The organism is Fulvivirga sp. AWR4_260 (assembly GCF_056158185.1).
Window position 1 is genome coordinate 3,921,657 of the sequence record NZ_JBSWSU010000015.1, and the last position, 115,343, is coordinate 4,036,999.

Here is a 115,343-nt window from a genome sequence, read left to right on the forward strand (position 1 = left end):
AAGCTATAGCCACTCTCATGTTAGTGATATCTCTTGCCTTTAAATTCAGTTCAGAGATACTCCCTGCTCCTTCTATTACTATTGGCGAATACTTTTCTGCTAACCTTCCATATGCCTCTTTTACTACATTAAACAGCTCATTTCTATCTACTTGCTTAAAATAAGAAAAAGCCGATTGATTGCCAGCAGGCTTTCCATTCAGCACTAACTGTGAGGTTTGATTACTGCTGGGCTTTAGCAAAATAGGATTCATATCAGTATGTGGAGCTACACCAGCAGCCTCGGCCTGTACGGCTTGCGCACGCCCTATTTCCCTACCATCAGGGGTGGCAAAACTGTTATTAGACATGTTCTGACCTTTAAAAGGAGCTGGCGAATAACCATCTTGTTTAAAAACACGACATAAACCGGCTGTAAGCACACTTTTACCCGCATCTGAACAAGTGCCCACCAGCATTACAGGACGTAATGAATCCATAAGCATTATTTAAACCACGAAACTAGTGTGTTTTTTAGTATTTGACCAATAATCAACTCATTTAAACAATTTACCTCCTTAGGTTATTCTTTATAACATAAGCTTAACACTTAAATAAACTATGAATCAAGCTGTTACAAAAAAATTTACTTTTTGTGCTACTAATTGATTATTTTAGCTATAAATAAACCTAAATGCGCACTCTCATTACCTGCATATTATTAACGCTTTTAGTGTATCACAGCCATGCACAACAGATTGGATTTTCTCCTATAAAAGAAGAAAACATTACTCCATGGCCCACTGATTCTATAGATATGTACCAGGGAATGTTTCACTTTGGTGATTCAGAAATGGAGTCTACTATGGCTGTTATTATAGACAGAGATAAGTCTGTATATGCTCAAATAAAGTCTGCCTCTTGGTCCATCGCCAACAAAAAATGGGTTTTCGAATACGAAAACTTTGAAAATGTACACATAGTAGAAGACCGCTTTTTCTCCTCTAAAACTAATGGTGAATTTATAATATACCAGCACGAAGGGCAAATGGTCAGATGCTTGAAAATTTTTAAGCCATGGTCTGCAATCGTTGACGAAGGCAAATACGAATTAGGCTATTTCTACGGCTCATTAAAACGCTACTTCCCCGGAGTATATCCTAAAATGTCAACCCAAACATTTACCACTGATGAATTAAAAGACCTGCCAAAACACGAACTCAAAAGAATGAAAAACGAGGTTTTGGCCAGGTATGGTTATATCTTTAAAGAAAGAAGTGAAAAAAGGTACTTTAACGACCAACGGTGGTACCACGAACAATCCGACAATGTAGATCACTTGCTTACCAAGATAGAAAAGAATAACATTGCCACCATTGATGGATTAATAACGCAATAGGCCATATATGACTCTTTATCAAGTAGATGCATTCACCAACATATTATTTAAAGGCAACCCAGCAGCAGTTTGTGTACTCGATAATAATTGGCTGGAAGATGATGTAATGCAAAACATTGCTGCAGAAAACAATCTAGCAGAAACTGCTTTTGTACTCAAAAAAGATGAAGAATATGGCATTCGTTGGTTCACTCCTACAGTAGAAGTGGCCTTGTGTGGCCATGCTACTTTAGCCTCTGCGCATGTGCTTTTCAATTATTATGGATTGGAAGGGACTATAAATTTCTCTACCAAAAGTAGTGGCCTGCTAAAAGTAACGAAACAAGGAGAATGGATGACACTTGATTTTCCTTGTGACACTATAAAAGAAGTTCCGCACCTTCCTCAAATAAGACAATGGTTAGGTAAAGAACCGTTAAAAACCTATAAAGGGAAAGATGATTATTTGATTATACTAAACTCAGAGCAGGAAGTAAAAGACATTATACTCGATCGTACATTGGTAAATTCCATTGTGGCTCGTGGAGTTATAGTCAGTGCCCCAGGTGAGACTGTAGACTTTGTTTCAAGGTTCTTTGGCCCACAGGTGGGCGTAGATGAAGACCCTGTTACTGGCTCGGCACACACCACGCTAACCCCATACTGGGCTGCAGAATTGCACAAAGCATCATTAACGGCAAAGCAACTTTCCGCAAGAGGTGGAGAACTCATATGTGAATTAAATGGAGACAGGGTATTCATTAAAGGACAGGCCATCACCTATTTAAAAGGAGAAATCTTCGTTTAACGTAAATTTCAATCTCTATTACCTCCAATCCCAAAGCGAACCTCGGCAATATCGTTACTAATAAAATTAGCATTTAAAGTACTTAAGTATGAGAAAAACCAGTGCAATTGCTAATTTTAAGGTCTGAAAAAAGACCTCGTATTATATGAAGATTCTCCATACGGCAGATTGGCACATAGGTAAAAAGTTACATAAACATGACCTCTACGAGGACTTCGATCTATTTATCAATTGGCTATGTGAAATTATAGCACAGCAGCAGATTGAGATTCTTTTAATTTCTGGAGATGTCTTCGATTTAGCCAACCCTTCTGCAGAAGCCAGAAGGCAATACTATAAATCGCTGATACTATTACAGAAGTTAAAATGTAAAATCATTATTACTGGCGGCAATCATGATTCGCCCGCCATGCTAGACGCACCAAAGGAGATTCTCAAAGAACTAGACATGCATGTTATTGGTGGCTTACCTGAAAATTTGGAAGACACTATCATACCTGTGCACGGAGAAAATGGCTCTGAAGTGGTAATTGCGGCTATACCCTATTTGCGCGATGCAGATTTAAGGTATACTGGAGAGGCCAACACGTATGAAGACCGGCTGGAAGCCCTAAGAAAGGGCATCGAAAATACTTTCAATGACGTTGCTCGTATATGTGAGGCAGAATACAAAGGTATTCCAACCATAGCTATGGGGCACTTGTACACAGCAGGCATTGAGAGCTCTGAAAGCGAAAGAGATATTCAAATTGGTAATCAGGCGGCTTTTTATGCTTCTCAATTTGGTGAATATTTCAAATACATAGCACTGGGCCATGTGCATAAACCTCAAAAAGTAACGGCCAATATCCCTGTATTTTATAGCGGCTCACCTATTCCATTATCTTTCAGTGAAAGAGCCGATAATAAGAGAGTACTGATAATAGATACTTCCTCCGGTGATTATCAACCTGAAAACATCCCTATTCCTTCCTTTAGAAAACTTTTGCGCATGACCGGTAGCTTAAATCAACTTAGAACTAAGCTGAATGGATTAGAAGATCATGAAGGTTTAAATTCTTTAATTGAAATAGAATTGATTGAAGAAAATTATGATGCCACCGTCATTTATCAGCTCGATGAAATGATTAACAATTTCAAAAAGCCTGGATATGAGATAGTAAAGCAGCGTGTATCATTCAAAAACAAAACGCGAGGAGCGTCAGAACTTTACAGCAATGATCAAAGCCTAGAAGACCTAAAACCTCAGGAAGTTTTTATGGAACTTATTGGCACTCATGAGTACGATGAGGAGACTAAAAATGAAATCATTGGGGCATTTACCGAAATATTAGAAGAAACCTACCAAAACGATAGCGGGCAAAAGTAAATATGAAGATACTTAAAATTGAATTTGAGAATATCAATTCTTTACGCCAGAAGCATGTAATTGATTTTACCAAAGCACCTTTTACCAGCAGTTCGTTATTTGCTATTACAGGCCCTACTGGTAGTGGAAAAAGTACCATTTTGGATGTAATTTCCCTAGCCTTATTTAATCAGGTGCCAAGGTTGGGGAAGATCACTAAAAATGAGATTATTTCTAAGGGAGCTATACTTACCAGAAATCAACCTAAAGCCAGTGCAAAAGTAACTTATCTTTGTAAAAAAGGGACATTTTCATCGCACTGGAGCATTTCTACCAATAGAAATGGTAACCTGCGTGACTATGAAATGGAGCTCGGCAATGTAGAAACAGGCCAATTACTGGACCTAAAAAAATCTGATGTTCCTAACAAAAATGAAGAACTTATTGGACTTAGTTACGATCAATTCATCAAAGCGGTGTTGTTGGCTCAAGGTGAATTCGCTCAATTTCTGAAAGTAAAAAAAGATGAACGCGGAGCCCTTTTAGAAAAAATTACCGGCACAGGAATATATCGCCAGTTAGGTATAAAAGCCTATGAAAAACACAAAGAAGCCGTTAAAGACATCGCTCAGCAACAGCATGAGATAGAGATTATAGAAAGGCAATTACTGGACAAAGAAGTATTCAATGAGCTCAACACTACCCTCAAAAAATATGAAGCTGAGGCCGCGCCTATTCAGGCTAATATCCAAAATTGGAAAAAAAGCTTAGAGCTAAAAAAGCAGATTAACCGACAAGAAAGGGAAATAAATGATAACCTTTCGAAGAAAGAGCAAGTTAATCTACAGTTAAATTCTTTTACTGAGCAGAATGGAGAACGCCTTTCGGCTCATGAACAACTACACGAAATAGCCGATGATTTAAGGCTTTGGCACCAGCTTTCGGCTGAAAATGAAAAATTAACAGCAGAGCTTAAGACTTCAGAAGAAAAGAAAAATGCCACCGAGCAGCTGATGCAACAGCATCTACAAGAAGCTCATCTATTAATACATGAAGAGGTAGACGAACAAAACTTAGAAGTAAAAGTAGAGACGTTTACCCAACAGGTGGCAGAATTACAAGATTTAAGGAAATCTAAAGCACTGGAATACAATAATTACAAACAGCTGTATAAATCTGAAACCAAAGATCTACAGTTAAATTATGACAATGATCCTGACAACAATATAGAACAGCTCAACACGCTTAAAGAAGCCGCAGAAGATAGCATTGAAGAAATTAAATCAAAATTAAGCGGGCTAGAGATCGATGAGCTTAAAAAGAAGCTAGAGGCAACCCAACAAGCTTACAGGCAAAGTGAAAAGTTATCGTTAATTAATGGAGAAATAGAGAAACAAAGCATTAATAAAGAACTTTTAAGCAATGAAATTAAAGCATTGCCTCCACAAATAGAGCGGCTCACAGCAAGTACAAATCTGCTAAAAGAACGCATAAAAGGCCTGAAACTAGAAAAGGAAAATCAGGTATTGCGCGCTAGCCTAGATGAATTAAGAAATTCATTACAACCAAATACACCTTGTCCATTGTGTGGCTCAGAAGAGCATCCATTTGCGAGTCATTTGCCCGCTAAAAACAATGAACTAGACGCGCTTCTTCAAGAAAACGAAATTTCTCTACAAGAAGAAAATGATGAGCTGGTTGGCTTGAAAACCAAGCTCAACCAATTTGAGAGCCAGCATGATGAACTGAAGGCTCAACTTTCACAATTACAAAATAGATACGCTGAAGAAAAAGAAGCATTTAATAAGCAATACGAAAAACTGGCTTTTGACGACAACACAGACTGGGAAGAAGAACTCAAAGAAATTGCCTCTCAACTAGAGTTAAAAGAACAATTTGATAAAGAAAATCAATTATTAAAGGCTATTGAAGCCGGTATACCATTACTGGAGCAAATAAAAACTGTTGTTAGAGAAGGCAAAGAAATTGCCGAAAAGCTAAAGGAAATTTATCAGGGTGAAGATGTACATAAAGACAGCCGGCAATTACTCAATAAATGGGCGGAGCTTAAGCAGCAAAAAATTAACATTCAAGATCAGCTGATTAGCTTACAAACGAAACTTACTGAAAATAAAAATGCACTTTTAAATAATGAGAGTAACTTATCTTCAATTGTTTCAAATAAAGGATTTCAATCTATAAAGGCCGCGTTTGAGGCATTATTACCGAATAGTCAATATATAGAGCTGAAAAATGAGCATGATCGTATCAATAATCAGCTGAATCAACTTGCAACTTCTATTCATTTGCTACAGTCTCAGCTTGATGAAAACAAGGCAAAAGATACTGAACAACCCGAAGACGAAATAGTAAGTAAGCTATCTGAGCTAGAGACGCAATTGGCTGAAATCAATAATAAAGGAGAGGAATGTAGAAGGCAGCTTCGAAACCACGAAGACAACCTCAAAAGAAGGGATAATATAAAACTACAAATCGCGGACAAAGAAGCTAAAACAAAACGCTGGAAGCTCCTAAATGAGCTTATTGGTGATGCACAAGGAAAAAGGTTCAACGAATTTGCTCAAGATTTAACGCTGAGTCAACTATTGGTATTGGCCAATAACAGATTGAAAGGTCTCAGTGATAGATATCTTATTGACAAGCCTGATGAAAATGAAGATGACAGCCTCATTGCTATAGATGAACATATGGGCGGACTTCGCAGATCAGTGAAAACCCTATCGGGTGGTGAAACTTTTCTCTTGAGTTTATCGCTGGCATTGGCGCTATCGGACCTTGCCTCTAAAGATGTAGAGATTAATAGCTTATTTATAGATGAAGGCTTTGGTACTTTAGATCCTGAAACGCTGGATCAAACGCTAGATACTCTGGAAAAACTACAGGCAGAGTCATCCAAAACCATTGGTATTATAAGTCATGTAGACTCTTTAAAAGAACGTATAGCTACTCAAATAAAGCTTAAACGAAATGGGCAAGGTTATAGCACTTTGGAAGTTAATGGTTGAGTAAAGGCATCTACAAGCTGTTGTTGACTTTCTTCAAAAGTGAAACGGATAGTTGTATTCTATGCCGTTCAACGCTTATTTCTGGTGGCATAAGGTTTGTCGTTTATCTATAAAATAATTTCAATGAAAATATTATAGATATGGACAGTTATCATTTAACTAAAGATAAAAATCAGTGGAATCTCACAAAAGAAGGTAACAATAGGGCTTCGCAAGCATTTGAAACCACTAAAGAAGAAGCGATAAGGCATAGCGCTGTTTATTTACAGAACCACGATGGAGGATCATTAAAAATACATAAGCTAGACGGCACTATAGAAGAAGAAAGAACCTACCCAAGAAGTGCAGATCCAGCATCGAGTAAAGGATAATAATAAAGAAAGAGCTGTAAAATTTACAGCTCTTTCTTTATCAATGAGGAAGTTTATCTTTTAGTAATCCATAAAAGAAAGTTCCTAACACCGCACTTACCAGCACCACTAACATCACAGAAAAGCCTTGCCCCATTAAAATATAAAGAGGTCCTGGACAAGCTCCAACCACCGCCCAGCCTATTCCAAATATTATACCGCCAAAGAGATACCGTTTCCAAGCCTTATCTTTTGAAGGGATGTTAATAACATTACCATACCAACTACGCATTTTAGTCCGCTTTATTATGGCTACTATCATAATCCCTGTGCCTACCGCTGAGCCAATTACTCCATACATATGGAAAGATTGCATGCGAAACATCTCATAAATACGGTACCACGAGGTAACTTCGGCTTTTGTAAGTACTATACCAAATAAAGCCCCAAATAATAAAAATTTGAAATATTTCATAGCTAGAGAGTTAATAAATAGGGTAATAAAAAATAAGTAGAGAACAATCCTCCAATGAAGAATCCTATCACCGCTATAAGTGAAGGTAATTGTAAATTGCTAAGCCCTGTAATGGCGTGCCCGGAAGTACAACCTCCTGCATACCGAGTTCCAAAGCCTATCAAAAAGCCCCCTCCTACCATTACCAATAAACCCTGAGCAGTAAAAAGATTGCCCCATGAGAATATTTCTAAAGGTATATAAGTGTCGCCCGGATGTGATATTCCCATTTCATGTAACTCTTCAACAATATTAGCAGACAACTGTATTGGCTCAGGTGCAGATAACCACGTAGAAGCGATGTAACCTCCCACAGCCATACCTATTGCAAATACTACATTCCATAATTCGGCCTTCCAGTTAAACTTGAAAAAACTGGCATAATTGCCTCCTCCTGCTGCTGCACAGGCAGTTCTAAATGTAGAGGAAATACCAAAGGTTTTACCAAAATAAAAAAGCATAAACATAACCAACCCAATAAGCGGGCCTGCCACATACCATGGCCACGGCTGCGTAAGAAAATTCAACATAGATCGCATCTTTTACAAAAACAATTCTTTAAACATTATGTAGATACCCATCAATAAAACAAACCAGCCAAATACTGATTTAAGATTATTGGATGATATCCGTTTAGAAATAAAGATGCCTATGAATATACCCACTATAGCAACACCTGTAAATTCGACTAAAAAAGGCCAGTCTATGGGATGCAATGTTAATTCCCCTGTAAACCCTAGTATTGATTGTACTGCAATAATCAAAAGAGAAGTGCCCACTGCAGACTTCATATTCATGCGTGCCAAAAGTACCAGCGCAGGTATAATTAAAAAGCCTCCTCCAGCGCCTACCAAACCAGCTACCAGCCCTACCACCGCCCCTACCAGTAAAAACACACTACTATTGTAATGCAACTCTTCTGTATTTACCTGCTGCTCGCTCTTAGAGCGGATCATCGAAACCGAAGCTAAAATCATAAGTGCAGCAAAAAAAACCATTAACAACATACCTTTGGTTAATGACACACCTAAGAAAACTCCTAATTCATCTGGTATAGCAGGCACCACATATTTTCTGGTAATGAAAACTAAGGTTACCGATGGCACAGCAAAGATTAGCGCTGCCCGATAGTTCAACAAGCCTTTTCGCATATAATCGAAAGCTCCTGCTGCCGCTGTAAAACCAACAACAAACAAAGAATATCCTGTGGCTACAACTGGGCTTAACCCTACAATATATACCAACGCAGGAACGGTAAGGATAGAACCTCCACCTCCGGTAACTCCGAGGCTAAGCCCTATTAATACTGCTGATAAAATTGCTAAAGTCTCGTTCATAACATCTTTAATTACTCCAAAGGTATTTGAGAGCAATCAATAACATTGTAACAGATGTCACACAAAGAGCTGAAGAACAGCAAAAAGCGTGTATCATAAAGTTTAAAAAATATTGACTTCAGAAAGTACGTTGTCTTAATAACAACTACACTGATCTCTTTAATTTTTAATTAAGAATTAAACAACATCAGTATTTTAATTATAAATATAATGTCAATCATTCACTACCAATAGATGGCGCAAACAACTGCAACATTTGACCTAATCCCAGATTCCATTAGATTGAGTCAAAATTAACGGCTCATCATCCGTCACTAATATGGTATGTTCATGTTGCGTTACATATCCTCCCCTATTTCCTACCAGCGTCCAACCATCATTCAATTCTATGGCTATAGTTGAATGTGTAGAAATGAAAGTTTCTATAGCTACTGTAGTATTTTTCTTAAACCTCTCGCGGTTAGTGCTTACCTTATAGTTCAAAATATCTTCAGGTGCCTCATGCAAACTTCTTCCTACACCATGCCCCGCTAAGTTTTTAAGTACTTTAAATCCAGCTTTTCGGGCTTCCGTTTCTATAATGTGACCTATTTCATTTATTTTGACTCCACCTTTAATGTTCTGAATAGCCTTTTTAAGAATGTTTTTTGAAGCATCTACCAAAGGTTGGTGGTTATGAATATCTTCGCCCAATACAAAAGAACCTCCATTGTCTGCCCAAAAACCATTTAACTCTGCCGAAACATCAATATTGATCAAATCTCCTTCTCTCAATATTTTTTTAGCAGAAGGAATTCCATGTGCCGCAGCTTTATTTACACTTATGCATGTGTAACCAGGAAAACCATACGTTTCATAAGGAGCCGATTTTGCCCCATAGCTCTTTAGAAGCTCCCCGCCATAATCATCCAACTCCTTGGTAGACATTCCTACTTTTGCATACGCAGTCATTAGTTTAAGTGTAGTGGCCACTACCTCGCTAATGTTTTTCATTCCGATAAGCTCGTCTTCTTTTGATATAGACATGGTGGGGATATTTTGGTTAAGAAAATGACACCTATGCTGCCATTTCTATTAAAAGTTTTGAAGGTAGCCAATAAGCGCATAAAGTACAATGTTGCGTTAAAGGTTTATGTATTTAATTCACTGATAATTATACCTTTTAGTATGGTACTACCCCCGAGCAACAAAATTCTCAATTCCCCTTAAAAAAAATTGCAATAGCTATTCATTAACAGTATTTTACAGCCTAACCTATGCGATATGATCAAAATAATACTATCTTTTATATTCTGCGTTACCAGTTTTGGGTTATTCGCCCAAAACCAGCCAATACCTGAATACCTTACAAAACAGCATTTCCCTGATAGTGTAACAAGCCTAGAGCTTATTGCTCAAAACGGAAAAACGGTTACACTCCGTGAGGTAATAGAGCTTCATCAAGGCAAAAAGGTGTTTATAGACATATGGGCCAGCTGGTGTAAAGACTGCATTAAAGGGTTTCCTAACTTAAAAACCGTGTACGATAATGCTAAAGACACAGATTTCATTTTCCTATCGCTTGACAAAGATGCTGACAAATGGGCTACGGCAATAGATAAATATAACATTGCTGGTGAGCATTATTGGATTAAAGCAGGATGGAAAAACCAGTTTTCATCTTACATTAACCTCGATTGGATTCCAAGATATTTGATTTTGGATGAGGATGGTATGGTAATAATGCCCAAGGCTATAGAAGCCGATGATATGAAGATCAAAGAAATGCTTACACAATAAAAAAGCGGTTCCAAAATTCAGAACCGCTCTCGTAATATTAAATGTACTTATAATGCACTATTGGCAAATCTTGCAAGGTTTTGGCTGCCTGCTCAGGAGTAATGTCGCGCTGAGGGTTACCAAACATTTCATAACCTACCATAAATTTCTTTACTGTGGCAGACCTTAACAATGGTGGATAAAAACTCATATGCCAATGCCATTCGGGGTATTCAGCACCATCGTATGGAGCCTGATGTATACCCGATGAGTATGGAAAAGAAGTATTAAATAGGTTGTCGTATCTTATGGTTAATTGCTGTATAGCCTCGGCAAATGCTGCTTTTTCTGACTTGCTCATTTCAGTTATATGTGCCATCTTCCTTCTTGGAATGATCATGGTCTCATAAGGCCAAACGGCCCAAAAAGGAACTAAAACTACAAAATGCTCATTTTTAAAAATCAACCTTTTATTATCTTCTAGCTCTTCTGCTAAGTAGTCTTCCAAAATAGACTTACTATTTTCATCAAAGTATGTCTTAAAATGTGTTGCTTTCTTTGCAGGCTCTACAGGCACCGATTCCTGCGCCCAAATCTGGCCATGAGGGTGTGGGTTAGAGCAGCCCATAACACTTCCCTTGTTCTCAAAAATTTGGATGTGGTTTACATAATCGATCTTAGACAATTCTGCACATTCCTGCATCCATAAATCTACTACTCCTTCAATTTCCACTACTGGCAATTCAGGAATGGTAAGGTCATGCCTTGGCGAAAAACAGATAACTTTACAAATACCTTTTTCACTTTCAGCTCTCATCAAGCCTTTTTTTACGCCTTCTCCTTCAAAATCAGCCGTAAGTGAAGCAAAATCATTAACGAACGAAAAAGTATTTTTATAGGGAGGATTAACCTCTCCATTAGACCTAGTGTTACCAGCACATAAATAACAATTAGGGTCATGTGCAGGTCGTTTTTCCTCATTACTGTCCTCTTGCTGCCCTTGCCAAGGACGTTTAGCTCTGTGAGGCGATACCTGTACCCACTCCCCGGTTAATATATTTAGCCTTCGATGTGAGTGATTAGAAAGATCAAAAGTTTCCATGTAGCGTTATTAAAAAATTTACCATAAACGTAAATCATACGTTTCTAAAATACAAACTTCCATTTTTTTTAATGAAAATACTGCTATTCTCATATTAACGTATTTTTAATAATGAGATAGCGATACCCGTAAAATCTGCACAACAGCATGATGTAAGTTTTGTGAGTATTATTTAAAATAGTTCTAAATAATCTTGCCCACTAAAAAAACTCAGTATAAGTTTGCCTTATCTTTAATTAGTCTAAATAACTAAACATCAATGACAAAACATCTACTATCCTTTTTGCTAATTATTTTTAGCGCTGCCTCATTGGCTGCACAAACGGGTTCTATACAAGGTACCATTAAAACATCAGACAGCAAACCAGCTGCTTTTGTAAATGTTTACCTTAAAAATACTAACCATGGTTCTGCCACGGACAAAAACGGAAATTTCACATTAAGAAACGTTAATCAGGGTACTTACACTTTAGTATCATCTTATGTAGGGTTAAAAAAAACAGAATTAGAAATTACTGTTACACCTAATGAGGTTACTCAAGTTCCGGTTATATTTCTTGAGATCGACTATAGTCAACTACAAGAAGTGGTAATTAACGGAGATCGCAATACGAACAAATTTGCCTCACCAGAAAGTAAATTTGTAGCTAAACTGCCTTTAGAAAACATTGAAAATCCTCAGGTTTATAACACCATAGACAACCGTCTTTTAAAAGAACAAGTAGTTACTAATTTCAATGACGCTCTTAAAAATGCACCTGGAATTACAAGATTATGGGAGTCTACAGGACGTGGTGGAGATGGAGCTGGCTACTACTCTATGCGCGGATTTTCTGTACAACCCACTATGATGAACGGATTACCAGCCCTTACAAACGGAGCGCTTGACCCCATCAATATGGAAAAAATCGAAGTGATTAAAGGGCCATCAGGAACCTTATTCGGTAGTAGTTTAATATCTTATGGTGGTTTAATGAATGTTGTAACCAAAAGACCTTATGAAGAATTCGGAGGTGAGGTAAACTACATCACTGGTAGCTATGGTCTTAATAGAATAACAGCCGATATTAATGCTCCTTTAAATGATGATAAGAGTGTGCTTTTTAGACTCAACACAGCTTACCATACTGAAAACAGCTTCCAAGATGCTGGATTTAGAAAGTCGTTTTACGTAGCCCCATCACTTACATACAAAGTAGATGAAAAGTTAACCTTCTTGGCCAATGCCGAGATATTAAGTGCAGAAGCCTCTAATGCTCCTATGCTATTCCTCACAAGGGTTGAACCTCTAAGAGTAAACTCTATAGATGACCTAAAAGCATTGGGTTATGATAACAAAAGGTCTTATACAGGAAATGACCTTACTATGAAAACTCCTACCTTCAGCTTTCAAGGTCAAGCAATCTATAAAATCTCAGAAAATTGGACTTCTCAAACAGCAGTATCATCTAGCTCGGCCAAGTCTGATGGCTATTACACTTATTTAGGGTCAATGGCTGCTTCAGACACTCTAAATCGACCATACATGGAAGCAGGTCTAGAAGGAGAATTCTTTTCAAGAAGAGTTAGCAAGCAAAATTCAACAACTATAGGTACTGACATTCAACAAAACTTTATAGGTGACTTTGAAATAGGGTCATTGAGAAACAGACTAGTAGCAGGAGTTGATTTTTTCCACAGAAAATTGATCAACAATAGCACAGGCTACCCAGAAAGTGGAATAATATACATGGGACCAGAAAGTGTTACTACGGTTAATGAAGCACTTAAGGGAATCACACCTGCTAGCAATTACACTACTTATTTTGACAATGGCATACTTTCACAACCAAATGCTGACGCCATTTTAGCTACTTCGCCTACTAGTAATAGCCAAACGCAACGACAAGTTTTAAGTGCTTACGTGTCAGACGTACTTAACATCACTCCTAATTTAACTGCTATGGCCAGTTTAAGAGTAGATCGTTTTATGGATAAAGATGATAGTGATAATGATCAAACAGCATTTTCTCCTAAATTTGGTTTAGTTTATCAATTAGTTCCAAAACAGTTATCTGTGTTTGGTAATTATATGAACGGATTCCAGAATACTGCCCCTAGAGTACAAGGAGACCAAAGCATTGCCAATTTTGACCCAGAACATGCCAACCAATGGGAAGTAGGTACTAAATTGAATATGTTCGATGAAAAATTATCGGCTTCTATTAGTTACTATGACATCCTTGTGTCTGATGTTGTAAGAACTGATTTAAACAGATCGACTTCAGAGGCTACTTTCTATGTTCAAGATGGAGAAACTTTAAGTAAAGGAATAGAGGTAAGCATTGTGGCCAACCCAATTGAGGGATTAAACATTGTTACTGGCTACAGCTATAACGAGGCTGAAACAAGAAATACTACACCTAACACCGATGGTAGAAGAGCTTTATCAGCAGGGCCTGACCAGTTGTTTAACTTCTGGGCTAGTTATTCTTTACAGCAAGGTAACCTAAAAGGTCTTGGTGCTGGGTTCGGAGGAAACTATGCTAGTGAATTTGCAACTACCAACTCACTAGTTACTGGTAAATTCACATTACCATCATACACAGTACTTAATGCTTCATTATTCTATAATACTAAAGCATACCGTATAGCTTTCAAATTAGATAACCTTACTAATGAAGAATATTATACAGGGTGGAGCACTATAAGCCCACAAAAAGCAAGAAGTTTTAGCGCAAGCTTAGCTTACAGATTTTAATAAAGAAAGGCTGCCTCTAACATCAGAGGCAGCCTTTTTTGTTACCAGATTATATGTTTTAAGACTTGATCAAATAATCTTTATAAGAAACGTGCACTACGCTGAGCTCTTGCATTTCATTATCTAATTCAATCTTAAAATTACCTTGTGCATCGGATACCGTACCTCTATCTGTACCTACAATAACAAGGGCTGCATTTGCCACAGGCTCTCCTTCATCACTGGTAATTCTTCCACTAACCAAAGTACCAGCACGGTGGGCGTCTACGTTCATTTCAGGTTTCTCCACATCATTTACTGACAATTCATCGCTGTTATCTCCCAATTTAAACGTAATGGGTAATATCAACTTCTGCGAAACAGTTTCGTCTCTTTGCTTTGCAGGCTTCCATGTGATGACTTCACTACTCTTCAGAATTACTCTTACTGCCTCTTCATCAAGAGAGGGATAAATACCCTTTACCACTGAAGCTGTTTCAAGCTTTCCTTCTGTATTTACTACAAACTCTACAAACACTTTGCCTTCCACTTTCTCTTTTCTCGCATCTGAAGGGTACGTCATTTCCTCCATTAAAAATTTGAACAATTGAGGCATTCCTCCCTCCGGCTCCGCTGGTTCATCTACTACTGTAAATTCTCCTCCATCATTTCCTAAAGAAGAGGCCTTTCTGGTGGCTTCTCTGTTATCTGCTATTTCTTTGTCCGATAATTGATTGTCGCAGCTTATGATAAAAGCCAACAACAACACCATGGGCAATGCCAGCAGAAGCTTCCATTTACCGCTTTTATTTTTTTGCTTTTCCATCATTTTTATTCTTTTTAATGTAAACGATTGATTAAAATGGTGGCCAATATTTAAACTCATATCATTGAGCGCCATCTTGGCCAATAGTCGACTATATTCTTTAATGTCTGTTTGAGACAGTACTTTTTCATCTGCCAGAAATTCATGAATGTATTCCAATTGTCTTTTGAGTATCCACACAAAAGGATTGATCCACAAAAAGGTCTTGAGAAGCTCAAAAAACAGGTTATCATAACTATGCCTTTGTTGAATATGAGCTTGCTCGTGCGATAAGATTTTATTTTTGTCATCAGCAGTAACCTGATGCTGGTTATTGTAAAAAAGGTTATTGAAGAAAGAGAAAGTGGGCAGCTGACCATCTGTAGTTATTAGGTCATAACCATTTTCATGAATAATATGGGATTTCCGCTTGATTTTGAAATAGTGAATTCGAAAAACCTGATTCAGCAATAAGGTAAGTTGAATAATCACTCCCAGGACATAAATAATTATGAAAGCCATTTGCCAAGTCACCGTTTGCGATTCTATAGCAGTCGGATTTTGTATTTCTGACAAAATCAATAATTCACTCAGCTGATTAGTAGTAGCGTTTAATCCCGGTACATCATTTGTAAAAACGAGGTTATAATCAATTTGAAGTGACGGTAAAGTTATTGATAGCAGACCTGCCGCTAACAAAAACCATCGACTGTATACATAATGTACATTTCGCCTAAACACCAAAAAGTATATGGCAGCAAACAGTATTATGCACACATTGACTTCGAGCAGGTAGTTTAAAAGATCATTCATCATTCTCTTGGTTTAAGTCATCTTTAACATGTTTCATTAGCTTATCTACATCCTTTATATCAAGGTTATTTTCCTTAGCAAAAAATGATACTAACCTTGAAAAAGATCCACTGAAATAGCCTGATAAGAAATTATCAAAGTATAGTTTAGTGTACTCTTCCTTCGCCACTTTGGCATAATACTCATAGGTTTTTCCATAAGCTTTATGTGCTACAAAACCCTTCTGCTCTAATATTCTGATAATAGTAGACACGGTGTTATAAGCTGGTTTAGGCTCTTCCATTTTAGCCAATATATCCTTCACAAATCCCTTTTTTATCTGCCACAATATCATCATCACTTGTTCTTCCGCTTTGGTTAACTCTTTCATCCTTTATTTAATTTTAATATAAAATGAATATACAACTAAATATTTAGTTTATCAACTAATTCTTTAGTTATTAAATATCTTACATAAAAAAAGGCCAGTATCACCTACCAGCCTTTACAATATGGCATAACATAATTTCACTAGATTATTAATAGATTCTGAGATTCAACATTCTGCTGTAACGGGCGTCATATGCAGTCCGAATACATTACCTTCTGTATCTTCACAAAGCGAGATAAAGCCATGTTCGCCAATAGACATTTTAGGCTTCATTATTTTACCGCCAGCCTTTGCTACAGATTTTTCGGCTACTTCACACTCTTCACAAGAGAAATACACCAAAGTGCTGTTGCCTCCTGCTTTTACTCCTGGCATTTTCACCAATGCCCCAGAGGCATTGGGTCCCATATCACCGGGGAAAAATAACATTTCTATAGGGTCATCACCCGGCACAGGCATAGTGGTTAACTCTACGCCCAATGCTGCTTCATAAAACTTTTTTGCACGCTGAAGGTCATCTACATAAATTTCAAACCATACTACTGGGTTAACTGATTTCATATTAATTAGGTGTTTAGTTTATCAATAATTCAAACTAATACTACACCAGTTATAATGTCTTGTCCTATGACAAGAAATGGTTTAACTCCTCAGTAAAGATTTGCGGATTCTACTCAAACTGGTGTCGGTAATGCCTAAATACGTAGCAATGTGTTTTAGCGGGGCATGCTTGAGCACATCGGGGTACACCTCCGTCATACGCAAATAACGGTCTGTAGCGCTTACCGTAATCATATCTATAGACCGCTGCTTGGTGATAAATAACTGGGCAGACATCCAGCTTCTACCCCACTCTCTAAAGGCCTCTATTTTATGAAATAACAACTGAAAATCTGGAAAATTGATTTTCCATGCTACCACATCTGTAATGGCCTGGATATATTCCATACTTTCAACTTGCTGAAACAATGAATTGACCTCAATCACTATCTGACCAGCCGCAGCAAAGTCTGTTGTAATTTCATTGCCATTTAAATCATAGACATATGACCGTGCCAAGCCACTCTCTATAATATAATACTCATGCGCCACCTTTCCGGCATTTAATATAATGTCGTTTTTACTGAACTGCACCCTTTCATGTGCCAGCATTAAGCTCTGCAAGTCTGATGACGACAAATCTGGGTGATGGTAAACCTTTTGAAAAAAAGCTAAACTCATGCTTAGAAGTGGTTAAGTTATCTTATTAAATTACTAATAATAAGAACAATTGCATAGCAATAAATCGAGTACTTATATTCAGTAAAACGGCATTTCACTGTAACAATGCTTTGAAACAATCGTCACCTGACTAAACGTAGATGTATGTTAAAAACCACTATTCTCACCATATCAATTCTATTTGCATTTTCAAGCTATTCTCTAGCCCAAAATCATCGTACAAGTGCTTTACAATTACAAATAGAGAAAATGGACAGCTTATTATTTGATGTTGCTTTTAACCAATGTAACTCTGTCTTATTTGACCAACTCATTGCCAACGATATAGAGTTTTACGATGACAGAACAGGCCTCAACATCTCTAAAGCTAAAGAGATGGCTTCATTTCATGAAAAGTGCCAAAAGTCCCAACCGGTTACGAGAAGGCTTATTTCTCATGAAATATCGCCATTAGCCAACTATGGCGCAGTACAAACTGGCGTTCATGAGTTTTTGGTAGACGGAGTGCCTGTTGAAAAAGCCAAGTTCATTACCATCTGGGAGAAAAATGACAGCACTTGGCAGGTAAAAAGAGCCATAAGTTATGAGCATACTGGTTTGTAGAGCACAGGTTTATTGAAATACTGACTAAGCATTATGCTAATAGATATGTGCTTAAATGCTCTTACTCATAGTAGGTTGTAGGACCGCTACGCTTAACCTAGGACAGTGGGGGACTGTTCGGTAATAGCTCTCTTGACTTTATCTTTCAGAAAAAACCAATATAAATCATCACAATCATCTATTTTTATTATAATACATTTTTTCATAGGATAAAATGAAAAGCCAGAAATAAGAATTTTACTATCACCATTATTTATTATAGCATAGGTTTTAAGAGAAAAAACCCAGAAAATAATAAATACTCCCAACAAATATTTTATCAACCTACTTCGCTTTAAACATAAATTGCAAATTATTGCAGAAAGTGCAAACCCAAAGACTACTACAAAGTTGTGTTTCACTAAAACTACATTATAAGTAGAACTTACACCTGATAACATCATTTTAAAAAAGTCTTCACTTGTCAGACTTGATGTTGAGATCATAACTAGGATTATATTTATTATCACCCTCATTTTTTTATTCATCTCCACTAAAAGTTACTCCAGCCGGAATTGTATTATTCTTTAGATAGGAAAGTGACACTAATTCTTTATCACCATCCTGAATGAGCGTTGACAATGTACCACCAACTGGTCGTAGCATCCGCTACGAGCCATACTTTGCTTGAGCGTCCGCTCAAATTCTAAATTTAATGCATTCAATATCTTTATTAAAATACTGACTAAGCAGTGTGGAGGCATCCGCTTATCTTATTCCGAACATATGCTCTTGTTCATAATAGGTCTTAGGACCGCTGCGCTTAACCTACGACCAGTGGACTCTTGCGCCAGACTCAATTTAGAACCTTGGCCCAGGTAGGATCCCTTACACATCTTCTTCTCTATCATTCAAAATTTCAAAATATTTTGAATGATTATTAAATGATTTTTTTATAAAAAGATATCTTGATTTTCTATCCTTTGATTTCCCCGAATTAAAATCAACCTCTATCAAAATTTCATCATTACTTTTAAAAATCCTCAATCTGTCTGCATATAATCCCTTATATAAATAATAAACACCTATATAATCACTTTCTCTTTTTTCAAAGTCAAAGTCAAATAAATGAACCAGAAAGGTCTTAACCTCATCAATACTCCCACAGTTAGTTTTATACTTTAAAAAATATTCTTTCATAAAATCTAATTAATATCCTTCACCTGTTGGAATACGTATACTTTTATCTGCAAGCTTAACTTCATCAGCATTTTTAAAAATCCTAACATTCACCTCTCTGTTAATTTTTTTTGACAACGACTCCAATAATACATTAATAACCAATTGTTTAGCCTCTTAGCTTCCAGCTTTAATAGGCCCAGAATTAACATGGTTAGTTAATCCAAACTCTTCTACCCAACTGGTCGTAGCGTCCGCTACGATCCATACTTTACTTGAGCATCCGCTCAAATTCTAAATTTAATGCATTCAATATCTTTATTAAAATACTTACTAAGCAGTGTGGCTTCAGACATTTGATTATCTTATTCCGAGCAAATGCTCTTGCTCATGGTAGGTCTTAGGACCGCTGCGCTTAACCTACGACCAGTGGGGGGGCCATCATCTCTCATATGATCGTTTCTTAGATGCTAATCATAGAAGGGTACATGGTCGATCACCGATAATAAAAGATGATTATTTTTCTCGTTATAGTTTAAATTGAGAAGGCTCTTCTTTTTTTGAGTTTGTTCAAAAAAAACCAGTGGACCATTATTTAATCTCAATGATAAATGTTTGATCTTCTGTAGGTTTCCGGTTATGAACTGACCCAACTGGTCGTAGCGTCCGCTACGATCCACTATTTGCTTGAGCATCCGCTCAAATTCCTTTCTTTACGCACAAATCCATATTTATGAAATACTGGCTAAACATTGTGGCTTCAGATATCTGCTTATCCCATTCCGAGCAAATGCTCTTGCACTAGGTAGGTCGTAGGACCGCTGCGCTTAACCTACGACCAGTGGGAGCCAAGTAACTATAGCAAAGTCTATTCATAAATCATTAAACTCATCCCTTATTTTTTTTAAGACATCAAAATTTTCCTTCCAAGTTTTAGAATTTATTACATGTGAATCCGCTTCAAAAAATGATATATTAAAAGCCATTTTTATAGCATGGACACTATCACGTTGTGATGCTCCCTTTTCTTTCAACTTAAAGATTACAGTTTCTATATTATCAAGAGTAAATCTGTTACTTTTAATAAAGTGAAAGTATTTAAAACTATCCATTATATCTTTTATTCTTTTAAATCCCAACTGTTCGTAGCTCAACTGGTCGTAGCGTCCGCTACGATCCATACCTTACTTGAGCATCCGCACAAATTCCTTTCTTAACGTACAAATTCGTATTCATGAAATACTGGCTAATCATTGTGGCTTCAGACATCAGCTTATCTTATTCCGAGCATATGCTCTTGCTCATGGTAGGTCTTAGGACCGCTGCGTTTAACCTACGACCAGGGGGAAAAGCTTGTTTACCTGGCCAATGCCATTATCAGGGATGCCAAAACCAGAAAAGCTTACTCATAAAAAAGCCCCTGATCATCAATCAGGGGCTTCATAATTTCATTGGTATTTCACTGCTTAGGACCTTTGGCACTAGTCCTTTAATACAAAGGTGTAGTTACAAACTACACCTAGATGCAGTTTTTACATACTACGCTTAGGCGGGAAGCCCTACAATCAGTTAACTACTTAATATTAACGTTATATTGTACCAATTCTATTTTTGTATGATCAAGTAATTCAGCTTTTCCTTCTTCTGGGTAATATTCATATAGTTCTTTATAAATCACATAGTGAGGCTTGTAATAGTTATTTTTCACATCTACAATATACGGCTCCCATATATCCACTTGGTCAGATTTAACCATTTTCCAATATGAATCAGCTAAATGATAATGCATGTATTCACCTATATAAGCTACCAACATAGGAAAAATAGAATCTGGATTTAACCCTTTTGCCATTTCCTTATTTACAAAAAATTCTATCTGCCTAAACTCCTCATCAGTATACGTTGGTTTAATTATATTTAGCTTAACTAACAATTGTTTTTCCAGTTCCTTTTTTTTTGCTAAAAAAGTTTCATCATAATTGAATTTGCCATCAAGTATATGACTTACTCGACCAGTAGACACCTTAGTACTTATATCTTCAAGGTAAGATATTGCACTTGCTAAATTATCAAACAAAAACCCATGAGATTCAAAATCCATTAAGGCTTGGTCATTACTCAATTCATATACTTCAATAAAGTATTTTTCATCAATTGATGTATTTAGTTTTCCATCAAATTTTTCTATAAACTTTTTCACCTCTTTTGGAGAAATCTTTGTGATGCTATCCTCTTCCATAATTTTTTGAGCTAAAATACTATTAGTTAAAAAACATAACATTATAATTAATAATCTCATATCTCCTTTATTTGTCATCAATCTCTGCAGAATCGGGATCTGTACTTGCTGCCCCTAGAACGCCCGAAGGGCTAGTAATTGTTTTCTCTATACCTTCGGTGAAGTTTTTAGGATTCTGAGGCTCAAAAGTATCAAAATCGTCAAAATCCAACGCCTCAATCACATCTTCAAGTAAATAATTTTTCCCTTCTATTTCATTTAATCGCTTTACATCTGAGAAGAATATATTGTTATATTTATCAATAGCCGCTGTTGACTGATAAATTGAAACTCCTCCAACTGGTCGTAGCATCCGCTACGAGCCATACTTTGCTTGAGCGTCCGCTCAAATTCTAAATTTAATGCATTCAATATCTTTATTAAAATACTTACTAAGCAGTGTGGCTTCAGACATTTGATTATCTTATTCCGAGCAAATGCTCTTGCTCATGGTAGGTCTTAGGACCGCTGCGCTTAACCTACGACCAGTGTGGGTTACAAAACCAAACAAGCCTACGGTTCATAGAAAAAGCCCCTGATCAATCAGAGGCTTTAGACTTCATAATATTATAATGGCACAAGTGGACACTTGCGCCAGACTCAATTTAGATCCTTGAACCAGTTGGGGAAAGTTTTTTAACAAAACTAAATTAAAGAAAACAACAGTAAAAAAAACGAGACAAGCATATTAATTAAACTGAAAAACATCGCTTGGTTCTTCTTTTTAATCGATAAACGGCTATATTCACTTACAATTTTAATTCTTTCAAAAAAAGTCTCATTAATAAATGAAAAAATCAAAAATAATATAAATATGATATAGTCAATCCGGACTTCTAAAAAAAAATATTTAGAAATAATCATTATTATAGCTGAGATATATAAAGTCACTAAAATTGCTAACAATGAGCAACTTGCAATAAATTCTATCTTAAAATAAGGCCTTATTAATGAGCTGAATTTATAAAATCCAAAAAAAGCAAATTTATACAACTTAATCATTTCTATTTAATATTTAGGGCTTAAGTAAGTTTCTGATAACCCACAATCTAAACATTCCTGTCCACCAACTGGTCGTAGCGTCCGCTACGATCCAGACATTACTTGAGCGTCTGCTCAAATTCCTTTCTTCACGAACGAATTCATAAAATACTGACTAAGCAGTGTGGAGGCATCCGCTTATCTTATTCCGAACATATGCTCTTGTTCATAGTAGGTCGTAGGACCGCTACGCTTAACCTACGACCAGTGGGGGCTCGAACTAGCCACTACTTTTATTGCTCGCACCAGCTTGAGCAAAATGATGTTTAACCAAACGGTATATCAATATAATCAACATTATAACAACAATTGGAAGTATCATTTTCCATTTCTTTGCATGACATCTGTTATAATCATTAAGTTCAAGCAACATATTGTCCTGTGAAGCAAATTGGTAAACAGATATACTATTATTGTTAATACTTTCTTTTTTAATACCAACAACAACTGTATCTAGAGGTTCTAGCAACAATATCTCTTTGGAATAACTCATATCATAAGCACACCCACTGAGATAAAATTTATTAGACATTCCAACTAATTTAATTTTAATATATTTTCTTGGCATATCTCCCCCTTGCTCCCCATAAATTGGCTTTTCTAAAAGAACCCCTTGAATCTCAGCTATTTGATCATTTGCAATTGGCTTATAAAAAAAAAATGCATAAAATAAAACTACTGCAGAAATGAGCAACAGAGCAATAAGAACCTTATTATTAATTATCATATCGATGACGTATACGATTAGTTTTCAGGTGTAGTTTTCGATTCACTAAAGGTTTCTTCATAGACTTCCTTAACCTGCTTTCTCATCATTTTCTTAAGTAAATCAGTTATCAATAGATCGTTATAATCTTTAGTTGCTGGTAGTTCAAATTTTTTGAACAGAGCATCAGCACCTGTTCTAATCATAAATTCAACTGTTACATCTATATTGGGGGTTTTTATAATCCTTGATCTCTCTTAGTCCAAATTTTTCAATAATATTGTATTCATACTTAGGATGATTGTAAGATAAAATTGATTCTGTTTTTATAAATTCATTTAAATATGGATGTATATACATTAGAAAATATTTTTTAATGTTTTTTCGTATACCTCTTTATTCATTTTGATGGGTATAGCCCCTTTTTCTGTGGCTGTTTCCCAATTTATATGAGCTCCTAACTCATCACTCCAGTCTAGTCTCCAATGATTGGATTCTGTGCCATACCCGACAATATCTACTTTATATGGCCCTAATGTACTCCTATAAGCATCTTTAACGTCTCCAACTTTTGATTTGGCAATAGTTAAAGCATCATCCATAGTTCCCGACTTTGTAATTGTTACAACCTCCTTTATTTTTCTATTCAACGAACCCTCTCCAACTGGTCGTAGCATCCACTCAAATTCCTTTCTTTAAGCACAAATTCATAAAATACTGGCTGAGCATTGTGGCTTCAGACATCCGCTTATCTTATTCCGAGCATATGCTCTTGCTCATGGTAAGTCTTAGGACCGCTGCGCTTAACCTACGACCAGTGGGGGGACTGTTAGAATATTATTTTTAAAGACATAATAAAAATCACAATTGTAATTATTGGATAGCCTAAAGATAGCTTTAATGTACACTGATTATCAGATTTTTGATGCTCACCAATTATTGCTGATTTTTTTTTGTAAACTAAAAAATATTGAAATACACCAATGGTTAATAGATAACTAAAAAATAATATCCAAGACCCGAAGTAAATTTTGTCAAAAAACATTTCACTTCCAATTAAGTAGGCTGACAGTAAATTAAAATAAAATAAAGTGCCTATTAAAGTTGAACTAACACCCTTTTCAATTCCTAGATAACTAGGAAAATGCGTTTTCAAAACGTTATAATAACAATAGAATAAAGCCTTAAACATATTAATTTTTCTTTCCTGAACTAATCTCGGTCTCTACCGGACAGCCTAAACAGTCCGTACCTCCATTTTCATAATACCTCACCAACTGGTCGTAGCATCCGCTACGAGCCATACTTTGCTTGAGCATCCACTCAAATTCCTTTCTTTAAGCACAAATTTATAAAATACTGACTAAGCAGTGTGGAGGCATCCGCTTATCTTATTCCGAACATATGCTCTTGTTCATAGTAGGTCGTAGGATCGCTACGCTTAACCTACGACCAGATGGAGGATGCCCTTAGTGGTGTGCTTAAAGATGTGGAATGAAAAAGCCCGATTTTGCTCGGGCTTTTATTTACTTATTAATTCTTCTTTTCAAATATGATAATATAGTTTTCCTTTTCATTAACAAAAGTGTTAATGCTATTGAATTAGGTATAAAAAAATAGGTAGTCGTAAATAAGTATTTATTAGTAAACCAATTAAAAACACTTAAAGGAAAATTTAAAACATACTTATATAAAATAAAAGGAATAGCTTCTTGATTTTTAAAACTCTTAAAACTATAAAACTCTCCATCTGATGGACTATAGAACGATTCATAATTCATCATTTTAAACATTGCAAATAAACACATACCTAAAAATAAAACTACAATAGGTATAAATATTTTAAAAAACTTCATGAAATTTAGTTTAATTTAAAGATAATGATTTATCAAAACACCAACTGGTCGTAGCATCCGCTACGATCCAGACATTACTTGAGCGTCCGCTCAAATTCTAAATTTAATGCATTCAATATCTTTATTAAAATACTGACTAAGCATTGTGGCTCAAGCCTTCCGCTTATCCTGTTCCGAGCATATGCTCTTGCTCATGGTAGGTCTTAGGACCGCTGCGCTTAACCTACGACCAGTGGGGGGACTGTTAGAATATTATTTTTAAAGACGTAATAAAAATCACAATTGTAATTATTGGATAGCCTAAAGATAGCTTTAATGTACACTGATTATCAGATTTTTGATGCTCACCAATTATTGCTGATTTTTTTTTGTAAACTAAAAAACATTGAAATATACCAATGGTTATTAGATAACTAAAAAATAATATCCAAGACCCGAAGTAAATTTTGTCAAAAAACATTTCACTTCCAATTAAGTAGGCTGACAGTAAATTAAAATAAAATAAAGTGCCTATTAAAGTTGAACTAACACCCTTTTCAATTCCTAGATAACTAGGAAAATGCGTTTTCAAAACGTTATAATAACAATAGAATAAAGCCTTAAACATATTAATTTTTCTTTCCTGAACTAATCTCGGTCTCTACCGGACAGCCTAAACAGTCCGTACCTCCATTTTCATAATACCTCTATTTTGCTTTGTCAGCCCTTTGTGAATCACCAACTGGTCGTAGCGTCCGCTACGACCTATACTTTGCTAGAGCGCCCGCTCAAATTCCTTGCTTTAAGCACAAATTTATAAAATACTGACTAAGCAGTGTGGCTCAAGCCTTCCGCTTATCCTGTTCCGAGCATATGCTCTTGCCCATGGTAGGTCGTAGGACCGCTGCGCTTAACCTACGACCAGTGGCTAATCTGTAGTCATTCTGACGAATTAAAATTATTTTTTAAAGAAGTAAATAAGGTGCTTAAACCAACGGAAAGTTACAACCAAAAATAAGCTCAGAAAAGAGTGAATGATCATGTTAATAAAAAAATGCCAGTAAAATAAACGCCCATATTGATAAAAGTCAATAAAAAAGTACAATAACAAAATCACTCCATTAACAATAAAATATATCTTATTCCAATGTTTTTTTAAAATAAAGTATTGAATAACCCATGATAAACAGGACATTAAAGCCAAAAATAAAATTATAAGATCATTCATTTACAGTATTTGTTTTCGTAACCAACTGATCGTAGCGTCCGCTACGATCCATACTTTACTTGAGCATCCGCTCAAATTCCTTTCTTTAAACACAAATCCATATTCATGAAATACTGACTAAGCAGTGTGGCACAAGCCTTCTGCTTATCCTATTCCGAGCAAATGCTCTGCTCATGGTAGGTCGTAGGACTGCTGCGCTTAACCTACGACCAGTGGTTTTCACTCAATACAATTGCCTTCAAATTATGACTCTAAGCCCTCTACCCCATTAATAACTCGATTCGTTTAATTTGGTAACACCTCGGTAAGTCCAATATATAATAGCGGTGTAACCCAGCACAAAGGGTAGGCCTATGCAGGCCAATATAAACATGGTTTTGAGGGTATATAAAGACGATGAGCTATTATAAATATCAAGATTATATTCGGGTGAAATATTCGATAACATCATATTGGGGAATAGTCCCAGTGCAAAAAATAAAATTATGGCCACCATCATCAGTGCAGAAGATATAAAACCTTGTAACGGTTTATCTTTTACTAGTGTACGATGGATATTCATAATAGCTAAGGCATTGAGCACTACTACAATCCAAGCTATTACAGAAATAATAATTTGATGTTGCAAGATCAAAGGATGAGGATCACCAACGTAATCAATCATGCCAAATGAAAAATTGGCAAGCATTTCTGGCTGATGGTACATGGTAACAAATGTGGTAATAGCATACATCGGAATAAAGATATAGTAGGCTTTAAACGCCCAGCCCTTCACCTTTTTTCTTAAGTCGCCCTCGGTTTTCATTATCAGGTAAATAGCACCGTGCATACTAAACATAACCAAATTAAAAACTCCCGTAAGTAGAGTATATGGGCTAATCAAATCTAGAAAAGTGCCTTCATACTCCATGGAAGGGCCTATTTTAAAGCCCATAATAACGTTGCCGATGGCTATTCCGAAAAGCAAGGCTGCAAGTATTGACCCGCACGAAAAGGCTATATCCCAAAACTTGCGCCACATTTTCATATCTTCTTTACTTCTAAATTCTATTGATACCGCTCTAAATATTAGTGCAAAGAGTAATATCATAAAGGGTAAATAAAACCCAGAAAATGCTGTGGCATAAACATGGGGAAAAGCGGCAAAGAAAGCACCACCCGCGGTTACAAGCCACACCTCATTACCATCCCAAACTGGCCCGATGGAATTGAGCAATATTCTACGATCGTGATCTCCTTTAGCAAATAAGTGCAATGCCCCTACCCCTAAGTCAAAACCATCTAAAATAGCATAACCGGTTAATAAAAAACCTACGATTATAAACCACAATACTTGATAATCCATGTTAATTAAAATTTTCGGTTAATGAATCAAATTGCTCGTGCCTTTCTCTATAGTCAGTCTCCATTTCCTCATGAGAGTCCGGACCATGTTTTATCTCTTTATTGAGCACGTACAGCCACACAAAAAGAAGGAGTAAGTACACGAGCCCGAATAAAATCAGTGACACCCACACCTCGGGGGCAGAAATGGACTTAGAAACACCGTCTTCCGTTCTTAAAAGACCATACACCAGCCAAGGCTGCCTACCTCGCTCAGCAGAATACCACCCCGCCTGATTGGCTATTACCGGCAGCACTACCGCCCCTACAAAGACTTTTAGTAACCAACGTTGGTTGAAAAGTGATTTGCGCCACCATAAAAATAACGCAAGGAATGTAAGACCAATAAAAAACATACCTAGTGCAACCATCAAGTGGTAAGACTGAAAAACATGATTGACAGGCGGCCTATCTTCTTTCGCAAATTGATCTAAACCAGTAACTTCATAATCTGTATCCCAATCGAGCAGAAAACTCAACCCTCCTGGCACTGAAAGGCCTTTTGTTGTTTGGGTTTCATCATCTACATAGCCAAAAATAAACATAGGCGCATTCTTTTGTGTCTCATACAACCCTTCAAATGCCGCCATTTTAGCCGGCTGATGTTCGTATGCTACATGTGCACTCACATGGCCAATCAACGGCTGTAGAGATGCTGCTATTGCGGCTACTACTAATGCTATTGAAAATGACTTTTTAGCAAATTCAAAATATTTATTTTTAAGTAAAAAGTACGCTGATACACTGAGCACCAAAAAAGCACCCTGCACAAAAGCACCTACTATAGAATGAGCAAAACGAGACATAGAAGAAGGGCTAAATATAACTCCCCAGAAATCGGTAATAACTGCCCGCATAAAGCCATTAGCATCTTGCACTATGTCATAGGCTACAGGCGTCTGCTGCCATGAGTTGGCAACTATAATCCAAAAGCCAGACATGATAGACCCTAGGGCAACCATGGTAGTAGCAAATAAATGAAAACCTGGCTTCACCTTATTCCAACCAAAAAGCAACACCGCCAAAAAACCTGATTCTAAAAAGAATGCAAATATACCTTCTGCGGCTAATGGCGAGCCAAATACATCGCCAACAAACCTAGAATAAGTAGCCCAGTTGGTACCAAACTCAAACTCCAACACGATGCCTGTAGCCACGCCTACTGAAAAATTCGCGGCAAAAATCTTGATCCAAAAGCGAGTAATGGTCTCATATATTTTTTTGCCAGTGAAATAATACATAGATTCAAAAATCACCAGCAACAATCCTAACCCTATACTAAAAGGAGGAAATATATAATGAAACATGGCTGTAAAAGCAAACTGCAGCCGCGATAGCTCTTCAACACTCATTTTTTATTTGTTTTTAGGTAGATGAATAAGGCTCCGATTCCAAACAAAAGTCCGGTTATGCCTTTGATGATTTTTTTTGAGGGAATATCGAAAATCGACACAGGTAATACGGGCAACTTCACTACTAAATAGTATAGTATTAGCACTGACAATATATAAATGAATAATTTTTTATGTCTTTCCACCTGCTCAGCGTTTATTGACTTCAAAATCAGTGCTAAAGTAAACCCCAAACGCCACAAGACCTTACATTTGTTTACTTATTTACATTTTAAAATTTAGTTCCCTAAATCATTATTTTTATTCCTTTTTCCGATAATAATCTCCCGATTCTTAGACTTTTAATTTCAGTAATGCTTTATATTGCTACAGAATCTTCCAAACATTAACACTTCAATAATGAGGAACAACTTACTTCTATTAATAGCGTGTTGCATATTAGCTGCATGTAATAAAAACGCTAAGCAGGCAGAGACTAATACGGCTGAAAAGACTCCCAAAACACTTTTGAGCACTATTGCATTTGGGTCTTGCAGCCACCAAAACGACAGCATCCAGATGTGGCCAGAAATCACCAACCAATCTGCCGAATTAATGATTTTAACGGGTGACAATATTTATGGAGACACTCAGGATATGGACGAATTGCGAAAGCAATATTTAGTTCAAAAAAACAGGCTTTCTTATCAGAAATTACTACATGCCATGCCCGTAATTGGTGTGTGGGACGACCATGATTATGGCATCAACGATGGAGGTAAAAACTTCGCTAAAAAAGACGAAAGCAAGCAATTACTTCTTGGCTTTTTAGATGTACCTGAAGACAATCCCGTTTGGTCACACAAGGGGGCATACAATTCCTACACTTTTAATGATGGAAAACTAAAAGTAATTCTTTTAGACACGCGGTATTTTAGAGACACTCTCATAGCTGACACCGAAAGTGACGCTCGCTTTTTGGCCAATGAAGAAGGTGATATTTTAGGTGATGAGCAATGGCAGTGGCTGGAAAACGAACTCACCAATGACACGGCAAGTGTTAATTTAATAATATCGAGCATTCAGCTGATACCTGATGAGCAGCTTTACGAAAAATGGGCCAATTTCCCGAATTCGAGAAAGCGATTTTTTGAACTACTGAGCAAAACCAAGCCACGAGGTACTATTATTATAAGTGGTGACAGGCATATGGCGGAGTTCTCGCAAATGAATATTGAAGGTTGGGATCATCCTTTATATGAGGTAACTTCTAGTGGTCTTACTCATACTTGGGACAAGGAAAATCCTGAAGTAAATACTCACAGGATAGACACCATGGTGGTAAGAAAAAATTATGGCCTCTTAAAAATAGATTGGGATAAAGAAAAGCCCGATATCAATGTGAAAATTAAAGGATATGGTGACAGTACTTATCTGGACCATACCTTCACTTTCTAAAAAAAAAGAGCCACGAAAAGTGGCTCTTTTTTTATGTGTTTACTGTCCGTATCCATCGTTCTGCGGTAAGCCGCCCGATCTCACATCTACCAAAGGAATTGGAAGCACCTCATGCTGTCCTTTCTTAAAGCCTAATGGCCCTAACTCTTGATCTGCTAAATCCCATCTTACAAGATCAAGGAACCTATGTCCTTCAAATGCTAGCTCTAATTGACGCTCAGTAACTATTGCATCAAACACATCATTACCCGATACGTTGATTTCTGGCAGGTCAGTGCCTGGTCTGGTACGCACCTGATTGATATAATCTAATGCGGTAGCTTCATCACTATTTCGGTAATGAGCCTCTGCTGCCATTAACAGCACATCAGCATATCTGATAATAATAAAGTCATTGCTGTAGTTATACTCCTTACTAGTAGTATCAGTTCTTGTAGAAAAACTACCGTACTTTCTTTGAAAATAGCCTTCATAGTCCCAAGCATTTTCAAGCGTCCATTTACCTCCACCATCAACCAGCTCCTCTTCTGAGATAATTGTTATTCTCCTACGGTTAACATCACCAGCAGCAACAAATGCATCGTACATCTTTTTCTTTGGCAAGTTAAAACCCCAACCACCAATTAAAGAATCGCCTTTGGCAGGTGTATAATAATCAGAGCGAGGCCCCATTAATTGAATATGAATATTACTTTCTGGTATTCCTCCCCAAGGGAAGTTATCTCCATTGTAAGACTCTTGTCCTGTAAAAGGAATTTCAAAAATAGACTCTTTGCCAAACTCTCCTTCTTCAGAAAACACTGTTTGCAACTCGTTTTCCAATGAATATTCTCCTGAGGCTATTACTGCATCGAATTGTTCTTGCGCCTTTTGATAAAGCTTTTGAAATAAGTACACCTTACCTAATAAAGACTGAGCCATACCTTTAGATACTCTAAACTTATCGGCATCGCTATAACCGCTTTTCACTGGCAAATCAGGAATAGCTTCTAATAAATCCGTTTCAATTTGACCATAAACGGTTTCTTTTGATTCACGGCTAGTAGTTGTGAATTCCGAAGGGTCTACCCCTTTTAGCACCAACGGCACATCTCCCCAAAGCGTTACTAAGTTAAAGTAGTTTAGTGCCCTTAACGTTTTTGCTTCTGCTATTAACCTTTTATAGATATCAGAGTTACCAGCACTTTTTTCAAAGATTATATTAGCACGATAAATCGTATAATAATAAAGCTTCCATACGTCCCTCACTTTATCGTTTTGTGAGTCTATATTAAAATCATCTAAGTTTTGATAACCTACCTGATCTCCATTGTTACTACCTCCAGCATTACCCTCATCAGAAAGTAAAGTTTTAAGCAAATAAGGACTTGCCCAGGTCTTGTTATATTCGGCCGAATTTAAGTCATAAACAGCATTAACAGCCATTAGCACGTCAGCATCGGTTTGGTAGAAGTCCTCCTCATTGAGCTTACCTGGTACTTCTTCCTCCAGAAAATCATTACAGGCAGTAGCATTAAATAAAATTAAAGCCACTGCAATTCCTTTATATATAAAATTTTTCATGTCTTTGGTATCTTATTAAAAACTAAAAGTAAGTCCACCCAAAATAGTTCTTGGCACCGGATACATACCTCTGTCTATACCTAAACTTTGAGGATTATCGGTACCCGCTTCAGGATCCATACCCGGGTAATCGGTGAATGTAAAGAAGTTATCCATAGACACATATACTCTTAAATTTCTTATGCCTATGTTTTGAATCATTTTTTGAGGCAAAGTATAGCCAAGTTGCAGCTGTTTAATTCTCATGTAAGATCCATCAAACACCATCAAATCACTACTATAAATTTTTGAGTCATCGGTATTGGCGGCAAACCAGCTATTGGTAGAGCCTTCTCCTGTCCATCTGTCTTCGTAAAAGAATTTAGGTTTATTGGCAGTAGGTCTATCAATTCTATTGAAGCCCATCAGCACATCGTTACCCGATTTCCCTTGCATAAACATTAAGAAGTCAAACCCTTTATATTTTAGGTTAATGCGCGCACCATAATAAAAGTCTGGCTGTGGATCTCCAATGTAAGTTCTGTCAGCCTCAGAAATTTGGCCATCGCCATTTACATTTCTAATGATTGGGTCTCCTGGGCTTGGCTCATAACCTGTAAGGCCATTATCAGCCACATATTTATCGATCTGCTCTTGGTTTTGAAAAATACCATCGGTAACATAACCTGTATAATACCACACTGGTCTTCCTTCTGTAAACTGTGTTACTGGCGACCAGCCGGTACCTACATCAGCACCATTAAGTACAGGGTAGTTAGGGTCTAAGTATGTCACTTCATTGTCAAGCGTAGTTAAATTGGCTGTAATGCTGTATTGAAAGTTTTGCGAAGTAGGATTACTATATCCTAATTCTATTTCAAAACCTTTATTAACTACCTCTCCGGCATTTACAAAAGGCATGGTGTTTCCTGAAAATAATGGAGGCGCACCAGGAGTAATTAAATCTTTGGTTTTCTTATTGAAATAATCAACGCTAAACGTCAATCCACCATCTAAAAATTTCAAATCTAAACCGATATCTACCTGCTCACTGGTTTCCCATTTTAGGTCTCTATTTTCTAAGTTGGTAGGTGCTGCACCCAGCTGATACACCCCGTTAGAACCGGGATACCTGATAACTCCATCAACATTGGTAGATACAAAAGCCTGCCATTGTCCTGGAGAAAGGTTAGACAAACTACCATTTTGACCCCAGCTAGCTCTAAACTTAGCGTAGTTGACTATTTTGGTAAAGTCAGAAGTATAAAAATCTTCATTAGAAATTACCCATCCCGCAGAAAATGATGGGAAAGAACCCCATTTATTTTCATCAGACAGCATGCTAGAGCCATCTCTTCTTAATGTAGCGTTAAATAAGTACTTGCCTTCGTAGTCATAGCTAATTCTTCCAAAAACTGAAGATAATGTTCTTGAAGATACTGAACTATATATTCTATCATTAGCATCAGATACATAATCAGCATAAGACCATTTTCTTTCTTCTCTAAATAACGTTCCGTATGTACCGCCCAAATAATTGCTCTCATCTCTTTGCTGAGACACCCCTGCTAACAACGTGAAGTGGTGCGATCCAAAAGTTCTATCGTAAGAAGCAAAGTTTTCAAACTGCCAGCTATAAAACTGCTCCCAGTTATCTATACCGTTGGCTCCTTTAGTATTATTTTTGAAATTATTAAACCAGAATGTAGGAGTCCAGTCATGATTACGCTGCCAATAAGCATTTACACTTAAGCGTGAAGTAAATTTAAACCCTTCTATTGGCGTAAGCTCTGCATACACATTCCCTAATATTTTACTCTGCACGGTACGTCCTTTTTCTATATCTACCATGGCTAAAGGGTTGGCAAACTCACCTTTAACATAATCGGAAATACCGTAATAATTACCATTTCCGTCCTTCACCAAAGGGTATCCTTCAGAAAGAGCCGTCTGAACATGCTCAGGGTAATTACCATTTGTATAGGTAACAGGAGTTAATGGATCCATAGCAATAGCGCTACTTACTACTGATCCAAATTCATCATTTTCCGCTACACCTCTTCTTTTTATGTAGGCATAAGAGAGGTTCTCCCCTACCTTAAGCCAGTCTTTTATTTGGTGACTTGAGTTAATTCTGGCAGTGTATCTATCAAATTTTGATTTATCACCACCTACTACGCCTTCTTGGGTATATATATTTCCACCTACAAAGAAGGTTGATTTATCCGTTCCGCCACTAAAGTTTAAACTGTGGTTTTGCATGGGAGCATCTTCGTATAGTTCATCGAACCAGTCAGTGCCATTACCTGTAGGCACAGGAGCATCTACCACATTAGCCTCAGACATATATGTTTGGTACTCTCTGGCATTCATCATAGGCATCAGGTCTGGTTTTACAGACTGCACACCGTACTGCCCGCTATAAGTGATAACCCCAGTACCAGCTTTACCTTGTTTTGTGGTGATAATAATTACTCCATTAGCACCCTGAGCTCCATAAATAGCCGCAGAAGCAGCATCTTTAAGCACCTCCATTGATTCTATATCGTTAGGACTTAAAAAACTCATGCCGCTGGCATCAGTTCTTACCCCATCAATGATATACAGTGGATCGGAATTTCCGTTAGAGGAAGCTCCTCTAATTTGTATTTTAGTTCCACTACCTGGTGAACCAGAATTTTGGGTAATGTTCACACCGGCAGTACGCCCTTGTAGGGCCTGGTCTACAGTACTATTAGATACAGACTGCAGTTCATCAGCTTTTACAGAAGAAATAGCTCCGGTACTTAGGCTTTTCTTTTGGGTGCCATATCCTACTACTACTACTTCTTCCAAAGTTTCTGTATCTTGATCTAATACCACATCAACGTTTGATTGTGCCCCAACGGTAACTTCTTTAGTTACATATCCTATAAATGAAAATATTAGAACATCATCAGAAGATACCTGTAAGCTATACTGACCATTAAAATCAGTAACTGTTCCTTTAGAGGTATTTTTAATCATAACATTGACACCCGGCACGGGTTCTGATGTTTCTGCATCAGTCACAGTTCCTGTCACGGCACTTTGAGAAAAGGCCCAATGCGACCATAACAGGCAGCTAAACAATAAGTAACGTTTAAGTCTCATAAGAGTAAGAGTTTGATGTAATAAATATTGGTTATTTAAAATCGATTGCACAAACGATTGCAGGTATCGAAGGGCAAATGCCCAAGAATTTACCAATGCACTTATAATTAGCCTAATTTTTTACTGCTTTATTTTTACACTTAATATATGTAATAGACATATTTCATGTTTCAATTAAAACATTAAGCATTAACAATCAATAAGTTAAGAGCAAAAAACAGTCTAAGTATTTCTACTTAAAAAAGTATGATTAAATACCCTTGATGTACCAGAAAAAATAAAATTTTAATTATTTTGAAGAAAACCGATGTAAGTTCGGTTATTCTTAAATGCGGGTGATATTTTCAATATAATTCGTAACTCACTGAAAAACGGATGTCAGAATTTTATCAATAACTTAATTTTAGTGAGGCTTTAGCAAAAAAGATAAAAGGCAAGCACAATTGCTTATGCTTGCCTTTAAAATTGAAATTTAATATACCATAGAACTAATAACGTTCAATTGCACTGAAGATTATTTAACTATGATCTTTTCGGTGTATTTACCTTCATTATTTTGAATAGAAACGATATAAGCACCAGATTTTAAACCTCTTATAAAAGTATCTCCAACCACTTCTTTCACCATAACTTTTCTACCAGAAAGGTCTGTGATGATTAACTGGGAAGCCATTTTAACGCTAACGGTAAACTCTCCTTTTTCCACTGGGTTAGGATAAACCTTAGCCAGTGGTTTATTTTCTGTTATGAGGCTTGCAGCCATTCGGGCAGACTCCCCTACAATACCCCAGCTAAACTCTTCCCAGCCCTCTACGCCATCTCTGTCACAGGTCATTGGACCCTCTGCATTTCCAGAGCTCACAAACTTACCATTCGTACCCTGAAGGGCCACTTTTCCTACACCTCTATAAATCCAAGCGAAGGTTTCCCAACCATCTACCACATCTCTGTCACACATCATAGGCGAAGCTCCATCCATAGATGATACATACTTGCCGTTTGAGTCTCTTAGTGCCACCCTGTTATTAGGTGCTGATACTATGGTAAAACTCTCCCAGCCCCCTATAACGCTTCTATCGCACGACATGCTTTGTTCTCCGCCTCCGGAAGAAACGTATAATCCATTACTACCTTTTAGCCATATGGTTTGTCCTACGGGAGCTCCTTCTGATCCGGCCTCACCCCAAGTAAACTCTTCCCAGCCTTCAACAGCATCACGATCACAAGTCATAGGCCCTTCAGCATTACCAGAACTCACAAATTTACCATTGGTACCCTGCAAGGCTACTTTGCCATTACCTCTGTCTATCCAATCGAAAGTTTCCCAACCATCTATAGCATCTCTATCGCACAGCATAGGAGAAGCTCCATCCATTGAAGAAACATATTTACCTGTATCATCTCTTAACGCAACCCTGCCATTGGGAGCAGATACTACAGTAAAACTTTCCCATCCTTGCACCACAGGCCTGTCGCAGTTCATGGCTTCTAGTCCACCTTCAGATGACACGTATAGTCCATTACTACCTTTTAGCCAAATAGTTTTACCTATAGGCGCAGATGAAGGATCTGGAGCCCCCTGCTCATAAACTCTAACATAATCAACTTCCATTCTGCGCGGCCAAATATTAGGGTCTACACCTTGGGCTCCGCCCCAATCTCCACCAACAGCTAAGTTTAAAATAATATGAAAATCATGATTAAATGGCCAAGACTCCCAGCCTGCCCCATCGTTATACACAGTATAGAACTTATTATCGTCTACAAAAAAGTCAATCCTATCTGGATACCACTCTGCAGCATATAAATGAAAACCTGCCGTTACATCACTAGTATAGGTATGTCCAGTTCTTTGATTTCCCTTTCTAAAGTAAAATCTATTACTATGTACTGATCCATGAATAGCATCTTGGTCGTATCCCACTTCTTCCATAATATCAATTTCACCACAGTTGGGCCACCAATAATTGGTTTCGTCATTCCAGCCATACACAGACTCATCGTTAGGATACAGCCAGAAAGCAGGCCATGATCCCCAGCCTCCGGGCAACTTCATACGGGCTTCGAATCTTCCATAAGTCCACCCTGCTGTAGAATTTAACCTGGCAGATGAATATTCACCTTTACCGGCATACCAATCTCTTCGTGCTTCTATAACAAGCACTCCATTTTCGACCCTCACATTTTCGGACCTATTGGTATAACTTTGAAGTTCATTGTTTACGCGACCAGCATCCCACAATTCAGGACTCCAGTGTGAGTCTGGTGCGCCATTGTAATCAAACTCATCGTGCCAAATCAAATTCCAGTTTTGGGCAAAAACACCGGAATGAGCCAACACAATAAGTAAAAGCATAGTTAAATTTAGCTTTCTCATTAAGTATAGGTTTAGTTGAACAAAAATTAAAATTATTACTGTTTTGAGCTGCCTATGGGGTTAGTAGGCTTGTATATCAATGTGCTGAAGCATTTTCTTTTGGAGTGATAAATATAATGCTTAATTAATGGGATGCCAGAAGCACAAAATACATTGGATTATAACAATAATTTGAATCACTACACTTTTACTACTACAAAAAATTATAATACACTAACAATCAAAAAATTAAGAACTGAAAACTTGGCGATATTTTTTTCATATTTATTTAAAATTCTAAGCCTGTTAGGTGCCAAGACCTACCATTTATAGATTTTTCTGTAAAACATCTACGTCTATTTCTCATTTATAAAGGAAAGTAAAAACGCTTTCTATACCTTTACTTCATATTGAAGCAATAATAATTCTACATATGCAATCCATTTTACGAACCAGTGTTATTTTTATAACCGTCTTTATAATCAGCATAGGCTGTAATGCTCAAGATAAAGCTGACAATTCTTACAAAGTTTCTAAAGACATTACGTGGGCATCACCTGAAGGCTTTGATCTTACCATGGATATTTACACGCCTAACTCAGGTAAAAAAAGCTATCCGGTATTAGTAATATTCCATGGTGGTGGCTGGCTGATAAACGATAAGTCTATTATGGACCAGATGTCTGACTATGTAGTAACACATGGCGAATATGTAGTATGCAATGTCAACTACAGGCTTTTAGGAGATCTGAATAATACTGTAACAATGAATGACATCGTAAACGATGCTTTTGGCGCTGTTTTGTGGGTCAAAGACAATATCGCTAAGTATGGTGGTAACCCTAAAAAACTAGCCGTAACCGGTGACAGTGCAGGTGGACATTTGGCTGAAATGGTAATAGTAGCGGGGCAAACGCTCAATAGCACCGGGTTCGACAAAGCTCCCTTCGGCTTTATCCCCACATATTTACCTAATGGCAAAACTCCTGAGCAGGTAGCGCAAGAAAATGGTTTAGAAGTACAAGCAGGTTTAATTAGCTATGGAGCTTTTAACATCTATTCTAGTGCCTTGGGCGGGTTTGAAAAACCTTCAAACATATTTTGGCAACTAGGCAAAGCCCAACCCAGGTCTATTTTTGGAGGAGACATTAATGCTAAAGACAATCCCGACATGTATAAAGCGGTATCACCTTTTTATTATATTTCAAAAAAAGAAGATGTGCAGCTCCCTCCTCAACTGTTTACTGTAGGCTCTAATGACAATGTAACTACCCCTAAAAGTGTAAAAAACTATGTAGAGAAACTAAAAGCTGCGGGTCAGCCTACTGAATTTTGGGAATATGAAGGAAGGCCTCATGCATTTTTAGACTCAGGCTCTAACCAATACCTTGGCATAAAATTCGAAAAAGATGCTCCTGAAGCACTGGACATTATGATCAAATTTCTAAATAAAATATTTTATTAAAATTGATTTAGTTAATGACCTTAATAGCACTCCTCGACAATTCTACTTTACCATCTTTTTCAAGTTTCTTCAACAACCTGGAGATAACTTCACGAGTGCTATTAAGCTCTACCGCTATTTCTTGATGTGTTATTTGTAAATGATAAGTATTACGGATAGACGTTTTATCTAACAAATAACTCCATAATCGCTCATCCATTTTATGAAAAGCAACGCTATCTAATGAGTTAAGCAGTTCATCAAATCGCTCTTTATATGTATTCATTACAAAATTTTTCCAACTTACATACTTTACCATCCACTCATCTAGAAAGTGAACAGGCAGCTGAATTATTAAAGAGTCCTCCTCTGCTATAGCGCTAATTTGGCTTTTGTCATAGGCAGTACAACAAGTTAATGCCATGGCGCAGGTTTTTCCTTCTTGAAGGTAATATAAAAACAGCTCATGTCCTTCCGCATCTTGTCTCATAATTTTAATACTTCCCTCCACTAATAATGGCATAGTAGTAATCACTTTACCAAATTCCATCATCACTTCACCAGCCTTAGCACGCCTTACCTTTCCATTATCTACAATCTCTTGCTGCAACTCATGCTCTGTCAATTCAGGAAAACTTCTATTTAAATATTCTAGTATTTCGTTTTGCATTTTTGTAATCTGCATTTTAATACGTATGTTCGGCATTAAGCTTTTATCCAATAATCAAGCTTTTATTGAATTCATGCTTCGATAAACTTAAATATCCGTTTTTCGTTTATGAATAATAATAGGTTATGTATAAAAAATTTTCCATAAAACTACTTACTATACTTCTTGCAGTGCAGATATTAAATATCAGCCTCAACATTAGTGATAGTGCGCTTGGAAAAAATCTACCTAACCACAAGTATATTAATGAGATTGAAACCGTAGTTGAATTCATTGTAGAAATAATTTTAGAACATGAAGATGCTATTGCCGAATCACAATCTCCAAATGGCTCGGATTTTGAAGAAGAAGAGGAAGAAGGCAAAATACAGCAGGCCTTTGAATTCGAATACAATTATGAACCTGTTTATTACGTAGCAGGCATTTTATACGATAAAGGGGTCTATCATGACCCGCTACAAATTAAAGATCCCGTTTCAGAAGTAACTACCCCACCTCCTCAAGCTTAATATTAAATAAGGTTAATTTCTTAAAATAGTACTAGCCATAACGCTGGTATAGCAAAAGCATCATGCTTTTGATTTAAATAGCTGATACACCTATGGAGTATTTGCCATAGGATAAGTACATCTAATTATTTGTATGAAGGGCCTTTTATAAGGTCGTTTAATAACCTTGCTATATCTGTTACTCTAATGAATACCAAATTAATAACCAACTTTAAAAGTGACCTTCCATCGGGCTTGGTCGTATTTCTTGTGGCCCTACCTTTATGCTTAGGTATAGCTTTAGCCTCTGGCGCTCCATTATTTGCAGGTCTAATAACAGGCATCATAGGCGGAGTAGTAGTAGGTGCCTTAAGTGGATCTCACGTAAGTGTATCAGGACCAGCCGCAGGCCTTACCGTTATTGTGTCAGGAGCAATAAGCTCACTTGGCTCTTTTCAGGCATTTTTAGCTGCCTTGGTAATAGCCGGGTTGTTACAATTGATATTGGGAGTCCTTAAAGCCGGAATAGTAAGTCACTTTTTCCCTTCATCAGTAATAAAAGGTATGCTTGCCGCAATAGGTATTATACTTATTTTAAAGCAGATACCACATGCTTTTGGTTACGATGCCGACTACGAAGGTGATAATGCGTTTTTCCAAATTGATGGACAAAATACATTTTCAGAACTATTTACCGCACTTAACTACATACAGCCTGGCGCTATTATAATTGCGTTATTTTGCTTAGCGATTTTAATTATATGGGAAAAGCCCGGCTTTAAAAAACTAGGTTTTACCAAAATAGCACCTGGAGGTTTGGTGGCAGTACTAGCAGGTATAATTATAAACCAGCTTTTCATTACTGCACATTCACCACTTGTCCTGAAAGGCAATCATATGGTAAATTTACCCATCGCTTCAGATTTTGAAGGTTTTTTAGGTTTATTTACCACGCCCGACTTCGGCTTGCTTTCAGAGCCCAAGGTTTATGTAGTAGCAGCTACCATAGCAATAGTAGCAAGCCTAGAAACCTTACTATGCATAGAAGCCACGGATAAGTTAGATCCTTATAAAAGAATAACTTCTACCAACCGTGAACTCAAGGCACAAGGTCTAGGTAATATGTTTGCTGGTTTAATAGGCGGTTTGCCCATGACTTCGGTAATTGTGCGTAGCTCTGCTAATATTGATGCGGGAGCAAAAACTAAAATGTCAGCAGTAGTACATGGAGTGCTATTATTCATTACTGTAATATTTATCCCGCAGATACTCAACATGATACCATTGGCAGCATTGGCCGCAATTTTATTAGTAGTGGGATATAAATTAGCCAAAATACCTTTATTTAAACAGATGTATAGTTTGGGCTGGGATCAGTTTGCTCCTTTTATAATTACTATTTTAGCCATATTATTTACAGATTTGCTTAAAGGTATTGGCATAGGCATGGCAGTATCTATATTTTACATTTTAAGAAATAACTACAGATCATCATTTATGCTCAACACCGAAGCCAAGGATAATGGTGAAGGAAAAAAAATAACTATTAAGCTCTCCAGAGAGTTATCTTTCTTAAACAAAGGAAGTATGTTGGTGACTTTAAGAAACATTCCGGAAAATTCGAGCGTATTAATTGATGGTTCAAATAACCAAATCATTGACTATGATGTAAAAGAAGTCATTCAAAATTTTAAAGAAACAGCAAAACACAAAAATATTAACGTAGAAATAAAGTCTCTTAATAATGGATAAATCATATAGCAAATTAATTGATGGCAACAAAGTTTGGGCTGCAGAAAAGACTAAAGCAGATCCAGAATTTTTCGCAAACTTATCTAAAGGCCAATCTCCAGAATTTTTATGGATAGGCTGCTCTGATAGTCGCGTGCCAGCCAATGAAATTACTCACACCAAGTCTGGTGAAATATTTGTACATAGAAACGTAGCAAATATGGTAGTTCATACAGACTTAAATTTATTATCTGTACTTGAGTATTCAGTAAATGTGCTAAAAGTTAAACACATCATTGTTTGCGGACATTATGGATGTGGTGGAGTGAAAACGGCCATGGAAAATATTGATGCAGGCTTAGTAAACAACTGGTTACGCAATATTAAAGATGTATACCATAAATATGCTGCTGAGTTAGATGCCATCACTAATGAAACTGATAAGTACAATAGGTTGGTTGAGTTAAATGCCATAGAACAAGCTTCGCATTTGGCTGAAACATCTATAGTGCAAAGAGCCTGGAAAGAAAGAGACCTACACATTCATGCATGGGTATATGGGTTAAGCTCTGGCCATATCAAAGACCTAGGCAGCACTATTAAGGGACTAGATGATATTCCAAATATCTACCACCTGAATAAGTAAGATTTAATTGTCACTCACAGTAGAAGTCGGCCTAAAAGGTCGACTTTTTTTTATATTGAACTATAGTTCTATTTTTATAGCTTGGGCTAATATACAGAAACCTTAATTTTAAGTATCCCGTTATATTGTCAGGTCTCCCAAGATAACAAACATATTTTAATGAAGATATCACGCAAAAAAGCAAAGACAGGAATTATAGGCTTCACACTTATAAGCTTTCTGTGCATTGGTGTATCATTCACCTCTCCGGGTGAACGCTATTTTCAGATTGCTAAAAACCTTGAAATATTTGCCACCTTATTTAAAGAGGTAAACGCACTTTATGTTGATAATATTAACCCCAACCAGACCATAAAGGTAGGTATTGACGCGATGCTGGCCTCCCTAGACCCATATACCAATTATATACCTGAAGATCAAATTGAAGACTTTCGTACGCAAAGCACCGGACAGTATGGCGGCATTGGTGCTGTAACCAGCAAGGTCAATGGAAAAGTAACCGTAATGATGGTTATGGAAGGCTATTCTGCTCAAAAAGATGGGCTTAAAATAGGCGATGAAATAACTAAAATAAATGACATAGACATCAGTAACCTCAGTAGAGATGAAACCGGAGATCTTATGAAGGGGCAGTCTGGCACTAAGGTATCACTAACCGTAAAGAGGTATGGCACTCCCAAACCCTTGACCTTAACCTTTACACGTGAGAAGATTACGGTAGATAACGTACCCTACTATGGCATGGTAAACCATAACACAGGCTATATTAAACTGAGCCAATTTACCACAGACGCAGGCACTGAAGTTAGAAATGCCACCCAAGCACTAAAGAAGCAAGGTGCTCAAAATTTGATCCTTGACTTGAGAAATAATCCTGGTGGCTTATTAATAGAGGCAGTAAATATTGTAAATGTATTTGTAGACAAAAACAAAGAAGTGGTATCTACCATTGGTAAAGTAGAAGCAAACAACAACACCTACAAAACATTAAATGCAGCAGAAGATACCGAAATCCCCTTAGTAGTATTAATTAATAATGGTAGTGCCTCAGCTTCAGAGATTGTATCTGGCACTATACAAGATTATGATAGAGGAGTTATTATAGGTCAAAAATCTTATGGCAAAGGCCTAGTTCAAGTAACACGACCTTTGTCTTATAACTCACAACTAAAAGTGACTACGGCCAAGTATTATATACCTAGCGGCAGGTGCATACAAGCCCTAGACTATAGCCACCGCAATGCAGACGGAAGTGTAGGCTCTGTGCCCGACTCACTTAAGTCAGAATTTAAAACCTCTAACAACAGAACTGTATATGATGGCGGTGGCATAAAACCCGACATAGATGTAGAAACTGAAAGCATATCTCCTATTGCTTTTGCAATATTTACTCAAGGTTTAATTTTCGACTATGCTAATAAATATAGCTACGAACACGAAAAAGTGGATGATCCTAAAACATTTAAGCTTACTGATGAAGAATACAAACAATTTACACTGTGGCTTAAAAACAAAGATTATGAATATACTACAGATGTAGAAAACACGTTAGAAGAACTAACTAAATATGCGCACAAAGAAAAGTATTACGAAGACATTAAAGACCAGCTAGAGCAGCTAAAAATTACTTTTGATAATAGTAAGCAAAATGATTTAATGGATTTTAAAAACCAGATCAGTGCCATGCTAGAAGAAGAGATCCTTACTCGATATTATTTTGAAAAAGGTTCTGTAGAGGCCAATTTTGACATTGACCCCGACATAGAAAAAGCTATTGAAGTGCTGAATGACAAAGAAGAATACAATAGTATATTAGGAAATATTTGATCCCAATTAGTATATAGTCATAAGCCATCAGTGATGTTACTGATGGCTTTTTTTATTCGTCTTCTTCCATCACTCCCACCACCAGCTCTAATTTTTTATCTACAACTATTTTCTTTACCATATGCAAAGCCAACCTTAAAAACCCTTCATTTTTACTCCCCATATTCAAGGAGTAATCAAAGCAAACCTCTGCATCATTAAAAGCCTTTTTCGCTATTTCCAACACCCTCTTACCAAACGTCCAAACATCCTGATTCCTAGGATCTTCAGGCTTATTATCAGCACCAATCAATATGTTTTCAACAAATTTTTCAAACCCTAATTGTCCAAATTGAGCACGGGCCTCTCCCATTATGGCATTTTCAAAAACTCCATTTTTGCTTTTCAACTGCTTTTTAAGTTTATCTTCTTCCAAAAGCGTTATCTGATAAGAGTCATCCACCTCCTTGAGTCCTTGCTTTTCATAAACTGCCCATATGTATGCAAACCACACTTGAGCAAATGATTTAGACTTATCAACTTTCACTACCATATGTTTAATATTTAACTTATTTACTTTCTGAAGATCAATAAATAAGCAATGTAAATCAAATTTCAACCTCCAATTTTTATATGTACCTACACATTTTTTTACAATATAAAAATGTACAGAATCACATTACTTTTTTTATAAAAAAAATTAACTACTAACTAAATCGTATTAATAACTTTTAAAAGGATTTAGCCAATGATAACCTGACTAACCGTAAAACCAGAGAGCAAAAAACAAGTGTTTACCTTATCAAAAATAGCTATATTAACAGTGAGGCTTTAATTATGAGAGTAAGTATAACATACACTTTACCAAAAGAAGATGGTACCATAGTAGAATATCAAAAGGATTATGCCTGTTCTACTTTTAATAGGCAAAAGGCCTATTTTGACTGGGAAACTAGCTTAAAATTTGATTTGATTTATAATGGCAATAACAATGTAAAACAGTTAAAAGTAATATCTGTAGTATATAAATAATCTCACCTATTCTTACTACTAGTACTTACCTATATTTTCGGTAGTGCATTAAAGCCCATTGTCCATTGCAACTTTCAATAACTTTCCTATTCTGTCTTTAGATAAGTTCTATATTTTTACTTAAATTATAAAGTGTATTTAATACACTTGAGTAATTCTCATTTAAAGTTTGTCCCCATGAAGCATTTTAATATTTAAACAATGATTTAATTAACTAAAACCCACAATCATGAAAACTCACTACTACAAAAATGCTCTACTGCAAAAAGCAACCTTTGTCATTACTATGTGCCTTTTATGCATTGCAACATTTGCTGTACGTGCGCAAGCACCTACAGCGCAAGAGGTAGCCTCTGAAATGAAGATTGGCTGGAACCTCGGCAATTCATTAGATGTACCGGGTAATGAAACTGACTGGGGCAACCCACCTGCAACGCAAGCGCTAATAGATCAGGTAAAAGCTGCTGGCTTTAACACCTTAAGGCTTCCATGCGCTTGGGATAGCTATGCTGATCAAAATACGCTGACCATAGACGCAGGTTGGCTTGCACGAGTTAAAGAGGTTGTTGATTACGGAATCAGCAATAACATGTACGTGATACTTAACAGCCACTGGGATGGTGGATGGCTCGAAGAGCATCCATTTTACAGCTATCAAGAAGCCGTAAATGAAAAGCAAAATGCATACTGGACTCAAATTGCTACCTATTTCCAAGATTATGATGAACATTTACTATTCGCAGGCACTAATGAAGTAAGGGCCGATTATGGCACGCCTACTTCAGAGCACATTGAAGTGCAAGAATCTTACAATCAAACTTTTATAAACGCTGTAAGAAACACAGGAGGAAATAACAGCAATAGAATATTAATAGTGCAAACCTATAATACTAATGCGTGGCATGGCTTAAACTATTTTACCGCTCCTAATGACCCTGCAGATCACAAATTAATGGTAGAGATTCATCATTATGACCCTTATGACTTTACACTAAACCCTGATAACAATGCAGCTTGTACGGTATGGGGTAATCCTTGGTCTACAGGCAGCAACTGTAACTGGGCAGAAGAAGCCTACACTGATGACCTATTCGGCCAAATAAAAACCAAATGGGTTAATAATGGAATCCCTGTTATCATTGGTGAATTTGGAGCTGTAAAACGAACATCTTTAACAGGAACAGCGCTCTCAGATCACTTGGCAGCCAGAGAATATTACCTTGAATACATAGTAAAAGCAGCTACTGAAAATGGCATTACGCCAGTTTATTGGGACAATGGCTACAATGGAGACAACGGATTTGCCTTATTTGATAGAAATTCAACTCAAGTAGTAGATCAACCCACTATAGATGCTTTGATGGCAGGTGTGTCTGATGATGGCAATCCTACTCCCACAAATTACACTGTAAGCACTTCAGTTGAGGGATCGGGTAGCGTTTCATTAACACCAGCAGGTGGTTCTTATGCCCCTGGCACTTCAGTAACTATTACCGCCACACCATCTAGTGGATGGATATTTAATCAGTGGAGTGGCAGCAACAACAGTACTTCGGCCACTATTACCATTACCGTTAACTCAAATATTTCGCTAGTAGCATCTTTCAGAGATGAAAATGCAAACCCTAATGCGTGCAATAATCCTAGTGCCGTTACACTACCTTTCACCTTCGAAGGTGCAGGCAACTACTGCTGGGTAACAAGCTCGCCCATGTCTTACGTAAATAGCTGGGGATTAGAAGAGTTATTAATCAATGGCGAAGACTACACTAACTTGTGGTCCAATAGCTTCCCTGCTGCAATTGATGGCAAATGGTATATTCAATACAGTGGCACAGCTCCTTGGTCGCATTTTGAAATGCCCGCTGCTGCTGGCACAAGAGTAAGTTTTGATGAGGACAATAGCAATACAAAAATTTACCCTAATCCATTTAATGAAACCCTAAACATAGCATTAAAGGAGAAAGGTGCATCTATTATAATAAGAGATTTAACAGGCAAAATATTGGAGAAACATATTTCTAATGATACCGATGCAGTGGAACTAGGTAAAGCCCTTCAGCCTGGTACTTACTACATTGAGTTAAAAAAACATAGCGGATCAGAAACGATCAAAGTAATAAAGCAATAAAAAGAAAAGAAATAAGTCATCAGAGCGCTCTGGTGACTTATTTTATTTTCTCCATATCGTGGTATTGCAGAAAAAAATCTGCCGGCACATAGCATAACGAATCTTCATTCACTATTATGCGTTCATAACCGTGCATTGCTTTACAAACCGGCACTACACTAAATCGACCTGGGTTCATATATTTCATCACATCGTAAACAAATTCAGAGCAATAAAATCCATTACCTGTAGATGGTGAAAAATCAAAAAAGAGAGTTTTACTGCTTAGGCTATCGATAAAAAAAATAGCTTTATCATACTCTTTTTCGCTTATAGGCAACCTAAATAGCTGATTATCTACCTCCTCTTTAGAATGCCAAAATTCATTGGCTACATCTGACATCAGTGCCGAGTTATCTGCATTTAAACTATCATAACTTATATTATAAACTGGGGTAGATTCACTCTGGCCAAAAGCAATGCCTACATGTGATATATTATCGGCCACATCATTATATTTCAGCACTATATTCCCTTCTTTAGTCTGGGTGTTTCTGGTATAAAAATAGACATAACCATCATACGAATTTCTCTGACATGATGCTCCCAAAAACAGCAATACAATAAATGACAAATTAAAGTGTAAAAGATACTTCATGAGCAAAGCGGGGCATTACCCCGCTTTTTAAATAAATTTACTTTGTTTTAGGGTTAGTCATAGTGTAAGCTGCTGTACTTGCGGCTGCACCAGTAGTAACAGCTGTAGGAGGCCCTCCTGCTGCACCAGCAATAGCTCCGCCCACATCACAGACTCCCACTATTACCCATTGCCACCATTTTCTAGCCTGAGCTACAGGAGCACCGTCTTTTTGCTCATTGATACTCTTTGAATAATTGTACCATAAGCATGATGAATAGCGGGCAGTAGATAATGCAGAAAGCAACACCTCTCCGTCACGTTCATTATAAGTAGCACTTTTTAGCACTTCATTTTCCAACTCAAAGAGAAAATCATCTATCTCCTCATACACAGGCTCTTTATCTGCATAGGCTTTTTCGAAAAGAAAATCTACCAGTTTAATCAAGCTTTCTTCCGCCTCAGGTGAAACCTCAGCCATGCCTATGATTCCATGGAAATTATTTTCGAAATCATCGACACCTTTGTAAAGTAACTCAGGGTTAACAGGCTCATATCCCTCTTTAATAAGCTCTTTAAATTTTTCATTTTCAAAAGCTAGCTCTTCAATTACCGCAACCGTTTCCTCTAGGCCTGGCCCTTCCCCATCGGGATATTTGCCAACGAACTGAACCACTAAATCGTTGTGAATCTGCCCTACATAGGCATATGGATTTTCGGTAATTAAATCACAAGTAGCTGCTGCCCTCGCTTTTATTAAATGATCTGTTGTAGAAACTTGGTTTTGCATAACCAATTCTTTGCTATTCTCTTCATTACATGCATAAAAAAGTATGCTAATGAATAACATAAAGTAGCTTGACGTTTTAAAATTCATGATTGTATTAGGTTTAAAGTTGTTCTGCCTACTCTTTCGATTTTCAGCACGATACTCATAATACCACTCGGATTTTTATGATATTTGATGTCGCTAAAATCAGTTCGACTTTGGGTAGCCATCCCTATTACAGCCCTCACTTTGATTGATTTACTTCTATAGAAGTTAGTAATTTTAAACACCCTTACCGAAGTAAAAACACCCATTTACATACATGAAAACTGCTTATAACGCCCCTAAATTTACTTTCATTTTACATTTAGAATGTTTATTTTCTATAAGCTTCAAACCCGTACTTCTCAACAAAAAACAGCGATTACTCGTCAATTTAAAACAACCTCTACAACCACATAAGCTATTCCTTTAATGCAACCAAAAGTTAGCCCTCCCTGATAGTACAGGCGCATTGCAACCATTATAATAACAATCAACCTCAAAAGCTCTAGCATGGTCTGAGGTCGCATGGCCGAGCAACAGCTCCTATCCTACCTAGTAATCATATAAAAATGCAATTAATCTTACACCTTGGCATGCATATTTTACCATCAGCCATTACACGCCTATCAATAGGCAGATGTAAATAGCTTAATTAAAATGTATATTAGCAGCGAAAAATGTAGTTTATATACAATTATGAATACAGATAATTCAGAAGATTTTGATCAGGAGTTTTTAGAAAAACTGGTAGTGGGTATTGGAGAGGTTTCCATAATTACTGGCATACCTACAAGAAAAATTAGATACTGGGAAGAAAAGGGTGTAATCCAGTCACTTACTGAAGAAGAAGGAAAAAACAGGCGTTACGACTATAAAAACGTAAAGAAAATGTTGCTTATTAAAGAGTTGCTAGACGAAGGCTACACCTTAGAAGCTGCCACTAAGAAAGTAAACAAACGGCTGGAAATCATCACCAATACATTTAACGAAATAAATAAGAGACAAAAAAAGAATTCACCTGAATAGTCTTTTACTTCAATTAAAACTGTAACATAAAATCGGCAATGACTTGATTGACCATTTCCGCGGCCTCTATATTAGTAATATGTGAAGCTGCAGCCACAATTTTCAGATTATCTGTACGCAAAGCTGCGGCTAAAATCTCCGCCACCGCCAAAGGAGTACTAGTATCTTTCTCCCCTACTATAACCAGCGAAGGAATTTCCAAGCCCTTCAATTGCTCTTGGGTATTTAATTGAGCTATTAAGTCCCACAATGTGGCATGATAAGCAGCATCCTGCAAATGCAGCAAAGATTTTATATACTCAATTTTATCAGGGTGCTTAGAGATATATTCAGCAGTAAACCATCTTTCAATAGAGAGTGGCGCCAAGGCATCCATCCCTTCCCTTCTGACATAATTAGCTCTTTGCTTCAATAGCCCTCTTACATGATCAGAAAAAGTACATGCACTTCCTATTAAAGTCAAAGATTTAATCAAATCTGGTTGAATAATAGCCATATGCTGCGCCACCATACTACCAAATGAAATGCCCACTAAATGAATCGACTCAATTTCATTATCTGCCAAAAATTGAATAAGATGATTAGCAATAGCCTCAAAACTCACCGTTCCCATCAATTTTTCAGAATACCCATGCCCGGGCAAATCGATAGCTATAATATCGTAGCTACGACTTAAATATTCAACCTGTGGTTGCCAAATGCTATGATCTAAACCTACTGCATGAAGAAAAACCATGGGAATAGCACTTTTTGGTCCCTTTCTGATAAAATTCACTTTAGCTGGAGATGGATTAGAATTGAGTATCATAATGAAAATTGTAAATAATTTACAATAATAGAATATAATATACAATTAAAGAAAGTTATCCACCATTATTAAGCTACATCAATTATGATCACGCTATAATTCACTGAAACATTTGTCGAAATTTCAATGGAGAATGGCTGGTTTTAGATTTAAATAATCGACTAAAAGATTGAGAATACTCAAACCCTAATTCGTAAGCAATTTCTCCTACCGTAAGCTGGGTTGTAGATAATTTTTCTTTAGCCTTCTCTATAAGTTTATTATGAATATGCTGCTGAGCATTTTGCCCCGTTAATGTTCTGAGCATATCACTCAGGTAACTTGACGATACATTTAACTGATCTGAAAGATACTGCACCGTAGGAATTCCTAATTCTAAAGATTTCCCATTACTGAAGTATTCATTTAGTAACTCTTCCAGATTTTGTAAAACACCATGATTATGAGATTTTCTTGTTATAAACTGCCTCCTATAAAAGCGTTTCGCATAATTCAATAGCAATTCTATTTGTGAAATAATTAACTCTTGGCTTAGGTCATCTATTCTATTATCCAACTCATCCTCTATCATATTTATGATGGACAGAATAGTTTGCTTTTCGCTTTCAGAAACGTGCAGCGCTTCATTAACAGCATAAGAAAAGAACCCATACTCACCTATTGTTTTAGACAAAGCATGACCTAGAAAAAAATCAGGATGAATGAGCAGAGCATAAACCGTATCTGACACCTCCTCAACATTAGCCGGCTCACCACCTCCTATAATTTGGTTTGGAGCAGCAAACAACAACCCTCCTTCATCAAAATCGTAATAGCTTTGCCCGTATCTCAACCTGCTACTAAATTTTGAACGATATGATATTTTATAAAAATCAAGGACATGCCCTGCCCGCATTGCCACTGCATTCAGCTGTTGCTTCTCTACATTTACAAGGCTTATTAAAGGGTGTTTAGGAGGCTGAAGCCCTAATGCTCGATGCGCCTCGGTAATAGAGCCAAACCTATTGTAACATTGCTTACCTTTCGTCATATCTGCAATAAATCAACATAACAAAACCATTACACGCCAGAAGCATGCAATGGCTATTATTCATTTTAGGCCTCTGTCACTAATCCTTGGGCCGATTTAGACACTTCACTCCATGCGTCCCAAGTTGCCAGCCTATCAGCATACACTGTCTTAACTTCAGGAAGATTATGACTTCCTAAGAAAAACCTTAATGGTGGCTGCTCAGCATCTATCACCTGAAATAAAGCTTGAGGAGTGGCATCTGGATTACCACGCTCTAGAGTTTGTAGCCCCTGTATAAAATTAGCTTTAAACTCCTGATAAACTTCAAGCTGACTGGCAAATTTTAAAGATTCCTGTGAACCAAATTCAGTAGCATAAGCTCCTGGCTCCACTATGGTTACTTTTATCCCAAATGCCTCAACTTCTGCCGCTAAACTTTCGTGTATAGCCTCAAAAGCCCATTTTGAGGAGCAATAATAACCGATAACCGGAGATGATATCATTCCTAACGTGCTAGAAACTCCCACGATATGACCTCCTCCTTGCTTTCTCAAAAGAGGCAAAAATGCTTTAACCACAGATAATGATCCAAATATATTTGTTTCATACATAGCCTTAACTTCATCGGCAGTCGCTTCTTCAATAGTACCCACAAGAGAATAGCCTGCGTTATTAAGCACCACATCTACCCTACCAAAATGCTCATAAGCCTGATTTACAACAGTTTTTACTTGCTCTGCATCAGTTACATCAAGGGCCAATGTCAGTACATTCGCACCATATTTTTCATCAAAATCTGCTATGCTCGACAATTTACGAGCAGTGGCTATCACTTTATCCCCCCGTTCCAAAGCTGCCTCTGCCCAGCAACGTCCAAAACCTCTTGAAGTACCTGTAATAAACCATACTTTTTGTTTTTCAACACCTGGTGTTTGTTTTTTTTGCTGTGTCATAATTTTTAAATTTTACTGAATAACTGATTCACAGCAAACCTCTTTAGATATCAGTAACCTTTTGTATCTGAATTGAGGATGTTTCTAACCAAAACAAGTTTCTAGCCTAAAGGCTGATATAAAATATATTTTTCACATATTTAAAGCAACCGAATCACATTCATTTAGCATGAAGATCAAAGAAATTTTAGGTACTATTTCTCACCGCCCTTATCCACTTCCCTCTGGCCGTTGGCAGTATTACCAAGAGTGGAACAAGGCTGTGTTTTTACACTGGAAAGTGGACATTAATGAACTAAAAAAATACATACCCAAACAGCTAGAAATAGACTTATTTGAAGGTCATCCATGGGTCTCGGTAGTAGCTTTTACCATGGAGCATGTGCGCCCCCGCACACTCCCTGCCCTTTCTCCTATTTCCGATTTTCATGAAACTAACATCCGAACTTATGTGCGGCATAAAGGGAAAGCCGGTGTTTATTTCTTGAGTATAGAGGCCAGTAAATTAATATCTTGTCATCTAGCTAAGCAACTTTCATCCCTTCCTTATCGCTTTTCTAAAATTAAGCGAAGCGCAAACCGATACATGTCCAGCAATGCTACATTAAAAGATAAACTAGCCATATCATTTAACATTGGCGATGAACTTCATGTAAAATCAGAACAGGATGTATGGCTAACAGAAAGGTATGCACTTTTTCAGGATACAGCTACACACCTAAATCAATTTGACATTCACCACATAGAATGGCCTATACGAGCAGTACAAATCGAAGATATTACAATTAATTACCCTAGATTTGATACCATACTGAATTATGCTCCAGACGCATGTCACTACTCTGATGGTGTACAGGTATTAGCATGGGGCAAGCAACAATCTCCATTATAACCTATTCAACCGACTCACTCTTAACCATTAATGAAACCTCATTCATCCTCAACTCATTCCTTAGCCATATTTGCTTCAGCGCTATCAGCATTAGCATGGGCATTTACTGGAATTTTTGTACGCTACTTGGTGGGCTACTCACCTATACAGATTGTAGCATGCCGCTGTGCCATAGGCCTAATAGCATTTGCCATTATATTCGCCATAAAGCCTAAACTTATTAGTGAAAAATGGAATTTTAAAAATGCAGCATTTTTAGGTTTCATTATGACCATTTACTACCTCATGGTAGTGCTGGCGTATCAAATTTCATCAGTGGCTGAAGTCTCCATACTAACCAATACCACACCATTATTTACTTTGGCCTACAAAAGATTCAAAGGACATCATGTCACCAAAAGAGAAGTAGCTGCCATTGCAATATCTATTATTGGTGTGATAATGATTATAGTAGCCGGCAAACCTTTAAACAGCGCTAGCTTCGAATTTAAAAACATTCTTGGTGACATACTGGCGCTCATAGCAGGCGGAAGTATGGCCTTATACTCCATTATGTATAGTGGCTTGCCTACCGAAAAAAAACCTACCGCTTTGAAAGTCGGTTTCGTTACACTCTTATGCGGAACGATTATATGCATCACCACATTATTCATATTAAATGATATAACGTTTCTAAGCAAAATCGGTCAATCAAAAGCGCTATATAACTTTCTGGGCTTAGGTATAATAGCCACTTTTATACCTACTCTTTGCTATGCATACGCTTCAGCATTGCTACCTTCTATTACCGTAACCTCGCTAAGAATGTTAACCCCGCTGTTAAGTGCCATTTTAGCCATATTTCTACTTCAAGAAATACCCGGGCTTTTATTTTGGCCAGGAGGCACCATATTATCATTAGGGTTATTCCTGATCATTAAAGAAAACAAAAAATAAATACAATGATGAAAAAGGCTGCTATAATGAGCAGCCTTTTTCATCATTTAACTTTGCGCAATAAAGCTCAACTCACTAAATGCTGCCATCTCTGTTTTCTCCTGATAGAAAAAATTGACTTCATCCTTATTATCTATAAGCCCCAAACTATATAACACAGGCACAAAATGATCCGGTGTGGGCGCAGCCAGTTTACCCAGCTTATGACTTTGCTCGTAGTTAATCACATTATGAAACTGCCTTGAGAGGATCTGCTTTTTAAGCCAATCTTCATAATCAGCCTCCCAACCAAATGGAGACAAATCTCCCATCTGCATCTTATTCCGTAAAATTTGCAGATTATGAATAAGTGCTCCACTACCAATAATAAGTACACCTTTCTCCCTCAAACTTTTTAGTTCTTTACCTAATTCATAATGATAAGAGGGTGCAGCATAGTAATCTATACTCATCTGAAATACTGGAATGTTGGCCTTAGGAAACAAATGCATTAACATTGGCCATGCACCATGATCCAAACCCCATTCTTCCGTCTCAAGCACCGAAGGCACCATACTATGCACTTCTTTTGCTAATTCAGGAGCTCCTTTAGCATTGTATTTAGGGTCATAATAGTGCTTCGGAAAACCGTAGTAGTCATATATCTGAGTTTGCTCTTGCGATATATTTACATAAGTTCCTTGGGTGCACCAGTGTGCAGAAACCACCAACGCTGCCTTAGCCTCGTACTGATTTTCTAAAGTTCTTCCTAGTTGATACAAACTATTCCAGAACGGTTTTTCGTTTCTCCCTAGCGGAATATCCATAGGACTGCCATGTGAAGTAAATAAAACAGGCATTCTCTTGCGCTGTACTTTTAGCTGACTAGCAAATACTTTCAAGCTATCAAATGAACTCATAACTCTAGTTTTATTAGAATAGTTAATTTACGAGGCGTATACTTTTGCAAGAAATTCTGAGTAAGACACTGGTTTTCTTCCTAGCAATTGCTCAAGTACATTGTCATTATAGTCGAGTGCACCTTCAGCCAAAGCAGTTGACCACATAACAAACATTGCTATATATAAATCTGGCACACCTTCACTTTTTAAACCAGATTTAAATACTTCCAAATCAGGAGAATTATAGGCAATTGTTTTTCCTAAAATATTAGATAATTCACTCGCTATTTGATGAAATGACACTGAAGTATTATTGGTCAATGAGTAGATCTTGCCTTTATGAACAGCACTGTGAGAAGAAATAATTTCTGCCGCAGCTTCTGCCAAATCCGCACGCAAAACCCAACTTGCTTGACCATCGGCAGCAGGCAATAAAATAGTTCCTGTATCAACTACCTTTTCACCAGAAAATATAGGGATCATCTCCAGATAAATTCCATTTTGCAAAATGGTATAATCAATACCACTATCGATCAAAAACCGCTCAGATTCTACGTGTGACCGTTGAAAATCAGCAATAGCAGATTGCTGATAACCGGTTTTCCTAACAAAAGAAGTATATACAATATGCTTTACACCAGTAGCTTTTGCAGCTGTTATGGCTTGTATATGATGCTTGGTTCTGTTAGTAATTTCTTTATCGCTACTAGATACCAACAGTACTTTATCAATTCCCGTAAAGGCCTTTTCAAGAGAAGGTAAATTATTATAATCTGCTTCCCTAACCTCTACTCCTAATTTCTTCAAAGCATCTGCCTTTTTTATATCTCTCACCAATGCCACAATGCTGGATGGCTCCACCCCTTTATCAATCAAACTGCTTATAGCATTACCCCCAAACTGCCCTGTGGCTCCTGTAACTAAAATCATATCATTATTTGTTTTAAGTAATGACCAAAGCTAGCAACAGCAATATACTATACATACTTGCTTACTATAAATAACCAGTATACTTTTGTATAGTAAGTACTATGAAACCTTTTATAAAATGAGCGATTTTAAAGCAATTATAGAAAACAAAGAAGGCAAGAAATGCCCTAAAAAATATATTTTAGCGCTAACTGACACCCTCAATGTGGTTAATGGAAAATGGAAACTACCAATAATTGCATCATTGCTCTATGGCAAAAATCGATTTAAAGATTTGCAGCAAAATATAGAAAACATTACACCAAGGATGCTATCAAAAGAACTAAAGGAGTTAGAAATTAATGGCATTGTTGAAAGGAAAGTATACAACAAAACTCCCGTACTTATAGAGTATGAACTGACCAGCTCTGGAAAAGATATAGTAAAAGTAATAGACGCCATGATCGACTGGGGCCTATGCCACAGAGAACAGATAATGCAAGAAAATTAAATCAAGCTTAACAACTATACAATTTGTTCAGCCCCCCGACCCAATTTTAGTCCTAGCTAAAACAGAATAAAGACTATATCCATTCTCCTTCTGATCAATCGTTACTTACAAAAACATTGATCCGATAAATAAATTAAGATACCCAAGCGGAAATTAAACCATAAAACACAAAAACAAAAAATAACATAAGTACAAAAAAAGCACTTTGATGTATTTATATTTTATTATATATTTAAATATTAACATTATAATAAAATATAAATACGATGCATCAAGATATTATTTTTTCATTGAATCAAGAAGAAGGTGAAAGTACCCTGATCAGCTTAAGGCGTGTTCACAATGGTATTTTGCAAAAACTCAAAGAAAATTTGGGTTCTGAATATGAAATCACCTCTAAAAAACTTGACGCTCCTAATGATGGTACATGGTCTCATGATATCAATATAAAAAAGGGATATGCTATAGGCACGGAAGTGACATTACATTGGAATTCCGAAACACGAGAGCTGGTACAAGTAGATATATCACAATTTAGCCCGCTTCAAAAAATACTACTATATACACTCGTTATACCCTTTGTGTTCGCTGGCATTTACATGGCCGTAAATGACATTGAGCCATTAGCATTTTTACCTGGACGAAGGAAGCTGGCGGGGGCATTAGGAGGTATTTTTGGCTCCGTACCCGGAGCTATTCTTTTCGCTATTTGTCACCCTATTTTCCTAAACAAGTATAAAAAAGACAATACATTGCTTGTAAATAAAGTAAATCAAATTTTAAGTAATACAGCAAGTTAATAAATATATCACAGCATTATTCACATTCATTTTTTTAAACTATGGCTCTTTACAAAACTAAAAACCCAACTCTGAACCTCGATGCTTTCACTAAAGATGTGTGGAGTGAAAAGGAAGAAATCATGTCTTTTCAAGGCACGGTCACCAAAACAATTATCCTTGGGTTAACCGTATTTTTAAGTGCAATGTTTACGTGGTGGCTCTATGCTACCACTTATGATTTTGCTGCTATACAACCGTACGTTATTGGCGGTTTAATTGCCGGTTTTATCATCGGGCTTATAATTACATTTAAGAAAAAAACGGCTCCATATTTAGCTCCTGTATATTGCATTATGGAAGGGCTAGCTTTAGGTGGCATATCAGCTTTTATGGAGCAAATCTTCACTGGTATAGTTCTGCAAGCTATAGTCTTAACACTTGGTATACTTCTCAGCCTAATTGTTATTTACAAATTAGAAATCATTAAAGCAACGGAAAACTTCAAACTCATTGTAAGCTCCGCCACTGCAGGTATAGCATTTTACTATTTATTGTCTTTTGTAGGCCAATGGGCAGGTTTTCAATTACCTCTAATACACGAAAGCTCTACAGGAGGTATAATATTCAGCCTTGTTATTGTTGTAATTGCAGCTCTTAATTTAGTCATGGATTTTGACATGATAGAACAAGGAGTAAAAGCCAAAGCACCGAAATATATGGAGTGGTATGGTGCTTTCGGAATAATGGTTACTTTAATTTGGTTATATATTGAAATCTTACGCCTATTAGCAAAACTAAGAAGCAGAGACTAATCTCTATTATAGATCATTTCTTCAACCTCTGCTGATTTTTTAACCCAGGCTAATACTACAAAATAAAAAACGGATACTTCTGATATGAATATCAGAAGTATCCGTTCTATTTGCTGTAGAGGGAGGAGTCGAACCTCCACGGAGCGGTTAGTACTTTCATGTGTTATTGGATACTTAAAAGAATTTATCCCGGGACCTCCACCCCCGAGACCGGAGGGCATGTCTGCCAGTTTCATCACCCTACATTGTAAATCAATTCCTTAATTGATATTTCAAAGTTAACAAAATACCCCTTAAATTCAAATTAACGCAATTAAAATGCGCAATATTTATATTATTTTCAATAAAATGATTTTAAAATTATCAATTCAGCAAAATCAGCTATGAGAAATATAACCAAATTTCGATAATTGTAATGACCTCTTTTATCGCTTAAAAACGCCTTATGCGAATCATTCCTCTTGGCCCCATCCACCTGAAAAACAACTCTCAAATGAGTCGAATAATTACAACGCAGAATTAAACCTAACAACTAGCCAAAAAATAAAGGACACAAAAAAAGCTCTCACTTATAGAAAATGAGAGCTTTAAGTTATTTTCAATGCTAAAACTAGAAAAGGTCAGTTTTCAATACCGCTCCATTACTAGCATTAGTGACTAAAGCTCTATACTGACGAAGCCAACTTGAATGTATATCCTTTTTTATCGGGACAAACTCAGCTTTTCTTTTAGTTATTTCTTCATCGCTTAAATTAACAGATAAAATATACTGATCTACATCTATATGAATTTCATCTCCATCTTTTACTAATCCAATCATACCCCCTTCAGCAGCCTCTGGGCTAACGTGCCCGATACTAGCTCCTCTGGTTGCCCCACTAAATCTACCATCTGTAATTAAAGCCACTTTATCTCCCAATCCCATACCCATAATCAAAGAAGTAGGTGCCAGCATTTCCTGCATCCCTGGACCTCCTTTAGGCCCTTCATACCTTATTACTACAACATTTCCCGCCTTTACTTTACCTCCTAATATACCGTCAATAGCCTCTTGCTGACCATCAAAGCACACTGCAGTACCTGTAAATACGCGATCTCCGGTTATGCCCGCAGTTTTAATCACTGCTCCTTCTGCTGCCAAGTTACCATATAATATAGCCAAGCCACCTACTTCAGAATATGGGTTATCCACAGTATGTATGATATTGGTATCTTTGATATAAGCATCATCGATCTTCTCTAATACCGTTTCTCCGGTTATTGTTAGGTTATCGAGAAGAATATCATCTCCTCTTTTTGTCATCTCCTTCATTACGGCATTTACTCCACCCGCACGGTTGATGTCTTCCATATGAACCGTAGATAAACTAGGTGATATTTTTGCTATATGTGATACTCCTTTTGAAATCTGATTGATATCCTCAAGATTAAAATCAACCTGAGCCTCCTTAGCAATAGCCAACATGTGAAGCACCGTATTAGAGCTGCCTCCCATGGCCATATCTACAGCAAAGGCATTACGTACAGCATTTTCATTAAGAATATTTCTGAGCTTAAATTTTTCTGTCTGCGCTTTATCTTTGGCAATTTCGCAAATCCTCCTTGCTGCTTGCCTATACAACACTTCTCGCTCCTTAGTCAATGCCAGAATGGTACCATTACCCGGCAAAGCTATCCCCATCGCCTCCATTAAGGTATTCATACTATTGGCTGTGAACATACCCGAACAGCTTCCTCCACTGGGACATGCATTGCATTCTATATCATGAAGTTCTTCATCAGTCATTTCACCTGATTCATATTTACCAACAGCCTCAAAAGCTGTAGCAAGATCTATAGGCACACCATCTTTAGTATGACCTTTTTTCATTGGTCCTCCACTGACAAAAATAGTAGGCACATCAACCCGCAAAGCGCCCATAATCATACCAGGCACTATTTTATCACAATTAGGAATGGCTATCATAGCATCTAATTTGTGCGCATTCATTACCGTTTCTATAGAATTGGCAATAATCTCTCTCGAAGGCAATGAAAAAAGCATCCCGTCATGCCCCATAGCAATGCCATCGTCTACACCAATAGTATTAAATTCAAAAGGCACACAACCATTCGCCCTAATCTCATCCTTAATAATGCTGGATACTTTATTTAAAAAGAAGTGACCTGGAATTATTTCAATAAAGGAATTAGCCACCCCAATGAAGGGCTTTTCAAAATCTTCATCTACCAAACCGGTAGCTCTGAATAAGGATCTATGCGGAGTTCTCTGAGGTCCTTTTTTTACAGCATCACTTCTCATAATTATTGTCTTTAGTATTTCTAACAGCACGCGAGCGGGCGCACCATAATTGATTTGATTGCACTAAAGTAATAATTTATATGCGCTGCCACTCATGATTTGAAACATTGACTGATATATTCTCTTAATTTAGATTCAATCAATATATGACACTTTCTACATCATCACTTATGCTCATAATCAAAAACTGAAGGTATAATTATTTTAAAAGGAACGGCCTCACCGTTTAACTTTGCAGGCAAGAACTTAAAATCTAACCCTTCTCCGGATTTTATTGCCAATTGTAGCTACTGGGGTAAATCACCTTACTAAATCAGTCCTTGATCTCTTTAATTTGTCTTTAATCCAATAAAACATTCTGTTTTACCTGACTCTGCACAGGCTTTTATGGTTTCATTCCTGCGCATAAGCAACTCAGTCATATAGCTTTTTAAAACCAAAGCATCCACTATGCGCCCCAATATCCCCATTGGTGATGTATAATCAAAAATGTCAACCATTAAAGTGCCGCCATCCAAGGAGCTATAATGATGCTCATGCCTAAAACATTTAAAAGCTCCAGAAATCATTTCATCAACAAAATAATAAGGTGCATCAAATTCTGTAATTTTTGTGGTCAGTGTTTGATAAACACCAAAGTGTTTGGCTCTCCATGTTACTGTTTCCCCAACGTCAATTAAACCTTTAGTTTTTCCAGCTATCGCCTCCTCATGAGTATGCTTTGTAGATTCCACATGCAAATCAATACTTCTCGAAAGATCGAAAACAACTTTTACTTCAGCATTTATAAAAGTCTTTATTTCTATAATAGGCATAATAACTTAACTAATTTTTCACCACTATAACTTCCCTATATACCAGCCATTTCTATCAAAGCAATTAAATTGGCAGCATTCTTTCACGAGTTATGGGACATGAAGCCTACATTTCTGCATAACTTTGACTCAAATTTCAACCTTTCTATGAATATCACTCAATATAGTCTCAAGACTCATTTCGACAAAAAGGAATCGCCCTGCCTTTCATTTAATATTTTCAACTTAGAAGATACTGCCATTTCACAAGAGGAAAAACTCCATAGAAGTGATTATTTTCAAGTAGTAATTCTCCAGTCAGGCGAACTACAACAGCACATTGACCATGAAAATTTCACCCTGAAGCCTCAACAAATTTCTGTGGTTTTCCCTCATCAAATCAATGCTATAAATAAAACATCAGATGCAAAAGGCATTATCATTCAATTTGATGAAGTTTTATTCTGCTCTGACCTGCTTAAAAATGAACTTATATCTTATAACAATGACCTTATTAATAAACTAAATCATGTGCAGCCCGATGAGGCCTCATTTGATAAAATTAATCAATACGGAAGTCAAATTTACGAGCTTTACCAGCAGCTCTCTCCTATCAAAAAAGAGCAAATAAGGTTTCACATTAAAATAATGCTCTTAGAAATCATAGAGCATGCGCATCAAAAATACCAGGGATATCAGGCTCCAGACCAATTAGATTACTTTGCTCGATTTAAAACACTGATAGAAGCCAATTTCAAATCAAAACGAACAGTCACCTACTACAAAGACCAACTACAAGTAACCGCTAAAAAGCTCAATGAAATCTGCAAAGGAAAAACAGGACAAACTGCACTAAGCATTATTCACGAACGCATATTAACAGAAATAAAACGACTGCTTATATTTTCAGGAATGAATCATAAAGAAATCGCCTATGAATTAGGCTTCGATTCTCCCTCGGCACTCAACAAATTTGTATATGCCAAACTCAAAGAAACCCCGAGTGAGCTAAAGGAAGAGCTGTCCAGAATTTATAAGTATTAGGAATGTTTTTATAATCACTCCCCTCTCCTGCCACAATAGTTTTGCACTATCAAAAAAACACGATATGAGTAAATTATTTATAGCAGGAGAAGTTCTTCATGGAGCAGGAAGCTTAGAAGAATTAAAAAATATTAAAGGAAAAAAAGCCATTATAGTTACTGGTGGCTATTCAATGAGAAAAAGTGGTACGCTTGAAAAAGCGGCTAATACACTTCAAGAAGCCGGGCTTGAGGTTGAAATTTTTCAAGGAGTGGAAGAAGACCCTTCTTCAGCCACATGCTTTAAAGGCGCTGAAGTAATGAAAAACTTTCAGCCCGACTGGATCGTAGGTTTGGGTGGTTGCTCAGCTATTGATGCTGCGAAAATGATGTGGGTATTTTATGAGCACCCCGATGCTGATTTTGATGCCATGACAAAGCCATTTTCAGTACCCACACTACGCAACAAAGCTAAATTTATTGCTATACCTTCTACTAGTGGTACTGGCACTGAAACCACAGGCCTTGCGGTAATCACTGACAGAGAAAAAGGCGTAAAATACCCCATAGTTTCCTACGAACTGACCCCAGACATTGCCATTGTTGATGGCGAAATATGTGCTACCATGCCAGCACATGTCACTTCCAATACTGGCTTAGATGCTCTTACGCATTGCGTAGAAGCTTATGTATCTAATATTGATGACAACTATGCCGATGCACTAGCTAAAGGCGGCTTAGACATTGTATTTAAAAATTTAAAAGAAGCCGTTAACAACCCTGAGAATATTCAGGCTCGTCAAAACATGCACGATGCTTCATTTATGGGAGGCTTAGCCTTCAATAATGCTTGGTTGGGAATTGTGCACTCATTGTCGCACCAAGTAGGTGCATTATACGGAATTCCGCACGGGGCATCTAACGCTATATTTTTACCCAATGTGATCCGCTATAACGCCAAAGTATCAAACCGCTTTCCCGATCTTGCTAAAATTATAGGTAAAGAAACGGCTGAAGAATTAGCTACAGCAGTAGAGTCATTAAGATCGGAAGTGAATAACATCAGTTCGTTAAAGGAATTCGGCATTAGCGAAGAAGACTGGAATAAAAATTTAGATTATATTACCAAAAATGCGCTAGCCGACCCATGTACAGGCTTTAATCCAAGAAAACCAACTTTGGAAGAATTAAAAAACATTTACGAAGCTTGTTATAAAGGTGAGGTTGTAAACTTCTAATACGCTCAAAAGCAAATCACAAAACAGCCATTTTTGATGGCTGTTTTTTACACCTTCGCATAACTCTCCTTTACTTACTACACATTTCGCACTAGCCTCTTTTCTCAAAAATATTTATTCGTATTCAAACGCTGCAAGTAAAACCTGAAGCTGCACAATAAAAAAAGGATGACCCTGATTTATATTCAGAAGCATCCTTTTAAAGTAGCTGTAGAGGGAGGAGTCGAACCTCCACGGAGCGGTTAGTACTTTTATGTGTTATTGGATACTTAAAAGAATTTATCCCGTGACCTCCACCCCCGAGACCGGAGGGCATGTCTGCCAGTTTCATCACCCTACATTGTAAATCAATTCCTTAATTGATATTTCAAAGTTAACAAAACACACCTTTAATTCAAATTTCATCAACAAATTAGGTAATTATTTAAATATTTTTTAATAAATACTGATTAAAATTACCAAAAACACAAAATAAACTTCAAGAAACAAAGCCATATTGCAAAATTACCAATGGGCTTTTCAAGCAAGCATTAAAAAGTCTCGCAACTATCTCAATTAGAGGATATAAAGAATAATGTGTAGTAACATATCAAATAACTACAACACTTAAGTGTTGGAAAATACTACACTTTGTGGGGGTATTCTACAAATAAATACACATCAATAACTGCAAAAACACCTAAAAAGGGCGATTTGAAACGATGGCTTAATATTTGGCTCGTGAACTTCCGAAGAATGATCTAAACAGCACTAGTTTGATTATCGACATTTTGCCGAGTGCTGATTAGATAACGAAAATTAACTAGAAAATTATATGCCTTTAAATAAAATGTTCGCAGACAACCAAAATACTGATCCGATAGGCACGGCACAGCATCAAGAGAATGCTGCACCTCAGGCGCCTCAGTCATTCAATGATCGACTTAAAGATATGGTCACCAATCCCTCAAGCTATTTGGTACTATTAGGTACATTTTTGCTTATGTGTGGTGCCATTTATCTTTTCTACACACTACAACCGAATTTCGAAAAGCTACATTTAGAGCGAATGAAAACCTCGTGGGGTCTACCTCTCATGATTTTCAGCTTAGCATTATTAGCCACTAAGATGTGCTTTTTACTATATATCACTGTTCTTTTCTTCAAATACAAAGCCATCAAATCTGTATCAGATGAAGAGCTTCCTTTTACCACGGTAATTGTACCTGCTTATAACGAAGGTGAATTGGTATGGCAAACATTGATGAGCTTAGCGAAAAGCGACTTCCCTCATGAGAAACTTCAGCTTATTGCTATTGATGATGGTAGTAAAGATGATACTTGGAGCTGGATGAAAAAAGCTAAAGCTGAGCTAGGCGATAGAGTAGCTATTTATCAGCAACCAGAGAATAAAGGTAAAAGACATGCATTGTACAGAGGCTTTAACTTAGCTAAAGGAGATGTTTTTGTTACTGTAGATAGTGATTCAATTGTAAAAACAGATACATTACGAAATATGGTGAGCCCATTTGTAGTAAACAAAGAATGTGGTGCTGTAGCTGGTAATGTAAGAGTATTGAACAACCAAAAAGCAATTATACCAAGAATGCTTAATGTGAGTTTCACTTTCAGTTTTGAGTTTGTGAGATCTGCGCAAAGTGTTTTAGGGTCAGTATTATGTACTCCTGGTGCACTTGCAGCTTATAGAGCAGAAGCTGTTATGAACTGTCTTCCTCAATGGATTAACCAGACTTTTATGGGGCAAGTATCAGACATAGGTGAAGACCGTGCTATGACCAACATGATATTGAAGCAAGGATATAAAGTGTTATTCCAAAGAGATGCGTATGTGTACACCAACACTCCTGAAAGGTATAAAAACCTTTACAAAATGTTTATCAGATGGGAAAGAAGTAATGTGCGTGAGAACATTATGATGAGCAAATTTGCCTTTACTAACTTCAGACAAGGACCTAAAAATGGAACTAGAGTATTTTTACTTAATCAATGGTTAAAAATCATTTTATCCTATCCAATGATTGCATTAATGCTATTATTTATAGCTACACACCCTGTGTTATTCATTAGCTCTACTTTAGTAGGTATTTGCGTATTCTCTAGTATTCAAGCATTCTTCTTTGCAAAAAGACACAATATAGCCGAATCAATTTGGGCATACCCTTATAGCATATTTTATACCTTTTCTTTATTCTGGATTACCCCTTATGCCATTGCTACAGCTAGCAGAAGAGGATGGTTAACCAGAGGCATAGAAACATCGAACAAAAAAGTATTAACAAGTGCATAACATAAATCCTGTCTTTAGTAGTATAAAGACAAGTTAAAACACACTGTATTCCGCTTATTATGCAGTAAAAATCCACATTTGTTAACTAAAAAGCAGAACCAGTAGGTTCTGCTTTTTTATTTCTAAGAGGATTTTACTCTGACTTTAAAGAGTAGGTACCTTTCTTAAGCCCTTTACCCGAAACGGTAAGCTTTATATCTCCAGCCTTCTTTGTAGATTGAACTAATACTACAAGCTTACCATTAAATACCTTCATCGTAGGTTTATGAAAAACCTCTAACGATGTAGCATCACCATTACATACAGCCCTAAAAGAACCCGCTCCTAATACTTTAAAATTAAGTTGGTTAGCCGCCAGCGGACAAGTATTACCATCTTTATCCACCACTGTAGCCGTAACAAAGCTAATATCTTCTCCATTTGCAGTTAATACAGACCTATCAGCCTTCAGCTCAATGTGATGTGGCGCTCCTGCGGTTTTTATTTCCTTCTCAGCCACCGCCTTGCCGGCATCATCATAGGCCACCACTTTTACTGTACCAGGCTCATATTTTACATTCATCCATCTTAGCCTATAGCGATCTTGTTTGGTAGAGTCATTCTTAGTGACTTTACCCTGACTTTTTCCATTAACAAAAAGCTCTGCGGTATTATAATTAGTATACACAAATACAGGAGTTACTTCCCCTTCTCTCCCCTTCCAGTTCCAGTGAGGAAGAATATGCAATGTCTCTTCGTTTTTATTCCACCTGCTACGGTATAGGTAGTACCGGTCTTTAGGAATCCCCGCCAAATCTATCATTCCAAAATACGAACTTCTTGATGGCCAGAATTCATCATAAGGTGTGGGTTCTCCCAAGTAATCAAACCCTGTCCATACAAACTCGCCAATTACCCAAGGCTTATCATCCTGCAATACGAAATCATCTTCAGGCAAATTAGACCAGCTGCAATATTCTAAGTCATACGAAGAGCACTGTAAATCTTCATATTGCTTAGAGATAGCCTTTTCTACAGGAAATTTGTACACTCCTCTACTGCTCACAGTAGAAGCCGTTTCTGAACCCAGTATAAATCCTTGAGGAAATTTCTCATAAGCCTCCTCATACAAATGAACACGATAATTCAGCCCGGGCACATCTAATAAGGCCCCGAAACCCGATTCCATAACCGCTTTTACTTGGTCCATACCAACAGTAACCGGTCTGGTTGGATCCTCTCTATGGAATATTTCCTGAAGCCATTTAGCTCTTTTTACTCCTTCATTACCCCACTGATCAGGCACTTCATTACCGGCACTCCACATTACTATACATGGGTGATTTCTGGTTGCCTGCACTAAATTGACTACATCTTTTTCAGCCCATTCATCAAAGTAAAGGTTATAACCATTTTCTACTTTAGGCTTTTTCCATTCATCAAAACTTTCCGCTACAAAAAGAAAGCCCATTTCATCGCACAACTCCAATTGTTCCATAGATGGCATATTGTGTGCTGAGCGAATAGCATTACACCCTAAATCTTTCAACATGGTGAGCTGCCTTTTTAAAGCAGCAGTATTCACAGCGGTTCCTATTGGTCCTAAATCATGATGTAGACATACTCCTTTAAGCTTAGTAGGCTTTCCATTGAGTACAAAACCATTCTCTCTGCCATATTCGATACTTCTGATTCCAAAACGAATACTTTGAGTATCTTTTAACTCTTCTCCTTGAAACAATTTTAATGTAGCAGTATACAAATACGGATCTTCCGGCCCCCAGAGGTGTGGGTTAGACACCGAAATATTCTGTACTATCTCATTATCATACTGAGTACTTTCATTGTGCGTGGCCACCACTTTTCCGTCCACATCAGTAATCTCTGTTACTATGCTTAAATTCTTTCCTTGCACTTGTGATTTGATATTAACTCTGGCCACATCTTTTGATATAAATGGCGTGGTGATATAATGTCCCCAATGCTCAAAGCTAATTTCATCTTTCTCAACCAGCTGTACTTTTCTATATAATCCAGCTCCAGGATACCATCTCGATGAAAACGGAAAATTTTCAAGCCTTACGGCTATTACATTTTCTTCTCCATTTTTTATCTTATCAGTAATATCAAAGTAAAAATAGCTATAACCATAGGCTCGTGAGCCAACATATTCACCATTTACATACACTTTAGCATTACTCATGGCTCCATCAAAAGTGAGCAAAAGCTGTTTGCCAGAAGGCACATCATAAGTAATATGGCTTCTGTACCACCCCACTCCTGTAAATGGCAATGAGCCCGTTCTTCCCGTCTTCTCAGTAGCCTTTTCCTCCATATTCTGCTCAATTTTCACCATCTGCTTATCTATCTCCTTATCAAAAGGACCATAAATGGCCCAATCATGCGGAACAGTAACAGACTGCCATTTAGCATCATTGAAATCAGGTTGATCAGCCCCCTCAGCCTCTCCCTTATGAAACTTCCAGCCCTCTTTTAAAGTGGTTATTTTTCTCTCTTGACCTTGAAGCATAAATACCATCAAGAAATTAAGGGCGATAGCAAATAATATTGAATAGCGTTTTATCATTAACATTTAATTTAAAATGAGCAATTATCGATAACTCAGAAAAGTTAATTTATTGTAAATAATACACTTAACTCCACAAGTATAGTCATTCGATTTGTTTCACCGAAATTTTGCTTCAAAAAGAAGCATCTAGATTTACCCCCACAATTTATTCCTATTTATCTGGTGAGATATTCTCCTCTAACTACTCTGTAAGAGTAAGGAATATAGTGTGGCTACTTATGGAATCGATTTCTAAAATGGGAGACCAGCCTTTTTATCCCTGTGGCTAAATAACTCCCATTGCAAGCACTCAGCCTTATCATTTTATAACCAATTTAAACCTTTAATCCTTATGATTAAAACTTATACTACTACCGGAAAGGCTATCTTACTGTTGCTGTTTCTACCCCTGCTAATGCATAATAATGTATTAGCGCAAATTTCATGGCCTGACGAACAATTACTGCCTACATTTCCTGCGCCAGCCCCAACACAGGACTTAATAATACTTAGAGAATCTTCTTCTAGATGGGAAGGAGAAGCGGGCGACACTCAACATGAAACTGGTAGACCCGATGGCGATGGCTGGCTTTGTCAGACCAGTATAGACTCTGCCAATAAATATATGACCATCAGCCCTGCAATACATTTATTCGCTGGCCCTAACATAGCCGAATACAGTATTAAAGTTGACAATAACACTGCCAATGATGACGATATAGTTACTCTTGAGGTTTACAATGCCACCACACAAGAAATAGTGGCCGACACTACTATTAGCAGAATGCAATTCTCTACCGCAGGAGAATATGTAAGCCTAAACCTCCCTTTTGAATGGTTATCAGAAGATGACGACCTACAATTACGCGTACTCTGGAAAGGCACTTCTTATGTAAAAGTGAATTGGGTGGCTTTACAACAGAACCAATCATCAGCAGAGATGTATCTTTTTGCATCTCTCAAAGGTATAGTCAACAAAAAACAACCTAGAATTTTCTCTTATGAAGGAGATGCTTTTGCCGAAGGCAGATATACATGGCTTCAGTCTTTAGGCTTGAACTGGAACGAACCAGAAGACAAGTGGGATTTAATTACTAAATATAAAAATGAGATTGGTGGGCTTATCGTTTATGATCCAGAGCAAATCCACACTGTAAATTTGGCTACCACACTGGCCACAGACTTAAAGGCATTAGTAGCATCACCCGCCTTAGTCACCAAATTAACTTCTGCTCCTTATAATTTCACTGTTCTTAAAGATTTAAGAGGCCAATTTAATAGTAAACTAGAAGTCTATCAGGAGTTATACAACAACTACTGGCCTAATATAGACCACCGCATTCTAATAGGTTTAAGTCCTAATTACCACAAAGCCTCACTGAGAGAATATGCATCTGCACTAGGCTCAGCCGTAATATGGTTAGACCCTAAAGTAAGTGGAGAAAGCGAATTATTAAATGACTTTTTAGGTTCTATGCCCGATGAAGCCAACTATATGGGCTGGTGGCCTGAAGAAGGCCCAGGGGTTGAAAGAGGCTCACTTTTCGGCATTTCTACTATTGCCAGCGACTATGCCACTAACCTTACTATGCACAGTGGTATGCCAAGAGAAATTAAGAAAAAACCAATCCCTCCAAAGCCTACATTAGAAAATAAGATATATGTAGCGTTCATACTCAGTGATGGTGACAACCTTCAATTTGTGGAGCATTTGCTAAGAAAGCTTTGGAACAACCCCGATCGTGGATCAGTGCCCATCGGCTGGACGATGTCACCAGCCATGGTAGATGCCATGCCCGGAGCACTTAATTACTACTGGGAAAGCTCTACTGAAAATGATAACCTCATCTCTGGCCCATCAGGGTATGGGTACACTTACCCTAACTACTGGCCCGAACTTGATGATTTAGAGAAATTTGCTGCACGAACAGAAGAGTACAACAACAAAGCCGGCTTTAATGTGACCACCGTATGGAATACTATTACTGGAGGCATAAGCCAGCAATCAGGAGACGCTTTTGCTGAACACACCCCTTCATTACTAGGCTTAACAGCACAAAACACAGGTGGAGGCCTCACTGTATATAAAAATAGACTGCCTGGAATGGCTCTAGCTTGTAATTACTGTACTAACGAACAAGCTATGAAAGACCATATCAATGGCGGAAGTGAGGGTTGGGATGGAAATTCACCGCGCTTCTTAATTATACAAGCACAGCCATGGCAAGGGGTGACTGCTACCAGCTTTAAAAATGTAGCCAATTCTTTAAATGAAAACTATGTAGTGGTTCGTCCTGACCATATTTTTCAATTGATTAGAGAGGCCAACGGCCTTCCCGTAGACCCTGTCAATGATCCTGTAGCTCATGTTTACAGCCAATGTGACTACAAGGGTAAAGAAGTTGCATTGCCTATTGGCAATTATAATTCGGAAACCTTGAAAAAGTTGGGATTGGAAAGTGACGACATCTCCTCTCTTAAACTCAATACTGGTTATGAAATTCAACTGTTTGACAATGATAATTTCACCGGAGACTCAGTAATTATCAAATTTAATAATGACTGTTTAATTAATGATCAATGGAATGATAAGGCAAATTCACTAAAAGTGCGAGGATTCACGGGAAACGGTAATGGGCTCACCGGAGAATATTACAACGGCATGAATTTCGATGAATATGTGGGCACCAGAGTAGACAAAGAAATTAGCTTCAACTGGGGCACTGGCTCGCCCATGGAAGGAGTACAAGTAGATACCGCCTCTATCCGCTGGACAGGCTTCATTCAACCACATTACTCTGAGAATTATACCTTCTACCTCACCAGTGATAATGGCAGAAGGCTGTGGGTGAATGACTCTTTGGTCATAGACAAATGGGTCGATGATTGGGACATCACCTACACAGGGAATATTAACCTTGAAGCTGGTAAGCAATACAGCATTAAAATTGAATACTTTGAAAATTTTGGTGGAGCAAATATCAGGTTCGAATGGTCTAGCGATTCTCAAATCAGACAGATAGTGCCCCAATCACAACTCTTTACTGAAAAAACACCAGAGCCTGAGCCAGAAGATCCCACGGGAGTAGAGCAGCTAAAGCACTCTCAGATTCTGCCGTACCCTAACCCAGTAGAAAATGTATTGGAATTAAAAGGGCTGAATGAAAATTGTGAATTAGCGGTTTTTGATAAACTCGGACAAAAGATACTACAGCACCAAGGCGCGAAAATTAACGTAACCAACCTGTCCTCAGGCGTTTACTTCTTACAAGTCAATAGCAACAAAAACCATTTCACCTACCGGTTTATAAAACAATGATAAAAAAGCCACTCAATTAATTTGAGTGGCTTTTTTCAAAATCATATAGCCATTGAAATTATTACTTTTTTCTATATAATCCTCATAAGGTCTATCATAGTATTTAAATTGAATAGGTCCTTTTGTAAAGTATAAGTTTCTTAGCAATGGACCAATTGCCATGTTTCATTATGCTTTACATTAGTATCATTACTTAATTCATTGCTTTTATACTTTATAACAGTACCATTATGGCCAGTTTAGCAAACTATTAAGAGTATGCAGAGAAGATAAAACATTTTAGTAACAACAAATTGGCTAAGCTGATGGACACTTCTTATACAGTAATAGGTGAGTACGAACGGGACGAGATGAAGCCAAGTATTTATATGGCCATGAAGCAGGCCAAGCAAGTGGACACTACGGTAGACTATCTCTTTGGTGAAACCAAAGAGGTTCTCAAAGACCTGGATATGCTAAAACGCCTTAATGATATTCTCGCTTTACCAGATGCGGACAAAGCTCGTATTTTGTACACGATTGCTAATCTACTGGCTTCTGTAAAAACCCGGTTGGCGTATAAGTAAAAAGCCCCGGTCTCCCGAGGCTTCATTTTTCAATTGATTTTCTTTAAGGCTTTCTGAGCCGCTTTCGATATCGTTTTATCCTTATCTTTTAGCAATTGTTGTAAGGTCTCTTTCGCTCTAGGTGATTTGGTGTTTCCCAATGCAGCAACAAACATGTGCCTAGATTCTCCATTGCTTTCGTCCTGCACAATCGCTATCACATCATCTATGTAATTTGCTGTCATGATGACAGCCATTGTATTCCCAAATGTCCAGCGATAATGAAAATCATGTTTAGGGGCTTTGTGGTATTCATCAATGACAGCTCTACAAGCAACTCCTTTCGCCTCCTTGACCGCTAAAGCTCGAACAATACCTTCTTTGTTTTTGACATGGTAAGGCTTGTATAAATGTTCGACCAAAATTGGAATAGCTGCCTTGTAGCTTGACTTGGTATTCACTAAGTCCCATGAAGAAGTAATATTGAAACCTGCTTTCACCAAGTCATCAACAAGTAGTTTTTCATCTTCGGCATAAGCAGCTTCAAGTGCAATCCTTACTTCTTCCTTCTCCTGAATCTCAACTTGTGTCTTATTCGCTTTCCTTACCAACTCACCGAACCTCTTTGCTAACGCATCCAACTCTAATTTCATAGGCTAGGAATATATCGGTGAATAATTGATCCGTTGTTAATAGCCTGCCGTAAAGATCCTGATAATGTGGTATTTGAACGAGTATAAAGCATGAATTCTAATCCATTTTGCTGAGAATAAGTATGAAAATCTCTTAGCTGTCTAGTGAAACTAAGTGATTTAACATACTTTACTTCTGTGAGAGTTGTCCTAGTGAGGGCATCAGGTATTCTTGTTCTACTACCAACCTGAAAGCTGTCTTTGTTCCAGATAAACCAACTGCCCTTTCCCCTGCAGCTCCTAAAGCTCTTGCAGTAGCGGTACTCGATTTAGCGGCAACTTTTTCTACTGCCTTAGCACTAGCCTTTACTCCAGCTTTCATTGCAAATTTACCAACTTTACCTATTCTTGCAAGTAAAAAAGCATCTGCTCCTATAAAAGCATCCACCGCAAAAGCTGTAGCTTCTGTTACTGGGTGATCCCAAAACTCCTTTTGAGTAACATAAATATCTTGCACTATCTGACTACTCATAATGTGCGAAAACTCTGAGTAAAAGGGCTGTACTACATACTCCTTAGACCGGAAAATATGAGCTTTTTGGGGCCTACACCTCGGTTGGTCTCTAAACTGCCAGATAAAGAAAAAGAACACGTTTTCGTGCTCTTAGATTCTTTTATTGACCGCATGAAGCTGCAAGGTGTTTTATAAAAAAAGCCCGACTAAATCGGGCTTTCTATTCTTGATGTAAGGTTTTGACTTTCACTTAATACAGGTTGTGACCTTACCTTTTGTTTAAATCCAACCGTTTCAAAGCTGATTAAACCTCGATCCGTTTCAATGATATAAGTCCATATCAAAGTTCCGTTCGGTGATTGTTCCTTTCGTTCTCGACTAATAGAGAGGATATCAATACCTGTTGAATCAGAAAAATCTATTTCCAATTTTAAACTCAAAACCTCACTGAAAATCAGATCACATGGTGCGATCCAAAACTTAAATTTCTCTTCTTTAACTTCTTCCCACTTGAAAATGTAATCTATGTCTAATTTCAGCTCCAGTTCATCGTCTGGAAACTTCACTGAATAAAGTTTGGAATCATGCCAACCCATGTCCTCAAAATCACTATCAGTCCATATCTCTTTAACTTTCATTGGCTTACCTTCCTAAATAATTATTGAGTATTCTTAAATCTTGACGAGTCATTGGCCTAACAAAAGTTCTGTTCTTGTTAAAGAAAACCTTTCCCAAAGGACTCACATTTCTAAGTGAGTATTGAACATGAGGCGTAGCTACTCCTTTGTGTGTAGCTCCAACTAAATCATAGTGAATGATTTTATTAGTGGTTCTGATGTTAATGGAATTCTTACCAACCTGTCTACTTAAAGCTGCTGCATCATCAGCAACAGTAAAACCGGCTCTTGCAGCTCCAACAGTCCTTGAACCAATTGTCGTACTCGTCCTAGCGGCAACTTTTTCTACTGCCTTAGCACTAGCCTTTACTCCAGCTTTCATTGCAAATTTACCAACTTTACCTATTCTTGCAAGCAAAAAAGCATCTGCTCCTATAAAAGCACCCACCGCAAAAGCCGTAGCTTCGGTCACAGGGTGATCCCAAAACTCCTTTTGAACAGCATGAATATCTTGCACTATCTGACTACTCATAATGTCCCAGTGCGCTTGGCTAAATGAAGCTGTTTCATAGGCCTCATCCAATCTTCTAGACAACCAATCATCCTTAGAATATGGCTCCCCCATATAACCAATTGGAGTCGCCTTAACAACAGTTCCTCTTAAAAACATTATTCCTGTTGAAAGATTAAATGAAGACTGAGCTGCATGGAACGTATTAACATCACGATAGCCCCAACTGTCATGCAAATCATTATATTCTGCCCCCCTCTCCATTGCATCAAAATCCCCTACGAAAGGTATAATTGTTCCATTCACTATATCGCCCCCATATGTAGTCCTATTGAGAAGCTGATCCAATAGACCTTGTGTTGAAGATCCTCCCCCTCCATCTCCTGTGTCATCATCAAAACCAATTGGCATCATGCTATTCTCAAACATGCCTGTCGGGTCATTAAACATTATAGGGTTATTAAACCCATACCTGTAAGGAGAAAGTGAAGGCGCATTAGCGGCTAATGCATCTGCACCATAAAAACGACCTAAAGCAGGATCATAACTTCTGAAAGATGTTTCATAGGTTTTAGTTGTTTCATTCCACCGGCTTTCACCATTATATAAAAATTCATTTTTTAAGTTCGTTGGCCTTACCCAGCTAGTACTTATCATTCCATAAGGATAGTAATCATTCTTCTGTATTACTGGGTGTTCTTCTACTGTCACCTGCAGGTCATCAAAATAAACTTCTGTAAGGTTAGTAGACTCATTACTAAGGTAAATTAGAATATGTCCATTTCCTGGCGATACAAACTCATTTATCTCTAATTTATCAAAATTATTACTTTTTGCTTCTCCTGCATACTGAGTAGCATCAGCACTTATTTGATCATAGGCAAAGCTAACATTTCGTTCCAAATCAACATTTTCACTGTTTGGTAAAAACATAAGATTTATAAATGCTTTTGGTGCTTCGTCATTTTCGAGAGGAAAGCCAGCAGATCCAATAATTGCTCCTGAAGTAAAGTTTTCGTTAATAATACCTACACCACTTTCACCTCCAGCAATAGCACCTCCACTAAATAAATTAGCTAATACCATACCTATTGGGCGTGTGGCATCGGAAATACTTCCTGCTTTCGCCAAATACTTCGCATATACACTAGCTGAAACCTTATCTCCTTCGCCTACAGGTATAGATATAACTGCGCCTAATTGACTACCCTCACCACCGCTGAGCAATTGTGAATGTATATATGTATCATCTGCATCTGTATGATCAAAAATATCGTTACCAATAGATTCAGTATTTTCAAATAATGCTTCATCGTCATTATCTCCTTCATAATTTAGATTAAAGTCCCAAGACTTAGGTGCTGATGTAAATGAAACTCGGGTATTACCTTGATAGTCCCTTAAATCATACTGATAAATCCATTCTCCTACCGTCTCATCATAAACTACTCGCCCTTCAGCGTGTTTAATAAACTCTATCTTATTGTTTTTAATGAAAAACTGACCATTATAAACCACTTCATTAACAAGCTCACCACTGCTGCTATATTCACTAAATCCTAACCTTTGCCCATCAGCAGCATACCTATATAATATTTTACTACCATTTTCAGTCAAAATTTCTTTTGGTTGATTTAAAATATTATATACTATACTTACTATACCATGAGCAGGATCGCTAATTACATTTCCTTCCTCATCATATTCAAACGGCATATCATTTTCAACACCTGCATAACCAAAAACCTTTAAAGTATCTGCTGCCTCATCATTTACTAGCAATAATTGATTTCCATTTACCTCATCATATTGATAATTTAATTGGTCAATTTGTTGTCCTTCAGCATTAAAACGCGATAATGAATTTATATTACCATTTGCATCATAATTGACATCTTTCAGCGCATTGGCATTATTTTCTGCCATAGCGCTTTTCAATTGAGAAATTTGATCATATTGATAAGCATATGCCATTTGAGCTGCACCAGAGGTCACATTTTTAGACCATTTTATGCTGCTTATATTACCATTATACAATGGATTACTTCCACTTATACCTATATCCTCATTGTAAGCTATTTCCATTCCGAAATAATCATAATAAGAGAAATTATCTTCATCTCCATGATTTTTCAAATCACTATAGTTAATACTTGTTAGCCAACCTTTAATATTATAACGATAATCTACTGATTGTAAAAAACCAGAAGCTCCCTGCCCCAACCTTTTTCTACTTAGCCTTCCAAGTTCATCATAATCGTAGTAAGCAATTAACTTAGGTTGTTCATTAAAATTATCAGTAGTTCCATCATAAACTTTATGGTAAGCACCTGTTAGCCTCCCCATATGATCATAACCAAAGCCTTCAGTAACTTCGATATCTTGACCATTAAAGCCTAACATAGAAGTTTTTATTGTATTCACTTTATTATCAAAACTATACTGATAAGCCTCCCTATTCATACCTCCATATCCATTATCACTCACATTAGCTTCTAAGCGATATTTATCATCGTAAAACGATACTGTTTGCAACCAATTAGAGGTCCCCAGCTCCTTTTTCCTATACGCAGTAGGTAGTCCTTTAGTAGCGGTATTAAACTCTGTTTTGCTAGTATAGTGGTTCCTATAGGGGGTTATATCCCATGGCAAATCATAATCATCGTAATAAACCTCTGACAGTAAGGTAATATTGCTTACAGGAAAAGCATTATCACTATATCCAGATGAAGTTCTTTCTTCATACTTTTCATTAACAATAGTGAAAGAGGCATTATTATGATTAATAGAAAAATCCACATAGACCTCTCCTACACAAGTTTTAGATGACGTATAAATAGTTACATCATTCTTCTTATATAGTATCGTACCTCCTACTCTATGTATGGAAAAAATATCAGAATCCGTATAGCGAGTTAAGGATCTTTTCACTCTACTTCCACTTTCATAAACGTTCATTTTACCAGATCCATCAAAATGTATAGCAAATTCAATTGATGGATATGAAAAATCCGATTTAACTGCACCAGACGAAAAACCTACCATTATCCCATTATTCGTTTGGTTAGCCTTTACATACAGACTCCCGTCTTGGCCCTCTTTTAAATATGTAGTTGAGTATCCTCCATCATTACTCCATCGCGTTGGTGCAGTTTTAGTTATAACATTGTTATTATATACCATCCCTGATAGAGCTTCCCAATACAAATCACTTTGGTAAAAATCGTCTACCTCTTTCTGAAGGTCTTTTCTATCATTGTTATTTTTATATAATCCTGAGACAACTTGCCTTCCAAAAACATCGTATTTAACATACATCCATTGCTTTTCATCACCTACTCGCAAATTTGCGCCTTGAATCAGAATAGGCCTATTCAAATGATCATAAACAATTTTCACTTCACCTTTTCCAGGGCTTTTGGAAGCAATAACCCTATTCTTATTATCATACTTATAAATGAAAGAATATGCATTCATTTCATCTTGACTCAATTGATCACTTCCGTTTGCTATTAAATTTGAGACCAATTCAGGCTGAAGAATATAACTTACTCTATCAAGGTTATCATAAATAAAATAAGTTTCAGCACCGAGTGCATTTTTCGTTAATATCGTTTGTCCTAATAAATTAGTATACGAATAATTTACATTCCCCATCTCATCTTTTTCACTATTCACTTGTAATAACCCTGAACTATAATACCCACTCCTTAGAGGATTACCATTTTCATCAACACTCCACTTAATTACATGCTCGGTTCCATCATTTAGGCTATTATTGTAAGTTTTTTCATGCCCACTACCAATCTTCCAGTCCTCTCCTACGGAAGAAGAAGCCATTATCCGATCAAAAGGAGAATCTTCATAAACAACTTCATTGAACAGAGCATCTTCATCACCTCCATCATCATATTTGTCATAAAAAGTGCTCAATTCCTGTTTCCAATTCTTTCTATATCCAGCAGTATTGCTATTAACTGAATAAGGAAGATATGCTTTCTGATTCTTTTGATTTCTAGAATAGGTATACCCCTGCACTAAGTCCTTCCCGCCTGGTGCTCCTCCCACAATTACATCCTGTGATTTCCTCTTATATTCGTCATAATAGCTAATTGCAACACTTTTATTACCATCGTAGTTGAGTCTCTTCACCTCTTGTATCGACTTAACATTCTTTACCTTTATACGGTGAGATGCACTGTATGCAATATTGTTGCTTTTATTTATATCTTCAACTCTAAAATAATCAGAACGAACTTTTACTCCTGCACTATTTTCTACCACCACATGATAATACCCCTCCTGAAACACTTTATAAACTGCGCCAACTGCACCTCCCATTTCACGACCATTCCAATACCATTGGTAACTAGCATAGGATGTATTGAGAGCCAAATCTACATATGGCTGCTTAATACTAATTTTACTCTCCCCATTTGCGTGAATGACTGGTAGGGTGTAGGGAGTATTTATTGACACATGAACACTAGAAGCACTACTCCAGCACCCCGTAGAACTATTTTTTGCTCTTAAATAATAATATCCACTTTTATAAACTGCAGTATAATCTTCATTATTTGAGGTACTTGCTTCAGAAGGAGCGCTTTGCCAATAATATGTATTAAGAGGATCATCTTTACTTAAAATTGTGTACCCTGGCTTCGATTCTTCTATTTTAGGAGCTGGAGGGCTAGAGACTGGCTGAATAGAAACATACACGCTAACAGCAGGACCCCATTGTTTACTATAAATCCCATAGCCTCTCAAATAATATGTACCTGATTCACTTACAGTTTTATTTTTACCACTATAGGTTTTGCTCGTTCCCGTAGAAGAAGTTTGCCAATACCAGGCACATCCTACAAAATCAGGTTTACCATTCCAACTTAAAGTTCGAGAACTGTTGCACTGGGACCCTGATACAAGAAATTTGGGCGGCTTTTCTGGAACATATAAATTATCGTCTCCTGGATAATCAACAGGTCCACCATCTCCATCAGAACCTCCTCCGCCTGACCCGCAGCCTCCGGGGCACCCTCCAGGATCCTTAAAAACTACTGCTCCCGAATTGTTGATAGAATCTTTTGTTGTTGGTTGTTGCGAGTATAACGTATGACACAGTAGACATAACATTATCATTAATACACTTATAAAAGAGTACTTCATAATTTATATTTTAAAAGCTTAATATCTATTTTACTTTGAGAGGCAATTTTTACTTGGGCTTAAGCTCCTACTACTAGAAACACTATGCCCAAAACTATCCCGCACAGTACAGCGTATTGTACCTCTACCCATATATCGGAAAATAGCTCTTGAACTACGAGAAGATAATGTTCCTCCGATGTAATTATAGGTCCATTGATAGGAAAGGGCACCACACATATTATTAGTTAATGCCGTAAAATTCAGTTGATCTCCATCACAAAAATTGGAAAAGCCCCCCCGTTAGTCATCGATTTGATAGTTAAAGAAGGTACAATATCATCGACTTTTACATTTACTTCTTTCCTAACTTTTATTGGATTATAGAAGCCATTTTCATCAGAAATTGTACACTGTATATAAAATCTAGAAGTACAGTACTCTGCAGGTAAGGAGCAAGTATTATAATGTTCTCTAGTAAGGGAGGTAGTATTACTACCTACAACAACTGACCATTCATACTTTAATCTTCCACAACCACCATTAGCAACTACTCTACATTGCACATGAGCGCCAAAATCAACCTGTACCTGAGAGTCCAACATGATACCGTTTATAGGTTTTGTATCTTTATAATCACAATCATCTGGAAATTTTGACCTATTACGATCGTGGTACTCTAAAATATTCCCATCATTATCCCTTACCACCTCCAAATCACCATGAGAATCATATTCATAAAATTTAGATTTCCCGTTTTGATCAGTAACAGATGAACAATTACCATATTGGTCATATACAGCTGATTGAATTTGACTCTTTTTAGGGTAAATCATTACCTCATCAATAGCTTCCCTATTACTAATGACCGATAAATAGTCTCCTTGCTCATAATTCCAAATACTGCCATCATAATACCAATAAGACATAATGTAATCATCAGCATTATCAGGCATGAAGGGTACTTGAAATTCCCCTGAACTAAAATATTTATTACCATATCTCGCTCTTATATCAGGAGACACACTAATATCATCGCTTTCAAATCCATTATAATAAATATTTTCACTAGTCGCGTTAAAAGCAGAAAATACTGGGTTTCCAAAATTATAGTCTATTAAAACTGCTTGATTTGGATTTCCTTTTTGTTTGACATCCTTTATACTTCCCTGAACATCATATTTGTAGTCAACAAGCCATTTATAATTCTCATTAGAAATGGCAGAAACATCAGATAATGGAGAACCATCGCCCGTATTTTCCCATATATAAGTAGATTGAGGTAAAATATAATCATTATCCTTACCTTCATAAAATCCATACTCCGTTATGCTTCCATCTGTTTTCAAGAAAACTTCTTCATTGCTTATTTTTTTGTAAGATTCGACCTCTACAGGATAAGAAAGCATACCTTTAACTATCATTTCAGAAAAAATACCATTTTCCGGATAGTCCTGACTATATGTATATATAGTCTTGGATTGATCATTATTAGGGTATGTAGTAAGTTCCTCTGTTAATAAATAATTATCATTATAATTATATATAGTTGATGCAGTACTTTCTACATTGGTCTCTGAGTCTACCTTACGCACTAAAGACTCATTAAGAATGCTATTTACAGCAATTATATCATACTTCTGATAACCTGAAATTTCATTAACATTTACACTTCTTCCTAAATAATCTGACAACTTTGATAATGATGTTTCTATTGATTTTTGACCTGAGAAATCATAAAATATAGTATTAACCCCGGATAAATGAGAATTACTTATGGTATCATAAACAAATTTTTGATACTCGATTGGCACGTAACCATTTCCTTCTTTTTTGTATGTAGTTTTCTCCGAAAGCTTACCCCCAACAAAATCTAATGAGTAAATGGGCTTATAGAAAGCTTCTGTATAATATCCATATTCTTGTGATTCATTTGATTTAGGGCTTGTATATTTATATCTTATTCCTCCCCTACCTTGCTGTGAAACGTAGACGTCATCATAAAAAACTTCATACCCTCCCAATAACCTATCATATACAGAGCCTACATGTTTTTGGTTAATCAATCCAGTAGATTCAAATACAATGGGAGAATCCACCCAACGTGACGAATTCTGTGTCAAGTAATTGCCGTTATCAAATAACCGTATAGAAGAACTTCCATTTATTCGCTCATACAGATAGGAAGTTGAATAACTGTCCTCAGCTCCTGTAATATTCACCTTCGATAGTTTAACCCCTAAATCTACATAATTACGGAAAGAGCTATCATCAAAACCAGAAAGGTCATGTTCGGAATATTGAAAACTCTCAAACTTTCCATCGCTATATTTAATACTATTGATAACATGATCATCATGTGAAAGAGATGAAGTAAGCTTTTGAGAAGAAATCGCTTCTTGGTCATCTTGATCAAAATGATATATATAACTTAAATCAAATGGACTAGTGGTACCATCATAACTAAACTTAATTGTTACTAATTTATCTGTGCCATTAGTCACTTCAGATTTACCATTAACTATATCATCATGCTTTAAACCTTTACTATAAAGCGAAATCGACATAAGCAAACTTTCACTTAAAGAAGAAATATCATAGTAATTAAAACTTACATACCTATGAAGAGCTTCATTACTAATTTCTATTGATTTCAGCTGTGGGACATTATACCCACCCTCTACCTGAGACTCATACAAGCCATAATAGCCATTAGAAATAAAATATCCAGCCTCACTTTTCGAATCTCTGGTTTGTATGGTATTATTATAATTAAAATTAAGAACATCCCCCATGGGAGTAACAATCCGACTTAGATACCATGAAGAAGCGAAACTATTACTCCCTCCTATTTTTCTTAAATGCTCTATAGAATTATTCTCACCAAAAAAATAAGTGTACCCCTCACTATCAGAAACCTGCCATACACCCTCAGAATCGGCAGGAAGAATAAACTTCAAACCTAAAGTCGCGTCAGTTACCACCTGTCCCTCCTCAGAAAGCATAAACCGACTCTCATATCCAGCAAAATTGAAATAAAATAAATCGGGCCCAGCATCGATGTTATTGGCCAACAGATTTAATCTCTGTGAATCGTTTAGTTCGATACTATTAATTTCACCTCCACGAGCAAATCCATCATCAGATAAGTCATCGATCCCACGGATAACTCGAGTAATTAATCCCATTCCCTGAAGTGACCAGCCCCTACCAAATACACTGGAATTTTCAGCATTTTTAATATGATGTCTTAAAAATAAGGGGTAATCAATATCTCTGCCTGATAGACTAAACAAAGGGACGGTAATATCTGGCACCCCAGTGAAATTCCCCACCGGATGAGCAATATGCTTTACTAAATATTCTGATTGAGGAGATGGCAACACTGTATTTGTAAATACATGTTTATTTTGACCACACACCTGTAAAGAAAAAGTAAATATTATTAATAAAAAAAATAACTTTTTTACTCTAAAAAGAAATGACATGATTAGGTTGATTAAAATTTAAAGCAAATACAAAAAAAATAAATAAATATTTATATAATTAAATTTATTTTTATTCATGTTAAAAATTAAAATATTTATAATAAATGAATATTGTGATATTACTTAAATTCCTCCAATCACAACTCTTTACTGAAAAAACACCAGAGCCTGAGCCAGAAGATCCCACGGGAGTAGAGCAGCTAAAGCACTCTCAGATTCTGCCGTACCCTAACCCAGTAGAAAATGTATTGGAATTAAAAGGGCTGAATGAAAATTGTGAATTAACGGTTTTTGATAAACTCGGACAAAAGATACTACAGCAGCGAGGCGCGAAAATTAACGTAACCAACCTATCCTCAGGCGTTTACTTCTTACAAGTCAATAGTGATAAAAAACATTTCACCTACCGGTTTATAAAACAATGATAAAAAAGCCACTCAATTAATTTGAGTGGCTTTTTTATCATTAAGCAGTTGCTATTTTAATTGAAATAAAACAAACTCGAATAACACACCCTGCATATTCATAAATAGAAAAATGCTATATTCCATAAAATACAAACATTAAACCCTACTCACGTTTACCCTCATGACCAATCTATTAGATAAAACTAAAAGGATTACCGTAGTTGATGCATTGAGAGGATTCGCCCTAGTATCCATCATGCTATTACACAATATTGAAAGATTTGAAGTGCATAGTCAGCCAGAGAATTTACCACTCTGGCTCACCGCCATTGACAAAGCAATATGGGACACTTTCTTCTTTCTTTTTGGAGGTAAATCCTATGCTATTTTTGCGCTACTTTTCGGCCTTACCTTTTATATTCAAACTCATAATCGTGATAAAGAAGGCAAGGATTTCAGGCCTCGTTTCTTATGGCGCTTATTTCTACTATTAATTTTCGGCATGATCAACACCATGTTTTATAGAGGTGAAATTTTAGTGCTTTATGCTTTGGTAGGTATATTGATTATTCCTTTTGCCAAGCTCAATAATCGCATTGTATTTATCAGTGCATTGATCTTTTTGGCTCAGCCCATTTTCATTGCTAAGCTAGTTGCTGCCATCAACGCTCCTGACCAAACGCAAGAGCCAACTTTACTCATAGAGTTTTATAATAGATCAGGCAGTTTTCTGGAGAACAAGTCATTTTTGGCATTAGTAAAAAGCAACCTCACCGATGGCAGAATTGCTTCGCTACTTTGGTTTGTCGAGTTTGGTCGTGTAAGCCAATCTTTGGGCTTATTCTTAATTGGTTTTATTGGAGGAAGAAAACGTATTTTTCATAACACACCTGAAAATATATCTTTTTGGAAAAAGACTTTATTAATAGCTTTCATTGCTTTTATACCCTTATTTTTCTTAAAATCTCATCCTGAAATATTCACCGCATCTAAGGTTATTAATAATGCTTTGGGAGCAATTATCGGTCAGTGGTCAAACCTCGCATTCACCGCTATTTTAGTGGCTACATTCATTCTTCTTTTCTATAATCCTGTGATACAACCGTGGCTGGACAAGCTCTCTCCTATTGGTAAAATGAGTTTAACCAATTACATCATTCAATCGATCATAGGAGCCAGTATTTATTATGGTTTTGGATTGGCTTTGTATCAATATGTAGGTCCATCTATCAGTTTATGTATTGGTATTTTATTAGCCATAATTCAAGGAATTTATAGCACTTTATGGTTTAAAAATCATAAACGTGGGCCATTGGAAAACCTATGGCATAAGCTAACATGGGCCGGTACAGACAAACAGTAAAAGATCAATAGTTGATCTAAAGATTTTAAAAGGAGCTAAATAAAGCTCCTTTTTTATTACCCAATGCCTTCAATTATAACATTCTATTTCACCCTGTAGCTTTTCAAACCCGCAACCAATTGATTGTCAATAAAATACTCATTAATTTAATTTTATTAATAAATTTTAATCGCATAATTATATTTTAATCAATATACTTGCACCCTTAACATAAAAATACATCCTATATTAAAATGAATTTTTTAAATAAAATCCTGAACCTAAGCTTACTCTTATCATTATTTTTATTCAGTTGTGACTCTGACGATGATGATAACATTGACATTGATAACAAATACAAAGTAGACTTAACTGAAGCATTCTTAACTGATTTACCATTAAAAGATATAAACCTTCGAGGGATTACCATTAACCAACCTCATTTATCTAACGGGAAAGAAACAGAAGAAGGAACTATAGTTATAGAATCTGCCAACCCAAGCTACATAAGAAGCTACATCCTCGAAGAGGTTAATATTGATCTTTCAAAATTTAATATTACCCCTTCTGTCGGCTCTCAAATATATTTCCCTAACGATGAAGTTGTCAAATTTGAAATTATCAGCACCAAAAGCGCTGAGTATGTAATTCATTATAATGTAAAAATTAATTTTATAGGAACCGAGCCTCAACCTGAGACCACACAAAAAGCATATTTTAAATCATTTTCACTAACTACCGAAGATCAAATAACAAAAGAAGGAGAGGTTAAACATGACCCTTATTCAATATATGACAGCCTAATTGTAGTGATATATGATAATCCTGCCGCTTTCAATAAATTAATGCCAAGCGTGGAATTTTCAGGCAAAAAACTAATGTACAAGTACAAAACAGACGAAAACTTCAAAGCCTACACTAAAGGTGAAAACCTAAATTTTGAATACCCTAACGAGATTATATTTCAGGTGGTAAATGAAGATGAATCCTCTGTAGCAGAGTATCAAATTATGGTAGATTGTAAAAATCCTTTACGGTTCGAAAGCAATGAATTAATACTACCTAACACGCCCATTAATGAGCAGTTTGAAAGAAATGATTTCCTTGCATTTACAAACCAAGGAAATCATCCCATCAAAACATTAAGGCCGCATGACTATACCATTTTATCCCCTGAGATGAGCATTGATTATAACATATTTACTCTGCTCATTAACACTCAATCGTCCCGCATATTACCCAAGGCATCAGGTCAGTTTAAATTTCACACCAAAGCAGCTCCAGTACCCGCAACATATAAATCACTTGCTAATTTTAAGCTAGCCTACAACCCTCAAGACAAAACCATTATAAGATCACCTAGCAGCATCTACGATTTTAATATTTATAATGATGTGCAATTAATAACTGAGATTACCATTACAGAAGAGTAAGGCGAGATATTAATTAAGCCTACTCCTTAATTAACTTAAAAGCATAGAAAGCCCCGAGTAAAAATTTGAGGCCTTTTCAATAAGATGTAAACGATATTACTGGCTTTCACTCACTGCCTAGCATTTTCAAGAATATAATTACATTGGTAAATATCATCTTGATTAAGCTTAAACTCACCGGTAATCGTAACCACCTGATCCATTTTAAACTTGTTATGAGACTTTGAAAATTTAAGTTCAATGATCGATTCAGGGCCACCATTACCACAGAAAAAACAAGCAGAATTTGGGTATTGAGATAACACGTAAACATTTTTCTTAGGGTCCACCACCAGCATATAGCCTTTAATGGATACCGTTTGCCCTTCTAATTTCTTAACTGATGCACCGAAATGAGGGTAGTAATAATAGGCATCAAGCTTTTCACTGTACTTATCAGTGAATTTCACATCGGCTAACGTATTCCAAGTAATTTTCTCTTGCCCCTTTGCACACAAGGTTATAAAACAAAATAAGAATATAAATGCCCATTTAGCCATTTGAAAGTGTTTTTGATATATTAATATTGAAAACCTGAACTGCCGGAAGTAAAGAAGCAACTGTCCCCACCCCCAAACCACCAATTAATAGCCACGTTTCTCCTCTTACCCACTCAAAACCACCCAGCAGAGCTCCGTAGCCTTCTTGATAATTAAAAGACAAACACGCTAATATCAACCTGCTGAGACAAACCCCAGAAACTGCCCCTACAAGTGTCACAAACAAACCTTTCTGCAGCATAAACCCTGATAACTGCCACCTTCTGGCACCGTAAGTACGCATAAGCGCCAGCTCCAATTTCTTATCTTGCAAAGACTTATAGAGACTAAAAAACACACTAACCCCAGAAGCAACAATAATTATAAATGCTAGAGCCTTAATATAAACAACTCCCTCCCCCACAAAATCAAGCAGTTTACTCAATTCATACTGCGGCAATGCGGCTTGCATATTCGTATTTTTATTAACCGATCGTGGCAGCTGAATCATGCCCATAGGATTGCGAAATTTGACAAAAAGTGCAGTAATCTCCCTCTCTTCATGATGAGGATTATGCTCAGCAGTCTCCTCTTCATGTTCATGCACCGCCCAAACACTTTCTATGCTTGTTAGCACAAGTCTATCCAGCACCGTTTCTGTTTTGGAAAAAATACCAACTATTTTATATGGATGCTCTGCATGATGCTCACCTCCTTCTGTAAGACCATGAGATCCCACAAACTCATCCCCCACTTGTAGGTTGTAATCCGATGCTAAGTCAGCCCCAACTACCACTTCAAAATTCGCCTTCCATAAAGTACCAAAAGCAAGATCTGCCCCGTAAATATCAGGGTATGCCGGTGTGGTGCCTACAATATGTACACCTTTATAACTATCACCATAAGCCACAGGAATACTGTAGGCTATCAACCTGTTCTTCTTTAGCTTATTGGCTTCTTCCAATGAAATATTTCCAGTAGGCACATCCATATGGTAGATTGCAGATAAAATTAATTGCAAAGGACTACCCTTCGCCCCCACTACCATGTCTATTCCTTCTAAGTTGTTATTAACTTGCCGCTCAATCTGTTGCTTAACCAGCAATATCAACGAAACCAACCCAACCCCCATCATCAGCAAAACAACACTCAAAATAGTACTCCATGGCTTATCAGTTAAATCTTTATAAGCCAGTTTAGAAATATTCATAATTGAAGTGTATTATTAAAATGTGACTTCAGTCTATTATCATGCGTAATTACTACTAGCTGAGCCTTATTAACCAAAGCCTGCTCTTTCAACAGACGAACCACACGCTCACAGTTTTTATCATCTAAGCTGGCAGTAGGCTCATCGGCTAATATTATTTTTGGTGCATTCACCACTGCCATAGCTATGCCCAATCTTTGCCTCTCTCCCTGACTCAGGTGTTTAGGTCGCTCATCTATCTTTTGAAACAAACCCAGCGCTTTCAGCACTTCACCAATTCTATCATAATCGGGCCTTTTTACAGCCAAATACTGAATTAAAGCAAGGTTTTCTTTTACTGTCAGCGCTTGTATAAATTGAGGATGCTGAAATACCAAACCTATATTTTCACCTCTAAACCTATCAAGCACACTGGTTTTTAATTCCGTAATACTCGTGCCCATAATTTCTACACGACCTAATCCCGGTTTTAACAACCCCGCCATAAGATGAAGAAATGTGGTTTTCCCAATACCCGACTCCCCTAGTATCAATAAATCTTCACCATCTCCCAAATCAATATCCGGAAACTTAAAATAGACCGATTTATTGTATGCGAAAAATAAAGAATGCGTCTTCAACATAAGCTTTACATTTTTCGAACAAACTTATATACAGATTTTTACAAATGCAACACTATTGCATTTAATGATTTTTTAGTAACCTTGCAGTGTCACTTCATCAAATACAATCATTTATGAAATCACAATTTGCAGGAATACACTTGGACTTTATAGGCTTTAGTGCCGCACTACTTTGTGCCATACACTGTGCCGCGCTACCATTGATTTTAAGCCTAATGCCGCTGGCAGGTTTGCAGTTTTTAGAAAACGAATGGATAGAAAGAGCGGCAATAGGCCTCAGCTTCGCTATAGCTACATTCTCTTTATCTAAAGCATACAGACTAAACCACAGAAGGTCAACCCCCTTCATAATTGTAAGTGGGGGCTTCATACTCATAGCGTTGAGGCACATTTTCGGCTTGGCAGAATATGAAGCCTTACTCTCCGTGGCAGGAGGGTCTGCTATAGCCTATGCACATTTTATTAACTGGAAATACATTAGACAAGCCAGCTTGGCCAGTAAAAATTACCCCATCGACAAAAACTTCAAAAAATAATGTTTGGTAAGAAAAAAATACCCGTAACAGTACTCAGCGGATTTTTAGGAGCTGGCAAAACCACCCTCTTAAATCATATTCTAAATAACAGAGAAGGTTTAAAAGTGGCCGTTATTGTCAATGACATGAGCGAAGTCAACATTGATAGTCAATTAGTGAAAAACGAAGTAAAGCTATCTCGCACAGATGAAAAACTAGTAGAAATGAGCAATGGCTGCATCTGCTGTACCTTACGAGAAGATTTAATGATAGAAGTGGAACGTTTAGCAAAAACCAATAAATACGATTACCTTCTTATAGAAAGTACCGGTATTTCGGAGCCAATTCCTGTAGCGCAGACCTTCTCTTTTGCTACTGGAGATGAACTGTTCGACCTCACCAACTTCAGCAGGTTAGACACCATGGTAACAGTGGTAGATGCCTTAAATTTCTTAACAGATTTTGGAAGTGCCGACACCATTTTTGATCGGAAAATGACTGACGAACCAGAAGACAACCGAAGCATTGTTAACCTACTGACCGATCAGGTAGAATTTGCCAACGTAATTATTCTCAATAAAGTAGATTTGGTAAGTCCACCACAGCTAGACCTTTTAGAAGGAATACTAACGAAACTGAACCCTGAAGCCAAAATAATAAAAACGAACCAAAGCAAAGTAGACCTAAAAGAAATACTTAACACCAAGCTTTTTGACTATGAAAAAGCAGAACAGTCAGCAGGTTGGATAAAAGAACTCAACAACGAACATACACCCGAAACGGAAGAGTATGGCATATCATCATTTGTATTTCGCAACCACAGGCCATTTCACCCAGAGCGATTTTGGGCGTATATCAATCAGCAATGGCCAGCCAATGTTATTAGAAGCAAAGGCCTATTCTGGCTCGCCTCACGACCAGCGCAAGCATTACTTTGGAGCCAAGCAGGCGGATCTCTAAAAGCTGAACCTTACGGCCGATGGTGGGCTTCTGTGCCCATGAAAGAAAGGGCTTTAAACTTGGCATATATGGAAAACCAAGATGCCATTATGGCGAAATGGGACAGTAAATGGGGAGACAGAATGAACGAATTAGTACTCATTGGTCAAGATTTAGAGGTTGACCAACTGACTAATGAACTAGAAGCATGCCTTGTAAATGAAAATGACGAGTTAGTTTCTAAATCTGCCTCAGGCTTTGTTGATCCGTGGCCTAATTTTGATGTATAACACATATCAATCACATGAGTAGTTTTCAAACAAGTGCTCATGTGATTGATATAATTTATAAGCTCAAGCGCCAACTGCCCTCAGCTCTTACTTTTTATTTTTTTTGGGCTTACATTCTTTACAAAATTCGGCAAGCTCATCAATTTGAGTCAGTACACGCGAATGCTCTTCTTTAAGTAAAGCTTCATTTTGTCCTAAATTGGTCACTTTTAATACCCTTGCATTCTCTTCATTCAATTGCTCATATAACTTCTGATATATCGGCTGAAAGAAACTTGCATCCGAGAACGTTCCTTTTTGGTCATAAATAGCCTTCCTAAATTTTCTGGCATATAATTCTGACAAATCAAAACTATACTGCCCATACGCCACTAGCGATTGAGCTACTAATGTATCCGGAGCTATTATAACAGCCACCTTTCGATTAAATTTATTATTTACCTTATCATTAAAATTTTTAGTAAACATAAATTGCCCTCGGGTCATCTGGTAATTGAAATCAAAGATGGCGCCTGAAAATATAGAAATAGAATTTAACTCTGGATTAATCTCTGATTGGGGAGACTGAAAATCTTCTAATTTCAACACATAATCAGGAGACCATTCTACTTCAGATTGTGCAAATGATAGATTTACATCACAGGCTAAAATAGCAAGCATCAATAGTACGGCACCACAACTTCTTTTTATTATACTTTTCACTTAAATCTAAATTATTTGTTCAGGCTTGATTTCAGGTATAAAATAAAACCAAACATCTGAAGCAAACAACTAAATTTAAAATTCACTGAAAAGCCTATTGCGGCTACTGACTCCATTAAAAATTGGAGACTTTAAAATGAAAAGTCGCAAAGTATGATTATATTCTAATGAGAAGCATACTGGTGATACAAAAGCGGCTTCATGGTAAATTTATTTAGGGTTTACCCATTAAAATAAAAGGGCCGCCCACAAATAATTTCATGAGATTTAAAACACATATCTGCGCTTTTTCTTCCTATGAAGAATAAGCCTCCCCTCCTGAAAATATTGTGTTTCAAATCTTTGAAACTTCCACCAGTAATACGACTCAGTTTTAGTCTACAACACCGAAATGAAGCAGGCATTAACTCATAGATTTTATCAATACTGTCATTAAAACAATCAATCTACTTTATAATTAAAGCGAATTTATATGTCTGTAAATTGCACCAATATTTCAGCAACCTTAACATTAAACATTTAAATTATGAACAAAACGAAAGCATTTGGCTTGCTATTAGCTCTCAGCATGGCTATTACAGCTTGTCAGAAAAAAGAGGAGGCACGAATAGTCTCTGAGATGGATGGAGAATCGGGCGCTACCAAGAAAAGTTTATCCAACATGAAAGCCAGCAGTATCAACGACTGGTGGCCCAATCGCTTAAACCTAAGTATACTTCGTCAAAATTCTTCTTTATCAACCCCGATGGATGAAGAGTTCAACTACATAGAAGCTTTCAATAGCTTAGAATATGATTCGCTTAAAAGTGACATCAGAAAAGTACTTACCGATTCTCAAGATTGGTGGCCTGCAGATTTTGGTCATTATGGAGGTTTGTTTATAAGAATGGCGTGGCACAGTGCTGGTACTTACCGTACTGCTGATGGGCGTGGAGGATCCAGATCAGGACAGCAACGCTTTGCTCCCATCAATAGCTGGCCTGATAACGCTAACTTAGACAAAGCCAGACGCTTAATTTGGCCTATCAAACAAAAGTATGGCAACAAAATTTCTTGGGCTGACTTAATGGTATTAACAGGTAATGTGGCACTTGAAGACATGGGCTTCAAAACTTTTGGTTTTGCCGGAGGTAGAGAAGACGTTTACGAGCCAGAAATGGACGTATACTGGGGAGCTGAAAAAACATGGTTATCTGACAGCTCACGCTATTCTGGCGATAGAGAATTAGAAAATCCGTTAGCAGCTGTTCAAATGGGACTGATTTATGTAAACCCTGAAGGGCCTAATGGCAATCCTGATCCATTATTAGCCGCCAAAGACATACGCGCTACTTTTGGTAGAATGGGTATGAACGATGAAGAAACCGTAGCACTTATTGCCGGGGGACATACCTTGGGTAAAGCTCACGGTGCTGGTAAAGCAGACAATGTAGGACCTGAGCCCGAAGCAGCTCCTATTGAAGAGCAAGGCTTTGGATGGAAAAACAAATACAAGTCAGGCAAAGGTGGTGATGCCATCACTTCAGGCTTAGAAGTAACATGGACGGCCACCCCTACAAGATGGAGTCACCTTTTCTTTGCCAGTCTATTCGAAAACGAGTGGGAATTAACAAAAAGCCCCGCAGGTGCACACCAATGGGTAGCCAAAGGTGATAGCCCTAACATGATGGTACCCGATGCACATGATGCTTCAAAAATGCATAAGCCCACTATGTTTACTACAGATTTATCTTTGAGAATGGATCCTGGTTTCGAGAAGATTTCACGAAAATTCTATGAAAACCCTGAGTTGTTTAACGATGCTTTTGCTCGTGCATGGTTTAAACTTACACACAGAGATATGGGACCTAAAACCACTTATTTAGGACCTGAAGCACCTACTGAAGATTTAATTTGGCAAGACCCAATCCCTGCGGTTGACCACAAGTTGATCACCAAAAGCGATATTGCTAGTTTAAAAACACAGATTTTAAACTCTGAACTTTCTATCACAGATATGGTAACTACGGCTTGGGCTTCTGCCTCTACGTACCGTGGTTCTGATAGAAGAGGTGGTGCCAACGGAGCCAGAATACGCCTTGCTCCACAAAAGGACTGGGAAGTAAATAATCCGGCTCAATTAGCGAAAGTATTGAAAGTATTGGAGCAAATCCAACAAGACTTTAATGCTAAAGGCGGAGACAAAAAGGTATCAATGGCCGACTTAATAGTATTAGCTGGAGCTGCCGGAGTAGAAAAAGCAGCAGCTAATGCTGGCTACAAAGTAAGCGTGCCTTTTACACCAGGTCGTATGGATGCTACTCAGGAGCAAACTGATGTTGAATCTTTCCAATTACTTGAGCCAATGGCAGATGGCTTCCGTAACTATCTAAAAACGCAGTACAAATTACCTACCGAAGAACTATTGGTAGATAAAGCTCAACTTCTCACTTTAACAGCTCCTGAAATGACTGTTTTAGTAGGTGGTATGCGTTCACTTAATGCCAACTATGATGGTTCTAAGAATGGCATTTTCTCTGATAAAAAAGATGCACTTACTAACGTATTCTTTGTGAAATTATTAGACATGAGTACCGAATGGAGCGCTTCTGATGATACTAAAGAAAAATTTGAAGGGAAAGACAGAAAAACCGGAAAGGTAAAATATACCGCCACTCGTGCTGACTTAATCTTTGGTTCTAACTCTGAGTTACGAGCCTTAGCAGAAGTATACGCTAGCAATGGCGCGGAAGAAAAATTTGTTAACGACTTCGTTGCTGCTTGGGACAAAGTAATGAAGCTAGACAGATTTGACCTTATATATAAATAGTAGATAGACGTTCATATAAGTTGAAAGGCCGATTCGATTTGAATCGGCCTTTTTTATGACTTTTCTCTATTTCTCAATTTCACTAGCTCCACTTTGATCAAAAACTTTTCGTGACATCAGCCCATCGGTTTCCATTTATTTTATTGAACCAATCAATGATATTTCAGCTACAGCTAGCACCAAAAAACCATGACAATTGGCAAGCAATAACAGTTACTCAACATCAAACAAATAATATGCTGCTCCTAATCTGAAATTAATAAACCTAGAACCTTCACCATACACATTGAACCCGCCTGTATTATAAAGTAAGTTCACTTGCATACGATCATAACTATACCCCAATCCAAGATTGATGAATCCATAATCGACTTTTTTAACATCAAGATCAGCCAATTTCACAGTCTTGGTAGTTTCTCCTTTCAATTTCAAATTTCCACCAACAGCTACTCCTGCATAAATGCCCGCCAGTAACTTGACCCCATTATCATCCCCATTAAAGTCAAAAACAACATTTATTGGCAACTTCAGGTGATTAAATTTTCGTTTATACTCTAAATCTTCATTTTCATCTCTGTATTTATTTCCCTTCGACTCAAATAATAAACTACCATTAAGGTCTACTGATTGTGATATCTCCATTAATGAAGATACTCCAAAAAAAAAGCCATTGCGAATAAAGTTATTATTCCAATTCAAAGAGCTGTACTCATGATCTGTCAACAACATATCTGAAAGGATATACCCTGCCTCGGGGCCAAATGAAATGCGCGATTGAGCCTCAACTCTTCCAACCAAAACGCAAAGCAATACTACTAGAAAGATTAATCTCATATAAAATAACAGTATTAAAATAGTTGAAATGCGTTAAAGCATAAATTAGGCCAATATTTTTCCGCTTCTCAGCTATGAAAGCGCCACTTATAGAGAAGAGTACCCCTGAATAATCATTTTTGCATAAGCATCAGTAACTAAAGACATACACCTCGAGCTCTCCCTGAGGTGAGTAATTATGCTATTTATTTTTAGATAAATATTTACTTTTCAGCCACGTTCTGATAGGCATATCATACAATCTCATAGCTGCAAATGCCACAAAAACCGACATAATCATGGTCAAAAGTGCATAAGGCCAGCTTTCGGCCAGTGTATAATTATTATTAGAAACCCAAGCCATATAAATATAGACAAGCGGAAAGTGTGTTATATAAATCGGATAAGATATATCTCCTAGAAACTTACTAATTCTTTCCGTAACACCATCTACATGCCCACTAGCTCCTAACCAAACAATAAACGGAAATACGATAATTAAACACACACACTCATACAACCCATTTTGCCAAAGATCATCAGCCCCACCTATTCTGGGTACAGATAAAACCGCAATTAGCAACAAGGATGTATATAAAAATGCATTTTTAATGCTTTTCACCTTTACTGTTTTAGCCAAAAAAATGCCCGATAAAAACGGAAAAGCCAAACGTATAAACCCGATTTTCATCTGAAGAGAATCATCTATTGCCCAGCCTCCAATAATATCTCCATGCGAATTAGTAAGTGCATAATGCACTAGAAACAGCATTGCAATTACTACTAAAATAAATAGAACCTTGTTAGATAGCCTTCTTAAAACCAAAGCATATGATATGTTGGCAATTTCCTCAAAAAACAAGGTCCAAGCTGGCCCATTCAAAGGAAACATCTCATTCCAGCCCCTTATGTCTAAGCCCTTACCTACAGGGATAAGAAAAAAACCAATTACCATTAAAAACGAAACTTTCCATACCGGCACTTCTGAAACCCCGCCCCATCCGAGAACTGCAGAATCTTGAAAATAAAATAAAAGGGCTCCGAATATAGAGCCGAATATTAGCATAGGCTGCAAACGCACTATCCTACGTTTAAAAAAATGACCTAAAGTCATAACACTCCATCGATCATCATAAGCATAACTAATCACATATCCAGAAAGAAGAAAAAAGAAATCTACGGCTAAATAGCCATGGTTTATAAGCTGCTTGGAGTGATCTCCTCCAGAATGCACCTCCAGTACGTGAAATACTACAACTATTAATGCTGCGATACCACGCAGTCCATCCAAAATTTTATAATGTGGTTTTGATTTTAATAAGCTTTTATTAGACATGTTTCAATATAAATATTAATCAGCCCTAAAGTTAAATGCGTTTACCATATCTGTATTGACATATATTTGAACACACTTGTCTTATATTTGCATTTAGGCAAGTACATCATTAACCATGAAGGATCATATAAAATACTGTCATATAATGAGTGACAAAAAACACTCCTTTAAATATGATCATGTTCATATTAAATGGGATAAGCAAATTCACTTACACAAGCAGGATTTTTGGGAAATCACTTATATAATAACAGGCAGAGGTTCCCGAATTATAGGAGATAGTGTGGCTCCATTTTCTGAAGGAGAAATCATATTAATCCCACCTCACTTGTTACATTGCTGGTCGTTTGATGAAACCGTCCACGATAAAGAAGGTAAGATTGAAAATATTTGCATATTCTTCTCTACAAATTTTTTGATGGAGCTAAAAACAACCTTTCCTGAACTTGATTCACAAATCACCAATATCAGTGAAATATCCAATGCCATTGAGTTTAAAGATGAAACACTAAAAAAATTGCAGCATAACTTAATGTTAATGCAAACACAAAGTAATGCTGAAAGAATACCTACCCTTTTAACAATATTAGCCTCCATTGCCAATACTAGCAATACAAATATTGTTGGACACCCATCAACAAATGACCGAAATGCTAAAAAAATGCAGATTTTAGAACTTTATGTCATGAATAACTTTCAGAATAACATTACTTTAAACGATGTTGCAAAATTTTTAGGCATGGAGAAATCTTCATTCTGCGTATTCTTTAAAAGAATGAGAAATAAAACATTTTTTCAGTATTTAACTGAGTACAGAATCATAGCAGCGTGTAAACTTATTACTAATTCTGATTTAACTATTGCTGAGGTAGCATATTCATGTGGTTTTAGAGATGTTCCATACTTTAACAGAACATTTAAAAAAATAAAAGCCATAACTCCAAGCAACTTCAGAAAGGCTACCATCATGCATTAAAATTCAATAATATAATTGATCTAAAGCCATACTAATAATGTGAGTGGACTACACTCCAATCATATTAGCACAAATAGCCTATAAGTAATTATATTTTTAAAGCAGTGAGCAACAAAAAAAGCAGCCCATGTACCAGAGCTGCTTTAATACCAATTAGCTGTAGGGGAAGGATTCGAACCTCCACGGAGCAGTTAATTCTCGTGCTATTGGATGCATTAAGACTTTATCCTGTTATCTCCACCCCCGAGACCGGAGGGCATGTCTGCCAGTTTCAACACCCTACATTGTGTTTACTTTCAACACTTCAAAGGTAATGAAATGATTTATTCTTTAAAATTTTAACAACATAATTCGTGTTTATTTAAAATATTTTTAATAATATTGACTCAACAATATAAATAACATAATCAACCACCAATATTATGCCTGCGAATTACGAAATTGACAATGTAGACCTTAAAATTCTCGAAATACTGCTTAAAAACGCCAAAAAGCCATATACAGAAGTAGCAAAACAAGTATATGTTTCTGGCGGAACCGTGCATGTGCGCATGAAAAAGCTTGAGGATATGGGAGTTGTAGAAGGCACCACTCTTAGAATAGACTACACTAAGTTAGGTTACGACATCACCGCTTTTATTGGCATCTTCCTATCTAAAAGTGCTCTTTATGACGATGTCATTTCTGAACTAAAGCAAATACCTGAAATTATTAACGTCCATTACACCACTGGTAACTACAGTATGTTTGCCAAAATACACTGCAAAGACACGCAGCACTTAAAAGATGTACTTCACGACAAAATACAAAGAGTAGAAGGTATAATAAGAACAGACACAATGATTTCGCTTGAAGAGAGCATAAATAGAAACATACAACTTGAAATGAAAAACAATTGATAATAGCTATGAAGCCATAAGATTTATCAATCCCAAAAAATACAATTGCAGGAACTCTAAACTGGGGTTTTTGTTGTACCTTTGCAGAGTAATTTGAACTTAGTCCAAATAACGCATGAGCAAAGACAACCAAATTTTAGAAGAGTTTACCTCTAAAGAATATGAACACGGCTGGACCATTGACTTGGAAGCTGATCAGGCTCCCAAGGGTCTAAACGAGGAAATTATTCATTTTATTTCCGCCAAAAAAGAAGAACCGCAATGGCTTCTTGACTGGCGATTGAAGGCTTACCGTGCCTGGACTAAAATGGAAGAACCGGAGTGGGCAAATGTAAACTACCCTAGGGTAGATTATCAGGATATGATTTACTATTCTGCTCCTAAACAAAAAGTGAAACCTAAGAGTCTTGATGAAGTTGATCCTGAATTGAGAGAGACTTTCAAAAAATTAGGTATTTCATTAGAAGAACAAAAAAGACTTACCGGTGTGGCTGTAGATGCTGTATTAGACAGCGTATCTGTAGCTACTACCTTTAAAGATAAACTAGGCGAACTAGGCATTATATTCTGTTCATTTAGTGAGGCTGTAAAAGAGCATCCTGAATTAATTAAAGAATATTTAGGCTCTGTAGTTCCCATTAGTGATAATTACTTCTCGGCATTAAACTCGGCAGTTTTCTCTGACGGTTCATTTTGCTACATACCTAAAGGTGTAAGATGCCCTATGGAGCTATCTACCTATTTTAGAATTAACGCAGCCAATACTGGCCAGTTTGAAAGAACGTTAATTGTAGCTGAAGAAGGTTCATACGTTAGCTACCTAGAAGGCTGTACAGCTCCACAAAGAGATGAAAATCAACTTCATGCTGCTGTAGTAGAAATATACGTAAAGAAAGATGCTGAAGTAAAATACTCTACCGTTCAGAACTGGTACCCTGGTGATAAGAATGGAAAAGGTGGCATTTATAACTTTGTAACAAAAAGAGGAATTTGTGCTGGAGACAGAGCTAAACTTAGCTGGACTCAGGTAGAAACAGGCTCATCTGTAACATGGAAATACCCTTCTTGCATCCTTAAAGGAGACCACTCTATAGGAGAGTTTTATTCTGTAGCAGTAACCAATAATTACCAACAGGCTGATACGGGCACCAAAATGATCCATATCGGTAAAAACACCAAATCACGTATAGTGTCTAAGGGTGTGTCTGCAGGTAAATCACAAAACAGCTACAGAGGTCAAGTAAAAGTAATGAAGCGTGCTGAAGGAGCAAGAAACTTCTCCCAATGTGACTCGCTTTTAATGGGAGACCAATGTGGAGCCCACACCTTCCCCTATATAGATATTGAAAACAAATCTGCGCAAGTAGAGCACGAGGCTACCACCTCTAAAATTGGCGAAGACCAAATCTTCTACTGTACGCAGAGAGGTATAGATGAAGAAAGTGCCATTGCACTAATTGTAAACGGATATTGTAAAGAGGTACTTAACCAATTACCAATGGAATTTGCCGTGGAAGCTCAAAAGCTCCTTGCTCTTACTCTTGAAGGTAGCGTAGGTTAATTCACCTTACTCATTAAATATTAACGGTCTACACCTTGCCTATGGATAAGGTGTAGATACTTACGCGGTATTTAATATAACATTACATACCCAACCCACACACTAGAAATAACGATCGTATATTATATTGTTGAAACTGAGATTTGAATAATGCTTAAAATAAAGAATTTACACGCATCAATCGAAGGAAAGGATATTCTCAACGGAATAAACCTTGAAATCAAAGCAGGAGAAGTGCACGCTATAATGGGACCTAACGGTTCTGGTAAAAGTACTTTAGCCTCTGTACTTGCAGGAAGAGAAGAATATGAAGTGACTCAAGGTGAAGTAGAGTATTTAGGTCAGGAATTATTGGAGTTAAGTCCGGAAGAACGTGCCAGAGAAGGTGTATTTCTTGCATTTCAATATCCTGTTGAAATTCCAGGAGTAAGCACTACTAACTTCTTAAAAACAGCACTAAATCAAGTAAGAGAGCATAGAGGTGAAGAGCCTTTAGACGCAGTTTCTTTCCTTACTATGATGAAAGAAAAAATGAAGTTGGTAGAAATAGACCAATCATTACTTAGCCGTTCGCTAAACGAAGGCTTCTCAGGTGGTGAAAAGAAAAGAAATGAAGTATTCCAAATGGCTATGCTAGAGCCTAAGTTATCTATACTTGATGAAACAGATTCAGGATTAGATATCGATGCGCTTAGAATTGTAGCTAATGGTGTTAATAAATTAAAGACCAAAGACAACGCTACGATAGTAGTTACTCACTATCAAAGATTGTTAGACTATATAGTACCAGATTACGTACACGTATTATATAAAGGTAAAATAGTGAAATCCGGAGATAAAACTTTAGCATTAGAGTTAGAAGAAAAAGGTTACGACTGGATTAAAGAAGAAGTTGATCAAGCTACTGCATAGAAACTACTAAAACATGAGTGAAACGACTAAAGATATAAGCTTAGAAGAAAAGTTTTCAACCCAATTCAACAGCTTAGAATCACGTATCAATGGTGCTGGTCAGTTACCCGTGCATGAGGTAAGAAAAAATGCTTTAGAGGCTTTTCGTACCTTAGGTTTTCCAGGATCTAAAAACGAAGAATATAAATATACTCCCCTACAGAGGATATTAAAGCGAAATTTTGAATTTGCAGAATCATCAGCAACTCAAGAGATCAGCAAAGAAGAAGTAGCAAAACACTTTATTCCAGGCTTAAAAGCTAATAATTTAGTGTTTGTAAATGGTATTTTTACTTCAGAACTATCTGAAGTAATAAGTCCTGAAAGCGAAATTTCTATTAAAAACTTTGCTGTAGCTACTGCTGAAAATGACGAAGATGTAAACACATACTTCTCTAAATATGCAGACTACTCTGCTGATGCTCTAGTGGCATTAAACACAGCATTAGCTGAAAATGGCTCAGTAATTAAAATTGAAAACAACAAGGTCATAGAAGCACCTGTTGCATTATATTATTTTAATACTGCCGAAAATGAAGTGAGTGTTCAACCACGAAACTTAATTATTGCTGGAAAAAACAGTGAATCAACGTTTCTTGAAACACACATTACATTAACCGATGCCAAAAGCTTCACTAATGCTGTAACGGAGGTTGTAGTCAATGAAAACACAAGGCTTTCATACTACAAAATACAGAACAACAACGAAGCTTCTTACCACGTAGATACACTACAGGTATGGCAAGATAGAACCAGTGTATTCAATGCTTATACATTTACATTAAATGGCGCCATGGTTAGAAATAACCTTAACATAGCTGTTGATGGTGAAGGTGTAGAAACTCACATGTATGGCCTTTATTTATTGAATGGTTCATCGCACGTTGATAACCATACAGCTGTAGATCATTTAAAACCTAACTCTGTAAGTAACGAACTTTACAAAGGTATTTTAGAAGATAACTCCAGAGGTGTATTTAACGGAAAAGTATATGTAAGACAAGCAGCTCAGAAGACTAATGCTTTTCAGTCTAACAAAAATATACTTTTAAGTGATGAGTCTACCGTAAACACTAAACCTCAGCTAGAAATATGGGCTGATGATGTGAAGTGTTCTCACGGGTGTACCACAGGGCAACTAGATGAAGAAGCATTGTTCTACCTAAGATCGAGAGGAGTTGGAAAAGAAAGAGCAAGAGTATTGCTACTCTATGCTTATGCTAACGAAGTACTAGAAACTATTAAGTTAGATGCCCTAAAAGATTATTTAGAAGATCTGATATCAGAAAGATTGCATAAAAACTTTTAAAATATGAGCGAGATAAGCCAGGAAGCCATCAAAGCTTTAGATATAGAAAGCATAAGAAAAGAATTTCCTGTATTGCATCAGGAAATTAACGGCAAGCCCTTGGCCTATTTTGATAATGCTGCCACTACCCAGAAGCCTATTCAGGTAATATCAGCATTAAATCAATATTATGAAGGGTATAACGCCAATATTCATAGAGGCATACATACCTTGGCCGAGAAGGCTACAAAAGCTTTTGAAGAGACCAGAGCGTCTCTTCAGTTGTTTTTAAACGCCAGTGAGAAAGACGAAATAATATTTACTAAAGGAACTACCGACAGTATTAACTTGGTAGCTTCATCATTTTGCAAACAGTTTGTTAATGAGGGTGACGAGATCATCGTATCTGAACTAGAACACCACTCAAACATAGTACCTTGGCAAATAGCCGCCATGGAACAAAAAGCTGTTATAAAAGTAATACCTGTTTTAGATAATGGTGAGTTGGATTACGATACCTATGCCACTCTCCTATCGGATAAGACCAAACTTGTAGCCGTTAACCATGCTTCTAACAGCTTAGGAACGGTTAACGACTTACACACCATCATAAGCAAAGCTCATGAAGTGGGTGCTAAAGTGCTGGTAGACGGAGCTCAGGCATGTGCTCACCTCATAGTAGACGTACAAGCTTTAGACTGTGATTTTTATGCGACATCGTCACATAAGTTTTATGGTCCTACAGGCATTGGTGTATTATATGGAAAAAGAGAATTACTAGAAGCCATGCCTCCCTACCAAGGTGGTGGAGAAATGATTAAAGAAGTATCTTTTTCCGGAACATCTTACAATGATATTCCGTACAAGTTTGAAGCAGGAACTCCTAATATCGCTGATGCTATTGCGCTCAATGAAGCTATTGCCTTTATCAATAAATTGGGCAAAAACAACATAGCCGCTCATGAGCTATCACTTTTGCGTTATGCCACAGAAGGCGTAGGCAATATCGATGGCATAAAATTAATAGGTCAGGCTTCAGCTAAAGTAAGCGTACTTTCATTTGTAATAGATGGTATACACCATTTTGATATAGGTCAAATGCTGGACGCACGCGGAGTTGCTGTAAGAACCGGGCACCACTGTACACAACCTCTTATGGACAGGTTTGGCATTGAAGGAACTGTAAGAGCTTCTTTTGCTGTTTACAACACCAAAGAGGAAATAGATACAATGGTAGAAGGGATAGAAAGGATAGTAAAATTCATGAAGTAATGGCAGAATCAATAAAAGAAATACAGGAAAGCATTATTGAGGAATTTTCCATTTTAGATGGAGATAGAGAAATGACTAATTTTTACATTATGGAATTAGGTCAAAAGCTCCCTGCCATGCCCGAAGAACTGATGACTGAAGACAATGTGGTGAAAGGATGCCAGTCAAAAGTATGGCTCAGCGCACATTTAGAAGGTAACAAGATAGTTTTTCAGGCAGATAGCAACACGGCTATTACTAAAGGGTTAGTAAGCATGCTAGTAAGAGTACTTTCTAACCAAACACCTGACAACATTATCAATGCAGACTTATTTTTTCCTCAAGAAATAGGTATGGATAGATTTATAGGTACACAACGTTCTAACGGTTTCGGAGCTATGATTAAGCAAATGAAATTGTACGCTGTAGCCCTTAAAAGCCAGGTAGAAGCATAATTATTAGAACCAAATGAGTGAAGAAAATACAACCAGAGAAGCAGAAAGCACTTTGAGAGATAAAGTGGTAGAAGCCCTAAAAACTGTATACGATCCGGAAATACCAGTAGACATCTACGAGCTTGGCCTTATTTACGAGGTAAGTATTTTGCCGGTTAATAATGTATATGTGTTAATGACCCTAACTTCACCTAATTGCCCTGCGGCAGAGTCAATTCCAACAGAAGTGGAAGCGAGTATCAAAAAAATTGAAGGAGTGAACGATGTAAATGTGGAAATAACGTTTGACCCTCCGTACACTCAGGACATGATGTCTGAAGCAGCGAAACTAGAATTAGGATTTTTATAAACGAAAACTAATATAACAACAATATGTACCCAGAAGAATTAGTAGCACCGATGCGAACAGACTTGACTTCAGTTGGTTTCAACGAATTCAAATCTGCAGAAGAGGTAGATAATCACTTTGCTGATCATAAAGGAACTACTTTACTTGTAATAAACTCTGTATGTGGTTGTGCTGCTGGCGCTGCACGTCCCGGAGTGAAGTGGGCAGTTGATCAAACTGAAAATAAACCAGATATTTTAGCTACAGTATTTGCAGGAGTAGATCAGGAAGCAGTAGCTAAAGCTAGAGAATATACTTTACCATATCCTCCATCATCACCTTCAATAGCTTTATTTAAAGATGGTGAATTGGTACACTTCATTGAAAGACACCATATTGAAGGAAGGAATGCTGAAATGATAGGAAATCATTTATTAGAGGTATTTAAAGAATTCTGTTAATAGTAATTATTAACAACATTAACAGAAGGAAAGCAGAAATGCTTTCCTTTTTTTGTATCATTATATTTTAACCATAGTTATTAGCTACTGCCCTATCAGCCATTTAACCACCTATGACAGAAATCAATTATACACAAGATCCTGGAACAGGCACACAATACACCGCAAACTCAAAAAGAATAATTAATAAAAATGGCTCGTTTAATGTAGTAAAAAAAGGCCTGCGTTTAAGCAGTAGAAACATATACCATACATTAATACAGATGTCATGGCCTCGCTTTCTTATTTTAATCTTCACTTTTCTACTAACCGTCAATGCGGCCTTCGCTATTATTTACAGTGTAATAGGCTTAGAACAACTTGGGGGCCTCACCTCCACCACTACTACATACAATTATTTAGAAGCCTACTATTTTAGCTTTCAAACGTTTACCACAGTTGGCTATGGAGTGCTTCACCCTGTAGGTCACTTGGCCAACATAATCGCTGCTTTTGAAGCCATTTTCGGCTGGATGTCTTTCGCCATTATTACAGGTATGCTATATGGCCGTTTCTCTAAGCCCAGTGCCAGAATTATGTATAGTAATATTGCAGTGATAGCCCCATACAAAAATGAAATGAAGAGCTTGCAACTGCGTATTGCCAATATGCGCAAAAGCAACTTACTAGAAATGCAGGCCACAGTGCTACTTGTGGTAGTAGAAAGAAATAAAGATAATAGCATACTTAGCCGCAACTTCATTGATCTTAAATTAGAAAGGGACTCTATTTTGTTTTTCCCCCTGAACTGGACATTGGTACACGCAATAGATGAAAGCAGCCCTTTTTACAATAAAACAGAGCAAGATTTAAAAGATATGGATAGTGAAGTGCTGGTATTACTAAAGGGCTTTGATGATACCTTTAGCCAAGTGGTGCACTCTCAGTATTCATATAAATGTAAGGAAATAGTGTGGGGAGGGAAATTTAAGCCTGCATACCACACCCACGAAAGTGGAGACATACACTTGCATTTTGATAAAATGCATGACTTCGATACTATTCAATTGGATTGATATAAAAAGCAAAAGGGCTACTATTTAGTAGCCCTTTTGCTTTTTATATTTTCAACTTTATCGTTAAAAGCTGAACTTATCCATAAACTCAACTAACTCATCTTTAAAGCTAGTAGGACATGGGTTATTTAACTTAGCCATTAAACCTTCATTAGGCTTTACTGTCAGCTGTCTTAGTTTTAAGTGCTGATTTACAAATATAAATTCTAATTCAGGAATCAACTCTTTCAGGACATCTACTATATCTAAAACGGCCATATCTCTATTTACAAGGTTGTAAATACCTCCATCTATAGTTTCATCCAAAACATTTACTAATGCTTGAGCTACACACCCTACATGTATGAAAGAGCGGTGCTGCTTTCCATCTCCGTGTATAGAAATGCGTTTATAGAAATGTGCTTCGAATACGAATTTATTAATTACGGCATCGAACCTCATGCTGCGGTTATAACCATATGCATTTCCACATCTGAAAATGTAAGTATCTACTTTATCCTGCAGTCTTCTAACGTGCTCCTCCCCTCTCATTTTTGAAATACCGTAGAAAGTACGAGGGTTAGGGTTTACCGCTTCGTCAACAGCTTCTTTAGACGAGCCATAAACACTAGTACTACTAGTGAAAATCACTTTCTTTACATCGCTCTCCTCTATAGCATATACCAGCTCGGCAGTACCCCAGTGGTTTACTTGCTCATAGAAATGTGGATCAGCATCAGCAAAAGGTGTAGTCACTTTTGCAGCAAGGTGATAAACTACATCTATGCCCACTAAAGCTTTCTTTAGTAAACGGCTATCTAAAAGCTCTCCTTTTACTATTGATATTTTTATATTTTTAGGAAAATGATTACCTAAAAAGAAGTTGTAATTATTTTTACTAAGGTTATCATAGATAACGATCTCTTCCACATCATCGCGCTTTGTAAGCAGCCCAATTAATTCGGTGCCGATGTAACCTGCACCACCTGTAACTAATATTCTCATAATTATTTACTCACCAAATCTGTATGTAAACCACACTCTGTTTTATTCATGCCGTACCATCTAGCTTCTCTTTCCATCATCTCAGGATCAACCTTGCGGGTACAAGGCTCACAGCCTATACTCAGGTATCCGGAATTTTCCAGAGGGTGTTTTGGTAAATTATATTCTTTTTGATACTGATAGATCATTTTCGCGTTCCAATCTAACATAGGATGGAACCTGATAGAATTATTTGGAGCAGGTTGCTCTATTTTCATCGCCTTACGCACAGCACTTTGATCTGCCCTAACGCCATTAATCCAAACATCATGTTGCATAAGCAACCTGTTTACTGGCTGCGTTTTATTCAAAAAGCAACAGTGGTCTGGGTCTGAGGTAAACAGCAAACGCCCTGCAGGATCTTTTTGCATAAACTTTGGCGTCTCTGATTTTAAATCTACCACCGACAAGCCAAACTGCTCTGCTACTAGATCTCTAAACTCCACTGTCTCAGGAAAGTGATAACCTGTGTTAATAAACACTACAGGTATAGTATTATCTATTCTACTTAAAATATGTAGAAGTACTATACTATGAGACTGAAATGAAGATGTGGTAAACAAACTCTTTCCCTCATCTTTATACTTAGTCAACTGCTCTTGTATTTCTTCAAATTTCACGGTCTAGCTCCTTTTATAAACATCAAAGATATCCAATACAACGCCATTTGAAAATAATTTCTCAAATAACTAGCCTTCTTCCCTATTTGAATAATATTAATTTTCATATTTATTGAACCTTAATATCACTAAAAAAGTAATAAGCCACTTGTTACTATACGACAAGATGTAAAATAAGATACATCTATATTTATCGAACTATCATAAATCATTATATCGTAATCCCTTAGGTCATTCTATTTCTTTAAGAAAACCTTCTAAACTTTCTTCTGCATTTAGCTGAAGCTTTTTACGCAATCTGTAGCGCGCCATTTTAGCACTTGCAGGCGATACCCCTGTAATTTTTGCTATTTCTTTAGTAGGGATTTCTATTCTATACAGTGCGCACAGCCTCAAATCATTAACTGTAAGCTCCGGAAATCTATCTTTTAGTGTTGAAATATAATTTTTATGCAAAAGATTGAAATTGGTATCAAACTCAGTCCATTCCTCTTCTGGACTATAATTAAGGTTAATTTCCCTAATAGCCTTTTTTATTGCATTATAATCTACTTTTTGTTGATTGCTTGTTGCCTTTTTCAACAACCGCCTCAGCTCTGACAAAAAATTATTCTTTTGAATAACCAACAAGGTGTACTTTGACAGCTCACGGCTTTTCATATCTATTTCATAATTGAGCTTTTCTTGCTGCAATTCATTATGCTTGATATTAGCATAAATAAGTGCTTCGTTCTTCTTCTTTATCTCCTCTTCTTTTAGTCCTACTAGTTTTTTCAGGCGTCTTTTTTGAGCTTTAATCACTTTCACCCTCAACATATGAACACTATAAATGATCAGCAATATACAAGCCGCCACTATAATTTTAAACCATAACGTTTTCCAAAAAGGCGGCACAATATGTATCACTAACTGGCCATGATGATCAGACCATATTCCATCATTATTAGCTGATTTGACATAAAATGTGTACCACCCCGGTTCTATGTTGGTATAAGTAGCAAAGGCCACTTTGCCTACGAACTGCCAATCTTCATCAAATGGAGCTAGTTGATAAGCATAGGTATTATTATCGTTGTGAGAGTAGCTGAGAGCCGCGTAATATATATTAAAAGCATTTTGCTGATAATCAAACTCTAGCGTATCTGATAATAGTGTAGTAGCAGGTGAACGTTTACTTCTATCATTTAAAAGCTGAAAGCCTGTAACTACAGTAGGTGCTTGATAATAATTAGACTTAATATTTCCAGGCTTGAAATAACAAATTCCTTTCACACTGCCAAAATATAACTCACCCGCTGTGCTTCTATAAGATGCCCCTATATTAAACTGCGAACTTGGTAGGCCATTTTTTCGATCATAATTTTTGAACACTTTTAAGCCTTTATTAAAACAACTCAAAGCCCTATCAGTGCTTACCCATATTTTCCCCAAGTCATCAATCAAAATACTGTAAACTACATTACCAGGAAGCCCATCAACCTCAGTGTAATTGACAAACTTCTGCTTGCTAATATCATAACTATTTAGCCCTCCCCCATGAGTTCCTAACCATAACACCCCCTGTTCGTCTTCGTTTATTGCCAATATGGAATTATTAGAAATACTGTTTTCGTGTTCTTTGTGAGTAAATCTCACAAAAGACGAGTCTGCAACATTAAGCCGATTAAGTCCAAACACTGTTCCTACCCACCAGTTCCCTCTACTATCTTTAAAAATAGACCTTACAGAATTGGAGCTTAAGCTTTTCTCATCATTAGGATTATAAGTATAGTTTTTAAATGAACTATCATGCAAGGAATACATATACACCCCGTGCGTATTTGTCCCTAACCACAAATAGCCATCTCCTTTTTCAATTACCCATATCGACTGCTGCTCATCAGCTTGCGGCAGAGCCACTACTTGTATTACTCCACTCTCTATATGCAATTTGCAAAGCCCTCCTCCAAAAGTGCCAATAAATAACTCCCCTTTGACCAGCCTAAGGCTCAATATGGTATTAGAACTTAATCCACTATTAGACGTATTGTAATGATGCGAAACTCCTGTTTCAGTATTATAGTAAAACACCCCGCCACCATCAGTGCCCAACCAAAAATCGCTTTCACCTCCTCTTTCTATCGCCATTACAGAATTATTAGCAGACGATGTACATTCATTCAAACTGGGCAAGAGATTCTTGAAATTATCGTCTAATTCATCATACAAATAAATACCATTATCATAAGTCCCTATCCATATATTGCCTTTGGCATCTTCAAATAAACTTCTCACCACTTTTGGTCCTCCCTCCGCACTGTATCGAAAAGGTAATAGCTCATTAGAACTTAAATCATATTTAAACAGCCCTGCTTTATCAGTACCAATCCAAAGGTTTTGATTCCGGTCTTCACAAAGGGCAAAAACCCCTGAACTAGAATTATCTCCTAAATTAATTTCCTTTACATTGTTGGACATAGCATTATACCGATACAAAGGTTTACCCTCGCTACCTATCCATAGGTTGTTTTGATTATCAACATGTAGTTTGTTCACCACGCTTTCACTCAGCTCCTCAGTACTTATGCTATGCATTGTATCTTCTTTTTCATTAAACCGATAAACACCAGCACCATTAGTTCCTATATAGAAATTACCGGCACCAGCATGAACAATGGCAAGTACTGAGTTGGCACCCAATAGCGTATCATCAACCGAAAAATGCTGCAACTTTAGATTCTTCGTATTTAATTTAAACAACCCTCCAGAAGCTCCAACCCAGACTTCATCCTTATTTACTCCTGGTGTTATCGCCCACACAGGACGCATTAAGTAATTATTGTCTATTGAAAATTCATAGTTCTTAAATTTTCCCGAACGCTTATTATAGCATGACAATCCTTTTCCTGTACCAAACCAAATATGCCCGCTACCATCTTCATAAACTGAATAATTGTCATTGCTATTGATATCGCCTTCTTCACCATAATTTTTAAAAACAGTGTAGCCTTGCCCATTATATTTATTCAACCCATCGTGTGTACCTACCCAGATGTAGCCATCATTGTCTTGAAAAATATAATTGATACGATTTTGAGACAATCCATCATCTATGGTAAAATGCTGAAGAACGTTTAAATGCTGTGCACACAGTACAAAACAGGTCGTTAAAAACATTATAATACTTAGAAAAAAAGTTTTCATCTCCACTCCGAAATTATCCGATTACCATTAAAAATTAAAGGTAAGTATTTATATCGTCTTCAAGCTCCACCTCTACATTGATGTAGCCTCAAAAAGATCTCTAATAAGCTCTAAACAAAAATTACGGAGGTTATTGTAGCCTCAATTACTCATAAAGTAGCCTATTATGTAGACCTCTATTTTTTGATTTAGCCTTCCATCTAAAACTATCTTCCCACTTCAATTTTAACTGAACCTATCAACCAACTTAGTTAAATCTAAACCTAATTATTATGAAAAAACTTTTAACCGCAGTTGCTCTTCCTGCACTGATGCTGCTATGTAATCTGGCAGCATTTGGGCAGTATGACGAGCATGTTGTAGCCGGGTTTTATCCTTACATGAAAAACTACATTTTAAAACCTGAAGAAATCAAACTTCAACAGCTCACACATTTAATTTATTGTTTTGCTGGTCCAAGAGAAGATGGCAGCATAAGCACTGAATCGGGCTCATATCACAACCCAGCACTAGTACAAAAAGCACATAGTGAAGGCCGAAAATTCATTGTTATGATGGGCGGAGGATTACAATCAGGTGGTTTTCACGGAATGACTTCATCAGCGCAAACCCGACAAATATTCATTAACAATTTAACAGATTGGTGTAAAACCTACGGCTACGATGGAGTAACACTAGACTGGGAATACCCAGGAGCCAACAACAAAGACGAGGATAGAGATAATCTTACGAATTTGGTTGTTGAATTAAGAGCTGCATTTGATGCTTTAGAAACCGAGCTAGGCAAAGAATTGGAAATATCAATGGCCGTTCATTCTAGCTTGTATTATGCCTCCTGGGTAGATTTCCACACCCTAAAAAACTATGTAGACTGGTTTGGACTAATGTCTTATGACTATGCTGGCAACTGGGCCTATTGCTTACATGCCGCGCATAATGCGCCATTATTCTGCGGCCCTCCTGAAATTTGCGATAGGTATCTCAATGTAGATTTAGGAGTGAAAAACCTGAGAGACTCTTTAGGCATACCTTCTTCGCAAATTGTAATGGGACTAGCCTTTTACGGAAGAGAATTTTATAATTCAGAGTTATATGAAACACCAAGAGAAGGCGGTCAAGGCAAGCCTTACTATGACATTGAACCCCTAATCAATAATGGATGGGAGCGAATTTGGGATGAAGACTCAAAAGTTCCTTATCTAAAAAAGACATCAGGAAGTGGTATCATTAGCTATGACGATGAAGAATCTTTAAAAAATAAAACTGACTATATTAAAGACAATAACTTGCTAGGTGCTATGATCTGGGAAATCACCCAAGATGTAAGCAAAACTAATGGAAACCAACCGCTCTTACAGGCTGTAGCCAACGAACTAATTGACACCCCTATAGACAATGAAGGCACTCCGTCCATCACCATCACTTCACCTGCCAATGGCAGCTCTTTTGCTCCGGGCAGCAGTGTTGAAATTAAAACCAATACTTCCATCACTAGCCCGTTTGCAATCTCTAAAGTTGAGTTCTTTGCTGGTTCCACATTAATAGGCTCAAGCACCACTGCTCCGTTCAGCTTTATTTGGGAAAATATCCCTTTCGGAAATTTTGCATTAACAGCAAAGGCAACAGCCACCTCTGGCAAAACTAAAACGTCTGCCGCTATCAACATCTACGACAATAGTGTACCAGAATTAACCGAAATGTTTGATGACTTCAATTATACAAACGCAGACGACCCGGCATTGAGCATTATTAACCGCTGGAGCATTGTTGACGGAATAAGTGGTCCTCCCTCTAATGCCAATTATGATAAAAACAACATTACCTTTTATCAAGATACCAATGACCCAAATAATACAATAATGGGTGTGGCCACCACAGCATCCCCAAGTGAAGGCACCACACATGCACGCATAGAAACGAGCGACTTTTCTTACCAAATGGGAACATTTGCTGCTCGGGTTTATTTTGATGATACTCCTGCTACCTATAACGATGGTAATGTTGAAACTTTCTATACCATCAATAGCTACGCCACTTGTGGGCAAGCTGACTTATATTCCGAAGTAGATTTTGAGTACTTACCTTGGGATGCATGGCACTATGAAAGAAAAAACACTATGTACATGACCACATGGGAAACGTGCTATGACCGTACGCATGAAAAGAGCGTAACATCCTTTGAAGGCTGGCATTTACTCCAATTTACGGCACTCGCCAATGAACCCGTTAAATTCTACATTGATGGTGAACTGTTATACAGCATAGCTGACGACATTCCAGATTCGGATCAGAATATTTCATTTGCCAACTGGATTTATCAAAACATTGTAGGTTCAAGCACTGAAACAAGAACTACAAAAATGCAGGTAGATTGGGTTTATCATGCGGTAAATGAGACACTATCACCTTTACAAGTAGCTCAAAAAGTAAACGCATTAAGAGCTGCAGGTATTCTACGTAAAAACATAGATGGCGAAATGGTTACTTCAGGCATTGCCCCAACAGTAACCCTCACCTCCCCAGCTAATGGAGATTCATTTATTGAAGGAAACGCTATTAATATATCTGCCAACGCTTCGGATCAGGATGGCTCTATAGATCATATTGATTTTTATGTAAATAGCAGTTTAGTGGGATCATGCTCTGAGTCAGCATGCTCAATACAATGGACTGCAAATGTAGCAGGTCAAGCCACTATTACAGCGAAAGCTTATGACAACACAGGACTCTCATCAACCTCGCAAGCGGTTAATATTACAATAGATGAAGCCTATGTGCCAAGGCCTACAGTCAAAATCAATTCTCCTGCTAACGGTAGCGCTATTGACTTTAACAGTCCATTTACTATTGCAGCGATAGCTTCAGACTCTACTGGAGAAATCACTAAAGTGGAATTTTACATCAATAATTCATTAATTCAGACAGATAGCCAATCTCCATATGAGCTTACATATCAAAGCGCTATCAGTGGAAATTATCAGCTGTATGCTATAGCTTATAACAGCTCAGGCTTTAGCAAACAGTCTTCTACAGTAAATTTCGCTATAAAAGAAAATCCAGCTCCTCAAGTAACTATTATTTCACCTGCAAATAATAGCACTATTGCAGCGGATTCAGAAGTTAACCTTGAAGTAGATGCCTATGATACAGATGGTGAGATTGTTAGCGTAGATTATTATGACAATGGAAACTTAATAGCTTCCACGCCTAGCCCATTTACCTTTACTTACAGCACCAATACTCTTGGTAATCATGAAATTGTAGCCATAGCTACTGACAATGATGGTTTAACTGCCTCTGACACTGCAAATATTAACATTGCAGACATCACTATCTCCTTAAATGTAGAATACAAAACTATTGTATCATGGGATACCGGTTTTCAAGGGCAAATTACTGTCACTAACAACTCTGAAATAGCGGTTAGCAATTGGACAGTAACATTTAGTTCATCTAATAATATTGCTCCTTTATGGGGTGCCAACATTGCATCGCACGAAGGGAGCTTATACACAATTATTGGTGATGAAAATAGTAACACCATACCGGCAGGCAGTTCAATAGTTTTTGGCTTTATTGGCAACACCTCTCCCGGAGGCACATTATCATACCCTGAAGGTGTATCCGTAACACATACTACTCTTAATAATTCAAGAAGAGGGCATACTTTGAAAGATAGCAGGCATCATAACCTCGCCTATCCCAATCCATTTTTGAATGGCATCAACATATCGGTTTATATTGCAACGGAAGACCATGTGGCCATCAATATTATTGACATGAATGGACAGAAAGTAGCTACCATATCAGACAAAGTATTGAAAAAAGGAACATACACCTTTCATTGGAATGCAGGAGAATATCCTGCCGGTCCATATTTTATTAAATTTCTATCCAACAAAAATAAATTAAAGCCGATTATGCTTCTCAAAAAATAATTGTCACTGTTTTGGTTTTTCTAGTGACAGGGAGGGAATTAATATTCTCTCCCTTTTTTAATGTTTAACCATCAGTAACAAAGCTCCTAGCGATAATATATGACACATTTTGCAACCATACCTCACTAACAAGAGTAAAGATTCCTAAGGAGTTAACTTTTTAAACCTTATATTCACACTTTTAAAACAGAAAACGAGGTAGAATTGAAAGTAGCAGTTTTTAGAAAAGAACATTTTAACGCAGCACACAGGCTTCATAACCCTGATTGGGATGACGCTACCAACAACGATGTATTCGGAAAATGTAGCAACCCCAATTATCATGGTCATAATTATGAACTATTCGTTAAACTCATTGGCGAAGTAGATCCTAAAACAGGCTATGTTTATGACATGAAGCTTTTAAGCGATCTTATTAAAGAACACGTAGTAAAAAAGTTCGATCATAAGAACCTTAATCTGGATGTTGAGTACTTTAAAAACACCATACCTACGGCTGAAAACATAGCGGTAGTCATATATGATATCTTAAGAGATAAAATTGATGACCACTTGGAGCTGAAAATAAAATTGTATGAAACAGAAAGAAACTTTGTCGAATACCCCGCTTAATAACGAAGATATGATTGATGAAATTGGAGATGATCACGTGACTTACTCTTCTGAAACGCCTCTTCGAAAAGATGCTTTCGATAAAAGTGACGATCAAAAAATCAAAGAAATAGAGTCCCATTTTAAAAGTATAATGGAAATATTAGGCCTAGACCTAACTGATGACTCTTTAAAAGGAACGCCTAAAAGAGTAGCTAAAATGTATGTGAAAGAAGTTTTCAGCGGACTTAACCCTGACAACAGACCACATGCTACGCTATTTGAAAACACTTACCGCTACGAGCAAATGTTAGTAGAAAAAGACATTACGTTCTACTCACATTGCGAGCACCATTTTGTGCCTATTTTTGGCAAAGTACATGTTG

99 protein-coding genes (2 of these 99 cut by a window edge) are annotated in these 115,343 nt (G+C 37.1%); 47 read left to right on the forward strand and 52 right to left on the reverse strand.

Annotated elements, in window-relative coordinates:
* On the reverse strand, nucleotides 1-478 hold the 5' end (the start) of the coding sequence (locus ACXACQ_RS22400) for a cobyric acid synthase (RefSeq protein ID WP_474978238.1). It extends 1,004 nt beyond the left edge of the window; only the first 478 of its 1,482 coding nucleotides appear in the window; its start codon is at nucleotides 476-478; the stop codon falls past the left edge of the window.
* 194 nt (nucleotides 479-672) lie between these two features.
* On the opposite strand from ACXACQ_RS22400, the gene ACXACQ_RS22405 reads away from it, so the two are divergent.
* From ACXACQ_RS22405 to ACXACQ_RS22425, 5 genes are all read left to right on the forward strand, one after another.
* Complete coding sequence (locus ACXACQ_RS22405; RefSeq protein ID WP_474978239.1) at nucleotides 673-1,377, forward strand: YARHG domain-containing protein; 705 nt, start codon at nucleotides 673-675, stop codon at nucleotides 1,375-1,377.
* Between the two features lie 7 nt (nucleotides 1,378-1,384).
* On the forward strand, nucleotides 1,385-2,164 hold the full coding sequence (locus ACXACQ_RS22410; RefSeq protein ID WP_474978240.1) for a PhzF family phenazine biosynthesis protein: 780 nt from the start codon (nucleotides 1,385-1,387) through the stop codon (nucleotides 2,162-2,164).
* 145 nt (nucleotides 2,165-2,309) lie between these two features.
* Complete coding sequence (locus tag ACXACQ_RS22415) at nucleotides 2,310-3,533, forward strand: exonuclease SbcCD subunit D C-terminal domain-containing protein (RefSeq protein ID WP_474978241.1); 1,224 nt, start codon at nucleotides 2,310-2,312, stop codon at nucleotides 3,531-3,533.
* Between the two features lie 2 nt (nucleotides 3,534-3,535).
* Complete coding sequence (locus tag ACXACQ_RS22420) at nucleotides 3,536-6,538, forward strand: AAA family ATPase (RefSeq protein ID WP_474978242.1); 3,003 nt, start codon at nucleotides 3,536-3,538, stop codon at nucleotides 6,536-6,538.
* Nucleotides 6,539-6,678: 140 nt separating this feature from the next.
* Nucleotides 6,679-6,909: a DUF2188 domain-containing protein gene (locus ACXACQ_RS22425; RefSeq protein WP_474978243.1), complete on the forward strand. Its 231-nt coding sequence runs from the start codon at nucleotides 6,679-6,681 to the stop codon at nucleotides 6,907-6,909.
* A gap of 40 nt (nucleotides 6,910-6,949) precedes the next feature.
* Here the strand turns inward: ACXACQ_RS22425 and ACXACQ_RS22430 are convergent, their stop codons facing one another.
* The 4 genes from ACXACQ_RS22430 to map all read right to left on the reverse strand — a co-directional run bounded on the left by ACXACQ_RS22430 (nucleotide 6,950) and on the right by map (nucleotide 9,765).
* Nucleotides 6,950-7,363, reverse strand: a complete 414-nt coding sequence (locus tag ACXACQ_RS22430) for a DUF6691 family protein (protein WP_474978244.1) — start codon at nucleotides 7,361-7,363, stop codon at nucleotides 6,950-6,952.
* A gap of 2 nt (nucleotides 7,364-7,365) precedes the next feature.
* The gene (locus ACXACQ_RS22435) at nucleotides 7,366-7,932 is read right to left on the reverse strand and encodes a YeeE/YedE family protein (protein WP_474978245.1); all 567 of its coding nucleotides are present in this window, start codon (nucleotides 7,930-7,932) and stop codon (nucleotides 7,366-7,368) included.
* A gap of 12 nt (nucleotides 7,933-7,944) precedes the next feature.
* The gene (locus ACXACQ_RS22440) at nucleotides 7,945-8,739 is read right to left on the reverse strand and encodes a sulfite exporter TauE/SafE family protein (RefSeq protein WP_474978246.1); all 795 of its coding nucleotides are present in this window, start codon (nucleotides 8,737-8,739) and stop codon (nucleotides 7,945-7,947) included.
* 261 nt (nucleotides 8,740-9,000) lie between these two features.
* A complete protein-coding gene (gene map / locus ACXACQ_RS22445; protein WP_474978247.1) occupies nucleotides 9,001-9,765 on the reverse strand; it encodes a type I methionyl aminopeptidase in 765 nt (254 codons plus the stop codon).
* Nucleotides 9,766-10,002: 237 nt separating this feature from the next.
* Here map and ACXACQ_RS22450 point away from each other — a divergent pair, with 237 nt between their 5' ends.
* On the forward strand, nucleotides 10,003-10,518 hold the full coding sequence (locus tag ACXACQ_RS22450; RefSeq protein WP_474978248.1) for a TlpA family protein disulfide reductase: 516 nt from the start codon (nucleotides 10,003-10,005) through the stop codon (nucleotides 10,516-10,518).
* 37 nt (nucleotides 10,519-10,555) lie between these two features.
* On the opposite strand, the gene ACXACQ_RS22455 is transcribed toward ACXACQ_RS22450, so the two are convergent.
* Nucleotides 10,556-11,599 carry a UDP-glucose--hexose-1-phosphate uridylyltransferase gene (locus ACXACQ_RS22455; RefSeq protein ID WP_474978249.1) on the reverse strand — a complete coding sequence of 348 codons (1,044 nt, stop codon included), beginning with the start codon at nucleotides 11,597-11,599 and terminating at the stop codon, nucleotides 10,556-10,558.
* 259 nt (nucleotides 11,600-11,858) lie between these two features.
* Here ACXACQ_RS22455 and ACXACQ_RS22460 point away from each other — a divergent pair, with 259 nt between their 5' ends.
* Nucleotides 11,859-14,339: a TonB-dependent siderophore receptor gene (locus ACXACQ_RS22460; RefSeq protein ID WP_474978250.1), complete on the forward strand. Its 2,481-nt coding sequence runs from the start codon at nucleotides 11,859-11,861 to the stop codon at nucleotides 14,337-14,339.
* A gap of 58 nt (nucleotides 14,340-14,397) precedes the next feature.
* Here the strand turns inward: ACXACQ_RS22460 and ACXACQ_RS22465 are convergent, their stop codons facing one another.
* From ACXACQ_RS22465 to ACXACQ_RS22480, 4 genes are all read right to left on the reverse strand, one after another.
* Nucleotides 14,398-15,939, reverse strand: a complete 1,542-nt coding sequence (locus tag ACXACQ_RS22465) for a TonB family protein (RefSeq protein ID WP_474978251.1) — start codon at nucleotides 15,937-15,939, stop codon at nucleotides 14,398-14,400.
* Nucleotides 15,929-16,306 (reverse strand): BlaI/MecI/CopY family transcriptional regulator, encoded by a 378-nt coding sequence (locus tag ACXACQ_RS22470; protein WP_474978252.1) that lies wholly within the window; start codon nucleotides 16,304-16,306, stop codon nucleotides 15,929-15,931. The genes ACXACQ_RS22465 and ACXACQ_RS22470 overlap by 11 nt, the downstream gene beginning before the upstream one ends.
* A gap of 165 nt (nucleotides 16,307-16,471) precedes the next feature.
* Entirely contained in the window at nucleotides 16,472-16,867 is a 396-nt protein-coding gene (locus ACXACQ_RS22475; protein WP_474978253.1) for a VOC family protein, read from the reverse strand.
* A gap of 81 nt (nucleotides 16,868-16,948) precedes the next feature.
* Nucleotides 16,949-17,527, reverse strand: coding sequence for a Crp/Fnr family transcriptional regulator (locus ACXACQ_RS22480; protein ID WP_474978254.1), 579 nt, complete (start codon nucleotides 17,525-17,527; stop codon nucleotides 16,949-16,951).
* A gap of 144 nt (nucleotides 17,528-17,671) precedes the next feature.
* Here ACXACQ_RS22480 and ACXACQ_RS22485 point away from each other — a divergent pair, with 144 nt between their 5' ends.
* Nucleotides 17,672-18,130 (forward strand): nuclear transport factor 2 family protein, encoded by a 459-nt coding sequence (locus ACXACQ_RS22485; protein WP_474978255.1) that lies wholly within the window; start codon nucleotides 17,672-17,674, stop codon nucleotides 18,128-18,130.
* Between the two features lie 92 nt (nucleotides 18,131-18,222).
* Here ACXACQ_RS22485 and ACXACQ_RS22490 read toward each other — a convergent pair whose 3' ends face one another.
* The 4 genes from ACXACQ_RS22490 to ACXACQ_RS22505 all read right to left on the reverse strand — a co-directional run bounded on the left by ACXACQ_RS22490 (nucleotide 18,223) and on the right by ACXACQ_RS22505 (nucleotide 20,469).
* Entirely contained in the window at nucleotides 18,223-18,615 is a 393-nt protein-coding gene (locus ACXACQ_RS22490; protein ID WP_474978256.1) for a hypothetical protein, read from the reverse strand.
* 34 nt (nucleotides 18,616-18,649) lie between these two features.
* On the reverse strand, nucleotides 18,650-18,775 hold the full coding sequence (locus ACXACQ_RS22495; protein ID WP_474978257.1) for a hypothetical protein: 126 nt from the start codon (nucleotides 18,773-18,775) through the stop codon (nucleotides 18,650-18,652).
* 222 nt (nucleotides 18,776-18,997) lie between these two features.
* Nucleotides 18,998-19,309, reverse strand: coding sequence for a hypothetical protein (locus tag ACXACQ_RS22500; RefSeq protein WP_474978258.1), 312 nt, complete (start codon nucleotides 19,307-19,309; stop codon nucleotides 18,998-19,000).
* Between the two features lie 851 nt (nucleotides 19,310-20,160).
* Nucleotides 20,161-20,469, reverse strand: coding sequence for a hypothetical protein (locus ACXACQ_RS22505; protein WP_474978259.1), 309 nt, complete (start codon nucleotides 20,467-20,469; stop codon nucleotides 20,161-20,163).
* A 53-nt stretch (nucleotides 20,470-20,522) separates the two neighbouring features.
* On the opposite strand from ACXACQ_RS22505, the gene ACXACQ_RS22510 reads away from it, so the two are divergent.
* Complete coding sequence (locus tag ACXACQ_RS22510; protein ID WP_474978260.1) at nucleotides 20,523-20,837, forward strand: hypothetical protein; 315 nt, start codon at nucleotides 20,523-20,525, stop codon at nucleotides 20,835-20,837.
* Nucleotides 20,838-20,861: 24 nt separating this feature from the next.
* Here the strand turns inward: ACXACQ_RS22510 and ACXACQ_RS22515 are convergent, their stop codons facing one another.
* From ACXACQ_RS22515 to ACXACQ_RS22550, 8 genes are all read right to left on the reverse strand, one after another.
* Nucleotides 20,862-21,587, reverse strand: a complete 726-nt coding sequence (locus ACXACQ_RS22515; RefSeq protein ID WP_474978261.1) for a hypothetical protein — start codon at nucleotides 21,585-21,587, stop codon at nucleotides 20,862-20,864.
* Nucleotides 21,588-21,594: 7 nt separating this feature from the next.
* Nucleotides 21,595-21,879, reverse strand: coding sequence for a hypothetical protein (locus tag ACXACQ_RS22520; RefSeq protein WP_474978262.1), 285 nt, complete (start codon nucleotides 21,877-21,879; stop codon nucleotides 21,595-21,597).
* Between the two features lie 948 nt (nucleotides 21,880-22,827).
* Nucleotides 22,828-23,334 carry a hypothetical protein gene (locus ACXACQ_RS22525; RefSeq protein ID WP_474978263.1) on the reverse strand — a complete coding sequence of 169 codons (507 nt, stop codon included), beginning with the start codon at nucleotides 23,332-23,334 and terminating at the stop codon, nucleotides 22,828-22,830.
* Nucleotides 23,335-23,351: 17 nt separating this feature from the next.
* Complete coding sequence (locus ACXACQ_RS22530) at nucleotides 23,352-23,519, reverse strand: hypothetical protein (RefSeq protein WP_474978264.1); 168 nt, start codon at nucleotides 23,517-23,519, stop codon at nucleotides 23,352-23,354.
* Nucleotides 23,520-23,672: 153 nt separating this feature from the next.
* Nucleotides 23,673-23,990, reverse strand: coding sequence for a hypothetical protein (locus tag ACXACQ_RS22535; protein ID WP_474978265.1), 318 nt, complete (start codon nucleotides 23,988-23,990; stop codon nucleotides 23,673-23,675).
* A gap of 516 nt (nucleotides 23,991-24,506) precedes the next feature.
* Nucleotides 24,507-24,632: a hypothetical protein gene (locus ACXACQ_RS22540; RefSeq protein WP_474978266.1), complete on the reverse strand. Its 126-nt coding sequence runs from the start codon at nucleotides 24,630-24,632 to the stop codon at nucleotides 24,507-24,509.
* A gap of 2,012 nt (nucleotides 24,633-26,644) precedes the next feature.
* Nucleotides 26,645-27,721: a cytochrome d ubiquinol oxidase subunit II gene (gene cydB, locus ACXACQ_RS22545; protein WP_474978267.1), complete on the reverse strand. Its 1,077-nt coding sequence runs from the start codon at nucleotides 27,719-27,721 to the stop codon at nucleotides 26,645-26,647.
* 1 nt (nucleotide 27,722) lies between these two features.
* On the reverse strand, nucleotides 27,723-29,111 hold the full coding sequence (locus ACXACQ_RS22550; protein WP_474978268.1) for a cytochrome ubiquinol oxidase subunit I: 1,389 nt from the start codon (nucleotides 29,109-29,111) through the stop codon (nucleotides 27,723-27,725).
* A 399-nt stretch (nucleotides 29,112-29,510) separates the two neighbouring features.
* On the opposite strand from ACXACQ_RS22550, the gene ACXACQ_RS22555 reads away from it, so the two are divergent.
* Nucleotides 29,511-30,548, forward strand: coding sequence for an alkaline phosphatase D family protein (locus ACXACQ_RS22555; protein WP_474978269.1), 1,038 nt, complete (start codon nucleotides 29,511-29,513; stop codon nucleotides 30,546-30,548).
* Nucleotides 30,549-30,587: 39 nt separating this feature from the next.
* On the opposite strand, the gene ACXACQ_RS22560 is transcribed toward ACXACQ_RS22555, so the two are convergent.
* From ACXACQ_RS22560 to ACXACQ_RS22570, 3 genes are all read right to left on the reverse strand, one after another.
* Nucleotides 30,588-32,111, reverse strand: coding sequence for a RagB/SusD family nutrient uptake outer membrane protein (locus ACXACQ_RS22560; protein ID WP_474978270.1), 1,524 nt, complete (start codon nucleotides 32,109-32,111; stop codon nucleotides 30,588-30,590).
* A gap of 15 nt (nucleotides 32,112-32,126) precedes the next feature.
* Nucleotides 32,127-35,222, reverse strand: a complete 3,096-nt coding sequence (locus ACXACQ_RS22565) for a SusC/RagA family TonB-linked outer membrane protein (protein ID WP_474978271.1) — start codon at nucleotides 35,220-35,222, stop codon at nucleotides 32,127-32,129.
* Between the two features lie 514 nt (nucleotides 35,223-35,736).
* Complete coding sequence (locus ACXACQ_RS22570) at nucleotides 35,737-37,599, reverse strand: family 16 glycosylhydrolase (RefSeq protein ID WP_474978272.1); 1,863 nt, start codon at nucleotides 37,597-37,599, stop codon at nucleotides 35,737-35,739.
* Between the two features lie 412 nt (nucleotides 37,600-38,011).
* Here ACXACQ_RS22570 and ACXACQ_RS22575 point away from each other — a divergent pair, with 412 nt between their 5' ends.
* Nucleotides 38,012-39,043: an alpha/beta hydrolase gene (locus tag ACXACQ_RS22575; RefSeq protein ID WP_474978273.1), complete on the forward strand. Its 1,032-nt coding sequence runs from the start codon at nucleotides 38,012-38,014 to the stop codon at nucleotides 39,041-39,043.
* 7 nt (nucleotides 39,044-39,050) lie between these two features.
* Here ACXACQ_RS22575 and ACXACQ_RS22580 read toward each other — a convergent pair whose 3' ends face one another.
* Nucleotides 39,051-39,692, reverse strand: a complete 642-nt coding sequence (locus ACXACQ_RS22580; RefSeq protein ID WP_474978274.1) for a Crp/Fnr family transcriptional regulator — start codon at nucleotides 39,690-39,692, stop codon at nucleotides 39,051-39,053.
* 125 nt (nucleotides 39,693-39,817) lie between these two features.
* Between ACXACQ_RS22580 and ACXACQ_RS22585 the strand changes: the two genes are divergently transcribed.
* The 4 genes from ACXACQ_RS22585 to ACXACQ_RS22600 all read left to right on the forward strand — a co-directional run bounded on the left by ACXACQ_RS22585 (nucleotide 39,818) and on the right by ACXACQ_RS22600 (nucleotide 44,384).
* Nucleotides 39,818-40,201: a hypothetical protein gene (locus tag ACXACQ_RS22585; RefSeq protein WP_474978275.1), complete on the forward strand. Its 384-nt coding sequence runs from the start codon at nucleotides 39,818-39,820 to the stop codon at nucleotides 40,199-40,201.
* Nucleotides 40,202-40,387: 186 nt separating this feature from the next.
* Nucleotides 40,388-41,932, forward strand: coding sequence for a SulP family inorganic anion transporter (locus ACXACQ_RS22590; protein WP_474978276.1), 1,545 nt, complete (start codon nucleotides 40,388-40,390; stop codon nucleotides 41,930-41,932).
* Complete coding sequence (locus tag ACXACQ_RS22595) at nucleotides 41,925-42,557, forward strand: carbonic anhydrase (RefSeq protein ID WP_474978277.1); 633 nt, start codon at nucleotides 41,925-41,927, stop codon at nucleotides 42,555-42,557. The genes ACXACQ_RS22590 and ACXACQ_RS22595 overlap by 8 nt, the downstream gene beginning before the upstream one ends.
* A 159-nt stretch (nucleotides 42,558-42,716) precedes the next feature.
* Nucleotides 42,717-44,384, forward strand: coding sequence for a S41 family peptidase (locus tag ACXACQ_RS22600; RefSeq protein ID WP_474978278.1), 1,668 nt, complete (start codon nucleotides 42,717-42,719; stop codon nucleotides 44,382-44,384).
* A gap of 52 nt (nucleotides 44,385-44,436) precedes the next feature.
* Here ACXACQ_RS22600 and ACXACQ_RS22605 read toward each other — a convergent pair whose 3' ends face one another.
* Entirely contained in the window at nucleotides 44,437-44,916 is a 480-nt protein-coding gene (locus ACXACQ_RS22605; RefSeq protein ID WP_474978279.1) for a hypothetical protein, read from the reverse strand.
* Nucleotides 44,917-45,200: 284 nt separating this feature from the next.
* Between ACXACQ_RS22605 and ACXACQ_RS22610 the strand changes: the two genes are divergently transcribed.
* Complete coding sequence (locus tag ACXACQ_RS22610) at nucleotides 45,201-45,395, forward strand: hypothetical protein (protein WP_474978280.1); 195 nt, start codon at nucleotides 45,201-45,203, stop codon at nucleotides 45,393-45,395.
* Nucleotides 45,396-45,624: 229 nt separating this feature from the next.
* Complete coding sequence (locus ACXACQ_RS22615; RefSeq protein WP_474978281.1) at nucleotides 45,625-47,526, forward strand: cellulase family glycosylhydrolase; 1,902 nt, start codon at nucleotides 45,625-45,627, stop codon at nucleotides 47,524-47,526.
* Between the two features lie 37 nt (nucleotides 47,527-47,563).
* On the opposite strand, the gene ACXACQ_RS22620 is transcribed toward ACXACQ_RS22615, so the two are convergent.
* Nucleotides 47,564-48,163, reverse strand: coding sequence for a hypothetical protein (locus ACXACQ_RS22620; protein WP_474978282.1), 600 nt, complete (start codon nucleotides 48,161-48,163; stop codon nucleotides 47,564-47,566).
* Between the two features lie 37 nt (nucleotides 48,164-48,200).
* Entirely contained in the window at nucleotides 48,201-49,019 is an 819-nt protein-coding gene (locus tag ACXACQ_RS22625) for a hypothetical protein (RefSeq protein ID WP_474978283.1), read from the reverse strand.
* A gap of 633 nt (nucleotides 49,020-49,652) precedes the next feature.
* Between ACXACQ_RS22625 and ACXACQ_RS22630 the strand changes: the two genes are divergently transcribed.
* Nucleotides 49,653-49,982: a MerR family transcriptional regulator gene (locus ACXACQ_RS22630; RefSeq protein WP_474978284.1), complete on the forward strand. Its 330-nt coding sequence runs from the start codon at nucleotides 49,653-49,655 to the stop codon at nucleotides 49,980-49,982.
* A 13-nt stretch (nucleotides 49,983-49,995) separates the two neighbouring features.
* On the opposite strand, the gene ACXACQ_RS22635 is transcribed toward ACXACQ_RS22630, so the two are convergent.
* The 3 genes from ACXACQ_RS22635 to ACXACQ_RS22645 form a co-directional block, all read right to left on the reverse strand.
* A complete protein-coding gene (locus ACXACQ_RS22635) occupies nucleotides 49,996-50,790 on the reverse strand; it encodes an alpha/beta fold hydrolase (protein WP_474978285.1) in 795 nt (264 codons plus the stop codon).
* A gap of 100 nt (nucleotides 50,791-50,890) precedes the next feature.
* Nucleotides 50,891-51,820 carry a helix-turn-helix domain-containing protein gene (locus ACXACQ_RS22640; protein WP_474978286.1) on the reverse strand — a complete coding sequence of 310 codons (930 nt, stop codon included), beginning with the start codon at nucleotides 51,818-51,820 and terminating at the stop codon, nucleotides 50,891-50,893.
* Between the two features lie 65 nt (nucleotides 51,821-51,885).
* A complete protein-coding gene (locus ACXACQ_RS22645) occupies nucleotides 51,886-52,755 on the reverse strand; it encodes an SDR family NAD(P)-dependent oxidoreductase (protein WP_474978287.1) in 870 nt (289 codons plus the stop codon).
* Between the two features lie 169 nt (nucleotides 52,756-52,924).
* Between ACXACQ_RS22645 and ACXACQ_RS22650 the strand changes: the two genes are divergently transcribed.
* Complete coding sequence (locus ACXACQ_RS22650) at nucleotides 52,925-53,647, forward strand: YqjF family protein (RefSeq protein ID WP_474978288.1); 723 nt, start codon at nucleotides 52,925-52,927, stop codon at nucleotides 53,645-53,647.
* 30 nt (nucleotides 53,648-53,677) lie between these two features.
* Nucleotides 53,678-54,583 (forward strand): DMT family transporter, encoded by a 906-nt coding sequence (locus tag ACXACQ_RS22655; RefSeq protein ID WP_474978289.1) that lies wholly within the window; start codon nucleotides 53,678-53,680, stop codon nucleotides 54,581-54,583.
* A 47-nt stretch (nucleotides 54,584-54,630) separates the two neighbouring features.
* Here the strand turns inward: ACXACQ_RS22655 and ACXACQ_RS22660 are convergent, their stop codons facing one another.
* Nucleotides 54,631-55,482: a dioxygenase family protein gene (locus ACXACQ_RS22660; protein WP_474978290.1), complete on the reverse strand. Its 852-nt coding sequence runs from the start codon at nucleotides 55,480-55,482 to the stop codon at nucleotides 54,631-54,633.
* A 27-nt stretch (nucleotides 55,483-55,509) separates the two neighbouring features.
* On the reverse strand, nucleotides 55,510-56,394 hold the full coding sequence (locus ACXACQ_RS22665) for an SDR family oxidoreductase (RefSeq protein ID WP_474978291.1): 885 nt from the start codon (nucleotides 56,392-56,394) through the stop codon (nucleotides 55,510-55,512).
* Nucleotides 56,395-56,512: 118 nt separating this feature from the next.
* Between ACXACQ_RS22665 and ACXACQ_RS22670 the strand changes: the two genes are divergently transcribed.
* From ACXACQ_RS22670 to ACXACQ_RS22680, 3 genes are all read left to right on the forward strand, one after another.
* Nucleotides 56,513-56,884: a winged helix-turn-helix transcriptional regulator gene (locus ACXACQ_RS22670; protein WP_474978292.1), complete on the forward strand. Its 372-nt coding sequence runs from the start codon at nucleotides 56,513-56,515 to the stop codon at nucleotides 56,882-56,884.
* Between the two features lie 266 nt (nucleotides 56,885-57,150).
* A complete protein-coding gene (locus ACXACQ_RS22675; RefSeq protein WP_474978293.1) occupies nucleotides 57,151-57,684 on the forward strand; it encodes a hypothetical protein in 534 nt (177 codons plus the stop codon).
* A gap of 41 nt (nucleotides 57,685-57,725) precedes the next feature.
* Nucleotides 57,726-58,478, forward strand: coding sequence for a Bax inhibitor-1/YccA family protein (locus ACXACQ_RS22680; RefSeq protein ID WP_474978294.1), 753 nt, complete (start codon nucleotides 57,726-57,728; stop codon nucleotides 58,476-58,478).
* Between the two features lie 610 nt (nucleotides 58,479-59,088).
* Here ACXACQ_RS22680 and ilvD read toward each other — a convergent pair.
* Entirely contained in the window at nucleotides 59,089-60,780 is a 1,692-nt protein-coding gene (gene ilvD, locus ACXACQ_RS22685; RefSeq protein ID WP_474978295.1) for a dihydroxy-acid dehydratase, read from the reverse strand.
* A gap of 329 nt (nucleotides 60,781-61,109) precedes the next feature.
* Entirely contained in the window at nucleotides 61,110-61,595 is a 486-nt protein-coding gene (locus tag ACXACQ_RS22690; RefSeq protein WP_474978296.1) for an SRPBCC family protein, read from the reverse strand.
* Between the two features lie 69 nt (nucleotides 61,596-61,664).
* Here ACXACQ_RS22690 and ACXACQ_RS22695 point away from each other — a divergent pair, with 69 nt between their 5' ends.
* The 3 genes from ACXACQ_RS22695 to ACXACQ_RS22705 all read left to right on the forward strand — a co-directional run bounded on the left by ACXACQ_RS22695 (nucleotide 61,665) and on the right by ACXACQ_RS22705 (nucleotide 66,121).
* Nucleotides 61,665-62,618 carry a helix-turn-helix domain-containing protein gene (locus ACXACQ_RS22695; RefSeq protein ID WP_474978297.1) on the forward strand — a complete coding sequence of 318 codons (954 nt, stop codon included), beginning with the start codon at nucleotides 61,665-61,667 and terminating at the stop codon, nucleotides 62,616-62,618.
* A gap of 64 nt (nucleotides 62,619-62,682) precedes the next feature.
* A complete protein-coding gene (locus tag ACXACQ_RS22700; RefSeq protein ID WP_474978298.1) occupies nucleotides 62,683-63,834 on the forward strand; it encodes an iron-containing alcohol dehydrogenase in 1,152 nt (383 codons plus the stop codon).
* An 814-nt stretch (nucleotides 63,835-64,648) separates the two neighbouring features.
* Nucleotides 64,649-66,121 (forward strand): glycosyltransferase family 2 protein, encoded by a 1,473-nt coding sequence (locus ACXACQ_RS22705; RefSeq protein ID WP_474978299.1) that lies wholly within the window; start codon nucleotides 64,649-64,651, stop codon nucleotides 66,119-66,121.
* Nucleotides 66,122-66,254: 133 nt separating this feature from the next.
* Here the strand turns inward: ACXACQ_RS22705 and ACXACQ_RS22710 are convergent, their stop codons facing one another.
* Complete coding sequence (locus ACXACQ_RS22710; protein WP_474978300.1) at nucleotides 66,255-68,687, reverse strand: glycoside hydrolase family 2 TIM barrel-domain containing protein; 2,433 nt, start codon at nucleotides 68,685-68,687, stop codon at nucleotides 66,255-66,257.
* Nucleotides 68,688-69,021: 334 nt separating this feature from the next.
* Here ACXACQ_RS22710 and ACXACQ_RS22715 point away from each other — a divergent pair, with 334 nt between their 5' ends.
* Nucleotides 69,022-71,988 carry a PA14 domain-containing protein gene (locus tag ACXACQ_RS22715; protein ID WP_474978301.1) on the forward strand — a complete coding sequence of 989 codons (2,967 nt, stop codon included), beginning with the start codon at nucleotides 69,022-69,024 and terminating at the stop codon, nucleotides 71,986-71,988.
* 269 nt (nucleotides 71,989-72,257) lie between these two features.
* Nucleotides 72,258-72,554 (forward strand): helix-turn-helix domain-containing protein, encoded by a 297-nt coding sequence (locus ACXACQ_RS22720; RefSeq protein ID WP_474978498.1) that lies wholly within the window; start codon nucleotides 72,258-72,260, stop codon nucleotides 72,552-72,554.
* Nucleotides 72,555-72,583: 29 nt separating this feature from the next.
* Here ACXACQ_RS22720 and ACXACQ_RS22725 read toward each other — a convergent pair whose 3' ends face one another.
* The 6 genes from ACXACQ_RS22725 to ACXACQ_RS22750 form a co-directional block, all read right to left on the reverse strand.
* Nucleotides 72,584-73,186 carry a HEAT repeat domain-containing protein gene (locus ACXACQ_RS22725; RefSeq protein ID WP_474978302.1) on the reverse strand — a complete coding sequence of 201 codons (603 nt, stop codon included), beginning with the start codon at nucleotides 73,184-73,186 and terminating at the stop codon, nucleotides 72,584-72,586.
* On the reverse strand, nucleotides 73,183-73,437 hold the full coding sequence (locus ACXACQ_RS22730) for a putative toxin (RefSeq protein ID WP_474978499.1): 255 nt from the start codon (nucleotides 73,435-73,437) through the stop codon (nucleotides 73,183-73,185). Before ACXACQ_RS22730 ends, ACXACQ_RS22725 begins: the two co-directional genes overlap by 4 nt.
* Nucleotides 73,356-73,697 (reverse strand): hypothetical protein, encoded by a 342-nt coding sequence (locus ACXACQ_RS22735; RefSeq protein WP_474978303.1) that lies wholly within the window; start codon nucleotides 73,695-73,697, stop codon nucleotides 73,356-73,358. The genes ACXACQ_RS22730 and ACXACQ_RS22735 overlap by 82 nt, the downstream gene beginning before the upstream one ends.
* 188 nt (nucleotides 73,698-73,885) lie before the next feature.
* Nucleotides 73,886-74,317, reverse strand: a complete 432-nt coding sequence (locus ACXACQ_RS22740; RefSeq protein ID WP_474978304.1) for a hypothetical protein — start codon at nucleotides 74,315-74,317, stop codon at nucleotides 73,886-73,888.
* A gap of 4 nt (nucleotides 74,318-74,321) precedes the next feature.
* Nucleotides 74,322-79,973: a DUF6443 domain-containing protein gene (locus tag ACXACQ_RS22745; RefSeq protein WP_474978305.1), complete on the reverse strand. Its 5,652-nt coding sequence runs from the start codon at nucleotides 79,971-79,973 to the stop codon at nucleotides 74,322-74,324.
* 242 nt (nucleotides 79,974-80,215) lie between these two features.
* On the reverse strand, nucleotides 80,216-83,440 hold the full coding sequence (locus ACXACQ_RS22750; RefSeq protein WP_474978306.1) for an RHS repeat domain-containing protein: 3,225 nt from the start codon (nucleotides 83,438-83,440) through the stop codon (nucleotides 80,216-80,218).
* 104 nt (nucleotides 83,441-83,544) lie between these two features.
* Between ACXACQ_RS22750 and ACXACQ_RS22755 the strand changes: the two genes are divergently transcribed.
* The 3 genes from ACXACQ_RS22755 (at nucleotide 83,545) to ACXACQ_RS22765 (ending at nucleotide 86,622) form a co-directional block, all read left to right on the forward strand.
* Nucleotides 83,545-83,865 carry a T9SS type A sorting domain-containing protein gene (locus tag ACXACQ_RS22755; protein WP_474978307.1) on the forward strand — a complete coding sequence of 107 codons (321 nt, stop codon included), beginning with the start codon at nucleotides 83,545-83,547 and terminating at the stop codon, nucleotides 83,863-83,865.
* A 163-nt stretch (nucleotides 83,866-84,028) separates the two neighbouring features.
* Entirely contained in the window at nucleotides 84,029-85,210 is a 1,182-nt protein-coding gene (locus ACXACQ_RS22760) for a DUF418 domain-containing protein (protein WP_474978308.1), read from the forward strand.
* Between the two features lie 233 nt (nucleotides 85,211-85,443).
* Nucleotides 85,444-86,622, forward strand: a complete 1,179-nt coding sequence (locus ACXACQ_RS22765) for a hypothetical protein (protein ID WP_474978309.1) — start codon at nucleotides 85,444-85,446, stop codon at nucleotides 86,620-86,622.
* 110 nt (nucleotides 86,623-86,732) lie between these two features.
* On the opposite strand, the gene ACXACQ_RS22770 is transcribed toward ACXACQ_RS22765, so the two are convergent.
* Genes ACXACQ_RS22770 through ACXACQ_RS22780 form a run of 3 tightly spaced genes read right to left on the reverse strand, consistent with a single transcriptional unit; the run spans nucleotide 86,733 to nucleotide 88,973 of the window.
* Nucleotides 86,733-87,161: a DUF3299 domain-containing protein gene (locus ACXACQ_RS22770; RefSeq protein WP_474978310.1), complete on the reverse strand. Its 429-nt coding sequence runs from the start codon at nucleotides 87,159-87,161 to the stop codon at nucleotides 86,733-86,735.
* A complete protein-coding gene (locus ACXACQ_RS22775; protein WP_474978311.1) occupies nucleotides 87,154-88,350 on the reverse strand; it encodes an ABC transporter permease in 1,197 nt (398 codons plus the stop codon). Before ACXACQ_RS22775 ends, ACXACQ_RS22770 begins: the two co-directional genes overlap by 8 nt.
* Entirely contained in the window at nucleotides 88,347-88,973 is a 627-nt protein-coding gene (locus ACXACQ_RS22780; RefSeq protein ID WP_474978312.1) for an ABC transporter ATP-binding protein, read from the reverse strand. Before ACXACQ_RS22780 ends, ACXACQ_RS22775 begins: the two co-directional genes overlap by 4 nt.
* Before the next feature lie 113 nt (nucleotides 88,974-89,086).
* On the opposite strand from ACXACQ_RS22780, the gene ACXACQ_RS22785 reads away from it, so the two are divergent.
* Entirely contained in the window at nucleotides 89,087-89,509 is a 423-nt protein-coding gene (locus ACXACQ_RS22785; protein WP_474978313.1) for a MerC domain-containing protein, read from the forward strand.
* On the forward strand, nucleotides 89,509-90,717 hold the full coding sequence (locus ACXACQ_RS22790; protein WP_474978314.1) for a GTP-binding protein: 1,209 nt from the start codon (nucleotides 89,509-89,511) through the stop codon (nucleotides 90,715-90,717). Before ACXACQ_RS22785 ends, ACXACQ_RS22790 begins: the two co-directional genes overlap by 1 nt.
* Nucleotides 90,718-90,804: 87 nt before the next feature.
* Here the strand turns inward: ACXACQ_RS22790 and ACXACQ_RS22795 are convergent, their stop codons facing one another.
* A complete protein-coding gene (locus tag ACXACQ_RS22795) occupies nucleotides 90,805-91,419 on the reverse strand; it encodes a hypothetical protein (protein WP_474978315.1) in 615 nt (204 codons plus the stop codon).
* Nucleotides 91,420-91,987: 568 nt separating this feature from the next.
* Here ACXACQ_RS22795 and katG point away from each other — a divergent pair.
* On the forward strand, nucleotides 91,988-94,228 hold the full coding sequence (katG, locus tag ACXACQ_RS22800) for a catalase/peroxidase HPI (RefSeq protein WP_474978500.1): 2,241 nt from the start codon (nucleotides 91,988-91,990) through the stop codon (nucleotides 94,226-94,228).
* 213 nt (nucleotides 94,229-94,441) lie between these two features.
* Here katG and ACXACQ_RS22805 read toward each other — a convergent pair whose 3' ends face one another.
* Together ACXACQ_RS22805 and ACXACQ_RS22810 are read right to left on the reverse strand one after the other, a co-directional pair.
* Nucleotides 94,442-95,062 (reverse strand): outer membrane beta-barrel protein, encoded by a 621-nt coding sequence (locus ACXACQ_RS22805; RefSeq protein ID WP_474978316.1) that lies wholly within the window; start codon nucleotides 95,060-95,062, stop codon nucleotides 94,442-94,444.
* A gap of 181 nt (nucleotides 95,063-95,243) precedes the next feature.
* Nucleotides 95,244-96,377: an acyltransferase family protein gene (locus ACXACQ_RS22810; RefSeq protein ID WP_474978317.1), complete on the reverse strand. Its 1,134-nt coding sequence runs from the start codon at nucleotides 96,375-96,377 to the stop codon at nucleotides 95,244-95,246.
* Between the two features lie 145 nt (nucleotides 96,378-96,522).
* Between ACXACQ_RS22810 and ACXACQ_RS22815 the strand changes: the two genes are divergently transcribed.
* The 10 genes from ACXACQ_RS22815 to ACXACQ_RS22860 all read left to right on the forward strand — a co-directional run bounded on the left by ACXACQ_RS22815 (nucleotide 96,523) and on the right by ACXACQ_RS22860 (nucleotide 105,602).
* Nucleotides 96,523-97,353, forward strand: coding sequence for an AraC family transcriptional regulator (locus ACXACQ_RS22815; RefSeq protein WP_474978318.1), 831 nt, complete (start codon nucleotides 96,523-96,525; stop codon nucleotides 97,351-97,353).
* A 422-nt stretch (nucleotides 97,354-97,775) separates the two neighbouring features.
* Complete coding sequence (locus tag ACXACQ_RS22820) at nucleotides 97,776-98,252, forward strand: Lrp/AsnC ligand binding domain-containing protein (RefSeq protein ID WP_474978319.1); 477 nt, start codon at nucleotides 97,776-97,778, stop codon at nucleotides 98,250-98,252.
* A 115-nt stretch (nucleotides 98,253-98,367) separates the two neighbouring features.
* The gene (gene sufB, locus ACXACQ_RS22825) at nucleotides 98,368-99,813 is read left to right on the forward strand and encodes a Fe-S cluster assembly protein SufB (protein ID WP_474978320.1); all 1,446 of its coding nucleotides are present in this window, start codon (nucleotides 98,368-98,370) and stop codon (nucleotides 99,811-99,813) included.
* A gap of 150 nt (nucleotides 99,814-99,963) precedes the next feature.
* Nucleotides 99,964-100,725 carry a Fe-S cluster assembly ATPase SufC gene (gene sufC / locus ACXACQ_RS22830; RefSeq protein ID WP_474978321.1) on the forward strand — a complete coding sequence of 254 codons (762 nt, stop codon included), beginning with the start codon at nucleotides 99,964-99,966 and terminating at the stop codon, nucleotides 100,723-100,725.
* 13 nt (nucleotides 100,726-100,738) lie between these two features.
* Nucleotides 100,739-102,073 (forward strand): Fe-S cluster assembly protein SufD, encoded by a 1,335-nt coding sequence (gene sufD / locus ACXACQ_RS22835; RefSeq protein WP_474978322.1) that lies wholly within the window; start codon nucleotides 100,739-100,741, stop codon nucleotides 102,071-102,073.
* 3 nt (nucleotides 102,074-102,076) lie between these two features.
* A complete protein-coding gene (locus ACXACQ_RS22840; protein ID WP_474978323.1) occupies nucleotides 102,077-103,324 on the forward strand; it encodes an aminotransferase class V-fold PLP-dependent enzyme in 1,248 nt (415 codons plus the stop codon).
* On the forward strand, nucleotides 103,324-103,758 hold the full coding sequence (locus ACXACQ_RS22845; RefSeq protein ID WP_474978324.1) for a SufE family protein: 435 nt from the start codon (nucleotides 103,324-103,326) through the stop codon (nucleotides 103,756-103,758). The genes ACXACQ_RS22840 and ACXACQ_RS22845 overlap by 1 nt, the downstream gene beginning before the upstream one ends.
* Before the next feature lie 13 nt (nucleotides 103,759-103,771).
* A complete protein-coding gene (locus ACXACQ_RS22850; protein WP_474978325.1) occupies nucleotides 103,772-104,107 on the forward strand; it encodes an SUF system Fe-S cluster assembly protein in 336 nt (111 codons plus the stop codon).
* Between the two features lie 23 nt (nucleotides 104,108-104,130).
* Nucleotides 104,131-104,547: a BrxA/BrxB family bacilliredoxin gene (locus tag ACXACQ_RS22855; RefSeq protein WP_474978326.1), complete on the forward strand. Its 417-nt coding sequence runs from the start codon at nucleotides 104,131-104,133 to the stop codon at nucleotides 104,545-104,547.
* Between the two features lie 113 nt (nucleotides 104,548-104,660).
* Nucleotides 104,661-105,602, forward strand: coding sequence for an ion channel (locus ACXACQ_RS22860; RefSeq protein WP_474978327.1), 942 nt, complete (start codon nucleotides 104,661-104,663; stop codon nucleotides 105,600-105,602).
* Between the two features lie 63 nt (nucleotides 105,603-105,665).
* Here the strand turns inward: ACXACQ_RS22860 and ACXACQ_RS22865 are convergent, their stop codons facing one another.
* From ACXACQ_RS22865 to ACXACQ_RS22875, 3 genes are all read right to left on the reverse strand, one after another.
* A complete protein-coding gene (locus tag ACXACQ_RS22865; RefSeq protein ID WP_474978328.1) occupies nucleotides 105,666-106,586 on the reverse strand; it encodes an NAD-dependent epimerase/dehydratase family protein in 921 nt (306 codons plus the stop codon).
* A gap of 2 nt (nucleotides 106,587-106,588) precedes the next feature.
* Nucleotides 106,589-107,245, reverse strand: coding sequence for a phosphoadenylyl-sulfate reductase (locus ACXACQ_RS22870; protein ID WP_474978329.1), 657 nt, complete (start codon nucleotides 107,243-107,245; stop codon nucleotides 106,589-106,591).
* Nucleotides 107,246-107,476: 231 nt separating this feature from the next.
* On the reverse strand, nucleotides 107,477-110,428 hold the full coding sequence (locus tag ACXACQ_RS22875) for a two-component regulator propeller domain-containing protein (RefSeq protein ID WP_474978330.1): 2,952 nt from the start codon (nucleotides 110,426-110,428) through the stop codon (nucleotides 107,477-107,479).
* Nucleotides 110,429-110,700: 272 nt separating this feature from the next.
* Here ACXACQ_RS22875 and ACXACQ_RS22880 point away from each other — a divergent pair, with 272 nt between their 5' ends.
* The 3 genes from ACXACQ_RS22880 to folE all read left to right on the forward strand — a co-directional run.
* A complete protein-coding gene (locus tag ACXACQ_RS22880) occupies nucleotides 110,701-114,366 on the forward strand; it encodes a glycosyl hydrolase family 18 protein (RefSeq protein ID WP_474978331.1) in 3,666 nt (1,221 codons plus the stop codon).
* Between the two features lie 204 nt (nucleotides 114,367-114,570).
* A complete protein-coding gene (locus ACXACQ_RS22885) occupies nucleotides 114,571-114,978 on the forward strand; it encodes a 6-pyruvoyl trahydropterin synthase family protein (protein WP_474978332.1) in 408 nt (135 codons plus the stop codon).
* Nucleotides 114,941-115,343, forward strand: the 5' portion of a protein-coding gene (gene folE, locus ACXACQ_RS22890) for a GTP cyclohydrolase I FolE (RefSeq protein WP_474978333.1). Its footprint extends 290 nt past the window's final position; the window shows 403 of its 693 coding nt (coding positions 1-403); the start codon lies at nucleotides 114,941-114,943; its stop codon lies off the right edge, out of view. Before ACXACQ_RS22885 ends, folE begins: the two co-directional genes overlap by 38 nt.

What these genes read in the sequence shown, in the direction of transcription:
- ACXACQ_RS22520 (WP_474978262.1), bottom strand. Translation starts at nt 21,879, where the DNA reads ATGCTACGACCAGTTGGAGGAGTTTCAATTTATCAGTCAACAGCGGCT.
- ACXACQ_RS22455 (WP_474978249.1), bottom strand. Translation starts at nt 11,599, where the DNA reads ATGGAAACTTTTGATCTTTCTAATCACTCACATCGAAGGCTAAATATA.
- ACXACQ_RS22765 (WP_474978309.1), top strand. Translation starts at nt 85,444, where the DNA reads ATGAATTTTTTAAATAAAATCCTGAACCTAAGCTTACTCTTATCATTA.
- ACXACQ_RS22815 (WP_474978318.1), top strand. Translation starts at nt 96,523, where the DNA reads ATGAGTGACAAAAAACACTCCTTTAAATATGATCATGTTCATATTAAA.
- ACXACQ_RS22760 (WP_474978308.1), top strand. Translation starts at nt 84,029, where the DNA reads ATGACCAATCTATTAGATAAAACTAAAAGGATTACCGTAGTTGATGCA.
- ACXACQ_RS22785 (WP_474978313.1), top strand. Translation starts at nt 89,087, where the DNA reads ATGAAATCACAATTTGCAGGAATACACTTGGACTTTATAGGCTTTAGT.
- ACXACQ_RS22875 (WP_474978330.1), bottom strand. Translation starts at nt 110,428, where the DNA reads ATGAAAACTTTTTTTCTAAGTATTATAATGTTTTTAACGACCTGTTTT.
- ACXACQ_RS22605 (WP_474978279.1), bottom strand. Translation starts at nt 44,916, where the DNA reads ATGGTAGTGAAAGTTGATAAGTCTAAATCATTTGCTCAAGTGTGGTTT.
- ACXACQ_RS22580 (WP_474978274.1), bottom strand. Translation starts at nt 39,692, where the DNA reads ATGCAAAACGAAATACTAGAATATTTAAATAGAAGTTTTCCTGAATTG.
- ACXACQ_RS22650 (WP_474978288.1), top strand. Translation starts at nt 52,925, where the DNA reads ATGAAGATCAAAGAAATTTTAGGTACTATTTCTCACCGCCCTTATCCA.
- ACXACQ_RS22845 (WP_474978324.1), top strand. Translation starts at nt 103,324, where the DNA reads ATGGCAGAATCAATAAAAGAAATACAGGAAAGCATTATTGAGGAATTT.
- ACXACQ_RS22485 (WP_474978255.1), top strand. Translation starts at nt 17,672, where the DNA reads ATGTTAAAAACCACTATTCTCACCATATCAATTCTATTTGCATTTTCA.
- ACXACQ_RS22515 (WP_474978261.1), bottom strand. Translation starts at nt 21,587, where the DNA reads ATGAGATTATTAATTATAATGTTATGTTTTTTAACTAATAGTATTTTA.
- ACXACQ_RS22420 (WP_474978242.1), top strand. Translation starts at nt 3,536, where the DNA reads ATGAAGATACTTAAAATTGAATTTGAGAATATCAATTCTTTACGCCAG.
- ACXACQ_RS22660 (WP_474978290.1), bottom strand. Translation starts at nt 55,482, where the DNA reads ATGAGTTCATTTGATAGCTTGAAAGTATTTGCTAGTCAGCTAAAAGTA.
- ACXACQ_RS22840 (WP_474978323.1), top strand. Translation starts at nt 102,077, where the DNA reads ATGAGCGAGATAAGCCAGGAAGCCATCAAAGCTTTAGATATAGAAAGC.
- ACXACQ_RS22850 (WP_474978325.1), top strand. Translation starts at nt 103,772, where the DNA reads ATGAGTGAAGAAAATACAACCAGAGAAGCAGAAAGCACTTTGAGAGAT.
- ACXACQ_RS22665 (WP_474978291.1), bottom strand. Translation starts at nt 56,394, where the DNA reads ATGATTTTAGTTACAGGAGCCACAGGGCAGTTTGGGGGTAATGCTATA.
- sufB (WP_474978320.1), top strand. Translation starts at nt 98,368, where the DNA reads ATGAGCAAAGACAACCAAATTTTAGAAGAGTTTACCTCTAAAGAATAT.
- ACXACQ_RS22710 (WP_474978300.1), bottom strand. Translation starts at nt 68,687, where the DNA reads ATGATAAAACGCTATTCAATATTATTTGCTATCGCCCTTAATTTCTTG.
- ACXACQ_RS22690 (WP_474978296.1), bottom strand. Translation starts at nt 61,595, where the DNA reads ATGCCTATTATAGAAATAAAGACTTTTATAAATGCTGAAGTAAAAGTT.
- sufC (WP_474978321.1), top strand. Translation starts at nt 99,964, where the DNA reads ATGCTTAAAATAAAGAATTTACACGCATCAATCGAAGGAAAGGATATT.
- ACXACQ_RS22735 (WP_474978303.1), bottom strand. Translation starts at nt 73,697, where the DNA reads ATGAGTAGTCAGATAGTGCAAGATATTTATGTTACTCAAAAGGAGTTT.
- ACXACQ_RS22755 (WP_474978307.1), top strand. Translation starts at nt 83,545, where the DNA reads ATGAATATTGTGATATTACTTAAATTCCTCCAATCACAACTCTTTACT.
- ACXACQ_RS22880 (WP_474978331.1), top strand. Translation starts at nt 110,701, where the DNA reads ATGAAAAAACTTTTAACCGCAGTTGCTCTTCCTGCACTGATGCTGCTA.
- ACXACQ_RS22645 (WP_474978287.1), bottom strand. Translation starts at nt 52,755, where the DNA reads ATGACACAGCAAAAAAAACAAACACCAGGTGTTGAAAAACAAAAAGTA.
- ACXACQ_RS22655 (WP_474978289.1), top strand. Translation starts at nt 53,678, where the DNA reads ATGAAACCTCATTCATCCTCAACTCATTCCTTAGCCATATTTGCTTCA.
- katG (WP_474978500.1), top strand. Translation starts at nt 91,988, where the DNA reads ATGGCTATTACAGCTTGTCAGAAAAAAGAGGAGGCACGAATAGTCTCT.
- ACXACQ_RS22490 (WP_474978256.1), bottom strand. Translation starts at nt 18,615, where the DNA reads ATGATCTCAACATCAAGTCTGACAAGTGAAGACTTTTTTAAAATGATG.
- ACXACQ_RS22615 (WP_474978281.1), top strand. Translation starts at nt 45,625, where the DNA reads ATGAAAACTCACTACTACAAAAATGCTCTACTGCAAAAAGCAACCTTT.
- ACXACQ_RS22860 (WP_474978327.1), top strand. Translation starts at nt 104,661, where the DNA reads ATGACAGAAATCAATTATACACAAGATCCTGGAACAGGCACACAATAC.
- ACXACQ_RS22790 (WP_474978314.1), top strand. Translation starts at nt 89,509, where the DNA reads ATGTTTGGTAAGAAAAAAATACCCGTAACAGTACTCAGCGGATTTTTA.
- ACXACQ_RS22700 (WP_474978298.1), top strand. Translation starts at nt 62,683, where the DNA reads ATGAGTAAATTATTTATAGCAGGAGAAGTTCTTCATGGAGCAGGAAGC.
- sufD (WP_474978322.1), top strand. Translation starts at nt 100,739, where the DNA reads ATGAGTGAAACGACTAAAGATATAAGCTTAGAAGAAAAGTTTTCAACC.
- ACXACQ_RS22780 (WP_474978312.1), bottom strand. Translation starts at nt 88,973, where the DNA reads ATGTTGAAGACGCATTCTTTATTTTTCGCATACAATAAATCGGTCTAT.
- ACXACQ_RS22640 (WP_474978286.1), bottom strand. Translation starts at nt 51,820, where the DNA reads ATGACGAAAGGTAAGCAATGTTACAATAGGTTTGGCTCTATTACCGAG.
- ACXACQ_RS22740 (WP_474978304.1), bottom strand. Translation starts at nt 74,317, where the DNA reads ATGAAAGTTAAAGAGATATGGACTGATAGTGATTTTGAGGACATGGGT.
- ACXACQ_RS22635 (WP_474978285.1), bottom strand. Translation starts at nt 50,790, where the DNA reads ATGATACTCAATTCTAATCCATCTCCAGCTAAAGTGAATTTTATCAGA.
- ACXACQ_RS22530 (WP_474978264.1), bottom strand. Translation starts at nt 23,519, where the DNA reads ATGATTAGAACAGGTGCTGATGCTCTGTTCAAAAAATTTGAACTACCA.
- ACXACQ_RS22475 (WP_474978253.1), bottom strand. Translation starts at nt 16,867, where the DNA reads ATGAAATCAGTTAACCCAGTAGTATGGTTTGAAATTTATGTAGATGAC.
- ACXACQ_RS22425 (WP_474978243.1), top strand. Translation starts at nt 6,679, where the DNA reads ATGGACAGTTATCATTTAACTAAAGATAAAAATCAGTGGAATCTCACA.
- ACXACQ_RS22510 (WP_474978260.1), top strand. Translation starts at nt 20,523, where the DNA reads ATGAAATACTGGCTAATCATTGTGGCTTCAGACATCAGCTTATCTTAT.
- ACXACQ_RS22600 (WP_474978278.1), top strand. Translation starts at nt 42,717, where the DNA reads ATGAAGATATCACGCAAAAAAGCAAAGACAGGAATTATAGGCTTCACA.
- ACXACQ_RS22525 (WP_474978263.1), bottom strand. Translation starts at nt 23,334, where the DNA reads ATGATAATTAATAATAAGGTTCTTATTGCTCTGTTGCTCATTTCTGCA.
- ACXACQ_RS22565 (WP_474978271.1), bottom strand. Translation starts at nt 35,222, where the DNA reads ATGAGACTTAAACGTTACTTATTGTTTAGCTGCCTGTTATGGTCGCAT.
- ACXACQ_RS22570 (WP_474978272.1), bottom strand. Translation starts at nt 37,599, where the DNA reads ATGAGAAAGCTAAATTTAACTATGCTTTTACTTATTGTGTTGGCTCAT.
- ACXACQ_RS22505 (WP_474978259.1), bottom strand. Translation starts at nt 20,469, where the DNA reads ATGGATCGTAGCGGACGCTACGACCAGTTGAGCTACGAACAGTTGGGA.
- cydB (WP_474978267.1), bottom strand. Translation starts at nt 27,721, where the DNA reads ATGGATTATCAAGTATTGTGGTTTATAATCGTAGGTTTTTTATTAACC.
- ACXACQ_RS22575 (WP_474978273.1), top strand. Translation starts at nt 38,012, where the DNA reads ATGCAATCCATTTTACGAACCAGTGTTATTTTTATAACCGTCTTTATA.
- ACXACQ_RS22590 (WP_474978276.1), top strand. Translation starts at nt 40,388, where the DNA reads ATGAATACCAAATTAATAACCAACTTTAAAAGTGACCTTCCATCGGGC.
- ACXACQ_RS22630 (WP_474978284.1), top strand. Translation starts at nt 49,653, where the DNA reads ATGAATACAGATAATTCAGAAGATTTTGATCAGGAGTTTTTAGAAAAA.
- ACXACQ_RS22460 (WP_474978250.1), top strand. Translation starts at nt 11,859, where the DNA reads ATGACAAAACATCTACTATCCTTTTTGCTAATTATTTTTAGCGCTGCC.
- ACXACQ_RS22675 (WP_474978293.1), top strand. Translation starts at nt 57,151, where the DNA reads ATGCATCAAGATATTATTTTTTCATTGAATCAAGAAGAAGGTGAAAGT.
- ACXACQ_RS22585 (WP_474978275.1), top strand. Translation starts at nt 39,818, where the DNA reads ATGTATAAAAAATTTTCCATAAAACTACTTACTATACTTCTTGCAGTG.
- ACXACQ_RS22705 (WP_474978299.1), top strand. Translation starts at nt 64,649, where the DNA reads ATGCCTTTAAATAAAATGTTCGCAGACAACCAAAATACTGATCCGATA.
- ACXACQ_RS22810 (WP_474978317.1), bottom strand. Translation starts at nt 96,377, where the DNA reads ATGTCTAATAAAAGCTTATTAAAATCAAAACCACATTATAAAATTTTG.
- ACXACQ_RS22555 (WP_474978269.1), top strand. Translation starts at nt 29,511, where the DNA reads ATGAGGAACAACTTACTTCTATTAATAGCGTGTTGCATATTAGCTGCA.
- ACXACQ_RS22610 (WP_474978280.1), top strand. Translation starts at nt 45,201, where the DNA reads ATGAGAGTAAGTATAACATACACTTTACCAAAAGAAGATGGTACCATA.
- ACXACQ_RS22535 (WP_474978265.1), bottom strand. Translation starts at nt 23,990, where the DNA reads ATGCTACGACCAGTTGGAGAGGGTTCGTTGAATAGAAAAATAAAGGAG.
- ACXACQ_RS22415 (WP_474978241.1), top strand. Translation starts at nt 2,310, where the DNA reads ATGAAGATTCTCCATACGGCAGATTGGCACATAGGTAAAAAGTTACAT.
- ACXACQ_RS22625 (WP_474978283.1), bottom strand. Translation starts at nt 49,019, where the DNA reads ATGAATTTTAAAACGTCAAGCTACTTTATGTTATTCATTAGCATACTT.
- ACXACQ_RS22495 (WP_474978257.1), bottom strand. Translation starts at nt 18,775, where the DNA reads ATGCTACGACCAGTTGGTGGTACATTGTCAACGCTCATTCAGGATGGT.
- ACXACQ_RS22550 (WP_474978268.1), bottom strand. Translation starts at nt 29,111, where the DNA reads ATGAGTGTTGAAGAGCTATCGCGGCTGCAGTTTGCTTTTACAGCCATG.
- ACXACQ_RS22620 (WP_474978282.1), bottom strand. Translation starts at nt 48,163, where the DNA reads ATGAAGTATCTTTTACACTTTAATTTGTCATTTATTGTATTGCTGTTT.
- ACXACQ_RS22725 (WP_474978302.1), bottom strand. Translation starts at nt 73,186, where the DNA reads ATGAAATTAGAGTTGGATGCGTTAGCAAAGAGGTTCGGTGAGTTGGTA.
- ACXACQ_RS22480 (WP_474978254.1), bottom strand. Translation starts at nt 17,527, where the DNA reads ATGAGTTTAGCTTTTTTTCAAAAGGTTTACCATCACCCAGATTTGTCG.
- ACXACQ_RS22715 (WP_474978301.1), top strand. Translation starts at nt 69,022, where the DNA reads ATGATTAAAACTTATACTACTACCGGAAAGGCTATCTTACTGTTGCTG.
- ACXACQ_RS22745 (WP_474978305.1), bottom strand. Translation starts at nt 79,973, where the DNA reads ATGAAGTACTCTTTTATAAGTGTATTAATGATAATGTTATGTCTACTG.
- ACXACQ_RS22560 (WP_474978270.1), bottom strand. Translation starts at nt 32,111, where the DNA reads ATGAAAAATTTTATATATAAAGGAATTGCAGTGGCTTTAATTTTATTT.
- ACXACQ_RS22680 (WP_474978294.1), top strand. Translation starts at nt 57,726, where the DNA reads ATGGCTCTTTACAAAACTAAAAACCCAACTCTGAACCTCGATGCTTTC.
- ACXACQ_RS22410 (WP_474978240.1), top strand. Translation starts at nt 1,385, where the DNA reads ATGACTCTTTATCAAGTAGATGCATTCACCAACATATTATTTAAAGGC.
- ACXACQ_RS22465 (WP_474978251.1), bottom strand. Translation starts at nt 15,939, where the DNA reads ATGATGAATGATCTTTTAAACTACCTGCTCGAAGTCAATGTGTGCATA.
- ACXACQ_RS22470 (WP_474978252.1), bottom strand. Translation starts at nt 16,306, where the DNA reads ATGAAAGAGTTAACCAAAGCGGAAGAACAAGTGATGATGATATTGTGG.
- ACXACQ_RS22865 (WP_474978328.1), bottom strand. Translation starts at nt 106,586, where the DNA reads ATGAGAATATTAGTTACAGGTGGTGCAGGTTACATCGGCACCGAATTA.
- ACXACQ_RS22540 (WP_474978266.1), bottom strand. Translation starts at nt 24,632, where the DNA reads ATGCTCAAGCAAAGTATGGCTCGTAGCGGATGCTACGACCAGTTGGTG.
- ACXACQ_RS22805 (WP_474978316.1), bottom strand. Translation starts at nt 95,062, where the DNA reads ATGAGATTAATCTTTCTAGTAGTATTGCTTTGCGTTTTGGTTGGAAGA.
- ilvD (WP_474978295.1), bottom strand. Translation starts at nt 60,780, where the DNA reads ATGAGAAGTGATGCTGTAAAAAAAGGACCTCAGAGAACTCCGCATAGA.
- ACXACQ_RS22775 (WP_474978311.1), bottom strand. Translation starts at nt 88,350, where the DNA reads ATGAATATTTCTAAACTGGCTTATAAAGATTTAACTGATAAGCCATGG.
- ACXACQ_RS22500 (WP_474978258.1), bottom strand. Translation starts at nt 19,309, where the DNA reads ATGAAAGAATATTTTTTAAAGTATAAAACTAACTGTGGGAGTATTGAT.
- map (WP_474978247.1), bottom strand. Translation starts at nt 9,765, where the DNA reads ATGTCTATATCAAAAGAAGACGAGCTTATCGGAATGAAAAACATTAGC.
- ACXACQ_RS22435 (WP_474978245.1), bottom strand. Translation starts at nt 7,932, where the DNA reads ATGTTGAATTTTCTTACGCAGCCGTGGCCATGGTATGTGGCAGGCCCG.
- ACXACQ_RS22430 (WP_474978244.1), bottom strand. Translation starts at nt 7,363, where the DNA reads ATGAAATATTTCAAATTTTTATTATTTGGGGCTTTATTTGGTATAGTA.
- ACXACQ_RS22450 (WP_474978248.1), top strand. Translation starts at nt 10,003, where the DNA reads ATGATCAAAATAATACTATCTTTTATATTCTGCGTTACCAGTTTTGGG.
- ACXACQ_RS22750 (WP_474978306.1), bottom strand. Translation starts at nt 83,440, where the DNA reads ATGTCATTTCTTTTTAGAGTAAAAAAGTTATTTTTTTTATTAATAATA.
- ACXACQ_RS22670 (WP_474978292.1), top strand. Translation starts at nt 56,513, where the DNA reads ATGAGCGATTTTAAAGCAATTATAGAAAACAAAGAAGGCAAGAAATGC.
- ACXACQ_RS22440 (WP_474978246.1), bottom strand. Translation starts at nt 8,739, where the DNA reads ATGAACGAGACTTTAGCAATTTTATCAGCAGTATTAATAGGGCTTAGC.
- ACXACQ_RS22770 (WP_474978310.1), bottom strand. Translation starts at nt 87,161, where the DNA reads ATGGCTAAATGGGCATTTATATTCTTATTTTGTTTTATAACCTTGTGT.
- ACXACQ_RS22820 (WP_474978319.1), top strand. Translation starts at nt 97,776, where the DNA reads ATGCCTGCGAATTACGAAATTGACAATGTAGACCTTAAAATTCTCGAA.
- ACXACQ_RS22405 (WP_474978239.1), top strand. Translation starts at nt 673, where the DNA reads ATGCGCACTCTCATTACCTGCATATTATTAACGCTTTTAGTGTATCAC.
- ACXACQ_RS22595 (WP_474978277.1), top strand. Translation starts at nt 41,925, where the DNA reads ATGGATAAATCATATAGCAAATTAATTGATGGCAACAAAGTTTGGGCT.
- ACXACQ_RS22855 (WP_474978326.1), top strand. Translation starts at nt 104,131, where the DNA reads ATGTACCCAGAAGAATTAGTAGCACCGATGCGAACAGACTTGACTTCA.